General features: G+C 38.1%; 104 protein-coding genes, 1 tRNA gene and 1 pseudogene (2 of these 106 running past the window's edge). 74 read left to right on the top strand and 32 right to left on the bottom strand.

Annotated elements, in window-relative coordinates:
• From QGM71_RS09670 to QGM71_RS09655, 4 genes are all read right to left on the bottom strand, one after another.
• On the bottom strand, positions 1 to 142 hold the 5' end (the start) of the coding sequence (locus QGM71_RS09670; protein WP_327607335.1) for a thioredoxin domain-containing protein. The gene continues 209 nt to the left of window position 1, outside the view; only the first 142 of its 351 coding nucleotides appear in the window; it begins with the start codon at positions 140 to 142; its stop codon lies off the left edge, out of view.
• Between the two features lie 284 nt (positions 143 to 426).
• Positions 427 to 2,748: a bifunctional glutamate--cysteine ligase GshA/glutathione synthetase GshB gene (gene gshAB, locus QGM71_RS09665; RefSeq protein WP_327607334.1), complete on the bottom strand. Its 2,322-nt coding sequence runs from the start codon at positions 2,746 to 2,748 to the stop codon at positions 427 to 429.
• Between the two features lie 154 nt (positions 2,749 to 2,902).
• On the bottom strand, positions 2,903 to 3,736 hold the full coding sequence (fghA, locus tag QGM71_RS09660) for an S-formylglutathione hydrolase (RefSeq protein ID WP_327607333.1): 834 nt from the start codon (positions 3,734 to 3,736) through the stop codon (positions 2,903 to 2,905).
• Positions 3,737 to 3,740: 4 nt separating this feature from the next.
• Positions 3,741 to 4,856 (bottom strand): S-(hydroxymethyl)glutathione dehydrogenase/class III alcohol dehydrogenase, encoded by a 1,116-nt coding sequence (locus QGM71_RS09655; protein WP_327607332.1) that lies wholly within the window; start codon positions 4,854 to 4,856, stop codon positions 3,741 to 3,743.
• Positions 4,857 to 4,976: 120 nt separating this feature from the next.
• Here QGM71_RS09655 and QGM71_RS09650 point away from each other — a divergent pair, with 120 nt between their 5' ends.
• Both QGM71_RS09650 and QGM71_RS09645 read left to right on the top strand, forming a co-directional pair.
• Positions 4,977 to 5,339 (top strand): winged helix-turn-helix transcriptional regulator, encoded by a 363-nt coding sequence (locus tag QGM71_RS09650; protein WP_327607331.1) that lies wholly within the window; start codon positions 4,977 to 4,979, stop codon positions 5,337 to 5,339.
• 128 nt (positions 5,340 to 5,467) lie between these two features.
• Positions 5,468 to 6,158 (top strand): annotated as a pseudogene (locus QGM71_RS09645) (Tn3 family transposase); the annotation flags it as partial.
• Positions 6,159 to 6,411: 253 nt separating this feature from the next.
• Here QGM71_RS09645 and QGM71_RS09640 read toward each other — a convergent pair.
• Positions 6,412 to 6,936, bottom strand: coding sequence for a DNA topology modulation protein (locus QGM71_RS09640; RefSeq protein ID WP_327607330.1), 525 nt, complete (start codon positions 6,934 to 6,936; stop codon positions 6,412 to 6,414).
• Between the two features lie 775 nt (positions 6,937 to 7,711).
• Positions 7,712 to 8,581: a D-amino-acid transaminase gene (gene dat, locus QGM71_RS09635; RefSeq protein ID WP_327607329.1), complete on the bottom strand. Its 870-nt coding sequence runs from the start codon at positions 8,579 to 8,581 to the stop codon at positions 7,712 to 7,714.
• Positions 8,582 to 8,803: 222 nt separating this feature from the next.
• On the opposite strand from dat, the gene QGM71_RS09630 reads away from it, so the two are divergent.
• The 11 genes from QGM71_RS09630 (at position 8,804) to QGM71_RS09580 (ending at position 22,319) form a co-directional block, all read left to right on the top strand.
• Positions 8,804 to 8,877 (top strand) — tRNA-Gly (locus tag QGM71_RS09630).
• A 147-nt stretch (positions 8,878 to 9,024) separates the two neighbouring features.
• Positions 9,025 to 10,725, top strand: coding sequence for an ABC-ATPase domain-containing protein (locus QGM71_RS09625; protein WP_327607328.1), 1,701 nt, complete (start codon positions 9,025 to 9,027; stop codon positions 10,723 to 10,725).
• 19 nt (positions 10,726 to 10,744) lie between these two features.
• Positions 10,745 to 11,890 (top strand): tRNA epoxyqueuosine(34) reductase QueG, encoded by a 1,146-nt coding sequence (gene queG / locus QGM71_RS09620; protein ID WP_327607327.1) that lies wholly within the window; start codon positions 10,745 to 10,747, stop codon positions 11,888 to 11,890.
• A gap of 25 nt (positions 11,891 to 11,915) precedes the next feature.
• Positions 11,916 to 12,431, top strand: coding sequence for a methylated-DNA--[protein]-cysteine S-methyltransferase (locus QGM71_RS09615; protein WP_327607326.1), 516 nt, complete (start codon positions 11,916 to 11,918; stop codon positions 12,429 to 12,431).
• Between the two features lie 70 nt (positions 12,432 to 12,501).
• The gene (locus QGM71_RS09610; RefSeq protein WP_327607325.1) at positions 12,502 to 12,795 is read left to right on the top strand and encodes a DUF5316 domain-containing protein; all 294 of its coding nucleotides are present in this window, start codon (positions 12,502 to 12,504) and stop codon (positions 12,793 to 12,795) included.
• A gap of 49 nt (positions 12,796 to 12,844) precedes the next feature.
• A complete protein-coding gene (locus tag QGM71_RS09605) occupies positions 12,845 to 13,696 on the top strand; it encodes an amidase domain-containing protein (RefSeq protein WP_327607324.1) in 852 nt (283 codons plus the stop codon).
• Between the two features lie 47 nt (positions 13,697 to 13,743).
• Complete coding sequence (gene trmL / locus QGM71_RS09600) at positions 13,744 to 14,217, top strand: tRNA (uridine(34)/cytosine(34)/5-carboxymethylaminomethyluridine(34)-2'-O)-methyltransferase TrmL (protein WP_327607323.1); 474 nt, start codon at positions 13,744 to 13,746, stop codon at positions 14,215 to 14,217.
• Between the two features lie 460 nt (positions 14,218 to 14,677).
• On the top strand, positions 14,678 to 17,545 hold the full coding sequence (locus QGM71_RS09595) for a 2-oxoglutarate dehydrogenase E1 component (protein WP_327607322.1): 2,868 nt from the start codon (positions 14,678 to 14,680) through the stop codon (positions 17,543 to 17,545).
• Positions 17,532 to 18,794 (top strand): 2-oxoglutarate dehydrogenase complex dihydrolipoyllysine-residue succinyltransferase, encoded by a 1,263-nt coding sequence (gene odhB / locus QGM71_RS09590; RefSeq protein WP_327607321.1) that lies wholly within the window; start codon positions 17,532 to 17,534, stop codon positions 18,792 to 18,794. The genes QGM71_RS09595 and odhB overlap by 14 nt, the downstream gene beginning before the upstream one ends.
• An 836-nt stretch (positions 18,795 to 19,630) precedes the next feature.
• Positions 19,631 to 20,923: an NCS2 family permease gene (locus tag QGM71_RS09585; RefSeq protein WP_327607320.1), complete on the top strand. Its 1,293-nt coding sequence runs from the start codon at positions 19,631 to 19,633 to the stop codon at positions 20,921 to 20,923.
• A 211-nt stretch (positions 20,924 to 21,134) separates the two neighbouring features.
• The gene (locus QGM71_RS09580) at positions 21,135 to 22,319 is read left to right on the top strand and encodes a NupC/NupG family nucleoside CNT transporter (RefSeq protein ID WP_327607319.1); all 1,185 of its coding nucleotides are present in this window, start codon (positions 21,135 to 21,137) and stop codon (positions 22,317 to 22,319) included.
• 89 nt (positions 22,320 to 22,408) lie between these two features.
• Here the strand turns inward: QGM71_RS09580 and QGM71_RS09575 are convergent, their stop codons facing one another.
• Complete coding sequence (locus QGM71_RS09575; RefSeq protein WP_327607318.1) at positions 22,409 to 23,779, bottom strand: MATE family efflux transporter; 1,371 nt, start codon at positions 23,777 to 23,779, stop codon at positions 22,409 to 22,411.
• Positions 23,780 to 23,895: 116 nt separating this feature from the next.
• Between QGM71_RS09575 and QGM71_RS09570 the strand changes: the two genes are divergently transcribed.
• The 4 genes from QGM71_RS09570 to QGM71_RS09555 all read left to right on the top strand — a co-directional run bounded on the left by QGM71_RS09570 (position 23,896) and on the right by QGM71_RS09555 (position 28,987).
• Positions 23,896 to 24,966, top strand: a complete 1,071-nt coding sequence (locus QGM71_RS09570) for an undecaprenyldiphospho-muramoylpentapeptide beta-N-acetylglucosaminyltransferase (RefSeq protein WP_327607317.1) — start codon at positions 23,896 to 23,898, stop codon at positions 24,964 to 24,966.
• Positions 24,967 to 25,827: 861 nt separating this feature from the next.
• Complete coding sequence (locus QGM71_RS09565) at positions 25,828 to 26,823, top strand: ABC transporter substrate-binding protein (RefSeq protein WP_327607316.1); 996 nt, start codon at positions 25,828 to 25,830, stop codon at positions 26,821 to 26,823.
• 98 nt (positions 26,824 to 26,921) lie between these two features.
• The gene (locus QGM71_RS09560) at positions 26,922 to 27,779 is read left to right on the top strand and encodes an ABC transporter permease (RefSeq protein WP_327607315.1); all 858 of its coding nucleotides are present in this window, start codon (positions 26,922 to 26,924) and stop codon (positions 27,777 to 27,779) included.
• Entirely contained in the window at positions 27,779 to 28,987 is a 1,209-nt protein-coding gene (locus QGM71_RS09555) for a quaternary amine ABC transporter ATP-binding protein (protein WP_327607314.1), read from the top strand. The genes QGM71_RS09560 and QGM71_RS09555 overlap by 1 nt, the downstream gene beginning before the upstream one ends.
• A 46-nt stretch (positions 28,988 to 29,033) precedes the next feature.
• On the opposite strand, the gene QGM71_RS09550 is transcribed toward QGM71_RS09555, so the two are convergent.
• From QGM71_RS09550 to QGM71_RS09535, 4 genes are all read right to left on the bottom strand, one after another.
• Entirely contained in the window at positions 29,034 to 30,179 is a 1,146-nt protein-coding gene (locus QGM71_RS09550; RefSeq protein WP_327607313.1) for a Ger(x)C family spore germination protein, read from the bottom strand.
• Complete coding sequence (locus QGM71_RS09545) at positions 30,169 to 31,290, bottom strand: GerAB/ArcD/ProY family transporter (protein WP_327607312.1); 1,122 nt, start codon at positions 31,288 to 31,290, stop codon at positions 30,169 to 30,171. Before QGM71_RS09545 ends, QGM71_RS09550 begins: the two co-directional genes overlap by 11 nt.
• Before the next feature lie 13 nt (positions 31,291 to 31,303).
• Positions 31,304 to 32,809 carry a spore germination protein gene (locus QGM71_RS09540; RefSeq protein WP_327607311.1) on the bottom strand — a complete coding sequence of 502 codons (1,506 nt, stop codon included), beginning with the start codon at positions 32,807 to 32,809 and terminating at the stop codon, positions 31,304 to 31,306.
• A 112-nt stretch (positions 32,810 to 32,921) separates the two neighbouring features.
• Complete coding sequence (locus tag QGM71_RS09535) at positions 32,922 to 33,461, bottom strand: beta-class carbonic anhydrase (RefSeq protein ID WP_327607406.1); 540 nt, start codon at positions 33,459 to 33,461, stop codon at positions 32,922 to 32,924.
• 983 nt (positions 33,462 to 34,444) lie between these two features.
• On the opposite strand from QGM71_RS09535, the gene QGM71_RS09530 reads away from it, so the two are divergent.
• The 10 genes from QGM71_RS09530 to QGM71_RS09485 all read left to right on the top strand — a co-directional run bounded on the left by QGM71_RS09530 (position 34,445) and on the right by QGM71_RS09485 (position 47,185).
• Positions 34,445 to 34,969 (top strand): cupredoxin domain-containing protein, encoded by a 525-nt coding sequence (locus QGM71_RS09530; RefSeq protein ID WP_327607310.1) that lies wholly within the window; start codon positions 34,445 to 34,447, stop codon positions 34,967 to 34,969.
• A gap of 18 nt (positions 34,970 to 34,987) precedes the next feature.
• Entirely contained in the window at positions 34,988 to 36,466 is a 1,479-nt protein-coding gene (locus QGM71_RS09525; RefSeq protein ID WP_327607309.1) for a cbb3-type cytochrome c oxidase subunit I, read from the top strand.
• A gap of 38 nt (positions 36,467 to 36,504) precedes the next feature.
• On the top strand, positions 36,505 to 37,065 hold the full coding sequence (locus tag QGM71_RS09520) for a hypothetical protein (RefSeq protein WP_327607308.1): 561 nt from the start codon (positions 36,505 to 36,507) through the stop codon (positions 37,063 to 37,065).
• A 977-nt stretch (positions 37,066 to 38,042) separates the two neighbouring features.
• Entirely contained in the window at positions 38,043 to 39,122 is a 1,080-nt protein-coding gene (locus QGM71_RS09515; RefSeq protein WP_327607307.1) for a multicopper oxidase domain-containing protein, read from the top strand.
• Positions 39,123 to 39,536: 414 nt separating this feature from the next.
• The gene (locus QGM71_RS09510; RefSeq protein WP_327607306.1) at positions 39,537 to 41,285 is read left to right on the top strand and encodes an ABC transporter ATP-binding protein; all 1,749 of its coding nucleotides are present in this window, start codon (positions 39,537 to 39,539) and stop codon (positions 41,283 to 41,285) included.
• Positions 41,285 to 43,318, top strand: a complete 2,034-nt coding sequence (locus QGM71_RS09505; protein WP_327607305.1) for an ABC transporter ATP-binding protein — start codon at positions 41,285 to 41,287, stop codon at positions 43,316 to 43,318. Before QGM71_RS09510 ends, QGM71_RS09505 begins: the two co-directional genes overlap by 1 nt.
• 35 nt (positions 43,319 to 43,353) lie before the next feature.
• Positions 43,354 to 44,166: a S1C family serine protease gene (locus QGM71_RS09500; protein ID WP_327607304.1), complete on the top strand. Its 813-nt coding sequence runs from the start codon at positions 43,354 to 43,356 to the stop codon at positions 44,164 to 44,166.
• Positions 44,167 to 44,255: 89 nt separating this feature from the next.
• Entirely contained in the window at positions 44,256 to 44,975 is a 720-nt protein-coding gene (locus QGM71_RS09495; protein WP_327607303.1) for a PRC-barrel domain-containing protein, read from the top strand.
• A 348-nt stretch (positions 44,976 to 45,323) separates the two neighbouring features.
• Positions 45,324 to 46,049 (top strand): RNA polymerase sigma factor SigI, encoded by a 726-nt coding sequence (sigI, locus tag QGM71_RS09490; protein ID WP_327607405.1) that lies wholly within the window; start codon positions 45,324 to 45,326, stop codon positions 46,047 to 46,049.
• Positions 46,046 to 47,185: an anti-sigma factor domain-containing protein gene (locus QGM71_RS09485; RefSeq protein ID WP_327607302.1), complete on the top strand. Its 1,140-nt coding sequence runs from the start codon at positions 46,046 to 46,048 to the stop codon at positions 47,183 to 47,185. The genes sigI and QGM71_RS09485 overlap by 4 nt, the downstream gene beginning before the upstream one ends.
• A gap of 58 nt (positions 47,186 to 47,243) precedes the next feature.
• On the opposite strand, the gene QGM71_RS09480 is transcribed toward QGM71_RS09485, so the two are convergent.
• On the bottom strand, positions 47,244 to 47,480 hold the full coding sequence (locus QGM71_RS09480; RefSeq protein WP_327607301.1) for a YhdB family protein: 237 nt from the start codon (positions 47,478 to 47,480) through the stop codon (positions 47,244 to 47,246).
• A 167-nt stretch (positions 47,481 to 47,647) separates the two neighbouring features.
• Here QGM71_RS09480 and QGM71_RS09475 point away from each other — a divergent pair, with 167 nt between their 5' ends.
• The 6 genes from QGM71_RS09475 (at position 47,648) to QGM71_RS09450 (ending at position 52,765) form a co-directional block, all read left to right on the top strand.
• Positions 47,648 to 48,325, top strand: a complete 678-nt coding sequence (locus QGM71_RS09475) for a YhcN/YlaJ family sporulation lipoprotein (protein WP_327607300.1) — start codon at positions 47,648 to 47,650, stop codon at positions 48,323 to 48,325.
• Between the two features lie 149 nt (positions 48,326 to 48,474).
• Positions 48,475 to 49,131 (top strand): class I SAM-dependent DNA methyltransferase, encoded by a 657-nt coding sequence (locus tag QGM71_RS09470; RefSeq protein ID WP_327607299.1) that lies wholly within the window; start codon positions 48,475 to 48,477, stop codon positions 49,129 to 49,131.
• Positions 49,132 to 49,156: 25 nt separating this feature from the next.
• Positions 49,157 to 49,618: an S-ribosylhomocysteine lyase gene (locus QGM71_RS09465; RefSeq protein WP_327607298.1), complete on the top strand. Its 462-nt coding sequence runs from the start codon at positions 49,157 to 49,159 to the stop codon at positions 49,616 to 49,618.
• Positions 49,619 to 50,365: 747 nt separating this feature from the next.
• Complete coding sequence (locus tag QGM71_RS09460; protein WP_327607297.1) at positions 50,366 to 51,736, top strand: dipeptidase; 1,371 nt, start codon at positions 50,366 to 50,368, stop codon at positions 51,734 to 51,736.
• 64 nt (positions 51,737 to 51,800) lie between these two features.
• Positions 51,801 to 52,559, top strand: coding sequence for a (S)-benzoin forming benzil reductase (locus QGM71_RS09455; protein WP_327607296.1), 759 nt, complete (start codon positions 51,801 to 51,803; stop codon positions 52,557 to 52,559).
• A gap of 89 nt (positions 52,560 to 52,648) precedes the next feature.
• On the top strand, positions 52,649 to 52,765 hold the full coding sequence (locus QGM71_RS09450) for a YjcZ family sporulation protein (RefSeq protein WP_327607295.1): 117 nt from the start codon (positions 52,649 to 52,651) through the stop codon (positions 52,763 to 52,765).
• Between the two features lie 493 nt (positions 52,766 to 53,258).
• On the opposite strand, the gene QGM71_RS09445 is transcribed toward QGM71_RS09450, so the two are convergent.
• Together QGM71_RS09445 and QGM71_RS09440 are read right to left on the bottom strand one after the other, a co-directional pair.
• A complete protein-coding gene (locus tag QGM71_RS09445; protein ID WP_327607294.1) occupies positions 53,259 to 54,896 on the bottom strand; it encodes a putative ABC transporter permease subunit in 1,638 nt (545 codons plus the stop codon).
• The gene (locus tag QGM71_RS09440) at positions 54,889 to 55,614 is read right to left on the bottom strand and encodes an ABC transporter ATP-binding protein (protein ID WP_327607293.1); all 726 of its coding nucleotides are present in this window, start codon (positions 55,612 to 55,614) and stop codon (positions 54,889 to 54,891) included. Before QGM71_RS09440 ends, QGM71_RS09445 begins: the two co-directional genes overlap by 8 nt.
• Before the next feature lie 138 nt (positions 55,615 to 55,752).
• Here QGM71_RS09440 and map point away from each other — a divergent pair, with 138 nt between their 5' ends.
• Positions 55,753 to 56,508, top strand: a complete 756-nt coding sequence (gene map, locus QGM71_RS09435; protein WP_327607292.1) for a type I methionyl aminopeptidase — start codon at positions 55,753 to 55,755, stop codon at positions 56,506 to 56,508.
• A 27-nt stretch (positions 56,509 to 56,535) separates the two neighbouring features.
• Positions 56,536 to 57,300 (top strand): cobalamin-binding protein, encoded by a 765-nt coding sequence (locus QGM71_RS09430; protein ID WP_327607291.1) that lies wholly within the window; start codon positions 56,536 to 56,538, stop codon positions 57,298 to 57,300.
• A gap of 103 nt (positions 57,301 to 57,403) precedes the next feature.
• Here QGM71_RS09430 and nhaC read toward each other — a convergent pair whose 3' ends face one another.
• A complete protein-coding gene (gene nhaC / locus QGM71_RS09425) occupies positions 57,404 to 58,768 on the bottom strand; it encodes a Na+/H+ antiporter NhaC (protein WP_327607290.1) in 1,365 nt (454 codons plus the stop codon).
• Positions 58,769 to 59,267: 499 nt separating this feature from the next.
• Between nhaC and QGM71_RS09420 the strand changes: the two genes are divergently transcribed.
• Genes QGM71_RS09420 through QGM71_RS09410 form a run of 3 tightly spaced genes read left to right on the top strand, consistent with a single transcriptional unit; the run spans position 59,268 to position 60,869 of the window.
• The gene (locus tag QGM71_RS09420; RefSeq protein WP_327607289.1) at positions 59,268 to 59,999 is read left to right on the top strand and encodes an AzlC family ABC transporter permease; all 732 of its coding nucleotides are present in this window, start codon (positions 59,268 to 59,270) and stop codon (positions 59,997 to 59,999) included.
• On the top strand, positions 59,996 to 60,289 hold the full coding sequence (locus tag QGM71_RS09415) for an AzlD domain-containing protein (RefSeq protein ID WP_327607288.1): 294 nt from the start codon (positions 59,996 to 59,998) through the stop codon (positions 60,287 to 60,289). Before QGM71_RS09420 ends, QGM71_RS09415 begins: the two co-directional genes overlap by 4 nt.
• Before the next feature lie 37 nt (positions 60,290 to 60,326).
• On the top strand, positions 60,327 to 60,869 hold the full coding sequence (locus QGM71_RS09410; protein WP_327607287.1) for a GNAT family N-acetyltransferase: 543 nt from the start codon (positions 60,327 to 60,329) through the stop codon (positions 60,867 to 60,869).
• A 25-nt stretch (positions 60,870 to 60,894) separates the two neighbouring features.
• Here the strand turns inward: QGM71_RS09410 and QGM71_RS09405 are convergent, their stop codons facing one another.
• Complete coding sequence (locus tag QGM71_RS09405; RefSeq protein ID WP_327607286.1) at positions 60,895 to 61,767, bottom strand: cation diffusion facilitator family transporter; 873 nt, start codon at positions 61,765 to 61,767, stop codon at positions 60,895 to 60,897.
• Positions 61,768 to 62,044: 277 nt separating this feature from the next.
• Between QGM71_RS09405 and QGM71_RS09400 the strand changes: the two genes are divergently transcribed.
• Both QGM71_RS09400 and QGM71_RS09395 read left to right on the top strand, forming a co-directional pair.
• Entirely contained in the window at positions 62,045 to 62,278 is a 234-nt protein-coding gene (locus QGM71_RS09400; RefSeq protein WP_327607285.1) for an IDEAL domain-containing protein, read from the top strand.
• A 106-nt stretch (positions 62,279 to 62,384) separates the two neighbouring features.
• Positions 62,385 to 63,854, top strand: coding sequence for a methyl-accepting chemotaxis protein (locus QGM71_RS09395; RefSeq protein ID WP_327607284.1), 1,470 nt, complete (start codon positions 62,385 to 62,387; stop codon positions 63,852 to 63,854).
• A 532-nt stretch (positions 63,855 to 64,386) separates the two neighbouring features.
• On the opposite strand, the gene QGM71_RS09390 is transcribed toward QGM71_RS09395, so the two are convergent.
• A complete protein-coding gene (locus QGM71_RS09390; protein ID WP_327607283.1) occupies positions 64,387 to 65,301 on the bottom strand; it encodes a zinc dependent phospholipase C family protein in 915 nt (304 codons plus the stop codon).
• Positions 65,302 to 65,623: 322 nt separating this feature from the next.
• Between QGM71_RS09390 and fumC the strand changes: the two genes are divergently transcribed.
• Both fumC and QGM71_RS09380 read left to right on the top strand, forming a co-directional pair.
• The gene (gene fumC, locus QGM71_RS09385; protein ID WP_327607282.1) at positions 65,624 to 67,009 is read left to right on the top strand and encodes a class II fumarate hydratase; all 1,386 of its coding nucleotides are present in this window, start codon (positions 65,624 to 65,626) and stop codon (positions 67,007 to 67,009) included.
• 164 nt (positions 67,010 to 67,173) lie between these two features.
• On the top strand, positions 67,174 to 67,371 hold the full coding sequence (locus QGM71_RS09380) for an alpha/beta-type small acid-soluble spore protein (protein ID WP_327607281.1): 198 nt from the start codon (positions 67,174 to 67,176) through the stop codon (positions 67,369 to 67,371).
• 137 nt (positions 67,372 to 67,508) lie between these two features.
• Here QGM71_RS09380 and QGM71_RS09375 read toward each other — a convergent pair whose 3' ends face one another.
• Together QGM71_RS09375 and QGM71_RS09370 are read right to left on the bottom strand one after the other, a co-directional pair.
• The gene (locus QGM71_RS09375) at positions 67,509 to 68,612 is read right to left on the bottom strand and encodes an ABC transporter ATP-binding protein (RefSeq protein WP_327607280.1); all 1,104 of its coding nucleotides are present in this window, start codon (positions 68,610 to 68,612) and stop codon (positions 67,509 to 67,511) included.
• A 91-nt stretch (positions 68,613 to 68,703) separates the two neighbouring features.
• Positions 68,704 to 69,603, bottom strand: coding sequence for a PucR family transcriptional regulator (locus QGM71_RS09370; RefSeq protein WP_327607279.1), 900 nt, complete (start codon positions 69,601 to 69,603; stop codon positions 68,704 to 68,706).
• A gap of 170 nt (positions 69,604 to 69,773) precedes the next feature.
• Between QGM71_RS09370 and QGM71_RS09365 the strand changes: the two genes are divergently transcribed.
• Together QGM71_RS09365 and QGM71_RS09360 are read left to right on the top strand one after the other, a co-directional pair.
• Positions 69,774 to 70,133, top strand: coding sequence for a YlbF family regulator (locus QGM71_RS09365; RefSeq protein ID WP_327607278.1), 360 nt, complete (start codon positions 69,774 to 69,776; stop codon positions 70,131 to 70,133).
• Positions 70,134 to 70,263: 130 nt separating this feature from the next.
• Entirely contained in the window at positions 70,264 to 71,034 is a 771-nt protein-coding gene (locus QGM71_RS09360; RefSeq protein WP_327607277.1) for an enoyl-CoA hydratase, read from the top strand.
• Positions 71,035 to 71,082: 48 nt separating this feature from the next.
• Here the strand turns inward: QGM71_RS09360 and QGM71_RS09355 are convergent, their stop codons facing one another.
• A complete protein-coding gene (locus QGM71_RS09355) occupies positions 71,083 to 71,268 on the bottom strand; it encodes a YhzD family protein (RefSeq protein WP_327607276.1) in 186 nt (61 codons plus the stop codon).
• A gap of 190 nt (positions 71,269 to 71,458) precedes the next feature.
• On the opposite strand from QGM71_RS09355, the gene QGM71_RS09350 reads away from it, so the two are divergent.
• From QGM71_RS09350 to QGM71_RS09320, 7 genes are all read left to right on the top strand, one after another.
• On the top strand, positions 71,459 to 72,358 hold the full coding sequence (locus tag QGM71_RS09350) for an ABC transporter ATP-binding protein (RefSeq protein WP_327607275.1): 900 nt from the start codon (positions 71,459 to 71,461) through the stop codon (positions 72,356 to 72,358).
• Positions 72,351 to 73,601, top strand: a complete 1,251-nt coding sequence (locus QGM71_RS09345; RefSeq protein ID WP_327607274.1) for an ABC transporter permease — start codon at positions 72,351 to 72,353, stop codon at positions 73,599 to 73,601. The genes QGM71_RS09350 and QGM71_RS09345 overlap by 8 nt, the downstream gene beginning before the upstream one ends.
• Before the next feature lie 117 nt (positions 73,602 to 73,718).
• Positions 73,719 to 74,936, top strand: coding sequence for a metallophosphoesterase family protein (locus tag QGM71_RS09340; RefSeq protein ID WP_327607273.1), 1,218 nt, complete (start codon positions 73,719 to 73,721; stop codon positions 74,934 to 74,936).
• Between the two features lie 10 nt (positions 74,937 to 74,946).
• Positions 74,947 to 77,895 carry an ATP-binding protein gene (locus tag QGM71_RS09335; protein ID WP_327607272.1) on the top strand — a complete coding sequence of 983 codons (2,949 nt, stop codon included), beginning with the start codon at positions 74,947 to 74,949 and terminating at the stop codon, positions 77,893 to 77,895.
• A 73-nt stretch (positions 77,896 to 77,968) separates the two neighbouring features.
• The gene (locus QGM71_RS09330; RefSeq protein WP_327607271.1) at positions 77,969 to 78,514 is read left to right on the top strand and encodes a GbsR/MarR family transcriptional regulator; all 546 of its coding nucleotides are present in this window, start codon (positions 77,969 to 77,971) and stop codon (positions 78,512 to 78,514) included.
• Positions 78,515 to 78,598: 84 nt separating this feature from the next.
• Positions 78,599 to 79,546 (top strand): 3'-5' exoribonuclease YhaM, encoded by a 948-nt coding sequence (gene yhaM / locus QGM71_RS09325; protein WP_327607270.1) that lies wholly within the window; start codon positions 78,599 to 78,601, stop codon positions 79,544 to 79,546.
• A gap of 69 nt (positions 79,547 to 79,615) precedes the next feature.
• On the top strand, positions 79,616 to 79,813 hold the full coding sequence (locus QGM71_RS09320) for a sporulation YhaL family protein (protein ID WP_327607269.1): 198 nt from the start codon (positions 79,616 to 79,618) through the stop codon (positions 79,811 to 79,813).
• A gap of 103 nt (positions 79,814 to 79,916) precedes the next feature.
• Here the strand turns inward: QGM71_RS09320 and QGM71_RS09315 are convergent, their stop codons facing one another.
• Together QGM71_RS09315 and QGM71_RS09310 are read right to left on the bottom strand one after the other, a co-directional pair.
• Entirely contained in the window at positions 79,917 to 80,792 is an 876-nt protein-coding gene (locus QGM71_RS09315; RefSeq protein ID WP_327607268.1) for a peptidylprolyl isomerase, read from the bottom strand.
• Positions 80,793 to 81,361: 569 nt separating this feature from the next.
• Entirely contained in the window at positions 81,362 to 81,907 is a 546-nt protein-coding gene (locus tag QGM71_RS09310) for a DUF3267 domain-containing protein (RefSeq protein ID WP_327607267.1), read from the bottom strand.
• A 157-nt stretch (positions 81,908 to 82,064) separates the two neighbouring features.
• On the opposite strand from QGM71_RS09310, the gene QGM71_RS09305 reads away from it, so the two are divergent.
• Entirely contained in the window at positions 82,065 to 82,415 is a 351-nt protein-coding gene (locus QGM71_RS09305) for a DUF1878 family protein (protein ID WP_327607266.1), read from the top strand.
• Positions 82,416 to 82,595: 180 nt separating this feature from the next.
• On the opposite strand, the gene QGM71_RS09300 is transcribed toward QGM71_RS09305, so the two are convergent.
• Positions 82,596 to 83,081: a GbsR/MarR family transcriptional regulator gene (locus tag QGM71_RS09300; protein ID WP_327607265.1), complete on the bottom strand. Its 486-nt coding sequence runs from the start codon at positions 83,079 to 83,081 to the stop codon at positions 82,596 to 82,598.
• A gap of 370 nt (positions 83,082 to 83,451) precedes the next feature.
• Here QGM71_RS09300 and QGM71_RS09295 point away from each other — a divergent pair, with 370 nt between their 5' ends.
• The 3 genes from QGM71_RS09295 (at position 83,452) to QGM71_RS09285 (ending at position 86,482) form a co-directional block, all read left to right on the top strand.
• On the top strand, positions 83,452 to 84,648 hold the full coding sequence (locus QGM71_RS09295) for a quaternary amine ABC transporter ATP-binding protein (RefSeq protein WP_327607264.1): 1,197 nt from the start codon (positions 83,452 to 83,454) through the stop codon (positions 84,646 to 84,648).
• The gene (locus QGM71_RS09290) at positions 84,641 to 85,498 is read left to right on the top strand and encodes an ABC transporter permease (protein ID WP_327607263.1); all 858 of its coding nucleotides are present in this window, start codon (positions 84,641 to 84,643) and stop codon (positions 85,496 to 85,498) included. The genes QGM71_RS09295 and QGM71_RS09290 overlap by 8 nt, the downstream gene beginning before the upstream one ends.
• A 72-nt stretch (positions 85,499 to 85,570) precedes the next feature.
• The gene (locus QGM71_RS09285) at positions 85,571 to 86,482 is read left to right on the top strand and encodes a glycine betaine ABC transporter substrate-binding protein (protein ID WP_327607262.1); all 912 of its coding nucleotides are present in this window, start codon (positions 85,571 to 85,573) and stop codon (positions 86,480 to 86,482) included.
• A gap of 299 nt (positions 86,483 to 86,781) precedes the next feature.
• Here QGM71_RS09285 and QGM71_RS09280 read toward each other — a convergent pair whose 3' ends face one another.
• From QGM71_RS09280 to QGM71_RS09270, 3 genes are all read right to left on the bottom strand, one after another.
• On the bottom strand, positions 86,782 to 87,141 hold the full coding sequence (locus QGM71_RS09280) for a YtxH domain-containing protein (protein WP_327607261.1): 360 nt from the start codon (positions 87,139 to 87,141) through the stop codon (positions 86,782 to 86,784).
• Between the two features lie 176 nt (positions 87,142 to 87,317).
• On the bottom strand, positions 87,318 to 87,839 hold the full coding sequence (locus QGM71_RS09275; protein WP_327607260.1) for a tryptophan transporter: 522 nt from the start codon (positions 87,837 to 87,839) through the stop codon (positions 87,318 to 87,320).
• Between the two features lie 168 nt (positions 87,840 to 88,007).
• On the bottom strand, positions 88,008 to 88,439 hold the full coding sequence (locus QGM71_RS09270; RefSeq protein ID WP_327607259.1) for an HIT family protein: 432 nt from the start codon (positions 88,437 to 88,439) through the stop codon (positions 88,008 to 88,010).
• A gap of 1,226 nt (positions 88,440 to 89,665) precedes the next feature.
• Between QGM71_RS09270 and QGM71_RS09265 the strand changes: the two genes are divergently transcribed.
• Positions 89,666 to 90,412 (top strand): ABC transporter ATP-binding protein, encoded by a 747-nt coding sequence (locus QGM71_RS09265; RefSeq protein ID WP_327607258.1) that lies wholly within the window; start codon positions 89,666 to 89,668, stop codon positions 90,410 to 90,412.
• Positions 90,405 to 91,616, top strand: coding sequence for an ABC transporter permease (locus QGM71_RS09260; protein ID WP_327607257.1), 1,212 nt, complete (start codon positions 90,405 to 90,407; stop codon positions 91,614 to 91,616). Before QGM71_RS09265 ends, QGM71_RS09260 begins: the two co-directional genes overlap by 8 nt.
• 59 nt (positions 91,617 to 91,675) lie before the next feature.
• Here QGM71_RS09260 and QGM71_RS09255 read toward each other — a convergent pair whose 3' ends face one another.
• Together QGM71_RS09255 and QGM71_RS09250 are read right to left on the bottom strand one after the other, a co-directional pair.
• Positions 91,676 to 92,842: a M20 metallopeptidase family protein gene (locus tag QGM71_RS09255; protein ID WP_327607256.1), complete on the bottom strand. Its 1,167-nt coding sequence runs from the start codon at positions 92,840 to 92,842 to the stop codon at positions 91,676 to 91,678.
• 101 nt (positions 92,843 to 92,943) lie between these two features.
• Positions 92,944 to 93,378, bottom strand: a complete 435-nt coding sequence (locus QGM71_RS09250; RefSeq protein WP_327607255.1) for a ferritin-like domain-containing protein — start codon at positions 93,376 to 93,378, stop codon at positions 92,944 to 92,946.
• 104 nt (positions 93,379 to 93,482) lie between these two features.
• Between QGM71_RS09250 and QGM71_RS09245 the strand changes: the two genes are divergently transcribed.
• From QGM71_RS09245 to QGM71_RS09220, 6 genes are all read left to right on the top strand, one after another.
• Positions 93,483 to 94,127, top strand: coding sequence for a phosphatase PAP2 family protein (locus tag QGM71_RS09245; protein WP_327607254.1), 645 nt, complete (start codon positions 93,483 to 93,485; stop codon positions 94,125 to 94,127).
• Positions 94,128 to 94,465: 338 nt separating this feature from the next.
• Positions 94,466 to 95,227 carry a cell wall-active antibiotics response protein LiaF gene (gene liaF / locus QGM71_RS09240; RefSeq protein ID WP_327607253.1) on the top strand — a complete coding sequence of 254 codons (762 nt, stop codon included), beginning with the start codon at positions 94,466 to 94,468 and terminating at the stop codon, positions 95,225 to 95,227.
• Between the two features lie 14 nt (positions 95,228 to 95,241).
• Positions 95,242 to 96,279: a sensor histidine kinase gene (locus tag QGM71_RS09235; protein ID WP_327607252.1), complete on the top strand. Its 1,038-nt coding sequence runs from the start codon at positions 95,242 to 95,244 to the stop codon at positions 96,277 to 96,279.
• A 20-nt stretch (positions 96,280 to 96,299) separates the two neighbouring features.
• Positions 96,300 to 96,929 (top strand): response regulator transcription factor, encoded by a 630-nt coding sequence (locus tag QGM71_RS09230; RefSeq protein ID WP_327607251.1) that lies wholly within the window; start codon positions 96,300 to 96,302, stop codon positions 96,927 to 96,929.
• 118 nt (positions 96,930 to 97,047) lie between these two features.
• Positions 97,048 to 97,485, top strand: a complete 438-nt coding sequence (locus QGM71_RS09225; RefSeq protein WP_327607250.1) for a disulfide oxidoreductase — start codon at positions 97,048 to 97,050, stop codon at positions 97,483 to 97,485.
• Positions 97,482 to 97,958 (top strand): thioredoxin family protein, encoded by a 477-nt coding sequence (locus tag QGM71_RS09220; RefSeq protein WP_327607249.1) that lies wholly within the window; start codon positions 97,482 to 97,484, stop codon positions 97,956 to 97,958. The genes QGM71_RS09225 and QGM71_RS09220 overlap by 4 nt, the downstream gene beginning before the upstream one ends.
• 136 nt (positions 97,959 to 98,094) lie before the next feature.
• Here QGM71_RS09220 and QGM71_RS09215 read toward each other — a convergent pair whose 3' ends face one another.
• Positions 98,095 to 98,592, bottom strand: a complete 498-nt coding sequence (locus tag QGM71_RS09215; protein WP_327607248.1) for an antibiotic biosynthesis monooxygenase family protein — start codon at positions 98,590 to 98,592, stop codon at positions 98,095 to 98,097.
• A 173-nt stretch (positions 98,593 to 98,765) separates the two neighbouring features.
• On the opposite strand from QGM71_RS09215, the gene QGM71_RS09210 reads away from it, so the two are divergent.
• The 4 genes from QGM71_RS09210 to hemY all read left to right on the top strand — a co-directional run bounded on the left by QGM71_RS09210 (position 98,766) and on the right by hemY (position 104,457).
• Positions 98,766 to 100,934 (top strand): transglycosylase domain-containing protein, encoded by a 2,169-nt coding sequence (locus QGM71_RS09210; protein WP_327607247.1) that lies wholly within the window; start codon positions 98,766 to 98,768, stop codon positions 100,932 to 100,934.
• 113 nt (positions 100,935 to 101,047) lie between these two features.
• A complete protein-coding gene (gene hemE / locus QGM71_RS09205) occupies positions 101,048 to 102,082 on the top strand; it encodes a uroporphyrinogen decarboxylase (protein ID WP_327607246.1) in 1,035 nt (344 codons plus the stop codon).
• A 39-nt stretch (positions 102,083 to 102,121) separates the two neighbouring features.
• Positions 102,122 to 103,057 (top strand): ferrochelatase, encoded by a 936-nt coding sequence (gene hemH, locus QGM71_RS09200; protein WP_327607245.1) that lies wholly within the window; start codon positions 102,122 to 102,124, stop codon positions 103,055 to 103,057.
• A complete protein-coding gene (gene hemY / locus QGM71_RS09195; RefSeq protein ID WP_407703009.1) occupies positions 103,057 to 104,457 on the top strand; it encodes a protoporphyrinogen oxidase in 1,401 nt (466 codons plus the stop codon). The genes hemH and hemY overlap by 1 nt, the downstream gene beginning before the upstream one ends.
• 364 nt (positions 104,458 to 104,821) lie before the next feature.
• Here the strand turns inward: hemY and pepF are convergent, their stop codons facing one another.
• Both pepF and yhfH read right to left on the bottom strand, forming a co-directional pair.
• A complete protein-coding gene (gene pepF, locus QGM71_RS09190; RefSeq protein ID WP_327607244.1) occupies positions 104,822 to 106,642 on the bottom strand; it encodes an oligoendopeptidase F in 1,821 nt (606 codons plus the stop codon).
• Between the two features lie 266 nt (positions 106,643 to 106,908).
• The gene (gene yhfH, locus QGM71_RS09185) at positions 106,909 to 107,037 is read right to left on the bottom strand and encodes a protein YhfH (protein WP_327607243.1); all 129 of its coding nucleotides are present in this window, start codon (positions 107,035 to 107,037) and stop codon (positions 106,909 to 106,911) included.
• A 100-nt stretch (positions 107,038 to 107,137) separates the two neighbouring features.
• On the opposite strand from yhfH, the gene QGM71_RS09180 reads away from it, so the two are divergent.
• From QGM71_RS09180 to QGM71_RS09165, 4 genes are all read left to right on the top strand, one after another.
• Positions 107,138 to 107,869 (top strand): MBL fold metallo-hydrolase, encoded by a 732-nt coding sequence (locus QGM71_RS09180; RefSeq protein WP_327607242.1) that lies wholly within the window; start codon positions 107,138 to 107,140, stop codon positions 107,867 to 107,869.
• A gap of 73 nt (positions 107,870 to 107,942) precedes the next feature.
• Positions 107,943 to 108,938 carry a lipoate--protein ligase gene (locus QGM71_RS09175; RefSeq protein ID WP_327607241.1) on the top strand — a complete coding sequence of 332 codons (996 nt, stop codon included), beginning with the start codon at positions 107,943 to 107,945 and terminating at the stop codon, positions 108,936 to 108,938.
• A gap of 674 nt (positions 108,939 to 109,612) precedes the next feature.
• Entirely contained in the window at positions 109,613 to 109,756 is a 144-nt protein-coding gene (locus tag QGM71_RS09170) for a hypothetical protein (RefSeq protein ID WP_327607240.1), read from the top strand.
• 118 nt (positions 109,757 to 109,874) lie between these two features.
• On the top strand, positions 109,875 to 110,399 hold the full coding sequence (locus QGM71_RS09165) for a competence protein ComK (protein WP_327607239.1): 525 nt from the start codon (positions 109,875 to 109,877) through the stop codon (positions 110,397 to 110,399).
• On the opposite strand, the gene QGM71_RS09160 is transcribed toward QGM71_RS09165, so the two are convergent.
• The gene (locus QGM71_RS09160) at positions 110,344 to 110,736 is read right to left on the bottom strand and encodes a hypothetical protein (RefSeq protein ID WP_327607238.1); all 393 of its coding nucleotides are present in this window, start codon (positions 110,734 to 110,736) and stop codon (positions 110,344 to 110,346) included. The two genes, QGM71_RS09165 and QGM71_RS09160, sit on opposite strands and share 56 nt — an antisense overlap.
• Positions 110,737 to 110,961: 225 nt before the next feature.
• Here QGM71_RS09160 and QGM71_RS09155 point away from each other — a divergent pair, with 225 nt between their 5' ends.
• From QGM71_RS09155 to addB, 3 genes are all read left to right on the top strand, one after another.
• Positions 110,962 to 111,618 carry a TVP38/TMEM64 family protein gene (locus tag QGM71_RS09155; RefSeq protein ID WP_327607237.1) on the top strand — a complete coding sequence of 219 codons (657 nt, stop codon included), beginning with the start codon at positions 110,962 to 110,964 and terminating at the stop codon, positions 111,616 to 111,618.
• Positions 111,619 to 111,675: 57 nt separating this feature from the next.
• Positions 111,676 to 112,227 (top strand): signal peptidase I, encoded by a 552-nt coding sequence (lepB, locus tag QGM71_RS09150; protein WP_327607236.1) that lies wholly within the window; start codon positions 111,676 to 111,678, stop codon positions 112,225 to 112,227.
• Between the two features lie 275 nt (positions 112,228 to 112,502).
• Positions 112,503 to 115,343, top strand: partial view of a helicase-exonuclease AddAB subunit AddB gene (addB, locus tag QGM71_RS09145; RefSeq protein WP_327607235.1) — the 5' portion only. 666 nt of this gene lie beyond the right edge of the window; the window shows 2,841 of its 3,507 coding nt (coding positions 1–2,841); it begins with the start codon at positions 112,503 to 112,505; its stop codon lies off the right edge, out of view.

Genomic DNA, 115,343 nt, shown 5'->3' with positions numbered 1-115,343 from the left:
TTTTAATGAATTTTTGACAATAAGGACATACAGCTTTGCCAATATAGATAACGGCTTCGCCTTTCCCTTTTACCAATTTCTGTGCTTTTGCGGAATCAATTTTATCAAAACTAGCTACATTTTCTTCATAGGTAGCAATCATCGCTCAATCTCCTTTCTCTAATGTCATTATTATACAACAATGTGTAAATACTCAAATAATTTATGCTTACATGTTTGAGTGTCGAACCTTATCAAAAATTGATGTAAAACACAAAAATTAATTTCAATTAAGATAATAAGAGACTGAAAGGTAAAAATATAAATTCTTTCTAAAAGAATCGCTATGTGGAGTAATATACATTTAAACAATTTTATTTTAACCCCGTCCTTACTCAGAACGGGGTTATGCATATTTGATATTTGAACATTAAAATAACTTTATTGTCACTCAACAGCGTAACATTGTAAATCCGTATTTTTATAGTGGTACCCATAATTTGACTGACTTTGCAATAGTTCAGGGAATAAATAATGTATGATATGCATAGTTAAACGTCGAGACTCTCCTTTATACGGATAGATATGCATATACATGGATGGATTAAAGTTGGCTTCAATAATTCCGTAGGTATTTTTATTAGCAGCAGGAACTTCTGTATTTTCAATAATCAAATCAATACCACAAATTTTAGCTCCAAGTTCAGATACCGCATCCACTGCTATTTTTTTATAATCATCAGGAATTTGATCTGTCACATCAATCGAGTCCCCACCTGTACTAATATTAGAGTTTTCACGCAAATAGACGATTTCATCATTTTTTGGAATCGAATCCATTCGATATCCTTGACCTTTAAGCATAAGGTTCTCCAATTCACCTAATTGTATACTTTCTAAAGGTGTCCTATGGTCTCTTCCTCTTAACGGGTCGCGATTCTTTTGCATGACTAACTCTTCGATTGTATGTTTACCATCACCTTTAATATTGGCAGGAACTCGTGATAAAACAGCACACACTTTATCATTTAACACAAAAAATCTATATTCTGTTCCATTAAGAAACTCTTCGACTAATATAGAAGAATCTTCTTTAAAAGCGAGTGTGATTGCTTTTAGATAATCTTCGTAATTTGCCCCTTCTTTAAAAATTGATATTCCCAATCCGTAGTTAGTTGTTTTCGGCTTCACAACAAAAGGTTTGGAAGAAAACAAATCGTAAGAACGTAAAGCATAATCTATGTCATTATATTCTTCACCATTCGGCACTCGGAATCCGTGTTGATGAAGAATCTTCTTTGTTACTGTTTTATTTTCCATAATTAAAGTAGATACATAGCTATCTTTACTTGTCATATTCCCGTTTTTCACAAATTCAACATGATCTTTTAATTGAAGCTTCAAAAACTGATCTTGCCGATCCAAGATTTCTACCTGTATACCTTGCTGAATAGCATCAAACATTAAATTTTGAGTGGACAATTCCATGTCAGTAAAACCTGTTAATTGATATGGTTTATCCCATGACTTTTCATAATTTTCTTTAGCAATACTCGTAGCCACTTGACCTTGACTATCCTTTTCACTATCTTTATAAAGTCTTCCAGCTAAAGTCTTACTTGGGTCCATTAACATTTGCCTTAGGTTAATAAATAATGTATCTGAAACAGTCAAATCTAAGAATTCTGCTAAATGTTCCATCTCATCAATAATGTTTTTAGCATCTCCTTCAAATTGTGTATGTTCTAATGGATGTTCAAGCGCCACTAAATCATTGTAAAAGTTACCGGCTTTTACCCACTCGTCTCTATGATTACCTTCATCTTTCCAAAGTAAATAAATTAAAAAAAGATGTAGAAATTCTGCTTGTTCATAGCTAATTCCATTCTTTTCAAAAGGATTAATATCTATATTTCTTAATTCAATGTATCTAACACCGTGGCATTTTAAATCAGAAACATGTTGCCCACCTCTTAAACGGACAGCTGAATAAAATTCTTTTTCTTCTACTAGGAGTCCTCTTTTAACCATCAAAGAGATATCTGATACATATTTTTCTAGACTACTATGTAAAACTTGAACATCACTGTGATTGGTATAACCATATTTACTGTTTCTAATACTTCTTACCGGTTCATTCAAAGAATCTTCTTCGAAAAAGTTCTTTTCACTACTAGGAGAAGCGCCATATAAATAAGTTATTAACCATTGATAGTGTAAATAATTTCTTGTGGTTTTAAGATAAATCTCGGTTTTAAATTGTTGATAATCTTTTATCTCCGATTGTAAGTTAAATAACGCTTGAATTAACTCGTCTCCGAATTCAAAGTTGAAATGAATACCACTTATCATTTGTTTACGACGGCCATAAGAATTGGATAACGATTGACGATATTGAACATTTTCGGGATTGTTCAGTTTTGCAATAACAATATCTTCTTCTTTTTCTGGTAACTCAGGCGGCATGCTTAAAGGCCAAAGCATTTCATTATCACCCATAGAACGATAAGCAACATCATGGATAGCTGCTAAGTAATTAAACAGTTCATCTAGCGTCTCAGTAACAGGTGTGATTAATTCCATCTGTGTTTCGGAAAAGTCACGCTTGATAAAGGGGTGTTCATCTCGTGTAGAAATAGATTTAGGATGATCTGTTTTAGTTAATTTTCCTGATAAGTCAACTCGTTGACCTTCTTTTTCAATCCCATAACGGGCTTTTAATAAGTATGGTTTAACACGGTCATTCTCTAACATTTTTTTAATATCCATATTAACGATACCTCCTAATTCACTTACTTTTTTAAATTATTACTTGTTTTTCAAATCGTAAACTGTAAAATATGACGAAATACAGTAATGGAAAATCCCCACATTTAGTTGAATGGGGATATTTTTTATTCCATATTTTATTTTAAAAAGGGAATTAGCTTAAGTGCTTCATATGAAAAGCGAAATGATCATCTAGGAAAGTAGCAATAAAGAAATAGCTATGATCATAACCTTCGATTTTCTTGTAATTTACTTCTTGGTTACTTTCTCGGGCATTTTCTAAGAAAGTGGTTTCTACCAATTGTTCTGGATAAAACGTATCTGCAGTTCCTTGTGAAATGAGAATGGGTGGCATGCCAGTTTCTTTGATGAGTTCTGAAGCATCCCATTCTTTCCAAGCTGTTTTATCTTCACCTAAATAAGAGGAGAATGCTTTTATTCCCCATGGAACTTGACTAGGACTTAAAATAGGAGAAAAAGCAGAAATCGCTTTGAATCTCGAAGCATTTTTCATCCCAATTACGAAAGCACCATGGCCTCCCATTGAGTGGCCCATTATACTTTCTTTTCCTGAAAAGTTAGGAACTAAAGTGGACGCAATACCTGATAATTCATCTGTAATATACGTATACATTTTATAATTCTTTGCCCATGGATCTTGTGTAGCATTTAAATAAAAACCTGCACCTTGTCCAAGGTCCCAAGCTTCATCATTAGCAACATTTTCTCCACGTGGTGAAGTGTCTGGAATAATGACAGCTACTTGATATTTTTCAGCTAATCTTTGAAAGCCACTTTTTTGGCTAAAATTATCATCTGTACAAGTTAAACCGGATAGCCACCAAATTAGAGGGATTTTTTTCCTTTCTTTATTTGATGGTAAGTAGATACTAAATGTCATATCACATTGTAAGACTTCTGAATAATGACGGTACTTATATTGTTCTCCATCGAAAATACAGTGTTGTTCAATTAGTTTAAGACTCATTATTTCACTCTCCATATGTTAATATTGTGCGAATTGACTCGCCTTTACTAAGTAAATTAAATGCCTCATTGATATCTTTAGAGTCTAATTGATGTGTAATAAACGAATCTAAGTCGATTTTACCATTCATAAAGTCTTCAACCATTCCTGGTAGTTCGGTTCTTCCTTTAACTCCACCAAAGGCTGATCCTTTCCATACTCGACCCGTAACTAATTGGAATGGGCGAGTCTGAATCTCTTTCCCTCCAGCTGCTACACCGATAATAATGCTTTCTCCCCAACCTTTATGACAAGATTCAAGAGCAGACCTCATTACTTCTACATTCCCAATACACTCGAAGCTATAATCTACTCCTCCATCCGTCATTTCAACTATGACTTCTTGGATTGGTTTATCAAATTTAGAGGGATTAATAAAATCAGTCGCACCCATTTTTTTTGCTAATTCAAACTTATCTTCATTTAAGTCTACGACAATAATTCGACTTGCTTTTGCTTGAACCAATCCTTGAACAACAGCTAAACCAATAGCTCCTAAACCAAATACGGCTGCCACAGCTCCTGCTTCAACTTTTGCTGTGTTATGTACAGCGCCAATACCTGTGGTAACACCGCATCCAAATAGACAAACTTTATCAAGAGGTACGTCTTGCTCAACTTTTACTAATGAGATTTCAGAAACCACTGTGTATTCGCTAAATGTACTTGTTCCCATGTAATGGTGAATGGGCTCTCCGTTATAAGAGAAACGAGTCGTTCCGTCAGGCATTAAACCTTTACCTTGAGTTTCTCGTATGGCGCTACATAAGTTTGTCTTACCAGAAAGGCAGAATTTACATTCTCCACACTCAGGTGTGTATAGTGGTATAACATGGTCTCCTGGTTTTACTGAAGTAACTCCATCACCCACAGATATAACAACACCCCCACCTTCGTGACCTAGTACGGCTGGAAATACGCCTTCTGGGTCATCACCTGATAATGTGTAAGCATCTGTATGACAGACTGAAGTGTACAACATCTTTACTAATACCTCTTTTGCTTTTGGTTCTTCTACATCGATTTCTACAATTGAAAGTGGTTCTCCTGGTTTAAATGCAACAGCTGCTCTACTCTTCATATGAATTCCTTCTTTCTTTTTATATTCTTTTCAATGATCATGATTACATATTGTTAAGATTCATACAATACTGACATATTTGTCACTATATGGTATGATTAACATAAGGAGTGAAAATATATGACAATTCATTATAAAGAAAAAACTTTTTTCACTGGAAAAGACTTGGCATTATCAGTTATAGGCGGACGCTGGAAAATAGCGATTATATGGTGTTTACTTCAGCAGTCTCCATTAAGGTTAAGCGAAATACAAAGGAAACTCCCCGAAGTTAATCAACGCATGTTGATTAGGCAATTAAGGGAATTGGAAGAGGATAAAATAATTACTAGATCTGTATACCCTGTTGTACCTCCTAAAGTTGAGTATCAACTAAGCGAAATTGGTCTTCTCCTAGAACCTGTTGTAACGTCCATCTGTGATTGGGGAGATAATTTCGCAGAATTTTTGGAAGAAGATGCTGATAAAATAGCAGTTAACTAACAAACTGCACAAACAGTTCTGAAAATGAAATCCATGAAATGCTGGTACGAAGGCGTTTCGTGGATTTTTGAATGTTCCAAACTGATCATTTTGTGTGAATATACAGGTAGTTATCAAATTTTTAGTGTAAGTTAAGTTTGTCATCGTACTGGGGAGACGGGACAACTTCTTCTTCAGATGGTATGCGTGTTCAAGTAGTAGTTTCATCCTTGCACGCTGAAGCAAACCCACATTATGGTATGGTGAAAGGTGCAACCATTTATCACTTTGTCAGTGACCAATTTATACGGATCAAGTATGGGTTGACCAATTTGTTAGGATATCGCTTTGCTCCAAGACTACGAGACCTTGCGGATTCTAAACTTATCATTTGAAAGGCCAGACAACATCGAGAAATGGGGAAGTTGCTGCGTGGAAGGGAGAAGGGAAGTATGGATAAAATCTTGTTTATCTTAGAATATATTTTTAGCGAAACATTACGTCGGGCGAATCCAACGTGGATTAAATAAGGTTGAAGCAAAGAAAGCCTTTGAACGAGCTATTTCCTTTGGGAAACATGGGGAACTTAGAGGAAGAGCATTACAAGATCAATTAACAACGTGCCAGCGCATTAAACCTCATTATTAATGCTATTAGTATTTGGAATACCCTGTATTTAACATTAGCAATTGAACATTTGAAAAAACAGGAAAATATAAAGTGGAATTACTTCCTCATATATCTCCTTTGGGATGGGAACACATTAACTTATTAGGTGAATATTCATTTAAACCTGAGATTCCAAACTCTATCAATTCCCTGCGCCCACTTAGAATATAAAAAAAACCTTGATTTTTCTTCTTAGCGTAGAAAAACCAAGGTTTTACCTCCCAGAAAATATCTTACGTATAATATCCGCGTTTTATCGGTAGGACCTCTGTAGATACATATGCGCTTTCATCCAGAGTTAATTGTGGATCACTATATACTTCTATTCTAGTGAGATCTTCTGCTTTTACCGCACGCTTTGTCTTGCTTATTTACATTTACTTCTATGGTATATGGAGTTTTTTAAAAAATTTCGGATTATGAATCAACTTAGTTGCTGAACTTTTTCTTCTAATTGATTCAAAAAAAGATTCAATTTTTTTCGACTTTTAAAAATGTGGATTGTTGTATCATCGAGGTTGGAGAGTCTGTCATAAATGGCAGGAACTTTCGTTTTGTTGAATTGCCTGACCCAGTTGATAAATTCCCAGTCAAGCTTTTCCGGGCATCCTTCACCCATATCTGGTCTTGTTTGATTACGGTATTGTATCCGTCGTTTCGTAATTCCGTAGAGGCAATATATGGTAGGATAGTGTAGAAATAATACTGTATCTGCTTGCTGTAAACGTATGTCCATTGTTCCGCCATAGTTCCCATCGATGATCCAAGCGTCATGTTGGAGGATTTTTTCTGTTTCTTCGATAAGTTCTGCGCGGCTTATTGCCTTCCAACCAGGTTTCCAGTGGATAGCATCCAAGTGATAAACCGGAATATCGAGAATGGAGCCCAGTCTTTGTGCAAGGGTAGACTTCCCAGCACCTCCACTTCCAATAATAGCAATTTTTTTCATAAAAGAACCTCCTCGTATATAGTAAAACCATAAGAAAAACATTATAACATAATATTCAGATACTATACTGAATTTATTGTATTGTATTAGGGATATGGAGGGTGAATAAAGACATTTAGTTGCCTGTTCTTCCTTTAGTCACAGCAAAAGTTATAGAAAAAAAGAAGCATAAAATTTTGGGAGAAGTAAACATTACAAGGCTGTTTGTTTTTGACACAAATCTATAAAAGACGAAGTAACTCAGGAATAGACCGTTAGCTACCGCACGGAAAATACACTTCGCTTTCACCGCTCCGGGTACAAGTGCAACATCTACTCAGACTCACTTCATTTGCTTTGCAGTGTTTTCTTTGCCGCTGGGCTCGCGCTGAGCCTCCTCGCAAAGAGCGCTGCGGGGTCTCACCGTCTTCGCTGTTCCCGCAGGAGTCTACGTGTTTTTCCTCCGCTGATGTGACGTCCAATAATGGAGCGATAGTAATCACTTTATTGATCAAGACACAAATTTTCACTATTATGGCAGTTGATTGAAGCGGAGGACCGTTGACTCCTGCGGGAATAGCACGTGTCTGAAGACCCCGCAGAGTGGGTTTCTCGAGGAGGCTGAAGCCGTGCCCGCGGAAAGCAACAGTCCACAGCGGAAAGCAACTGAGCGGTTACGTTGTCTTTTATATCAACTGTAAGAATCAACAGCAACAAAACTTGCTACAAGAACTTAAATAAAAAAGTCGGCCACTTTTCAATACAGCCGACTTTTTATTCTCTCAAAACTAGGTTCCTATTTGGTGAGAATTTTATTATAATTTTTTATATCTTTCTCATATGTTTCCTGCAACAGTCTCGTGATTTTACCCGGTTTCCCATCACCTATCTGGATATTATCAACCTTGATTATTGGCATAATCTCTGAGGTGCTGCTGGATAAAAATAGTTCATCGGCCATCGAGATGTCTTCTACAAAGAATCCTTCTTCGATAAAGGGAAGGTTTAAGTCATGGGAAAATTTCTCCACACGCATTCGAACACAGCCGTGCAGGATATTGTTGGTAGCAGGATGCGTATAAATTTTACCTTCCCGTACCATATATACATTTGAAGAACTGCATTCTGTGACAAGCCCATCCTTATGCAAGATTGCCTCGTAACAGCCGTTTTCTTTTGCTTCCTGTTTTGCCAGAACATTTGGTAAAAGGTTTAAACTCTTAATATAGCAATTTTCCCAGCGGATATCGCGTTGTGTTATCGTTCCTACACCGTTCTCCAGATTTACCAGATTACGAGGTAAGTCCTGAACATATGCATATATGTTTGCAGGTACGTCGATTGGAAAAACATGATCACGGGGTGCTGACCCACGGGATATTTGTAAATAAACCTTACCATCGGTTTCCATGTTGTTTCTTTCTAGTAATTCCAGTAATAAATTTTTCATCTCTCCTTTAGTTAATGAAAGATTAATTTTTATTGCTTCTGTAGAGCGGAATAAGCGGTCTACGTGTTCATCGAGTAAATAATATGTTCCATTATAAATTCGAATAACCTCATAAACCCCGTCTCCAAACTGCAAGGCCCGCTCTTCATAGGGGTATTTCAAGTCATCTTGATGAGTGAATTTTGTTTGTGTCATAATGATTGGATAAACTGTCAATCTATCTCGCCTCCCTAAACTTAAGCCTATTCTATAACTTCTTTAACATATTGTAAACAACCTAAGACGACTAACAAATTTGAAATTTTGTCGACAAAACCAGATTTTCCTGTTGATTTTTCTAACGTCACTTGTTATACTTAGTCTTGCATTTAAAAAACGGTACCGATGAACGATCCTTCTACCGATTATCTGCGAGTTGCCTTAAGTTACCTATCAAATGCGGGTGTAGTTTAGTGGTAAAACCTCAGCCTTCCAAGCTGATGATGAGGGTTCGATTCCCTTCACCCGCTCCATACATATGTCATAACGCAGTGTTTCGTAATATTTGCTTACGAAGCATTGCGTTTTTATTTCCCCAAATGAATTATCTACCCACTTTACTTGAACTTCATGATTCCTACATAGTATTCTTAAACAAACTTTATATGTGAGGGATTTTCATGAAAAAGCTGATACAACAATTAAAACAATTGGATAATAAAGGATATAAATCATATAAAAGTGTGCAAGGTCACTACGATTATGATGATTTTGGGTTATATATAGATTACGTACAGGGGGACCCGTTTGCCACGCCGTCAAAAATACGAGTAGTCATTCCACAACGCAGCCGACCGATAAATAGAGCCTGGATTGAAACATTCTCGCGAAAAATTGCTGTAGAGGATGCGTTAGCCCGAACAGTAGGGGGGGCTGTAGCCAGTCAGCAATTTTCAATAAAAGGATCTGGTAAAAGTGGCATGATTTATTTTGATAAACCTGGACAGGAAATGCTGGAACGAAGTGCTGTTCAAGTTAGTCCTTCTTTCATAACGGTATGTTTGTCAGTCGGACTGCCAGCTAATGGGCGCCGGATTAATGGAGGAGAAGCTGAAAAATTATTTGCTCAGGTTATTCCAACTATTATTAAGAAGTCTATTTTTACCATTAAGGATGAAGAAATAGTTAAAGCGACTGAACTGGCGGATCAGCAAGAAACCATTCGTGAGCAGATGCGTAAGCATAACTGGATTTCTTTTATAGCAAATGGATCACTTTTGCCGAGGGAAAGTGGTGTCAGCAACCTGCCAATGCAACGAGCGGTTCCTTTCCAAAGTCCCAAGGAGAACCAAGTGGAAATTACCATACCACATCAATCAGAGCCCATTAAGGGAATGGCAATTAAAAAGGGCATTACGCTGATTGTTGGTGGTGGTTATCATGGGAAAAGCACGGTGCTTCAAGCAATTGAACGTGGTGTGTATTCTCATATAAAAGGGGATGGCCGGGAATTTGTTTTAACAGATTTGGATGCTGTTAAAATTAGAGCGGAAGACGGTAGGAAAATTACAGGTGTTAACATTGCACCATTTATTAATAACCTGCCACATGAGCAGGATACAAGCTTTTTTACAACGGAAAATGCAAGTGGAAGTACGTCTCAGGCTGCCAATGTAATGGAAGCTCTGGAAATTGGTGCTAAGACAATGCTGATTGATGAAGATACGAGTGCAACCAACTTTATGATTCGGGATCACCGGATGCAGCAGCTTGTTAAAAAAAGTAAGGAGCCAATCACGCCATTTATTGATAAAATAAAGCAAATGCGTGATCAGCTGGATGTTTCGACAATACTTGTTATGGGGGGATCGGGTGATTACTTTGCAGTAGCTGATACAGTGATCATGCTGGAAGCATACACGCCCCATAATGTAACAGAGCAAGCGGCTGAAATAATGGAGAGGTATCCATTAGAGCGGGATGCATCAACAGATGGACCATTTGGTGACATAACGTCCCGCTACTTTCAACAGCATGGCCTGCAAACATCAAAAGGAAACCGTTCCAAAACACAAGCAAAGGGCTTATTTAAGATTATTATGGGAAAAACAGATATTACCTTTGAAGATACAGAGCAACTAGTTGATCCATCTCAAACGCGAATGATTGCTGAGATAATTCAGTATTTAGATCGCACGAAAGGAATGGATGGTAAATCATTGTATGAACTGCTTGATGGTATCGATCAGCAAATGGATAGTAAGGGTCTTGCATCATTTACTATTTTTAAAGATCAGCATCCTGGTGACTTAGCACGTCCCCGCAGGTATGAAATTGCTGCGGTGTTAAACCGGATGCGCACGGCAAAGGTAAAAAAGTAATAGAAAGGAGGGTGGGCCAATGAATACTGACCAACTAAAACAGGAGATTATCGCATACAGCAAGGAGATTGGTATTGATAAAATTGGCTTCGCCTCTGCTGATGTATTCGGTGAGTTGAAAGAACGCCTTAAACGTCAACAGGATTTAAGCTATCAATCAGGGTTTGAAAAAGGCTCGATAGAGGAACGGACCGAGCCGGAAAGGTTGCTGCCAGAAGCGCAGTCTATTCTTTCAATTGCAATTGCCTATCCATCCAAAATGAAGGATGCCCCGAAAGGCACGAAAGAAGAGCGCCGTGGGATTTTTGCGCGAGCTTCATGGGGGTTAGACTATCATGTAGTCTTACGTGACCGACTGGAGAAACTCGCAGCCTTTATTAAAGAAAAAGTACCTGAAGTACAAAACAAACTCATGGTGGACACAGGCGAACTTTCTGACCGTGCAGTGGCTGAGCGGGCTGGAATAGGATTCAGTGGAAAGAACACGTCAATTATTACCCCGGAATTTGGTTCTTATGTTTATCTGGGTGAGTTGATCACAAATATACCTTTCGTTCCGGATGAGCCTGTTAATGATAGCTGCGGGGAATGCGCAAAATGTATAGATGCATGCCCAACAGGAGCCATTGTTCAAGGTGGACAATTGAATGCCCAGCGCTGCATCGCATTCTTAACGCAAACAAAAGATTTCTTACCAGATGAGTTTCGAACTAAAATTGGGAATCGGGTATATGGTTGTGATACATGTCAGGTCGTCTGTCCCAAAAATAAGCAGGTCGATTTCCACATTCATCCTGAGTTTGAACCAGACAATGAAGTTGCCAAACCTAAGCTGAAGCCAATGCTGCGAATTTCCAATCGGGAGTTCAAAGAAACATATGGCCATACGTCTGGTTCTTGGCGAGGGAAGAAACCACTCCAACGCAATGCGCTGATTGCCCTTGGCCATTTCAAGGACAAGACAGCAGTTGAAGAAATGATTGCAGTTATGAACAATGATCCACGCCCGGTAATTCGTGGAACAGCTGCATGGGCACTCGGTAAAGTTGGAACGGAAGAAGCATATAAAGCTATTGAAACAGCGATGATAAAAGAACAGGATGATCAGGTGATTTTTGAGATGCAAAAGGGTATGAATTTCAAGGAAGAGCTTACTGCAAAATAGTTGATCACGAAAAGAGGAATTGATTATGGATAAAGTAAAGCTTTATTATGATGAAATGGAATCCCCGGTCGGCCCGCTATTAATCGTCAGCAATGGTGAGAAGGTAGTTCGGATAGAATTTGGAACGCTAACAGATTTAAATAAGAAAATAGAGAAGTGGGCACATCGCTACTTTGAAAATCCAATTTTTGTCCATCAAGCTGATCAGGTACAACAGGCCAAAGAGGAGCTCCATGATTACTTTCATGCAAAGCGTAGACATTTTACGATTGATTTTGAGTTTTACGGGACAGATTTTCAAAAAAATGTCTGGCAAGCTTTGTGGAATACAATTGCATATGGGGAAACGAAAACATATAAGGACATTGCTGAAGCAGTAGGGAATCCGAAATCTGTCCGCGCAGTTGGTGGTGCGGTTAATAAAAACCCTTTTTCCATTGTTGTTCCCTGTCATCGTGTCATTGGTTCAAACGGGAAAATGGTCGGTTATAACGGTGGATTGGATAAAAAGGAATACTTGCTTGCCCATGAGGCCAATTAAGTGAAACGAAAATAGGTGGTACTTCGTATAGAGAACTAACAGAAACAACTCTAATGCGAAGGAGCAAGTCATGAAGAAAACTTTTCTAATCGCTTTTATAGTTTCACTGGTTCTTTTCTTATTGGGAATAGTGACAGGTAACATAGAGTTTTATGGGTCTATCACCCTTGGAATAGGAGTTGTTTTCCTCTTAATAGGTGCTCTTTTCAGCGGTGCTTTTATCTCAGGGGAACAGCTAAGGGCAAATTATCATACAGAAACAAAAGAGGACCGCAGCAGAAAGAATAAAACGATGTCAATCTCAATTATAATAGCCCTTCCGCACTTGGTTGCTGGTGGATTGCTTTTCACTTATTTTAATTAGACTTTTGACAGGCTTCTCCTCCATATACTTTCATTGGAGGGGATTTTTTATGGAAAAATTAAAGGATATTTGGTTGGAATTTTATCAGTCGGAACGTGAAACTGCTGACTGGTGGGAGAGGAAAAAGGTATTATGTGAAGAACGGGATGCAAAAATAGTGAGAATTAAAGGAGACGGGCATATATTTCAAAAAATTAGGTTTGCCAATGATGTGTCGTACCGATATTTACTTCATGTCTCATTTTTTATAAAACAAATGGATCGTTTTTATATAGAAGAAGATGTTACTCCGTATACATTTCGTCTAGTAGATGGTGAAATTAGAGATCATAAGCGATTAGTTGCTAAATCCGAAAGCAGTAACAACCAGTCTCTTGTCATGGATGAACTGCAAAGTGATAGTGTTGCGAATGATCGATTTACGTATAATCGGCATGACGCAGTTCAATACGCAGAGCGGTGGTGGAACAGCTATAATCCTGCATACAGAAAATTCGATGTGGATTGTACGAATTATGTTTCCCAGTGCTTACATGCGGGGGGAGCACCTATGCGTGGCGCTCCCGTTAGAGAGAAGGGCTGGTGGTATCAGGGAGATAATTGGAGTTTCAGCTGGGCGGTTGCTCACTCATTAAGGTGGTATTTAAGTGGATCAACACAAGGTCTGAAAGGAAAAGAGGTAGAAAGTGCCTCCGAATTAATACCAGGGGATGTTATCTGTTATGATTTCCAGGGAGACGGTAGATGGGATCATAATACCATCGTAGTAACAAAAGATGAACTAGGAATGCCATTGGTGAACGCACATACAGATAACAGCAGAAATCGCTATTGGTCCTATGAAGATTCAACTGCTTATACAACGGATATAAAGTATAAGTTCTTCAGAATAGGTGAGTAGTAGTGGTATAATAAGAAGGTTATTTAGTATAGTAAGGAGAATGAAAAGTGAGTTTACACGTTGTATTATTTCAACCAGAGATACCAGCAAATACAGGGAATATAGCTAGAACATGCCTGGCAACAGGTGCAACCCTTCATTTAATTCACCCGTTGGGGTTTTCTACAGATGATAAAATGCTTCGCCGGGCAGGTTTGGATTACTGGAAAAATGTAGATGTACGTGAGTATAATTCCATAAAAGATTTATATACTGCTTATTCGGAAGGTAATTTTTATTATATAGAGAACTTTGGTACAAAGCATTATACAGATTACGACTTCAGTAATATAAAAGAAGATTTGTTTTTTGTTTTTGGTAGGGAAACAGATGGCATTCCACCAGATCTGCTCTTAGGAAAAGAGGATAAGTGTCTTCGAATTCATATGAATGGTAAGGTCCGTTCTTTGAACCTGTCAAACACAGCGGCGATCATTGTATACGAAGCATTAAGGCAGCAGGGATTCCCAAATCTTATTTAGATTCACAACAAAGCCGTCATGTAACTGTAGGTTACTTGACGGCTTTGTATTTTACTGATTTCTTTTTGGAATCCCTGGTTTTGCTTCATATCCTGATGTGAAGCAAGAAGTTAGAAAGACAATAATTACACCTATTAGTAATGCTAAATTCATAGTCATACGTACATCCTCCTTTTGTATCTATGTAAAAAGAGTACATTTTATATTATGTCCCTATTATACCTAATAATGTTCTTATTGTGAACCATAGACATTATATTTAGCAAAAAATTCACAAAGGGTTTATTAACTTAATCATTAGAAAATTTGATATATAATAAACCTTGACATATATCATTGTTTCAGTCTCCAAAATAGGGTATATTAGTTGATGAAGTCATTCGTCAGTTCTATAATAAAGAGTGAGTGTAAAAGACCGTTGCATAACGGATAAAGTTAACTTCTAATGGGGGTATAAAACGTGGCACAGAATGAAGAATCTAATCAAGGATTCTGGGCAGAATTTCATGGTCCAAATATGGGGTATGTGGAAGAGCAATACGATTTATACAAAGAGGATCCAGAAGCGGTAGATCCATCTATAAAGGAAATGTTCGATCAGCAAGGAGCCCCTGATTGGTTGTCCCAAACAGACAAGACATTTCAGTCGACACCTCAAAATACTTCAATAAATGATGTGAAAAAGCTTACCTCGGCAATGAAACTTGTGGAGGCTATTCGTCGTTTTGGGCATTTGGAGGCAGATATCTATCCAGTTGGACTGGAAAAAGAACGTAAATCAGAATTAGTTGATCCGCAAGCATATGGTTTAACTGAGGAAGATTTAAAGAATATGCCAGCATCCTGGTTGTGGGAGAACTCACCAGGCAATGTTGAAAATGGTTTAGATGTAATTAAAGAATTGAAAAAGTATTATTCAGGCACAATTACATTTGAATATGATCATGTCAACAACGATGACGAGCGAAAATGGTTGTTGGATTTAATTGAAGCTGGAGAAGCCCGATTAGATTTATCGGATGAAGAGAAACAGCAGTTGTTAGAGCGACTTGCGCATGTTGAAGGTTTCGAGGGGTTCCTGCAAAAAACATTTGTTGGACAAAAGAGATTTTCAATTGAAGGCTTAGAAGCAATGGTACCAATGCTGGATCAAATTGTAAAATACGCAACAACTGACAAAATTAATAATATTATGATGGGTATGGCTCACCGTGGCCGTTTATCGGTGTTGGCACATGTCCTGGGAAAACCATACGATAAAATCTTTTCTGAATTCCATCACTCCCCTGATAAGGAATTAATTCCTTCCGAAGGGTCTATGGGCATAAACTATGGTTGGACAGGTGATGTGAAATATCACTTTGGAGCAACGAAGGAAGTTAAAGAAGGTGACGAAACGACAACACGTATTAGGTTGGCGCATAACCCGTCACATCTGGAATTTGTGAATCCTGTCGTTGAAGGGTTTGCTCGTGCAGCACAGGACGAACGTTCTGAACGTGGATACCCGAAACAAGATATGAACAAAGCTATTCCTGTCTTGATTCATGGAGATGCAGCTTTCATCGGTGAAGGAGTAGTAGCGGAAACATTAAACCTAGGTAATTTACCAGGCTTTAATACAGGTGGTACACTTCATATTATTGCAAATAACCTGGTGGGTTATACAACGAATCAGGAAGATGGACGTTCAACACGTTATGCAAGTGATTTGGCAAAAGGGTTTGAAATTCCAATTATTCATGTAAATGCCGATGATCCAATTGCATGTGTTTCTGCAATTAAAATTGCTTACGAATACCGTCAAAAGTTCCATAAAGACTTTCTTATTGATCTAGTAGGTTATCGCCGTTATGGACACAATGAGATGGATGAGCCTCGATCAACACAGCCAAGGCTCTATAAAGATATTGATCAACATCCATCAGCTGCAAATGTTTTTGCTAAAGTGCTGGAAGAAAAAGGTGTTCTGAATGCTGATGGGTTTAAGAAAGTAACAGATAAAGTGGAGCGTCACTTACGCGATATTTATGATAGTATGAAAGAAAATGAAACAGGTAAAAAACAGCCTAAAAATATGCCAGAAGCATTAACAAATGGGCTTAATCAATTTGAGACGGCTGTTGAACTGGATGCATTAAAGGCACTAAACCAAGGTTTACTAAAGCGCCCTGATGGATTTAATGGCTACAAAAAATTAGAAAAAATCCTTAAGCGCCGTGAAAAAGTTCTGGAAGAAGGCAACAAAGCAGATTGGGGCGCTGGTGAAGCTTTAGCATATGCCTCTATTTTGCGGGACGGAATTCCAATTCGTTTAACTGGTCAGGATACTGAAAGAGGTACATTCGCTCACCGTCACATTGTTCTGTATGACACAGAAACGAGTGAGAAATACAGCCCAATGCACGGATTAGATGAAGCAAAGGCTTCGTTTGATGTGCGAAACAGTCCGTTGTCTGAAACAGGTGTGCTTGGATTTGAATATGGGTATAGCGTTCAATCCCCAAATACATTGGTGATATGGGAAGCACAATTTGGTGATTTTGCCAATGCTGCTCAAGTAATATTTGACCAGTTTATCTCTGCAGCTCGTGCGAAATGGGGCGAAAAGTCTAATATGGTAATGCTGTTACCACATGGTTATGAAGGTCAGGGACCAGAGCACTCAAGTGCACGTCTGGAGCGGTTCTTGCAAATGGCTGCAGAAAATAATTGGATTGTTGCTTATCCAACATCGTCTGCACAATTCTTCCATTTGATTCGTAGGCAGGCTGCAATGCGTGGTCGGGAAGAGGCTAGACCATTAATACTAATGACACCTAAAAGTAGTTTGATTCGTAACCAGCGTATAGCTTCATCTGCTGAAGAATTTACAGAGGGGAAATTTCAGTCACTACGCGAACAACCCAACCTGAAAGTTAGTAAGAAAAAGGCAAAACGCTTACTAATCGGCAGTGGTAAGGTTATGGTGGATATAGAAGAAGCAATTGAAAACTCGGAGGAATCATTTGATTGGTTACGTGTATTACGCCTTGAGCAGATTTATCCTTTCCCTAAAAAGGAACTTGCAAAAGAACTTAAAGCACTGCCGAACCTCGAAGAAATAGTATGGGTGCAAGAAGAGCCGATGAATATGGGCAGTTGGGATTTTGTAGATGATTATCTAAGAGATCTCTTACAAGAAGGTCAGCAGTTGCGTTATATTGGAAGGCCAAAACGGTCTGCACCAGCTGTGGGTGTACCAAATGTCCATAAGACAGAACAAAACCAGATTGTACAAAAAGCAATAAACCCGGAAATAGGAGGAGATTCCAGTGAACGAAATTAAAATACCAGAACTTGCCGAATCTATTACAGAAGGAACTATTGCCGAATGGTTAGTAAAAAAAGGCGATAAAATAGAAAAAGGTGATCCAGTAGTAGAATTGGAAACTGATAAAGTAAATGTTGAAGTTAACGCTGAGATTTCTGGTGTAATAACAGAAATTGTACGGGAAGAGGGCGACGACGTTGAAGTTGGTGATGTCATCGCAAAAATTAATGAAAATGGGGAAGCTGGTGGAACTTCTTCTGAGGAGGAAGAAGCTACTAAAGAAGAACCAAAAGAAAAGAAAGCTGAAGCTGCAGAAAAAGTTGAATCTCCTGAAAAAGAAGAAGTGAAAAGTGATAATAAAAGTGATGTTATTGCATCACCTGCAGCAAGAAAGCGTGCTCGCGAGTTAAATATTGACTTAAGCTCTATTCGTACACAGGATCCTTTAGGCAGAGTCCGTCCGGAAGATGTAGATGCAGCGGCAAAAGGAGCTAATGAAAAGAAAGAATCCAAGCCTGCTAAAAAAGAAGAAGCGAAGAAATCCGAGAAAAAAGAATTTGATAAGCCGGTTGAACGTGTGAAGATGTCCCGTCGTCGTCAAACAATTGCTAAGCGTCTAGTTGAAGTCCAACAGGAAGCAGCAATGTTAACCACTTTTAACGAAGTAGACATGACATCAGTTATGAATCTTCGTAAAGAACGTAAAGATAAATTCGTAGATAAGCATGGTGTTAAACTTGGGTTTATGTCATTCTTTACAAAAGCAGTAGTAGGAGCTTTAAAAGAATTCCCATTGTTGAATGCAGAAATTCAAGGCAACGAACTTGTGCTAAAGAAATTCTATGACATTGGTATAGCAGTATCTACTGAAGAAGGATTAGTAGTGCCAGTTGTCCGTGATGCAGACCGCTTGGACTTTGCAGGGGTTGAACGTGAAATTGGCAATCTAGGTAATAAAGCAAAAAACAAAGAGCTGCAAATGAACGATCTGCAAGGTGGTACATTTACGATAACAAATGGTGGTACATTTGGATCTATGCTTTCTACACCAATTCTAAACGCACCACAGGTTGGAATTCTTGGAATGCATAACATTCAAAAACGTGCCATGGTAATGCCGGATGACACAATTGAAGTCCGTCCGATGATGTACCTTGCACTTTCTTATGACCATCGTATTGTAGATGGTAAAGAAGCAGTACAATTCCTGGTACGTATTAAGCAGTTGCTTGAAGACCCATATGATTTATTATTAGAAGGATAAGTTTAAAATAGATAGACCTCGCTTTGAAGAAATTCGAAGCGGGGTCCTTTTTTTGACTAAATGAGATAGCTGGCCTCCTCTGCTCGATTGATAGGATTGCGAAGTCTTTTGTCCGATACTAAGACTTTTAGGCTCGCTTCTATCCTAAGTTTTGTTACTTTTACGGTCACAGTTGATAAAAAAAGACGTCGTAACTGTTATGTTGATTTCCACTCCGGGTACAAGTGCAACATCTGCTCAGCTTCATTTCATTCGCTTTGCAGTGTTTTCTTTGCCGCGGCACGGCTTCAGCCTCGGGCTAACAGGATGTTAGCCTTCCATCCCCACAAATCACCGCTGCGGTCGTGCTGTTCTGAGCAGGAGTCGACTGTCCTCCGTTCCAACCAACAATCATAAATAGCGAGTATTTATTCACTATAGCAATAGATAATGTTATAACAAAGCACAACACCAGCGCAGGAAATACACGGAGACTCCAGCAGGCATGAAAACCGTCAATCTGGTCTGAAAGTAATTCAACCGTTTTGGCATGACCGCTGCCCCTGCCTTCATTCAGCGATTGCTTCACTTTTTCCAGCGGTCGGCTTGCATAATCCCGCGTTCAGACCAATTAATTCAGCGCTTTTTCAGCGTAATCCCGCGTTCAGCCCGTTTCATTCAGCGATCAACCCTTTAGGCGTGTATTTTCGGTGGGGCGAGTAATCGCAGGTACAGGCTCAATCTATTAGAGTACAGCTAATTTTTATATGCAAATTTCTGTTTTATATTGCAAAAGCATCAAAAAACGAATAATATTAGAAATGTTGATTAAATCATACGGAAAGAATGGTGTTTTAATGGATAACTTCTTTAAGTTAAAGCAAAATAATACAACTATCCGAACCGAGTTAATAGCGGGCATGACTACTTTTCTTACAATGGTCTATATTGTTGTCGTTAACCCGGCTATATTATCCGCTGCAGGTGTACCTTTTGAGCAAGTATTTATGGCGACAGTTATTGCTGCAGTAGTGGGCACACTGTATATGGGGATTTTTGCAAATTACCCTATTGCAATAGCTCCGGGAATGGGGCTGAATGCATACTTTGCTAGTGTAGTGGCAACACAGGGCCTGTCTTATCAAGTAGTTTTTGGTGCCGTATTTTTAGCAGGTATTCTATTTATTCTACTAAGCCTTACTAAGTTAAGAGAAACATTAATCGGTGCAATTCCGCCATCCTTAAAATTTGGAATTACATCTGGCATAGGTCTATTTATAGCATTTATTGGTCTTAAGATGTCAGGTATCGTAGTTTCCAATGAAGCAAATCTAGTTGGATTTGGCGATCTTCACCAACCGATGACGCTCTTGGCATTGGCAGGATTATTTATCACGCTGATATTATTTGTCAGGAGAATTAAGGGAGCGCTATTTCTGGGGATGATAGCTACTGGATTAATTGCCTTTTTTACTGGTCAGTTAGAGTTTACACAGGCTCCATTATCTATGCCACCAATGCCTGTTTTTTTTGATATGGATATTGCTGGAGTTTTTACAAATGGGCTTTATACCGTAGTCTTTGCCTTTTTATTAGTTACAATATTTGATACAACAGGCACAATGATCGGAGTGGCAGAACAGGCAGGATTTATGAAAAATGGTAACCTGCCTCGTGCAAAGTCAGCTTTGTTAGCTGATGCAACTGCAACAACTGTTGGGTCCATGTTTGGAACCAGCCCCTCAACAGCATACATTGAATCGACATCAGGGGTTGCTGCAGGTGGGAGAACAGGATTAACGTCTATTGTTGTAGCGGTCCTTTTTGCTTTATCTATTTTCTTCACTCCAATTATCGGTGCTATTGCAAATTTACCCGCGATCACAGCACCAATATTAATCATTGTTGGGTGCTTTATGATGGAAGGTCTAGCCCGCATTGACTGGAAAACATTTGATGAGGCATTTCCAGCATTTGCAATTATTCTAACCATGCCGTTAACATCCAGTATTGCTACAGGAATATCCATCGGATTTATTACCTATCCTTTACTGAAGTTTGTTAGTGGAAAAGGTAGGGAAGTACATTGGATACTCTATATGTTTGGTGTTATCTTCTTATTGCAGATGATTTTCTTTCCAGCACACTAAATAATAACTTATGAACCTCAGTGGATAATTACTGAGGTTTTTTTGTACGAAAAAATACAATGTTAAAAGAATTGATATTAGGGAACAAATAAGGTAGGAATTAAAAATATACAGAAAAGACAATCACTTGCATGACGTCTGACGACTTGGTACACTATCCTTTGCAACAAACAATATGAAAACAGTTACAAAATATAGGGAGGCTACATCCGTGGATATTCTTCTAGGTGTTTTAGCAATTGTTGTCGTCCTCGGACTAGCATTTTTGATGTCTAATGATAAAAGGAATATTAATTATAAAGGCATTGGAATTATGTTGGTTTTGCAAGTATTGACAACTTGGTTTATGTTCACCACACAAATTGGCCAAGCAATTATAAATGGAATTGCGGCTGGTTTTAATAAATTAATTGAATTTGGATTGGAGGGTATAAATTTTGTCTTAGGTGGGGTGGAGGTTGGAGAAGGTGGCGTATTCTTCTTTGATGTACTACTACTTATTATATTTTTCGCTACCATCCTTTCCGTTCTTACGTACCTGAAAATACTTCCTTCGATTATTAAATACATTGGTACAGCTATTTCAAAAGTTACCGGGTTACCAAAAGTGGAATCATTTAATGCAGTTAACAGTATATTTTTCGGTCAGTCTGAAGCGCTAATTGCAATTCGATCGCAGTTTCATCATTTAGATAAAAACCGGTTGTATATTGTAAGTGCTTCAGCAATGGGCTCGGTATCTGCCTCAATTGTAGGAGCCTACTTGCAAATGCTGCCACCACAGTATGTACTAGTAGCATTGCCACTGAATATGTTCAGTGCTCTAATGATTGCATCTGTTATTGCGCCAGTTAGAGTACCTAAAGAAGATCATGTTGATGTAAAAAATGTTACGAATGACAGAAGTATATTTGAAGCAATGGGTAATGGTGCACTTGAGGGTGGTAAGATTGCATTAATTGTTGCTGCTATGCTGATTGCGTTCATTGCATCATTGGAATTGGTTAATTGGCTTATTCAATTAGCGTTTGCCGGCGTTACATTACAGCAGATTTTAGGGTATGCGCTTGCGCCGATTGGAGTACTAATGGGTATATCCCCGAGTGAAGTAATTCAGGCAGGATCCGTAATGGGTACGAAAATTGTTACGAACGAATTTGTGGCTATGCTTCAATTCCAAACCATGCTGAATGACATGTCTGTTAAAACAGTGGGTATCGTATCCGTATTCTTAACAAGCTTTGCAAACTTCTCTTCCATTGGTATCATTGCAGGTACTGTAAAAGGAATTGACAGTGAAAAAGCAGTTAGTGTATCCGGATTTGGTATGAAATTACTAGTCGGAGCAACATTAGCATCGATTCTATCTGCTACAGTTGTAGGTCTATTCTTATAACCGGTAAAGAAGCCGTCCTTTAGAGTGGCTTCTTTCATATTCTCAAAAAAAAATTTAACTTTTATGACAGCTTGACGCTCTGGGCTGGTCTATGCTTTTGGACAATCCTTCCCCTCAAGTGCATACTTCTTTTGGATATACAGTAGACGCCACAGTAATGCAATTGCGCCGAAGCTTAAGCCTATAATGATACCGACCCAATAACCAAAGGGTTCGAGTGCTGTGTAATTTGCTAATATCCACCCGACAGGCAATCCGATGATCCAATAGGAAATAAACGCTATGAGGAAAGTCATATTAACGTCTTTATATCCACGGAGTGCCCCTTGAATCGGTGCTCCAAATGCGTCAGCCAGCTGGAAAAATATTGCGTAATAGATAAACTGCTTGGTCAATTCAATAACCTGTGGGTTAGCACTGTATAAGGAAGCAACCAAGTCATTGGATACATACAGTACAACGCCAGCGAAAACTGCTATGAATATACCACTGCTGATTCCAATATAACCATAGGTGCGTGCATCAGCGAAGCGTTTTCCCCCGAGTTCAAAGCCAATAGCAATAGTTAAGGCCATTCCAACGCTTAGTGGAATCATATATAATAATGATGCGAAATTTATTGCAGCCTGGTGTGCGGCAATGGTATATGTGCTATATACACTCATTAGTAATGTTACCGCAGAAAATATGCTTGTTTCAAAAAACATAGCAGCACCAATCGGTACACCAATTTTTAACTGCTCCATCCATGTCTTCACTGATGGTCTTACCCAATTGGAAAAAATGCGAAACGTACGGAATGGGCGCACTTTGTAAACGATCCCTAGTGCTATGAAACAAACTAACCAATACGTAATGGCTGTTGCTATACCAGATCCAATCCCGCCATATGCTGGAACGCCAAACTTACCAAAGATAAAGATATAGTTAAACAGAATATTTAATGGTAATGATATTAAAATAATAATCATAGAAATCCGTGTCTGGCCAAGAGCATCAATAAAACAACGTAATGTGTTAAAAATAAACAATGGAATTATTCCGGTGCTTAAGGCTATAAGGTAATATTTGGCCGTATGGCGAACTTGAGCCTCCAAGTCCATTGTATTCAAAATAGGATTAATTAAAAATGCGCCAGCGATAAATACTACCATTGCCAATGCAGCTGACAAATAGATTCCTTGTTGAACTTTATTGGATACTTCATGGTTCTCTTTTGCTCCTGTTAAGTGGGCAATAATAGGAGTAATTGCTAATAAAATTCCATTTACACCCGTAAATATTGGAACCCAAAGGCTGGAGCCAATTGCTACACCTGCTAAATCCTGAGCACCTGCTCGACCGGACATAATGGTGTCAAATATATTCATTAGATACATGCTGACCTGGGTAATTAGAATTGGGATTAATATATAACTGAATAACTTTAATTTTTCTTTTAAAGTTGCTGTTTGATACATAATACGCTTCCTTTTTCTGTAGTTTTCTAATAGGATAGAGAAAGGTTCTCAAAAGCTAAAAATAAAAGCAATTATATCGTTTTACTTCGAATTACGAAAGAAAGGGAGTACATTATATGAAAGATAAACGAATACTCTTTACCGGAGGAGGAACTGCCGGACATGTCATAGTAAATCTTGCGTTGATTCCATACTATCAGCGCGAAGGTTGGGAAATTGATTATATAGGGTCTAAAGATGGCATTGAAAAAAAACTCATCGGGCAATTAGAGGGAGTAACATACCATCCAGTTTCAACCGGTAAATTACGCCGGTATCTATCCAAAGAAAATTTGAAGGATCCGTTTAAAGTTCTAAAGGGTACCTTCCAGGCATATCGCATTATAGGTAAACGTAAGCCTGGCGTTGTATTTTCTAAGGGTGGATTTGTATCCGTTCCTGTTGTGCTGGCTGCCAAAATGCGCCGAGTTCCTGCAGTTATTCATGAATCTGATTATACGCCAGGACTTGCGAATAAGATAGCTATTCCTTTTACAAAAAAGGTGTTGGCAACATTTCCTGAAACAATGAACTTTCTTCCGGAAAAAAAAGCTGAATATGTTGGGGCTGTAATTAGAGATGAACTGTTTATGGGCAGTAAGGAAAAAGGTTTGTCTTATGCCGGCCTCACAAATGAAAAGCCGGTTCTACTTATTATGGGTGGAAGTGGTGGCTCTGAAAAGATTAATCGTACTGTTAGAAACAGTTTATCCAAGTTATTGAATAACTTCCAGATTATTCATATATGTGGTCATGATAAAGTTGATTACTCTATTAATGAAAAGGGTTATAAGCAATTTGAATATGTTAATGAAGAGTTAAAAGATATCTTTGCTGCAACTGATTATGTATTATCCCGTGCTGGTTCCAATGCAATATTTGAATTTTTGGCATTGCGAATTCCAATGCTGCTCATCCCCTTATCTAAAGAGGCGAGCAGAGGCGATCAAATAATAAATGCCAAATCCTTTGCTGAAAAAAGGTATGCACGGGTCATGGAGGAAGAAATTTTAACAGAAGATAAGTTAGTGGAAGAGTTAACTCAATTACAGGATTTTGCGCCATTGATGATAGAAACAATGAAAGAATACAAAAGTGAAAAAGCACGTGATCGTGTCGTAGAAATTATTAATGAAGTTCAAAAATAAGATAAACAAAGAACTCCCCTTAGCTAGTATATTACCAGCAGGGGGAGTTTTTTGATTGGCTGTTTTCTTAAAGATTGGGACTGTACCTGTACCTGTACCTGCGATTACTCGGTACAAAAGCATAGAAGTATTTCAGTGAGGCATTTTGCGATTACTCGGTACAAAAGCATAGAAGTATTTCAGTGAGGCATTTGCGTTACTCGCCCCACCGAAAACAAATGTTGTTTTTGACATGAAATATATAAAGTACGACGTGACTGCATTGTTGATTTCCGCTCCGGTCAGTCGCTTTCACCACTCCGGGTACAAGTGCAACATCTGCTCAGCTTCATTTCATTCGCTTTGCAGTGTTTTCTTTGCCGCAGCACGGCTTCAGCCTCGAGCTAACAGGATGTTAGCCTTCCATCCCCACAAACCACCGCTGCGGGGTCTTCAAACACGTGCTATTCCCGCAGGAGTCGACTGCCCGCAGCGAAGATCAACAGTTGCGAAAAAGAGTTATTGCGAGTATTCATGATGATAAAGCTGAAATGTGTTGGAAAATAGAGTTATTATAACATATTCATGAATTATCCTGGATTACAGCTCCTTGGTATGGTTGTATAAGTTCGGATGATTCTATAGTATTAATATTGTTATAGATAAAAAAAACATAATGAATTTCATTTTCATAATCCTCCGTAAATGAAATTCTATTCCTCATTTACAGATTTTATGAGCTTGCTTTCCTGCTTACTTACCGTATTTTACTAAAAAGGTATACTGTAAAAAAACAGCTAATTGTTTTCCATGTTTTGATTTTAATCTATTAAAAAATCCATTTTTTTGGATTAAATATATAGAAAAAGAGGGTAAAAAATTATGAAGAAATTATTATTTTTATTTTCCGCTGCTATTTTAGTAGTTCTTTCGGCCTGCGGTGATTCGGGTGCTGAAAAAGAAATTGATACAATTGTTCTGGCCGACGCTGGATGGGATAGTATCCGAGTACATAACAGTATTGCACAGAAAATTATTGAAGAAGGATATGGGTATGACACAGATGTAATAGCTGGTTCTACTGCCGCTACATTCCAAGGGTTTATTGATGGTGATATTAATGTGTATATGGAAGTTTGGACTGATAATATAAAAGAAGTTTATGAAGAAGCGATTGAAGCTGGGGACGTTGAAAGAGTCGCTACTAACTTTGATGATAATATTCAAGGTTTATATGTTCCTACATACGTGATTGAGGGCGATGAAGAACGTGGAATTGAGCCTATGGCACCAGAATTGAGAACAGTAGAAGATTTAAAGAAATATCCGGAGATTTTTGAAGATCCGGAAGATCCAGGCAGAGGCCGAGTAATAAATGCACCTAGCGGCTGGGCTGTTGCTGATGCAATTAATGATAAATTCGATGCTTATGGATTAGAAGAAACGATGAATAACTTCATGCCAGGTTCGGATTCAGCAATCGTGGCAGACTTAACAAGTGCATATAATTCTGGGGACGCTTGGGTTGGCTATTATTGGTCACCTACTGCAGTAACCGCGCAATATGATCTGACATTATTGGAAGAGCCTGCTTTTGACGAGGAAATATGGAAAGATACAAAAGCTACAGAGTTCCCGCCTAATGATGTAGTTGTTGCTGTTCATAAAGACTTACCAGAACAAGCACCAGAGCTCGTTGAATTCTTACGTAATTATGAAACAAGCAGTGCACTGACAGAAGAAGCATTGAGTTACATGGATGATAATGATGCATCTGCGGAAGAAGCAGCAGTCTGGTGGATGAACGAACATGAAGATATCTGGACTGGCTGGGTATCTGATGAAGTGGCTGAAAAAATAAAAGGTACTTTGCAATAACATAGAAGAAGCAGCCGGCCGCATGGCTGGCTGTTTTTCTCTAAACTATAATTCATGAAAAAGAGAGGTGAGAGGACTGCATCAAATGCAGTCTGCCTATGGGGGATTTTCCGGATATACGCACACAAATAGGTGATTATGTAGATTTGTTTGTTAGCTTTTTAGATTCATCACTGGAAGGATTTTTTGATTTAATTTTCTTTGTAGCATCAAGAACTATTAATGGTATAGATGATTTTTTAATGTTTATGCCTTGGTGGTTATTTATTTTAATAATAGTATTATTAGGCTGGTATTTCAGATCTGTATTTTCAGGGATTCTATATGGATTTTTTATTTTCTTAATTGGCACTTTCGGTTTATGGGAAGATATGATGACAACTATTGCTATCATAGTAACAGCTGTACTTATATGTTTAATAATTGGTATTCCGGTAGGAGTCTGGATGGCATTTAGTAAAGGTTCTTCAACGATCCTGCGACCATTGCTTGATGCAATGCAGACAATGCCGAGTTTTGTTTACTTGATACCTGCGATCTTCTTCTTTGGATTAGGTAATGTATCAGCTATATTTGCAACGTTGATCTATGCTCTACCACCGGTTATCCGTTTGACTGAACTTGCTATACGCGGGGTAGACAAAGAAGTAATAGAATCAGCGCAATCATTCGGTTCTTCTAAATGGCAAATGCTTAGAAAGGTTCAACTGCCCCAAGCGTTACCAACCATTATGGCAGGTGTCAATCAGACAACGATGATGGCATTGGCGATGGTCGTTATCGCATCGATGGTAGGTGCTTCCGGTTTAGGTGAGCAAGTATTAATTTCAATTAACCGTATCGACATTGCGTTAGGCTTTGAGGCTGGGATCAGCATTGTATTCTTAGCTATTATTATTGATCGGATCACAAACGGTGTAGCAGATAAACTTCAGAGACACAGGGGGACAAACTAATGACAACAAAGATTAAATTGGTAAATGTCTCAAAGATTTTTGGACCAAAACCGAAGTCTGTTATACCTATGATTAAGGAAGGTATGGCAAAAGATGAGATATTGGCGAAAACCAATCATACGGTTGGTGTCTATGATGCCTCGATGGATATAAAGAAAGGCGAAGTATTTGTCATTATGGGCCTCTCAGGCAGTGGAAAGTCTACACTCATTCGTTGTTTTAATTTATTAAATAAACCTACAACCGGGTCCATTTATATAGATGATGAAGATATCGTTGCCTATTCGGGTTCACAGCTTAAAAAAGTGAGACAGGAAAAGATTGCAATGGTATTCCAGCATTTCGGTTTATTTAGTCATAGAACGATTATGGCTAACGTAGAATATGGCTTGGAAATTCGTAATGTAACAAAAGAGGAACGTCGCAAGATTGCACAAAAAAATATCGAGATTGTTGGTTTAAAGGGCTATGAAGATAAATACCCTGATGAGCTGTCAGGTGGAATGCAACAACGTGTAGGGTTAGCGCGTGCATTGGCTAATGACCCTGATATCTTACTGATGGATGAGCCGTTCAGTGCACTGGATCCACTTATTCGCCGTGAGATGCAATTAGAACTTTTGGACATTCAGGAGCGGCTGCAAAAAACAATTATATTTATTACACATGATGTGAATGAAGCCTTTAAGATTGGTGATCGTGTAGCAGTAATGAAGGACGGCCGAGTGGTTCAAATTGGCACACCTGAAGAAATCATTGAAGCACCAGAAAATGACTATATATCTGATTTCATAAAGGATATTGACCGGTCTAAAGTATTTCAGGCAGAACATGTTATGATTAAGCCAAATGCTTTAGTATCCATGAAAGATGGGCTGAATGTAGCTGTCAAGGAAATGAAGGAAAACGGTATATCCAGTGTGTTTGTTGTTGATAGGGCACGCCATATAAAAGGGATAGTTACAATTGATGACGCCATAAAAGGGATTAAAGAGAAGCAGACGTTGGAAGATGTACTGCGAAGTGATATTACCATCGTAAAACAGGATGAATATGTTAATGATTTGATCCCGAAAGCATTGGAATCTATGTTCCCATTGGCAGTGGTCAATAAGGATGGTAAGCTTATTGGATTTATCCTGCGTGTCCATGTACTAGCTGGTTTAGTATCCGATGATGTTACGGAAAGTGAAGAATATCACGGTTAACCTAATTGGGAAAGCAGCTGAGCCAAAGACTTACAGCTGCTTTCTTTTATTTTACTGTTCCATAATTTTTTAATTTTACATTTACATTAAATTCTACAGATATATCAGGAAATTTCTCACGCCATTTATCTTGCGTTAATGGACTATTTCTATTTTTAGCTCTATAAATCTGACCAAAACCGAATGGGTCTGAATTTATTTCCTGCAGCTTTTCCAACAGTGTTTCGTAATTAGCTTTAATTGCTCTTTCTACTTCTTTTTCCAATACGTCTGCAACTTGCTCATCCTCTATCATTAATTCTTCAGAGAACTCCCTCAAATCAATTTCTAAGTTTATATCTGTTTTATAACGCAGCTCATCTGTATGTGTTATTTTCGTATGGCTGCTTCCACTAATATCTATTACTATATGAATGTCTTCTTTATCCGATTGGGGCCCATTTTGAGATTGAATGTATTCCTTAAATGGCTCTCTAGTAAGTCTGAGCTCAAGAGGTGCTGACTGAACTCTTTTGTGAAACAGATTGAGCCATAAAGCATCCGGTATAGAAATTTCTTCTACATACTTATCATCCTTAAAAATCCCAATCGATGTTAATTGTGGTATATCTTCTACTAAATTAATTACAGGTAAGATTGGATCTTCGCCAACGGCGGCCAGTTTATGGGTAAAGTCATGTAGTGTAACTCTTGGTATAAGGTCTTCACTGTACTCTTGTTCAATTAAATCATGCAGGTATTGCCCTACGTTAATCGATGTATTCTCCTGTCCTAATGTTAGAACCTCTTTAGCAGTAGTGTTAGTGACGGCCAATAGCATGGTGGCGGGAACGCGGGCATCTCGTACCAGTGGGGAAACATAATTAAATATACCCTCCTCTGCTGCTTCTTTTCCGTATAACATCAGACGAACTTGCCCTGGACTTAATATATAGCTGGATTTTGTGTTCGCATTTTCACGGGCTCCTTTGACAGTATACCCTAATCCTGAAAGTGTTTTGGTAACATTTTCTGCCTGGGCATCAAATTGAAAAACAATGAGTGTAGACTCAATTTGGCCATCCTGAGAATTCGAAATATCTATCCCATATGTATTTATAATTCCCAATCTTTCCAATTCTCTTGTTGGTACACATGCTGTCAGTAGTACTAACAAGATAATTAAAATATAAATAAACCTGCTATTTAGCATGAATTCCTTCTCCTTTCTTTTTTCGCCTTTTATTTTTAATTAATACGAGTGGCAAAAGTAAGAATGGATACACATAGACAAGCCATAATCCAAATTGATCTACTGCATTAATTACGCGTTGTATTTGAAAGTGCTGATCAATGAAAGTACAACCAATTAAAAGCATTAATGCAACCAAATATAAGGAAGTCTTTTGAGGGACCTTATATAGCCGTTTCATCCCGTAGGTCACGCCCCACATTAACAGAACCATATTTGGTAATATTATCATCATCCATTCGGCTACAACGACATAATCAAGACGTTCAATAAAAGAGAAGGTCTGAATTTTAAATAAGGTTAATACTGGCCATTCTCTTCGTTCCAGCTGTTCAGGGGCAAAAAATCCCATTGAAATAACTGTAGTGAGAGTAACAATTAACATTGTCCAAAAGGCTGCCAATAAAACAGGAATTTTTACTTTTTCTTTATTTTGTATGAAGGGATAAACGAGAAAAAGTATTTCTATTCCTGTAAAAGTATAGGACGTAGATTTAGCGCCCTCCATTAATTCGGTAAATGAAGCTTGAAATAAGGGCTGAAAGTGAGTTAGTTCCATCTTGAGTGCTGGTTCAATTAATAAGAATAATATCCAATGGGTCAGCATGAAAAAAATGAAACAAATACCGACAATCACACGAAATCCACCTAAAACAGTGTATACAACTAAACTCAGTAATAGCAAACCCATTATAAAATTATTTAATTCCGGGAAAATAAAAACTTTAATGACTTCTATATAGGTTATAAGGATGGACAGTAAGGCAATTGCAAAGTAGATAATATAAACGGTTCCTAGCATTTTCCCCAGCCAATTACCAAAAATATCAACCTGGATTCCGAATATATCTGCATTTTCATATTGATTAAGAATTAGAAACATAACCAATAAGACCACAACGATATAAATGAAGGCGATAATAATCGATATCCATGCATCTTGCCTTGCATTCATAAAAAGAATACTAGGAACCCCTATTACCCCTACGCCCAGTTGGATAGAGGATATAATGAAAAACAAATAAAATGCTCGAACATGCATAATCGACTTCATTTTAACGTTAATTTCCATCTGGGCACCTCACCTACTCATCAATATCGTTTTTTTCTTTAGCAGTCTTATTATTAAAACGCATCAAATCTTTTGGGCGATAAGAGACAAAGCGCTTTCCCTGAAATGTACTAGGAAATCGGAAAAATGTTTTATTAAAATCTTCCGATTGGAATGGATAGACGGGTGAAAGATATGGACGTCCCAAGGAAGTTAATTTCAGTAAATGAATGAATAAAAAACAAATCCCAAACATAATTCCAATGATCCCCAGGGTACCTGCTAATATAATCATGGGAAAACGCAGGACGCGTATCGTTGTTCCCATCAAATAGCTGGGTACAGTAAACGATGCTAATGCACTTATCGTAACAAAGATAATTAGAATATCGCTTGTAATCCCAGCCTGTACAGCTGCTGTTCCAACAACTACTCCTCCAACAATACCGATTGTTTGCCCTACCTTAGTCGGTAATCGCGCCCCAGCTTCTCGTAAAAGCTCAATCAGTAATTCGAGAAGTAACGCTTCAAATATCGGAGGAAAAGGTACCTTCGCTCTGGATTCACCGATGGATGTAAGTAACTCTAATGGGATGATCTCATAATGAAAAGTAACGGCTGCAACGTACATAGGTGTTAACAGCACAGAGATAAAAATGGAAAAAAACCGTAATATCCTTAAAAAGGAACCTGCATTCCAGCGCATATATAAGTCCTCAGTAGATTCAAAGAAACTAATAAAAGTAGTTGGGGCTATAATTGCAGTGGGACTGTTTTCTACCAATACACTAAGCCGTCCCTTCGTTATTGCGTATGAGGCACGGTCAGGAAGCTCTGTTGCATAATATTGCGGAAAAATAGTAGAAGAAGAGTCCTCGATGTATTGCATAAGTACATTGCCATCTTCTATTTCATCAACTACTAAATCCTGTAAACGCTGCCGCATCGTACTAACGTCTGTTTCATTTGCTAGAGACTTTAAGTAAAGCAGCCGTACCTCCCGAGGTGTTCTTTCACCAATTAAGAACTTTTCCAGGACTAAATCGGTTGAACGGATACGCCAGCGTATTATATTTAGGTTAGTTTCTAATGATTCGGTGAAAGCTACTTGAGGTCCGATAACTACAGATTCGGTTTCTGCCTTCTCTAATCCGCGCTTTTCTACATTTAGCATGACGTAGGATACAGCTGCATTTTCATTCTCTACGTAGACGATGACACTTCCGTTTATAAGATTCTTAAGTATATTTTCTTTCTTATCTACAGTTTCACCAGCGCTTAAAGGTATTTCGTTTAAAATAGAAGAAGTATCCCACTCCTTTTTACTTTCCAACAAAGGTTTTAATAATACGTTTTCCACTTTTTCCTTTGCAACTTGATAGGATATATAAAATACGATTAAATTTTTGTTTTGATGCTCGTAAATGGTTATGTTTAGGTCGGTGTTGTTTTCGAATTTTTCCTCGATTTGTTTCTTTAGTTCTTCAACTTTTAATGGAAAGAGGCTAGTAGTAGATTGTTTTTTTCTGCTTTTTCTCATAAGTACCCCCAACTAAACTATCGCTAGTAAGTTAGTATGTGAAAATAAGCAGGAAATATGTCTAAAACAAAAAAACTACCACATGTACGCATGTAGTAGTTCTCTGTTATTCTTAGTTATCCTTTGTTACCACATCGACTTTACCAGTACCAGGATCAATAACTAAACCATGTACTTTAACTTCAGGGGGGAGAAGGGGGTGATTGCGGATAATAGCAACACTTTGCTCTACAGATTCTTCTACGGTATCGAAACCGTGAAATTCATCCTGAAAATCAATACCTGCATGGGTAAGTGCATGTAATGTTTCTTGTGATATTCCCCGATTTGCCATCTTCTCAACTAATGCACTTGGGTCAACATGAGACATGCCACAGTCATGGTGCCCGATAACTGTAACTTCTTTGGCTTCCAGCTCGTATACAGCTACGAGGATACTTTTCATTATACTATCGAAAGGTTTGCGAATGATCGCCCCAGCATTTTTAACCATCTTAACATCCCCATTTTGGATATTTAAAGACTTGGGAAGTAACTCTACTAAGCGTGATTCCATACAAGTAAAAATAACCATTCGTTTGTTTGGTATACTTCCGGTTTTATATGTTTCGTACGCTTTACCTTCAACAAATTGTTTGTTATAATTCAGCATTTCATCTATATACACATCTTTCAACTCCTCTAATTCTAAATAAAATTCTTTATCTAAAAATATAACGTTTTTGGACCTTAATGTACATTATTATCTAAAAAAAGTTGAGTAATTGGATTCACTACGGTAGCATACTTCGCTTTCCGTGGGGTACGGCTTCAGCCTCTCCAGCAGCAAAGAATGTTTCTTTCGGGGGCTTCGGACATGTGCAGTTTCGTCAAACACGACGTTTTGGTTCAGCGAAAATTCCTCACACAACTAAAACAGTTCATATTTTCTAAGAGTATCATTTATTTTCACTTTCGAAAGGCCTTCATCTCCCTCTTAATAAAAAATTTACTTAAAATAATAAATTACAATTGTAATTGAACCCCCAAAAAACAGGCTGCGTGACTATCGACTCATTTTTCAAAAAATCAGAAAATTAGATTGTCTGGTCATGTGGAATGGTGTATTATGAAGGAAATAACATTATAAAGGGTGAGATTAATGGGAGAATTTGTTCGAAATTGTCGACTGTGTAAAGAGCCGATGGAAACAAGTCCATTTATGATGTGCTCAACGTGTCTTGTGGAAAGTGACAGAGTTAGAAGTCTTATTAGAAAAAATCCGCATGTATCTGTTGAAGAAATTTCCCTCTCTACCAATGTTTCTTGTGAAAAAGTTGAAAACATGGTTAATCTAGGTCTCAGCCTTAAGAATAATGCAGGTGTTTAACTAAAAGAGAAACTCTGAATGTAAATGAGTTTTTCTCTTTTTTTTGTATTAATAATTATAAATTGATAATAGGGCACACAATGACTTGGAGGCAGAGTTATACGTGCCCTGTTAACTTTCCCTTATATTAATAGTAATAACTATGATAAATAAAATAACTTATATATGGCTTATTTGTGACTTTGGTCACTGGCTGCACTCATGATTTTACGTATGCTTTCTTTAACTAATACCGTACTGGATATTAGAATAAAGGGGGTATTTTTATGGTTCAAACAGCAGCGTGGGTTACAAGTTTGTTCTTTATGTTAATTGTGACTGCTGTATTTGCATTTGTCGCAATGAATTCAACAGAGAAAAAAGATTATGAGCCGATTAAGAAGAAATGGTACAAGGCCCGTACATTTTATGGATCTGCACTTATCATTTTCTTTTTAATAATTACCATTTACACACTTAGAGACCTGCCATATAATCAACCAGCATATGGGGAGGGCCGTGAACCGGAGATTGTTGATGTAGAGGCATTGCAGTTTGGCTGGAATATAAGTGAAACTCAATTTAAAACAGGGGAGCCAATTGAGTTCCATGTAACGAGTGCTGATGTTACTCATGGATTTGGAATTTATGATAAGAATTTAAATTTAATAGCACAAACACAGGCTATGCCTGAGTATACGAATAAAGTATATATAACATTTGAACAGCCTGGGACATATAAAATTCTATGTATGGAGTATTGTGGGTTAGCACATCATTTAATGGTTATGGAAATAGAGGTAACGGATTAACTTAGGGGGGGGAACTATATGGATACCATGAAACAAAAGATTTCAAGATCAAGTAATAATCTCATCGTTACATATTTATCTTTTGGAGGAATTGTAATTTTAGTAATGATGATTTTTGGGATATTAATGCTGTTGGCCCAAGGGGGCGTTTTGAATTTACCGCCTGCATCTTTCTATCAATTTTTGACGATTCATGGCACAGGAATGATTGGAGCTTCAGCATTAGCAGCGTCTTCTGTAATGTGGTATTTCTTACGGAAATATGTAGAGTTATCAACGAAAGTTTTCTTATGGAATTTAGTTTTATTTACGATTGGAGTTCTTATGGTAATCATTGGCGTTTTCTCTTTTGAATATGCTAGTGCCTGGACCTTCCTTTATCCCTTGCCGGCACTTTCAGGTAATGCCTGGGGTACAACGGGAGCATTGTTATATTTATTCGGAATGTTAATCCTTGGTATTGGTTTTCTACTTTTATTTTTAGATACGGGTAGAGCAATTATTAGAAAGTATGGAAGCCTTTCTAAAGGATTGGGATGGGATGTAATTTCTGGGAAAAAAGCAGAGAAGGATTCCCCACCGAGTACTGTTGTCGCAAGTACAATGGTTACGATTGTAAACGTAAGCGCTTTAACTGCAGGAGCTATAGTATTGATTATGAATGTTATCAATGTAATAAATCCGGCATTTACTTTTGACCCACTTTTAGCAAAAAATCTGACCTTTGCATTTGGGCATATTTTTGCTAATTCTATAATTTATATGGGTGTAATAGCTGTTTATGAAATATTGTCAAAGTATACAAATCGTCCATGGAAGGTAAATAAGCCATTTTTAATTGCCTGGACAATGTCAACAGTATTTACACTTGTTATATATACGCATCATATGTTAATGGATACTGCTATGCCGAAATGGATGCTAATTATGGGTCAGGTTCTCTCCTATGCAAACGGTCTGCCTGTACTCGTAATTACAGCCTATGGGGCATTGATGATTGTTTATAAATCAGGAATCAAATGGGATATGGGTTCAGGGTTAATTTTTCTGTCGATGTTCGGTTGGGTAGTTGGAGTTGTGCCGGCAATAGTTGATGCGACTATTGTCGTAAATCATGTGATGCACAATACAAAGTGGGTACCAGGGCATTTCCATATGTATATGGGCCTTGGAGCTTGTGCAATGATATTCGGCTTTATGTATTACATCGCAAAGGAGGATAGTAATATAACAACAACACTTATTGATAAACTAGCATTCATCGGTTATACAGCAGCTATTATTGGTGTTAGTGGGTCCTTCCTTGTTTCAGGCGCGCTGAGCACACCAAGAAGATGGGCAACTCATTTTCCAGAGTGGATGGCACCTGCAAATTTTGGTGCTGCAGCAGGGGCACTGGCTGTATTTTCGTTAGCTGTTTTTATTCTTCATTTCATTCGCTATATTGGAAAGAGGAATAAAACTGATAATGTATATAAAGGTAAGAAGCTTGCCTAGATAAAACAGATATTTAATAGAAAAATGGGGGGAGCAATTTGAAGCAGACGTCGATTGGTATATTCTTGTATATTATATTACTTATCCCCTCTGTATCGGTTTATATGGAATCAATTATGGTACTGCATATGCTAGTTCAATTACCAATGTTAATACTGGTTGGATGGTTGATTGGAAAGAAAGTAATCATAAAGTATAAAGGTTTTTTTGATAAATGGAATGCTAACGGCATTCCAGGCATTGTACTTGTTGTTTTTATATCAATGTACTGGATGCTTCCACGTGCACTGGATGAGTCACTTACTGTATTGTATATTCAGTTATTTAAATTTGCCGGTCTACCTCTGCTAGTAGGTATCCCACTACGTGATAGCTGGCATAAACTCCATTCATTAGCTAAAAGTTTCGTTTATTTGAACTACTTACCTATGTTCGGATTAATGGCATGGTTGTATATCGATACCCCAATCCAGATTTGTAATAATTATCTGTTAGTGCAGCAGCGGGCGCTGGGATGGGCCCTGCTAATACTGACAGCCGCAATGATCATCTATTTGGTGCAGGTAGTGTTTACCGATCAATCAGAGGTGAAATCATAGATTTATTCTTTTAAATACAGGCTGTATTTATAAGATCTTGCACTGTACCTGTACCTGAGAAAACTCGGTACTAATATCAGTGATGCACTTTGAAGTTACTCGCCCCACCGAAAAGAAATGTTGTTTTTGACACAAGCTCTATATAAGACGAAGTAACTGCAATGTTGATTTCCGCTCCGGGCAGTCGCTTTCACCACTCCGGGTACAAGTGCAACATCTGCTCAGCTTCATTTCATTCGCTTTGCAGTGTTTTCTTTGCCGCAGGGCACGGCTTCAGCCTCGGGCTAACAGGATGTTAGTCATGAAGGCGTTGCGACAGGACGTCGCGTTTTTAGCCTTCCATCCCCACAAACCACCGCTGTGGGGTCTTCAGACACGTGCTGTTCCTGCAGGAGTCGACTGCCCTCCGCTCCAGTCAACAATCACAAAAAGCGAAAATTTATGAATTTAAGTTAGAGATAAATATATAACAGAGCACAACACTAGCGAAGTGTATTTCCGCAGTGAAATGAGAAAGCCACACTCAATAACAGCAGAATTTAAACTTTCATTACTTCGCCTTTTATATCAAGTATGAGAATTAAAAAAATAATACGTATGAAAAGAGCCTAAATACGAGAGAGGTATTACTAATTTCTCTTGTAACTAACTATAAACCTTTAGTTTCATTAAATAACATAATATGGATATTTAACATGTGAAAAAATCACATACATTTTTATAATTAATACTCTGTATTAACACTGTTGCAATAGTTTTTACTATATTTACATCAGACAAATATTGTTCACAAATGAGCATGTTAGATGTGATTTATATCACGTGTAGGCTAGTGCTTACAGACTATACTTAAGTCAAGAGATAAGATAACCATTCAGTCAAGCAGATGACAAAGACTTAACCGCAGACCAGTTCACTGATTGGGTGGAGGACTTTTGAACTTATCTACTATTAAATAATAATAAGAGGTGAGCAGAATGTTTAAAAAGTTAAGTTATGGTCTAGTTGTAGGTATGAGTATAAGTGTTCTATTGTTATCTGCATGCGGAGATGTTACAAAGGACGCTCAATCTGAGGAATCTCTTGATATGGAAAACACGGTTGAAACAGTAAATGCAGAGAAGAAAGAGTCTGAAGTGATTGCACCACATAAAGATTTGAATCAAGAGCCTGTACCAGTAGAAATGGAACGTGACGGCACAGATGTCTATGTTAAAATGACATCTCAAATTACAGATATTGAAATCGAAGAAGGATATGTGTATAAAGCATGGACGTTTAATGGAGAAGCTCCTGGTCCACTAGTTGTAGTAAATGAAGGGGACACCATACATTTCACAATGGATAATATGGATCCTGCAATTCCACACAGTATGGACTTTCACGCAGTACACACTGCTCCGGATAAAGGCTTTGCTGACGTAGGACCGAACGAAGAAGGAACGTTTTCTTATCAAGCTACAAAACCAGGTGTATTCATGTACCACTGTGGAACTGATCCTATATTATCTCACATTGCTAACGGTATGCACGGGGTAATTATTGTTCAGCCAGATGAAGGTTACCCAACGGATAATGAAGTGGATAAAGAATATGTTGTTATTCAAAATGAATGGTACAGATACAATGATTTAGACGATATGACCAACAATGTACCTTCACAAGTAGTGTTCTCAACAAAGGCATTACATGAAGGTCAGCCGAACACAAATGGTACTGTAACTGCTGTTAAGGATGAACCTTTACTTGCTAAGGTGGGCGATAAAGTTCGTATCTATATAAACAATGTAGGACCAAATGAAGTAAGCAGCTTCCACGTTGTTGGAACCATCTTTGATGATGTATATATCGATGGAAACCCTGCTAATCATTTTGAAGGAATGCAAACAGTGATGCTGCCAGCTAGTGGCGGAGCAGTAGTAGAGTTTACAGTTAAAGAAGAAGGGCTTTACCCATTTGTAACACATCAATTCAACCATGCAACAAAAGGAGCAGTAGGTTTTATTAAAGTAACTGCTGATGGGTTGGATGATGGTTCAGAAGTTAGTGGTCACTAAAAAGTAAGATCGAGCCTGACAGCTATTAAAACTGTCAGGCTTTTACTTTAAAAGAAGTGAGCGAAGGAAAAAAATTAAATAGTTAAAAAATGGTTGACTTATAATTATCTAAACACTATAATAATTGAGAATCTAAATCGAGAGGAGGTCACTACTATGCAAATCATTAATTGTGTGCGAAATAATAATTTAATAGTTACTGTGGCCTTTACCGTAAATAGCAGGATTATATTCATGTAACATTTATAATCACTCGTTTTATACATTTCAAGGCCACATCTGTCTGTGGCCTTTTTGTTATTTACAGGGCAGGTTTATGTGTAAAATGAAACCTGTTATTTAAATGCATGCGTCGGCGTAGACGTATGCATTTTTTTGTGTTTAGAGAAATTTACAGAGAAAAAAGGTGATTAAATGTTTGAGGTGTTCAAGAAATTAAATTGGTTTTTCAAACATTACTGGAAAAGGTATTTATTCGCTATTATTGCGTTGATTATAGCAAGTGCGATCGGCTTGGTCCCACCAAAGCTAATTGGGTACTCTATTGACCACATCCAATTTGAAACGTTTACGATGCAACTGTTAGTATCCCTGATTTTAGGTTATCTCGTATTACTGGTTGTACACTATGCAATTTCATTTTTATGGGATTATACACTTTTCGGAGGAGCAGTACTGCTGGAGAAATGGATTCGAAGCCGTTTGATGGATCATTTCCTTAAAATGACACCAATGTTTTTTGGAAAATATCGTACTGGTGACCTGATGGCGAGAGCTACTAATGACCTGAAAGCGATTAGTCTTACCGCTGGCTTTGGCGTTTTGACCCTGGTTGACTCCAGTATCTTCATGCTTATGATAGTAGCAGTTATGGGATTTACCATCAGCTGGCAATTAACACTTGCTGCGTTAATACCATTACCAGTCATGGCAGTGGTAATGAATAAATATGGTGCTGCTATTCATGCCCGTTTTACGAAGGCACAAGCAGCTTTTGGAGAAATGAATAACGAGGTTCTGGAATCCATTCGGGGTGTAAGAGTAATTCGTGCGTTTGTTCAGGAGAAACAGGATGCAATCCGATTCGAAAAAATGACCGATGATGTTTATCAAAAGAATATCGAGGTTGCCAAAATTGATGCGTTGTTTGAACCAACCATGAAAATTCTTGTCGGTCTTTCTTACACGATAGGACTGGGGTATGGAGCTTTACTCGTATTCGAAAATAAATTGACCCTTGGAGATTTGGTTACATTTAATGTCTATCTGGGTATGTTAATCTGGCCAATGTTTGCTGTTGGAGAGCTGATCAACATTCTGCAGCGGGGTAATGCCTCTTTAGACAGAGTGAATCAGACTCTGGATTATGAGGCTGATGTTAAAAATGCAGAAAAGATAATAGAAGTACAACATGTGGATTCGCTCCAACTTGAAAATGTCTCTTTTACATATCCTTCAACGAAAAACAATCAATTGGAGAATATTTATTTAAATGTAAAACGCGGGCAGACAATTGGAGTTGTCGGTAAAACAGGAGCGGGTAAAACGACTTTATTTAAACTGATGCTCAGACAATACGCAGGAATGAAGGGTAAGTTTAAAATATCCGGGGTAAATTTAGAAGAAATTAGATTAGAACAAATAAGGTCCTGGATTGGTTATGTACCACAAGATCAAATGATGTTTTCCAAATCAATACGTGAGAATATCCAATTTGGAAAATCGGATGCAACAGATAAGGAAATCTTCCGTGTAATGGAGTTGGCACATTTCTTAGATGACATGAAGCAGTTGCCAAACGGACTGGATACAGAAGTAGGTGAAAGTGGTGTTACGTTATCCGGCGGACAAAAGCAGCGAGTAGCATTGGCCAGAGCGTTTATTAAGGATCCGGAAATTCTTATATTAGATGATTCTATGTCAGCTGTTGACGGAAAGACGGAAGCAAGAATTATTGAACATTTAAGAAAGGAACGTAAAAATAAAACGACGTTTATTGCCGCACATCGTCTTTCAGCAGTTACCCATGCGGATCACATTATCGTATTAGAAGATGGAAGGATTTTAGAAGAGGGTACACATGAAGGACTGATTAAGCTGAATGGTTGGTACAGCGAACAATATAGTCAGCAACAGCTCGAAGAAGGGGAGGTGACCAACTAATGAAACTATCTACAGAAAAAAGACTTTTCCACTATGCCCTACATTTTAAAAAAGGGATTCTTATAGGGCTTGCATGCTTAGTTATTGCTGTGACTCTGGAACTGGCTGGGCCGTTAATTGCAAAGACAGTTATTGATGAGCATATTCTAGGTATTGAAGGTAATTGGCAGGAAGTTATGGATGAACAGGATAAATATACAGTACCCTACCAGGAAGCGTTTTATAAAAGATCTGATCGGATAACTGGAGAAGATGAGATAATGGGTGACGAGGTTACTATTTTTCAAATAGGTACAGCTTATTATTTTATTAATGAAAATGTTCCCTTACAAGGTAAACGGAGTGTGGAAAATGGCATTATTACAATACAAACTGCCGATAAAACTGTAACAGTTGAAGGTGAACAACTTGTCCTGAATGAAGTTTACCCATTTTTCAAACCAGAACAGAGGCCTATTTTAATGCTATTAAGTTTATACATGATTTTGCTGATTATTGCTGGCTTTTTTCAATTTTATCAAACATTTTTATTACAGAAATCATCCAATCAAATTGTTAAGAAAATGCGGAACGATTTATTTGCCCATACACAGCGGATCCCTATAAACTACTATGTTGATCAGCCGGCTGGGAAAATCGTAGCCCGCATTACCAATGATACAGAAGCGATTCGCGACCTGTATGAAAGAGTGCTTTCCATCGTATTCACTAGCATTATCTATATGGGTGGAATATTTATTGCGCTTTTTATACTGGACGCTAAGCTTGGGCTGATGTGTTTGTTAATCATTCCATTAATTATTGGTTGGATGAAGGCATATAAGTACTTTGGAACAAAATATAATACAGTCATTCGTTCTACTATTAGTGAAATTAATGGAAATATTAATGAAGCGGTACAGGGTATGCCAATAATTCAGGCATTCCATAGAGAAAAGAAAACCAAAGAAGAATTCGAACTGTTAAATGAGCGCCATTTCACATATCAGCGCAAGCTGGTAAAGCTAAGTGCATTAACCTTGTATAACTTGGTTACTGTATTCCGGAATTTAGCGTTTGTAGGATTTATCTGGTACTTTGGCTCCTTCTCATTGGAGCCGGGCAGTATTATTTCCATTGGGATGCTTTATGCTATTGTTGATTATCTTACACGACTGTTCGAACCTGTAACGGACATTGTTAATCAACTGCCATTAATTGAGCAGGCCAGAGTTGCGGGAAACCGTGTATTTGAATTAATGGATCACGATGGCGAAGATGTGGTCAATGACAAAGTGAGTAAGTACCGGGGAAATATTGTATTTGACCATGTTACATTTGCCTACAATGATAAGGACATTGTATTAAATGATATGTCGTTTACTGTTGGGGCTGGTCAGACAGCTGCCTTCGTAGGTCATACCGGATCAGGAAAAAGCTCGATCATGAATCTTTTATTCCGTTTTTACGATCCGCAGAAAGGAGAAATTACGATTGATGGGTATCATACAAAGGAATGGTCAAGGCAACAAGTAAGAAGTCATATGGGGATTGTTTTACAGGATCCATTCCTCTTTTCAGGGACTATTATTTCAAATGTTACTATGAATGATCCTACTATTAGCCGTGAACATGCAATCCACGCATTAAAAGCGGTAGGCGCTGATCGTTTTATTGAAAAACTTCCAAATAAATATGATGAAAAGGTGACAGAAGGTGGAAGTACATTCTCATTAGGCGAAAGACAATTATTATCCTTTGCACGCGCCCTTGCCTTTGATCCGGCAATTCTTATACTGGATGAAGCAACAGCAAATATTGATACAGAGACAGAAAGTATTATTCAGAGGGCATTGGAAGTATTGAAGGAAGGGAGAACAACCCTGGTAATCGCTCATCGATTATCAACGATTCAGCAAGCTGATATTATTTTCGTACTTGATCATGGTACTATAAAAGAACAGGGTAATCATACTGAACTAATTGATGAGAAAGGTTTGTATTACCAGATGTATCAAATGCAGCAGGGTAAATTAAAAAGTAAAGCTGTTTAAAAGCGGACCATGATTTTAGTGCGGGGTGGTGACTTATGGACAATAAGGAACGAAACGGACATGATATAATAGACGAAGATTTATATGAAGAATTTGATGATGAAGAGCTGTATGAGCTTGTTGAAGAGGAACGAAAGAAAGCGTTAGCCAGAGCTCGGCTTGAGGAGAATCCCAAACCAAAGCGCCCATTCCCTAAATGGGCTTTCTGGCTCATCGCCTTTGCTATGTTTTTTAATGTTTTTGCATTAATTCCCCAAACATTTTCTATTCCTGCCATTGATTTTTTAATAACATCAGCAAAGCTATCAACACAGGATGACATAAAGGAATTCAAAAAAGCAGTGGTTGTCGTTGAGACAGAAGATGGAAGAGGAACTGGGTTTGCTATTAATGAAAACGGAACTATTCTAACGAATCATCATGTCATAGAAGGTGAAGAAACAGTTACAGTAGCATTCCCTGATCATGGATTATTTTCTGCAGATGTAGTTGAAGTATATCCTTCGATCGATTTAGCTGTACTAAAGTCAGATGCTGAAGACTTGCCGTATTTACCGTTAGCGGAAGAAACAACTTTTGAGCCGAATGAAGCCATTAATTTTATTGGTAATCCTTTGCAGTTTAGCGGCATAGCTAATGAAGGGTCTATTATTGGTTATACCGGACTTTCCAGCTGGGAAGAGGAAGTATTAATGATAAAAGCACCTGTTTATCGTGGCAACAGTGGCAGCCCGATTATAAATAATAATGGCGAAGTAATAGGTGTTATATTTGCAACATTAAATCATAATGAATATGGAAAAGTAGGGTTATTTGTACCAATTGATTATTATTATAAGTACCAATAAACACCTGTGTTTAATTAGAACCTCCTATTGTTTCAGAAAGCGGCGAATGGGGTATTTATAGAGTAAAACGTCATGAGGAGGCGAGTTACTTGTTATACCTTACATCTAAATTAAAAACGTACAATATCAATGCAATTGACGGTGAAATGGGAAAGATAAAAGATTTATACTTTGATGATAAAAAATGGGCTATACGCTATGCGATAGTTGATACAAGAAAGTGGCTGCCAGGCAGACGAGTATTACTGTCCCCCACCTCATTCGTCACTCTGAATGAAAATGATGAAAACCTGGAAGTGAAATTTACCAAAGAAGCGATACGTAATAGTCCTTCCATACCGGAAGAGAAAGCTATCTCAAAAGATATTGAAAATTCGCTGGTAGGCTATTACGGCTGGAGCAGATATTGGATGGGTAATATGCTCTGGGGACCAGAAGATCGCCCCTTAACCCATTTTGGAAGTGATACGGGAGGGGAAGATCCGCTCCTGTACGATCAGCAATTGGAAACACAGCAAGAATATGACTTGCGAAGTGAAGAAGAAACAATTGACTTCAAAGTACATGCTGATGACGGGAAAATCGGCAAAGTAGCTGATATGATTTATGATTCAGAATACTGGAAGATACGCTATATAATTGTGCAATATAGTGAAAGTATAGTTGAAGAAGAATATATTATATACACCCCAGATGATATTGAATCAGTTGATTGGTATGAAAAAGATATTTATGTGACTGACTTAATGGAAGCAGTTAAGCACAGGAAATTATACAAAACAAAAGAAGAAGTTATTGCTAGTCTATGACGGGTTTCGGGCTAAATGCAGGGACCTCTAGTATCTTTATGCTAGAGGACTTTCGTGTTAGTAAAAAGTGTAAACCTGGTAATATTACACAATGGAGAAAGGGAGTAACTATTACTTAAACAAATTGTAACTGATTTGAGATAGAAACGATTACCGCGGTGCGTTAAGATTAAGCAGACTAAGAAAATAAATGATTTATAATATAACTTATAAAGATGGTGAATGCATCGTGATATATATAAAAAATCTTAAATGTGATAATAAAGAAACTAAATACTTACTAACTACACCCAAAAATGATAAAAATAAATCGTATTCTATAATGGCTGGGGGTGCTTCAGGTTGCTGATGATTAAGCCGTTAAAAGACACCCCTCTTGAAGAGATGGTAACCGCGGCGCAGCAGGGTGACCATCATACTCAAAATTATCTACTAAAAACATATCAGCCCTTTATTGCAAAGTGTGTTTCTGAGGTATGCAAACGCTATATTGATCCTAAAAGGGACGATGAATTCAGTATTGGCTTATTTGCATTTAATGAAGCAATTCTTGCTTATTCTGCCGAAAGAGGAAGCTCTTTCTTATCGTTCGCTAAACTTGTCATAAAAAGAAAAGTAATCGATTATATCCGTTATACCCAAAAAAGGCCCACGCCTGTATCCCTGGATGAAAGTTATAATGCAGAACAAATGGAGAATCCGCTGGAAATTGCTGCTGTAAAGGAAAAGTACCAGCAGGAACAGGACGCCTGGAATCGTAAAGAAGAAATTATGGATTTCAAAGAGAAACTTAAAGAATATAAGTTGACCTTAGTAGAGCTGACTGAAGCCTCACCAAAACACAAGGATGCCCGTGATTCTGCTGTACGTACTGCAAGGATCTTGTTTGAGGATCCGAAATTAAAGGAATTTGTTCAACAAAAGAAAAAACTTCCAATTCGTGATTTATTGAAGCTTGTGGATGTCAGCAAGAAAACGCTGGAACGCAATCGAAAGTTTATTTTAGCACTATTTATCGTATTCAGTGAGGAATATATTTACCTTAACGATTACCTTAAGGAGGTGGGTCAGTGAAAAAAGGAATAATCATGGAGCAGGGTCGTCAATATAGTATTATTCTGACGCCAGACGGTGCGTTTAAAAAAGTCAAACCTATCAGGAACGCTTCCGTGGGTGCAGAGGTCTCTTATGTACCACTAGAAACAAATAAAGGCGCATTATTTTATTATCCCTGGAAGAAGATGAATGTACCTGTTCGAGTGATCTCTATGGCATGTATTTTGTTCATCCTATTTCTACCTTTTTATTTAACATGGGGGAACAGTAGCACATATGCCTATGTGAATATTGATATTAACCCGAGTGTTGAACTGGAAATTGATGATAAATTAATCGTCCAGTCTATTCGTTCATTAAATGAGGATGCGACCCTCATCATCAGTCAATTAAAAAATATAAAACAAGAAAAACTAGAAGTGGTTATTGAAATGATTATGAATAAAAGCGAAGAAACTGGGTTAATAAATTATGATAAAAATATGTTGATTGGAGTCAGCTATGTTACAGATAAAAGAGAAAAAGACTCTATAATTGAAAACCTCGAGGATTATTTTCTCATGAAAGAATCGGATTGGGGAATTGCAACATTTACTGTGCCACTAAACGTTAGAAAGACAGCAGAAGAAAGTAATAAATCAATGAATGAAGTTATGGCCGAGGCAATTAACGGGAACAACAACTCTGTGCATGAAGTTGAGGAAAACAATTCAGTGAATGATGATGAGAAAGCAATTATTAATTCTTTTTATAATACTGAAAATAAAAATCATCCTGAAAATGAATTGCAACTGGAAGAAAAGCCACAGAATGAGGTTAATTATGACACAGAAACTGCTCCGGTTAAAAATAAGGGTTCTTTGCCAAAAAGTGATAAAAAAAATAGTGAGATACAAGATGATTATAAGAAACATCCGAGCGAATTGAAGGGTGAAAATGGAAAAGTAAACTCCAATCCCAAAAGTACCCAGAAATCCAACAACAATAAACATAATCAAAAAAAAACCCCCACCGACAGTAAAGTGGATCAGAAATCAAAAGGTAATTACAAAGGAAAAGACGTTAAAAATAATAAAGATAATAAGAACAACAAGAATAATGGAAAAGGAAAAGATTCCCGAAACAATAATAATGGAAACAAAGGCCAAAACTAAAACTGCAGTAATATACAAGAGGCTGTCCCGACCGTAAAGGTTTAGGGACAGCCTCTTTTTATATTTCCATTGCAAGTGATGGTTGGTATTTCATTGCGTGATCCAAATAGTAAAGAAGGTTGTCGTGGGAAGTCATTATTTTTGTTTGATCTAATGAATAGTTGTAAGCGTGTAAAAAAAGCTGGATTTTTTTTGATAACATATCATCGTTTGTTCTTACCATTAAAACGAGCAAATCATCCCATTGTCCCCAAAGTGTAAAATACAATGCTTTATCATAATCCGGAATATCCATGTCTCCCCTCCTTAGATGTAAAGGGTTGTTTATAGCATTCCCGTTATTTATATATATTGTCTGAGACAAAAATGGTGCAATTACCATAAAAAGGTTTAACTTACTAAAGCATAATAAAATTAATCTGATACATACTAAAATCAAAATAATAAAGGAGGAATCACTCAATGAAAATAATGAAATTAAAATTAATAAGTGTACTATTGTTACTGGTTACAGCGCTGGGAGCATGTGCAAATGTAGATGACAATAACCAAGAAGGAGCAACTGGCAGGAACAATGTTGAACCGACACGGTTTAATAATACTGGAGAAGGTATGAATAATAATCGGGATTACAACATGAGAAGAACTTCAGAAAGAGAGCAAGAGCGTGGTCAGAACATGAATCAGAGAAATGATCAGTATCATGTTGCAGAAGAGGCTGCAGACAGAATTACGGATGAAGTAGATGAAGTTGAACGTGCATATGTACTTACAACAAATAATAATGCTTATGTTGCCGCTGGATTAGACATTGACCGTAATGCTCGAAACGACCGTAGCGATACTGACAACAATGCAGGCAGAAATACTCAGAATAACACTGGAAACATGGGCAATATTAACAACCAGAATAATAATGAAAGATTTGACGATGAGCTTAGTGATGAAGTAAAGGACGAGATAGCAGATATCGTAAAATCTGTCGATGAAGATATTGATAATGTATTTGTATCAACAAACCCGGATTTTTTCGATTTAACAAATAACTATGCAGATGATGTAAACAGAGGACAACCAGTGGAAGGCTTCTTTGATCAAATCGGTAATATGATCGAACGTATTTTTCCTCAAAACAGATAATATAAATATATGATGTAACGCCGAGTGACTCAGTTAGCCTGAGCACTCTTTTTTTGTAAAAAATAAGTAACAAATAAGTTCTACTTACATATAATTCACATTAAACATAGTGTTATACTATGAATAAATCAAATAAATGGAGTGATCATATGGGACGAGAATTTATTGATATATTTGAAGACTGGGCAAAAACCTATGATGAGAGCGTGGGAGGTAATAACCTAGAATATCGAGAGGTTTTTGAAAATTATGAGAGTATATTAAATGCTGTTGCAGAAAATTCCAATGGTGTCGTACTGGAGTTTGGAGTAGGAACTGGTAATTTGTCAACGAAACTGCTACAAGCTGGTCATCAAGTGGTCGGCATCGAACCATCTAAATCCATGCGGGATGTTGCTTCAAAAAAACTTCCAAATTTAAAGTTACTGGAAGGTGATTTTCTTTCTTTTCCTGAATTGCCACACCAAGTCGATACCATAACAAGTACCTATGCTTTTCATCATTTAACTGATGTTGAAAAAGAAACCGCTATCCAGCGTTATTTTGATATACTTCCAATAGGTGGGAAAATTGTCTTTGGTGATACCATGTTTAAGTCGGAGGAGGTAAAGGAAGCATTTATTCAGAATGCTAAAGATAAGGGGTATAATAATTTAGCTGAAGACTTGGCAAGAGAATATTATCCAACGATTGAATTTTTGCGAAATATTTTCATAAAATTCAATTTTGATGTAAGATTTAAACAAATGAATGATTTTGTTTGGCTTGTTACAGCAATCAAAAGTGTAAGTGCCAAAACTAACTAATAGTATAAAAAGGGAGTGGTCAGTAATGACAAAAAAAATGAACGTTGAAAGTTTTAATCTGGATCATACGAAGGTAAAAGCTCCATATGTTCGCTTGGTTGGGGTAACTGAAGGCATAAATGGAGATAAAGTTTATAAGTATGATGTAAGATTTAAACAACCAAACAAAGAGCATATGGAAATGGCAGGACTTCATTCTATAGAACATTTAATGGCTGAGAATATACGTAATCATATGGATAACGTACTGGATATTGGACCAATGGGCTGCCAGACCGGTTTTTACTTGGCAATCTTAAATAATGATAATTTTGAAGAGATTCTGGATACTTTGGAAAAAACATTGCATGACGTTCTAAAGGCTGAGGAGGTTCCGGCATGCAATGAAGTCCAATGTGGCTGGGCAGCAAACCATAGCCTAGAGGGTGCCAAAGTTATCGCCCGTGACATGCTAGACAAAAAAGATGGCTGGCGTGAAGTTTTTTAAAAACAGTATTCGAAAATGTATTCATCATAGAATACAGATGACTTTAGTGAATTTTTCATCAGCAGTATAATATATGGGGATATGCTACATAGGCTGTCCCTTTTTCATGTTCTAAGAAACTATAAATTTTTTGCCTGTGGATAGCAAACTAAGCTATCTAGCCAAGTCCAGCTACAACGGACAAATGTTTTCGGTAGGACGAGCAGTGGCAGTCCCAGGACGACCTAGTGCCGATGAAGCCACAGGACAACGAAAGCATCTGTGAGATACATCTTACCATTCAAAGTGCTTTTCTTTTTCAAGGACTTGGGCGTTTTCATCGGCCAGTTCCCATCACATAGTGCCCATTTCGGCCTCTTCTTAATCTAACTTAACATAAACCAATTCGAAATGGCGAAAGTCTAAGTGAATCTTATACTCTGGAGTGAATCTCCAGTGGGCATTGGAAGATCGACTAACTACGCCGCTTCTGAGCGGCAACGTCGACCCACCCGCGATGAGCGGGCGCAGTCCGTACGTCCCTACCGGTCGCCCCACGCTTTTGTTTTTGAAATGGAATATGCTTGAACTTTTAACATCTTTGGTTTTTGATCGAATTTGACCCACCTCATATCCTGAGTGCTTTACAGCCTGTCCAAAAATGTTCTCAGTACTGCTGGAGGGTGACTGCACAGATCCCCATACTGTCCCATCTCAATTGGAGTATGCTAAAATAAATAGTAAATCAAACTATTGGAGGAATTGGCCATGAGTGAAAAAGCCTTAGCTTACTTAAAAGAAAATCGTGAAGCTTTACTGAAAAGATTAAACAGCTTCTTGTCTATTCCAAGTGTAAGTACAGACAGTGCACACAAAAATGATGTGCAGGAGGCTGCTGATTTTATAGTTACATATTTAAATGATATTGGGTTCGAGAAAGTAGAGAAACAAGAAACGGGTGGCCATCCACTTGTATATGCAGAATATAATGGGGCAGGATCAGAGGCGCAAACAGTACTATTATATGGTCATTATGATGTGCAGCCTGTGGACCCTATTGAATTATGGGATAGTAACCCATTTGAACCGGAATTAAGAGACGGACGCATTTACGCCCGTGGCTCCAGTGATGATAAAGGGCAGGTGTTCATGCATCTGGCTGTATTTGAAGCATATATGAAGACGGAAGGTAAACTTCCCCTAAATGTAAAGATATGTATTGAAGGAGAAGAGGAAATTGGCAGTGAAAATCTTTATACTATCCTTCGTGATAAAAAGGAATTATTTGCTGCTGATTTTGCTGTGATTTCTGATTCAGGAATGGTTGCTAAAAATCAACCGACTATTCTTTATGGTTTAAAAGGGTTTACGGGTATAGAAATCACGGTTCAGGGCCCGGATCATGATTTGCATTCTGGTATGTATGGAGGTGCAATTAGAAACCCTATCATGGCTTTAAACCATATATTGTCGTCCATGAAAAACGAAGAGGAAGTCATTACTGTCGACGGCTTCTATGATGATGTAGAACCCTTAACAGACGGAGAGAGAAAGTTAATTGCGGAAGTTCAAGGAGAAGATTATTCGCAAGCAACCGGCGTAACAGATACGGCCTCTGAAAAAGGATATACACCAAAAGAGCATACGATGGCTCGTCCTACATTTGAAATTAATGGGATATATGGTGGCTATCAAGGGGAAGGAACGAAGACGATTATTCCATCTTCTGCTACCGCTAAGATTACATGCAGATTGGTTCCGGGGCAGGATCCTGATCAGATCCAGCAATTATTGAAGCAGCATGTAATAAAAGCAGCTCCATCTGGTGTGACGGTCGAAGTAAAGAAAGAAAAACTATCAGCTAAAGCTTATAAAGTAGAGCCAAATCATCCGTTAATACAAAAAGCAGCAAGCAGCTATACAAAGGCATTTGGTAAGGAAACGGTTTATGTAAGAATGGGTGGTTCTATTCCAGTTGTTGAATGGATTGAAGCTATTTATAACATGCCAATTGTGCTCCTTGGCTTCGGTACACCAGATGACCGCTTACATTCTCCTAATGAGAGCTTTCCATTAGATAGCTTTGATAAGGGGATGGAAACATTGGTTTATTATTGGAATAAAGTGAACGAGAGATAAATACCATTATGAATTAGCAGGAGTAAGGATTAGTAAATGTACATTCATTTAAGGGAGGGTTACTATGAAATATGCAGTTGTAACGGGTGTTTCACGAGGATTGGGAGAATCGGTCGCTAAAATACTACTGGATCAGGGTACACATGTCATTGGTGTTTCGAGAAGTAGTTCTGAAACACTAATTAAGTCTGCCGAGAAAAATAATGTTACGTTTCAGCAGTACAGTTGCGATTTAGGTGACCTAAAGGCAATCGAGGATACATTCACTAACATAATTAATGACTTATCTTCTCAAGATCTTTCTACCTTGTTTTTAGTGAATAACGCCGCGGTAATAGATCCAGTTGACCAGGCAATGAATATTAAGAGTGAAGATTTAGCCTATCATATACAAGTAAATACAATTGCTCCGATCGTCTTAATGAATATGTTCTTAAAGAAATCAACGGAAAAGCAAGTTCCGTTTATTGGTGTAACCATTACTTCAGGTGCCGCCGAGAGACCTGTGTACGGTTGGAGTGCATATTGTAGTTCAAAAGCCAGTATTAACATGTACACGAAAACGGTTGCGCTGGAACAGGCAGAATTAAACACAGGAAATAAAGTGATTGCTTTTAGCCCAGGTATTATGGATACGGATATGCAGAACAAAATTCGATCCAGCTCACCAAAAGAGTTTGCAGATGTAGATACATTTAGAAAATATAAGAAAAACAACTTGTTAAAAGGTACGGATGACGTGGGTGGAATTCTTGTAGACATTCTAACTGATGAGACAAGTCTTGAAAGCGGAAAAATTTATAACGTAAAAGATTATTATTAATTTGTACACAGAGAGAATTTTAAAACGCCCTTCCCGATTAAAGTTATCTGCATAAAGTATAGTATTCTGCTTGATGGGGAGGGAATTTGATGAGTAAAGGTGCGGTGGCAGGAGTTGGACACGGTTCCGGGTTTGCGCTCCTGGTCGTGTTATTTATTTTGCTAATCATTATCGGTACTGCATATACAGGTGCTGGATATTATTAAAATAAGCATGGAAAATGCAGAGGGTTTATCCTCTGCATTTTACTATTTTAAGAAATGAAAGTATAAAATTTTGGCAGCAATTAATTCTTACACTTAAACAGCCACGTCCGGCTTCGACGGACAAGACGTCCTAGTGCCGATGAAGCCACAGGACGTGGCGTTTTTATCGGCCAGCGCCCAGGGACTAGCGAGACTTCCGTTACCTCCGTAATCTAACTCAACATCGATTCGCTACGGATAAGGAAGGCCGACTAAAAGCGGGCTTTGCCCCAACGTCGGCATACCCCTATGAAGGGGCATGTTTCCTTTTAGATGAACTCGACTTATCGCCAGGAATGGCGAAAGTCTAAGTGAATCTTATACTTTGGAGTGAATCTCCTGCGGCAATGGAAGATCGACTAACTACGCCGCTTTGCGCGGCAACGTCGACCCACCCGCGATGCGCGGACGCAGTCCGTACGTCCCTACGGACGCTTGCGCCTTTGTTCAATAGCTATATACGCTGATGATCATTTTTATTAATTTTATTTTTCAAAAGCTTGTTCAAGATGAGAATGAAAATTATAAGACAAACAAGAAGCAGGCTGGAACTGCTGTATAAACCTTCAATAAAATAAGCTTGCCATAGAAATAATACAATAACGCCAAAGATCCCAACCTGTACTAAAAAGCCGATCAAACTAATCATTCTGGCTTTAAAAACTTCTTGTTCATCCGTCCAATTTAATTTAGGGTTTAAGAAATCCAAGTAAGTTCCCAGACTACTTGTAAACCAGCTTGCTATCAGGACAAGTACAAGCCATATCAGTATCGTACTAAATGAAATCTTCAACAGAAAACCAAAAATAGCAATAAACAGTACAATTGTGAATAAATTGATTGTCCATGCAGCAGCAATTTTACTGAAAAAGACTTGCTTTGGATCTAAAGGGAGAAATAAATTAGTATGCCAGCTTTTACCTTCACGGGAAATGGAAGTAATGGCAGTTGCATTTGATCCTAAAATAATAATTGCTGCCAAAAAAAGAATAAGAAAACTTTCTTTCTCAGAAAACATATCCATCAATCCTGTTAGAGAATTTGAATCCATCATAAGGATAATTAAAATAAAAACTGGTCCAAATAAACTCTGAATGACGCACTGCATTAAAAAGGTTGGTGTACGAAAAATGAATCGTAACTCTTTTAACATGTAAGAGAACCAGACAGGACGGTTGGTAATGTGTTTATTTACTTTTTTTCCAGTAACCTTTCTCTTACTGCCAGCGTTTATACCCAATACACCTTTCAAATAAACCAATTGTCCTAACCAGATAAATAGGAAAAATACTCCTGCGCTGATACCAATGAGAGCAAGGAAGAAAAGGAAGCCTCCAATTCCAGCTGTCTCAGTTAGCGCTTTTGTGCTGAAATATGCTGGCGGATATATAGATGTAGCCATCTGGAGCAAACCATCTTTTTCCTGTATCAGTCTTGCAATATTGCTCATTATGGCGTCTGAGTCCATGTTCATGCGAACAAAAACATTTATCAGGATAATAAACACCAATGTAGATATTCCTGCGATAACTTTAGAACGTTCCTTGTTTTTAGCGATGTTTACAAACCGCATTCCAAACATCAACAAGATTGCAGCAAGACTGAAAGGTATGATTGGCAGTAAGATGAACACAATTAATCCGAAAAGGTAATATAGCAGAGAAGCTTCACTTACACTTCCGTAATAATAAAAGATTGGCAGAAAAATGGCGCTGGTCATAAGATATAAGTATAAAAAAGGACTAGCGGATTTACCTAGTAAAACCTGATATGGCTGAAAAGGGAATGGAATAAATGATTCAATATCCTCTGCAAAATAAAATGCGCTTAGTACAGTAAAGAAACTGATAAAAAATAAGAATACATGAATACACAAAAACAATAAGCCTAATATTAACGACTCCTGTCCCATAGGTTGAAGTGCATCGTAAAGAGTTCCAATAACATTCTTTATAAAGCCGATGTATAAAGCAAGGATAGGTATTAAAAATAGGAAAAGAATGACAAACAACCACAGCTGAGAACTGGTCTTACCTGCTTTTGAATACTGCATTTTCAACATTGTTTTAATGAGGGTAAGTGTTTTATTCATCGTTCGTCAACTCCAGGAATACTTGCTCCAATGATTTATCAGAATGGTAGTACTCCCGCATTTCCTGCAATGTTCCATAAAAGAGAAGTTTTCCTTTATTAATGATAGCCACTTCGTCACATAATTGTTCCACTACTTCCAGGCCATGACTGGAGAAAAATACAGTATTGCCTTTATTTGCGTGTTCCCGCATCATTTCCTTCAACATATATGCTGATTTGGGATCAAGTCCTGTTAATGGTTCATCCAGTATCCATATATCCGGATCATGAATCAAGACACCAGTAACAATAACTTTTTGACGCATACCATGAGAGTAGGTCTGAATATAATCTTCCAATGCATTATAAATATCAAATTGTTTGGTTAAAATCTCAATTCTTTCTTGCCGAACTTCTTTCGAAACATCGAATATATCGGCTATAAAGTTTAAATATTCGATTCCTTTTAAACGCAGAAACATGTCAGGCTGGTCAGGTACATATCCAAAGATCTTTTTAGCTTTGAGTGGATTCTTTTCTATATCAAATCCATTAAGTACAATGCTTCCACCATCAAGGGGTAAGATACCTGTCATCATTTTGATAGTGGTGGATTTACCTGCACCGTTCGGTCCGAGAAATCCAACTATTTTTCCATCCGGAATTGTCAGGTTTAGTGCGTCAATTGCTTTGTTATTTCCTGGAAAGTTTTTACTGACATTATTAATTTCAATCATGAATTTCCCTCATCTCTATTTGCTTTTATGAATATTATAGTTTGTGGTACACTTTATATTGGGATTTATTTATGTTTTTTTATTACTGTAAGTTTAACATACAAGAAATGTACTGAATGGAAGAAAGGAAGAAAATAGATGATTACCAGAAAAAGTAAGCGTGAAGTAGAACAAATGCAAGCAGCTGGAGATTTGCTGGTCAAATGTCATAAAGAGATAGCTAAGATGATTAAACCAGGTATTACGACAATGGAAATCGATACATTTGTTGAAGCGTTTTTAGAAAAGCATGGTGCAACTCCAGAACAAAAGGGATACAGTGGTTATCCTTACGCTATCTGTGCATCAATAAATGATGAAATCTGTCACGGTTTTCCACGAGAAGAAAAATTGAAAGATGGAGATATGGTAACCATTGATATGGTCGTTAATTTAAATGGTGGTCTGGCTGATTCAGCATGGACGTATGCCGTAGGAACGATGGATGAAAAAGGAAAACGTCTCATGGAAGTAACGAAATCTTCTCTTTATAAAGGGATTGAGCAAGCGCAGGTTGGAAACCGAATCGGTGATATTGGTCATGCGATTCAACAGTACGCAGAAGGAGAAGGTTTCTCTGTCGTACGTGATTTTACTGGCCATGGCATCGGACCGACTATTCATGAAGAACCACATATTCCGCATTTCGGCTTGCCTAATAAGGGGCTGCGCTTAAAAGAGGGTATGGTTGTTACCATTGAACCTATGATTAATGAAGGCAGCTGGAAAAGCAAGATGGACGATAATAATTGGACAGCGCGAACGATTGATAAAGGTCGCTCTGCCCAATATGAACATACGATTGTTATTACTAGAGATGGCCCGTTACTGATTACCGATCAGGATAGAGATTAAAATCCTTAGCGAAGAGGAGTTGCTGTAATGCGTGTCGTATCGATTTGTCCCAGTAATACGGAAGTCATGGAATATTTAGGAAAGATCGATCTGCTAGTTGGCATTGATGATTTCTCTGACTGGCCTGAGTCTGTATTGCAATTACCTAAGATGGGGCCAGATCTATCTATTGATATGGAAAAAGTTGCGGCATTACAACCGGATCTTGTGCTTGCTTCATTAAGTGTTCCAGGAATGGAAAAGAATATAGACGCTTTGGATGAGAAGAAGCTCCCATACATCATACTAGACCCGAATTCACTAGAAGAGATTGCCGGGGATATAAAAAAGGTAGCAGTTGCTTTAGGAGATGAAGCTCTAGGAGAGAAGAGAGCTAATGATTTTTTAACCGAAGTTGAAAGCTATCGTAAAAAGGCTTCTAATCTGCAAGATAAACCTACATTGTACTGGGAATGGTGGCCAAAACCTGTTTTTACTCCTGGTTCCGTTAATTGGTTGACGGAAATTAGCACACTTGCAGGTGCAGAGAATATCTTCGCAACAGAAGAAACAGCAAGTGTACAAACAGACTGGGAAGATGTTAAACAACGCGATCCAGATCATATATGTATGGTATGGGTTGGTATAAAAGAAGAGAAAATGAATCCGAAACTAGTAATAAAAAGGCCTGGCTGGGATCAGATGAAGGCCATTCAAAGTGGAAACATACATGTGTTAGAAGAATCCCTCTTTTGCAGACCATCACCAAGGTTGCTAGAGGGTTTGCGTAAATTGGTTGAGACGATTCGGTGACACCTTGTTTATCGGCTGCTTAACGAACAATATCGAGCTATTCTGCATGCAAAAGGGGCTGTCCACAAATCTTTTTCAAGACTTATGGGACAGCCTCTTCATCTTATCTCCTTAATGATCTTCCACCAAATACCATTGTTATCATGGGGCTTAATAAACAGAAGAAGGCGAATGGTAAATAGGTGAGTACTGGAACACCTAGTACGTCAGCGATAAACACACCACACACACCCCAAGGGACAAGTGGATTGATCACAGTACCTGCGTCCTCTAATGTCCGGGAAAGCGCTTTGTTTGATAATCCAGCTTTCTTGTAAACTCCTTTGAATGTTTCCCCAGTCAGCATGATCGAGAGATACTGCTCCCCGATTAACACGTTAACTCCAATAGCCGTAGCAGCAGTTGAAATAATAATGGAGCGTATTCTTTTGAGTTTTTCCTGGAAAGCGAGCAATATACTTGGGATAATACCAGTCACAAACAACAGACCGCCAAATCCTAATGCCAGAATAACAAGGGAGACGGTGAATAACATACTATTGATGCCCCCTTTAGTAAGCAATTCATTTACTGGCTGGAAGTCTGTTGTAGCTGTGTATCCATTAAACCAGATAGACCATATCTCAGACCAGGCAATACCACTCGTAAAGCTAGCTAGCACGGTGGCAGCCAAACTGCTTATTCCGAGTGCAATAAAAGCTGGTATTTTAAATATTGTACAAATAATTAACAAGATCAAGGGCAGCCAGGAGGTCCAATGAATTAAATTAGTAGCATCGAGAGCTGCCTGATACTCATTTCCACTCTGAAGTGAAACAGATTGATCCGGGGATAAAACAGCAAATAAAATAAAAGAAATAATGAACGCTGGAATCGTCGTCAGACTAATATGTTTAATATGTTCAAATAAATCAACCCCAACAATTGTTGATGCGAGGTTTGTGGTGTCCGACAGGGGGGACATCTTATCCCCGAAGAACGCTCCTGATACGATAGCACCAGCAGCTATCGCCATGGAAGCATCCATTGCACTGGCCATTCCGATAAACGCTACACCAATCGTTGCTGTAGTGGTTAGTGAGCTCCCAAGAGACACTCCAATAATGGCAGTGATTGCGAAAACAACTGCATAGAACCACGTACCACCAATCGTTGAGAAGCCTGTATTAATTAATGCTGGAATTGTACCACTTATCATCCAGCTACTTAGTAAAATACCAATCAGGAAAAAAAGAAACACAGCACCCATTCCTGTTCGGGCACCTTCAATCATGCCATTCTGTAAATTTGCGAAGGTTATTTTTTTAGATAATCCAAACGCAAGCAAAAGAAATATCCCAAGCAGGATAGGAATATGGGGCACAGTTTCTAATTCAATAATAAAATAGCTGACCATGCCTACTATGATCATAAATAAAATAATGGATTCTATTAGTGATGGTTTATGCTTCGGACTAATTGGAAACATGTGTATCCTCCTTTGTTGTAAGTATTGTAACATCGCCCAATGCCAGTGAACTGTATTTTTCGTAGCGGTATGTTGTATCAGTAATGAACTATGTCGCAGTTTATATCAACTATGACAATTAAAAGTACCAACCATTACGAAAAGAAAGTAAAAAAAGCCTCATCCCTGTATAGGGACGAAGCTTGCTCCGCGTTACCACCCTGATTGTTGAACTCAAATAAAGTACAACCTCTCTAAGTAAAACCCTCTCAAATGAAATGTGTAATTCAACTATCTCCTGCCAGAACTCTCACCTGCCGTTCCGTCTCTTCAAACTGCTCAGAAATAATCTATTCTCATTTCCAGATTCAATAGTGTTCAATTGTAAAATAGTACTTTCGAATATACACTGATGAGAATACAACTGTCAACATTAAGCTAACATTCGATTTAAAATTTTTGTTAATGAAGAGAAATCGGGTATAATAGTCTGAATTATTACTTGGGGAGGAGACATAAGATGGTTACAAAGGCAGCAGAAGATCGTAATACATCACAATCTATCTATATGATTCGAAGAGGTATTGCTGCTGGGTTTCCTATCATGCTTGGCTACTTACCAGTTGCAATTACCTATGGGGTTTTAGCAAAGCAATCTGGCATGACGTTAACAGAATTAACGTTGATGAGTGTACTGGTTTTTGCGGGAGCCAGCCAATTTATGGGAGCTAATATGATAGCAGTAGGTGCCGGTGCATTAGAAATCATAATTGCTACATTTGTACTTAATTTTCGCCATTTTGTCATGAGTTTGTCGTTTATGAATCGTTTACGTAGTATTGGATTAAAGTGGAAAGCTCCATTATCATTAGGCTTAACTGATGAGACATTTGCAGTATCTTCCTTACATACGAAAGAAGCTGAAATGGGAAAAGGTGCGCTTTTTTATCTGGCATTGTTTTTAACGGCTTATTTTTCGTGGATATTCGGTTCATTTCTCGGTGGTGTGCTAGGGGAAGTAATCCCGGAGAAATTAAGTCAGAGCATGGGGATAGCGTTATATGCTATGTTTATCGGACTATTGGTTCCTTCTGTGAAAAAAGAAATGAAGGTAGGCTTAATAGCTGTTGCAGCTATGCTTATAAATGCATTATGTATTCAGCTTGGCATGAGCACCGGATGGGCAATTGTACTTGGAACTATCTTAGGTGGTTTAAGTGGAATTTATTTGTTTAAGGAGGGTCAGTCATGATTTTACTTATTATTATTGGCATGTCATTGGCAACGATGATCCCGAGAATAATTCCTGCATTTATTGTAGACAAATTGCAATTTCGGGATTGGGTAAATCGCTGGTTGAATGCGGTTCCTTTTGCAGCACTGGGTGCCTTAATTTTTCCGGGTATCATGGCTGTCAAGCCCGATGAGCCGCACATTGGCTTGCTGGGTGGAATTGTTGCTGTCGGGTTAGCGTATTTGGGATTAAATATTATCTTAGTAGTAATTGGTGCCATCGCTACCGTCTTTTTATTATCCACTTAGTTTAAAAAGAAATAAGAAAATTAAAGGGGGGAGCTTCATGTATACAATTCGCAGGGCTGTGTTTGCTGATGCCGAAGCTATTGCTACGGTCCATGTAAGCAGCTGGAAAAGTACGTATAAAGAGTTGCTGAATGAAAAAGATATTTCCAACATTACATATGAAAATCGTAAAACGTTATGGGAAGCAGTGTTACGTATGCAAACGAAAGAAACCTGTGCATTTGTTATTCTGGCTGACGAGAAAATCATTGGCTTTGTTTCTGGTGGTCCAGAGAGAACAAAACGTTTCGATTATGATAGTGAGATATATACAATATATCTTCTTGATGAATATCAGAAAAAAGGGTTAGGTGCAAAGCTTCTGAAAGTGTTTGCTGAGGAGGTGAAAGCTTTAGGAAAGACATCTATTTTAGTTTGGGTGTTAAAACAGAACCCTTCCAGCCGATTTTATGAAAGATACGATGCAAGGCCTGTCGGGGAAGAAATAATTACAATAGGTGAAGGCAGTTATCAAGAGACTGCATACGGATGGAGAAATTTAGCTGAACTTGTGGAAATGTTAAATCAGGTGAAGTTATAAAGGCTGTCCGGTTGCTGACAGCCTTCTAACCCTTAGGATATGGCTCAATATGAATATGTGCATATGTAATATTGTGTCTATAAGCCAGGTGTTTTTCAATTCGTACGGTTATATCATGACTATCTTTTACGTTTAACGTCGGATCTACAAGAATCGTTATATCAATAAACGCCTGATTTCCATGAACTCGACCTTTGACATCATACACTTCTTTCACGTCAGGATCCTTTTCTATACTTGTTCTTATTTTCTTGATCTGTTTTTCATCAAATCCATCAGTCAGCATATGGGTGGAGTCTTTAAAGATATCCCAGGCAGTTTTACAGATGATAATACCAACAATCAACCCCGCCACAGGATCCAGCCAGAATAAACCTAATTGCGCCCCAATAATTCCAATGAACGCCCCAATACTAACCAAAGCATCAGAACGATTGTCCTGGGCAGCGGCATATAACGCACCGCTCTGTATTTTTCTTGCAAGTTTCACATTATACAGATATACCAAAAACATTATGAGTGCTGCACCCAATGCAGTCCAGGCAGTTATCATGTCAGGTTGGGAAGCTTGCTGTGCAATTACTTTACGTAATGTGTCAAAGATAACTTGGATTCCAATAAACATCATAATAAAAGCTGCGAACAGGGATGCAATCGTCTCCGCCCGATAATGGCCATAATGATGATCCTCATCGGGAGGCTTCCTTGATATTTTTAATCCGACTAATAGAGCGACAGCAGCGATTACATCAGTAGCATTATTCAATCCATCTGCACGTAAGGCATCAGAATTACCCTGATGTGCTACAATCAGCTTTGTAACAGCTAAAATGATATAGGCAATAATGCTGAGCCATGCACCTTTTTCACCTTTTTTAATGTTATCCGAGTGATTCATTTAAACTGCCTCCGTTATCCTAACTCTAAGTTCTTAAGTAGTCTACCAAAGTTTTGTATGGTGGGTCTAGAGAAACAATAAAGCGTAAGGTTATATGTATTGGAAAAAGCAAAGTAAGTTTAGTATGGTAAAAAAGCAGACATGCATTCATCCTATCCCCATATAGTTAACAATTTAAAGGTAAATGGGAAATGAATTTTTATAAATTAATCATAAACTGTTGCAATTATTCCAAAGATTTAGGATAATATAAAAAAGGAACAAGGGGGCGTGTTCCATGAAAAAGGAAAAATCAGTTTATCGATATTGCCGTTTTAACGGTAGTGTATTACATGCAAAACGAGAAATACCATATGAAATAAAATTATATTCAAAATTAGTGCTGGATGAGTTATGTTTTAATTGGAATAAAGAGAAGTTAGAAGTTGCAATTAATTCCGCCATAGATAGTGGTAACAGAGAAGCCTTTTATGAATTGAGTAAAGTATACAGTCACTTTATTTGGGAATAAGAACAAGTTTTACTTCAATAGCCTTGCCTCTGTCAGGTGAGGCTATTTTAATTCATTGCTTCTAGGACTAATTTCTTACTTATTATTTTTTTTGGGGGAGTAGTAGTTGGAAAACAATCAATCGGTTATCCATAGACAGAATCGAATAATATTTTATATTCTGCTGTTTTCGTTATTTTTAGGTCTGGGAACACAAATAACTCTAGGGGCGCCAAAGGAAAACCTGATGGCACTTGGTATAGGCGGTGCTCTGTGTGTAAGTTTAATCGGTATCTTTCACTATAAACAACTATATGCAAAAGTAATTCCGTACATTGCAATTATCTCCTTATCCAGCATTGCGTTTTTAATTATCCTAAGCTCAGACTACGTAACCAGTATGCTTTTTGCGTTTTATGTGTTAGCTGTAGCTGCTATATCATTGTCTCTGGCAGTACTAATTACAGGCGGTGTTTTGGGTCTGTCATTGTTAACCTTCTTTGTTATTGCAAAAGGAGAAATCATTGGATTTGATCTCAGAGCAACTGGTATTACCATTGTATTCTTTATCTTAATTTTTGCAGTCCTAGTCATACAAGTCAGGGTGGCGCGTATGCTGCTGACAAACGCCCACAGTGCATTGGTTGAAAGTAAAACATATTCTTTAGAACTAAAGGAACATAGTGAAATAGTCAGGCACAGTGCCCGGAATGTTCGTTCACAAATGACTATTATCGAAAAGGATAGTAATTTGAACTCACAATCGATGGAGGAAATGAGACAAGCATATCATGATATTGCCAAAGCCAGTCAGTCGCAGGCGGAAACAGCTTCCACCATATCTGCCAGTACGGAGAGCACAAATCTGCTGTTGGAAAAGATGATTACTTCATTCACACAAAGTACCGCTGATGGAGAGGATCTAAAAACATTATCTATTGAAGGCCAACAATCTATTGAAGGTTTAGCAGGAACAATGGATGAATTCCAGGATTCATTCGAGCACTTGATTGTTAATATGAAAAACCTGGTACATAAAATGCATGAAAATAATAATTTTACAACTAAAATACAGGATATTGCCGAACAGACAAACTTATTGGCTTTAAATGCGAGTATTGAGGCCGCAAGAGCTGGAGATTCTGGAAAGGGCTTTGCCGTGGTTGCCGGCGAAGTAAGAAAGTTAGCAGAAGTATCTCAAAATACAGCACAGGAAATCAGAAACAACCTGGAAGCTATTGAGTTGGATGCACTGGAAGCACAAAAGGAAGTAAATGAAAATAAAATCCGACTTCAGCAAAGTGCTGCTAGTGCACAAGAAGCAAAAACAAGCTTTGGAAAAATTACAGATCAATTGGCAAGCTTTATTACATACCTGAGATACTTATCAAAGCAGGCGAATGAGATTCAGAATTCATCTGCGACGATTGATCAATCTGTGGATCATCTAGCCTCCATTATTGAAGAAACGACCGCCACCATAGAGGAGTTGGAAGCAATGGTTGATGAACAGGTTAATCGGATGTCCAATTTAGTAACAGCAATCGAAGAAACAAATCAGACTGCCGCAGCACTAGAGCAGTCAAAAGTAGTCTGAAAAACAGCAAGGAAGCATGATGCTTTCTTGCTGTTTTTAAAAAGAAATATTTATCTAAGACATTGATTAAATTAGTATATTGTGTCTAATTCACTGAACTCAATTCCGCTATTTAAGAATATCAAAGAAGACAAAATAGCAGTTTCTAAACGGGATAATACGTAGGTGGCTAGTGCCTTTTCCACAGTTTAACAAAACGTTTGTTATTTCGCTGATTATATTCTTCAATGGCGGGATTATTCTACTCAAATTTGTTAATATAGACAGTGGGATTGAGGAAGCTAAAAACAAACAACAGCAATAAATGAAAGTTATACCTAAATAATAAATGGAGGAATGATAAAAAGTGAATAACTTCAGAAGATCATTATATAAGCTTGCTCGAATATTAGGAGATGTTAATGCAGTAAAGAAGGGTAAAGTTGGTAAACGGGTGGGAAGGAGAATAGCTGGCAGAAGCACTGGAAAGATGCTGAGGAAGCTTTTCAAATAACAGAGGTCAGATACACATGCGTATATCTGACCTTCTAGGTTAAATAATGGAATCACTGTATTTGTTATTTAAATTTAAGCTCAAGGGTTTTCCAGTATCATAGGAAATATTACCGACAAGCTTACTGATTCTTTGTTCAGCATCTTGATTTCCATCCTGCCAGTAGCGTTGAACTTCACTCAGGATTTCTATTCCTTCAGCCCTGCCCTTTTTATAAAGGTCTACAAAGCTTTCGTTTCTCGGCTCATTTGTAGCCGGGTGGTGCCAGGTCGTTTGCTTTAAATTCAGATAATCTGTCTCATCCTTAACTGGCTGATGTGAGTAAGAAGAGATAAGAGACTTAAGCAATACATTTTTCCAGCCATATGGGTCTGCCAGTATTCTTAAAGCCAGCTTCATGTCCCGGTAAGCTTTTTGAATATATTCAGGTGTTTTCCTGTTTAATTCCGGGTAATGCTTCTGAATCTTTTCGTGTAAGAGCAGGTTAATTTCGTTGTTTAATGACATACCTACATCAATCTCTTTATAAACGGGTGCTTTCCATGTTTTAAGGTTATGGTATTTTTCCATCATAAGCGTATCAATTACTACTTCAAGCTTCTGATGATTACTTCCTTCATATCCTGCACGGTAATGGATGTAAGGGTGTGTATTCCGATCCAAGACATGATGTGTGATAAAGCCAAAGACGTATGCTTGCACTTGGCCACTCATCCCCCTGGCAGATAGGATAAGATCCATCAGGAAGTCACCACAATGCTTTGTGTGCAATGCAGCACCGACATCATTTACAGGTTCTTTCTTTATCCATGGCCAAAAGTTATAATAGAAAAAGGGATCTGGCCCCTGAGCTCCTAATTTCATAAATGTTTCATATTGTGAAAAGGGATATGGCTTTTTTACAGCGTCCACGACATCCTCACAAAAAAGTATATGTGTCCAAATATTCGGCAAAACGAAACCCTCCTTGGTTTGCTTTATAGTTATTTCAGAAGACTTCCGTTTGACAAGTGTGTTTTTTGTATTTATGATTCTGTCTTCCCAAGTAAACTGATTTAATTGGATAACCTATTTGTATTATATAAGAAAAAGAAATTTAAATGGTGATATAAAGAGGTACAATTTTGTGTCATTAAATTATTTGACTATTCTTAACTGAAAATAAATTAAAATTTTCGCTTTTGTTCCAAGGTTTGTTTATATATTAAATTCCGCTAAATTTGTTACAATAGAGAAAGATATACAATAAGTACATAATTATAGGGAGGAACTACAGATGGATTATCGCGTAGAAAGAGACACTATAGGGGAAATTAATGTACCAGCTGCTAAATATTGGGGAGCACAGACACAAAGGAGTAAACAGAACTTCCCAATAGGGGACGAAAAAATGCCTAACGAAATTATTAAAGCTTTTGCAATTTTAAAAAAGAGTGCAGCTAAAGCAAACAGTGAATTAGGTTTACTGGATAGTAAAAAAGCCGAAGCTATTGAATTTGCAGCAGATCAAGTGCTGGAAGATAAACTCAATGAGCATTTTCCGTTAGTAGTCTGGCAAACAGGCAGTGGTACACAATCAAATATGAATGTAAATGAAGTATTGGCTTATGTTGGTAACATGTGGCTTCAAGAAGAGGGAAGTGAAGTGAAGCTTCATCCAAATGATGATGTTAATAAATCACAAAGCTCTAATGACACATACCCAACTGCTATGCATATTGCATCTGTTTTAAAAATGGAGGATGTTGTGCTTCCAGCAGTACGCGCATTAAAAGAAACGCTGAATGAAAAAATGAATGCATTTAAAGATATTGTTAAAATCGGCCGCACACACTTACAAGATGCGACACCACTAACTCTTGGGCAAGAAATTAGTGGGTGGCACCGCATGTTGGAGAAGTCAGAAATGATGATAGGTGAAAGCTTAAATTACTTAAAAGAACTGGCTATTGGCGGCACGGCTGTTGGGACTGGGTTAAATGCACATCCTGAGTTTTCCGAGCGCGTTTGCAATGCAGTAAATGAGTTTACCGGGAAGGAATTTATTTCTGCTCCTAATAAATTCCATGCTTTAACAAGTCATGATGAAACCGTTTATGCTCACGGCGCTCTGAAAGCCCTGGCAGCCGATATGATGAAAATAGCGAATGATGTTCGCTGGTTAGCAAGTGGGCCACGTTGTGGAATAGGTGAAATCACTATTCCGGCAAATGAGCCAGGAAGCTCTATTATGCCTGGTAAAGTTAATCCGACACAAAGTGAAGCAGTTACTATGGTAGTAGCACAAGTGATGGGAAATGATGCAACAATTGGTTTTGCAGCTAGTCAGGGGAACTTTGAATTAAATGTATTCAAGCCTGTTATTGCGTACAACTTCCTGCAATCCTGTCAGATACTTTCAGATAGTATTCTTTCTTTTGATGAACGTTGTGCTAAAGGTATGGAACCAAATCTCGAACAAATCGAAAAATATTTAAATGATTCCTTAATGCTAGTAACGGCATTAAACCCGCATATTGGGTATGAAAATGCTGCTAAAATAGCGAAAAAAGCTTTTAATGATAACGCGACATTAAAAGAAACAGCAGTAGATTTGGGGTTACTAAGTGAGGAAGATTTCGATAAATATGTCAACCCGAAAGAAATGACATATCCAAAATAAAAAATTAGTAAAATACATTTAAGAGGTCATTACTAACGTAGTGGCCTTTTTTGTCGTATTTTTATTTATCCAGACTTTTTGGAAGTGCATCAACAATTTACCAATGTTTATTTGTTATAAGTTTTTAGGTAATGCGGACAATAGGTATAGAGGAGGTGATAAACATGGCTAATAACAATAACTCAAACCAATTGGTTGTACCAGGAGTACAACAAGCTCTTGACCAAATGAAATATGAAATCGCTCAAGAATTTGGAGTTAACCTAGGTGCTGATACTACCTCACGTTCTAATGGATCTGTTGGTGGAGAGATCACTAAAAGACTAGTTCAAACTGCACAACAACAAATGAGTGGACAATAATTTTAATAAAGCTGGCTTATAGGGATGATACCCTATCCAATGAAAGGGGAGGTCTATCTGGACTTCCCCTTTATCTGCAAGAATAGATAAAAGAGAAAGACACACCAAAACGTGTCTTTCTCTTCTTGTTTCTTTCTCTAACTGCGTATGCGCAGTTCGGAATCTTTATCAAAGAAATGGGAATTATTCATATCAAAAGCTAAAACAATCTTGTCTCCCCCGACTATATCAGAACGGGAATCTACGCGTGCAACAAAATCTTGATCATTAACTTTAGAATAAAGGAATGACTCTGCTCCCATTAACTCCGCCACCTCAATCAAAGCAGTGATTTTCGTCTCCGGAGTTGAATCAATAAACACTGGCTCATCATGAATATCTTCAGGGCGGATACCTAATATAATATCTTTGCCGATATAATCTTGTTCACGGAGCATTTTCATTTTTCCTTCTGGAACCTTAACTTTGATATCATTATCCATTTCAAAATAACTTTCCGTTAATTTACCAGAAAAGAAGTTCATGGAAGGTGAACCAATAAATCCACCGACGAACACATTTTCAGGGTTGTCATATACGTCTTTTGGAGCACCGACCTGCTGGATAATACCATCTTTCATAACAACAAGGCGGGTTGCCATTGTCATTGCCTCTGTTTGGTCGTGTGTTACATAGATGGTAGTTGTCTGCAGCCGTCTGTGAAGCTTTTGTATTTCTGCACGCATTTGTACACGTAATTTAGCATCAAGGTTGGATAATGGTTCATCCATTAAAAAAACCTTAGCGTCACGGACAATTGCACGGCCCAATGCTACCCGCTGGCGTTGACCACCAGAAAGTGCTTTTGGCTTACGGTCGAGGTACGCTTCAAGTCCCAATATTTTAGCAGCGTTATTAACGCGTTTTTCAATTTCATCTTTTTTAAATTTACGAAGCTTTAAACCGAATGCCATATTATCGTACACGTTCATATGTGGGTAAAGCGCATAATTTTGGAAGACCATTGCAATATCACGATCTTTAGGAGCAACATCATTCATTTTCTTATCATTAATATATAATTCGCCGTCTGAAATTTCTTCCAGTCCGGCAATCATTCTCAGCGTAGTAGATTTACCACAGCCTGAAGGGCCAACAAAAACAATAAACTCTTTGTCCTCTATGTTTAAATTAAAGTCATCCACTGCAATTACTTTCTTATCATAAGTCTTCTGAATATGTTCCAACCGTAGTTCAGCCATTTAATTCCCTCCATGTATGTAAGTGCTTTCTTATCTCTAGTATATGAAATGTTCGTCCAAATCGTAATGGGAATGATGCACAAAGAACGCTTCAATCTTTGTGCATGTTTGCCAAGAGAGCTAAATAGACAGTTAATGCTTGGTGAAATTGCCGAATATCTATGTTTGTTCTTTCATTGAATTTATCCAACCGGTACTGCAGGCTATTCCGATGCATATATAATTCTTTTGCAGTAACGGAAACATTTAAATTACATTGGAGAAACGTTTTAATGGTATGAAGCATGTCTTCATCTGAAGCGAATTCTTTTAAGGCGATGGAGGTAATTTCATTTTTGAATTCGTTATCTGCTTGTTCTACCAACTTAAATGGGATGGTATCAATGTATGTGACAACAGCTTTGTCAGAATAAGTAAATGCTAGTTCAGCGCTTCTCGCTAAAGATAAGTAATGCTTCTTTATGTTATTCAGATTTTCAAAGTAAGGCCCTACTAAGAAGTTTATTTTTACATATAAGTCACTCATCAGTACATCAATAATTTGTTCATACGATAAGTCTTCCCCAGCATGAGCGTTCTTTTCCTCAATGATCATTCCTTCGTGTTCATTTTCCCATATAATCGGAACTGCTTTTGTGAAAAACGCATAAATAGCTTCCTTAAACAGCTTCGGTTCGATTTGATTTTTCTGTATAGAGAAATAAACAAATCGATACACTGTAGTACCCAGTTCATGATGAGATATTGTTTTAGTCGACTCTATACGTTTTCTCCACAGCTGCTCCTCTGCAGTCGGTAGTGGTATGTTGATGTTATATGGCGAGAGGAAGGTGGTGAGTATTGATGTATCTTTCTGCGTTAATTCGCTATTATCAATGCCAATTATCTGATTATCTGCTGTAATAAACCATTGATATTCTGTAGCTGTAACCTGCTTATAATCCTGGAAAAAAATAAAAGATGGAAATATTTTTTTGAGTTGTTTCACCATTGTTAAAACCTCATTTCTGTGCGGTCTTATTTTAATTATAGCAATGATTCACATATAGAAAAACCTTTTTCAGGGTTTAAAGCCGTACCCCGAATTGGTATACATGAACCTTTACGTTTGTTATAGTAACAGAGAACTTACTTAGTAAGAAAAATAAAGGAGGATATATCATGCCTAATATTTATGACAGTGCGTATGATTTAGAAAAAGCAATCCGCGAGAGTGAGGAATTTAATAATTTAAAAGTAGCTTACGAAGCAGTTATGAATGATGCTTCTGCTAAACAAATGTTTGAAAACTTCCGCGACACTCAAATGGCATTACAGGAAAAACAAATGCAAGGACAAGAAATTACGGAAGAAGAAGTTGAAAAGGCTCGTCAGGTGGTAGAACTTGTTCAACAACATCAAGATATATCTAAATTGATGGAAGAAGAACAACGCCTAAACCAAGTAATCAATGATGTTAGTCGAATTATTACAAAACCATTGGAAGAACTGTACGGTGGTCAAGAAGAAGTAGCTGAATAACAAAATATTGAAATTATTAAACTCGCAGGATTAAAGTCTGTGGGTTTTTTGTTTTCTTGCAGGATTTTAAATACGTACAGCGAATTTAACTAAGAATAGTACATATTATTTTTAAAGGAGACTAGCTTGTATGGCAACTGTGTTACATGAGAGTAAGGATCAGATTTCTTATATTTATTTAAATCGTCCAGACCGTTATAATGCGTTAAACAAAGAAATGCTAGAAGAACTGCTGAAAGTAATTGAACAAGTTGAGAAAAACACGGATGAACTTGTTATCCTGGCAGGCAAAGGAAAAGCTTTCTGTGCTGGTGGAGACATGCAGATGTTAAAAGATTTTGCAGACAGAGAGATCTATGATGAAGTAATGCAGACGATTGGAAAGATTGTAATGAAATTGTATACTATGCCGAAAATCATTATTTCAGCTATTCATGGATCAGCGGCAGGTCTGGGGCTAAGCTTGGCCTTGACAGCAGATTACGTAGTTGCCCAAAATGATTCCAAGTTGGGAATGTTATTTATAGGTGTAGGGCTGGCACCAGATGGTGGCGGACATTTCTGGCTGGAGCAGCGGTTGGGTGCTCAGAAAGCAAAACAGTTCACATGGGGTCTGGAGCAGGTAAAAGGACCAAAAGCTGAAGCGATGGGGTTAGTAGATATCACAACAGATGATCCAGTACTAGAACATGCTAGTCAGCTGGCAGGCAGACTTTTAACGTCCCCGATGGTTGCTATGCTTAAAACAAAAATGATTTACCATTCAAAACAAAAAGCGGAACTACAGTATTATTTAAACGAAGAGCAAAAGGCGCAATGGGAACTGAGAAACACGGAAGACCACAAGGAAGGTGTACAAGCCTTTCTGGATAAAAGAAAACCACTATTTAAGGGGAAGTAGACTATATAATTTACAAGACGACCTCAGAAATATGAAGTCGTCTTTTGTTTATCGGTGAAATAGTATTAATTTTGCTTCGGGTGTAACACACCGGTGTGTATGGTCACCGTACCCTTCATCCGTTAATCGCTTCTGGCCGATCTCTTTTGCTTCATCATCACTTGCAGCAGTAAATGTCTCGTCAAGTAGTTTTTCGCCGGTTTGTTCAAATACTGTTAATACATAAGATCGCATGCTTTTTCCTCCCTGATTTCAATAGGTGTATATACTACATATTCTTGGTCATTCAATAGTTTCCTGCTTTTATTATACAGGAATTTTTATCCTGTAGGTATCTTCAGTAAACACAAAATTTTAACGAGGGGGATATAAATGAAACGGTTTTGGATTTCGTACGTACTACAACTTGGAAAGGGGAATAAAAATGACATTAGTACTGAAAAATGTAACAAAGCGTTTTGGTAGGGATATAGCTGTGGACAGGCTATCACTAGAAATTCCAGAGAATGAAATGTTTGGGTTTCTAGGTGGAAATGGAGCTGGAAAAACTACTACATTCCGTATGATTCTTGGATTACTAGATAGTTCAGAAGGAGAAATTTCCTGGAATGGCGAGTCTATAGGCTATGATAAAAGTCATTTAATTGGTTATCTTCCAGAAGAAAGGGGATTATATCCTAAGTTGACCGTTAAAGATCAGTTAATCTATTTGGGGAAATTAAGGGGAATGAATAAAGGTACTATCCTGTCAGAGACAGAGAAATGGCTGGCACGATTTAAGGTACCTGAATATATGAACAAAAAAGTAGAGGAACTATCAAAAGGGAACCAGCAAAAAATTCAATTTATCTCTGCAATTATACACAAACCTGAATTATTAATTTTGGATGAACCGTTTTCCGGGCTGGACCCAATAAATGTGGAAATGCTCAAAGAAGCAGTTTTGGACTTGAAGGAGCAAGGTACTTCCATCGTATTTTCATCCCACCAAATGGATCATGTGGAAGAACTGTGTAAGCATTTGTGTATACTCCATAAAGGGAAGCCGGTTGTACAGGGAACGCTGCGGGATATTAAACGTTCCTATGGCAAGAAAAATTTAGTGATTCATTCAGAAACACCCCTGGATTTCCTGAAAGAATACCCGGGTGTCGTTCATTATAAACAGATTACAGAGGGCTGTGAGCTGCAGATCAAAAATGAAGCTGTTTCACAGACTATATTTTCTGCACTGCAAGGAAAAGGATTTATCCGTAAATTTGATCTGGAAGAGCCATCACTGAATGATATTTTTATCGAGAAAGTAGGTGCTTCCTATGAATAAGTTTTGGATTATTATGTCTCATACTTATATGACACGTGTAAAAGCGAAAACCTTCCTTATTAGTACCCTGATCACATTATTATTTATTTTTGGGATAGCAAATTTCCAAACGATAATGGAAACACTTTCTGGTGACGCGGAGGAGAGAATTGCTGTGCTCGATGAATCTAATACACTTTTTGAGCCATTGAAACAGAATGTAGAAGGTACTAATGATGAAATGGAATTAGTTGCATTTGAAGGTTCGGAGGAAGAAGCGAAAGCGGCTGTTAAAGAGGGTGAATTCAAAGCATTTATGATATTATCACTGAATGGTAATCAATTACCAGAGGCCAAATACTTTGTTAATAGTATATCTGACATTGGTAATCAACTGTTTTTGGAACAGCATCTGCAGCAAGTGAAAATAACAATTGCGACGGAGCAGTCTGGAATTGATGAAGCAGCGCTGGCTGAAATTAACGCACCTGTAATGTTTCAGACGATTGCGTTGGATGAAGAAGCTAAGACACAAGAAGAGCTTAATCAGGCAAGAGGTGTTGTCTATGTTATGTTATTTTTGTTATATATGGCTGTCATGCTATACGGACAAATGATTGCAACCGATGTAGCTACTGAAAAATCTTCGCGCGTGATGGAGATTCTAGTATCCAGTGCCTCACCAGTTACCCATATGTTTGCAAAAATAATCGGCATTGCATTACTTGGTCTAACACAAGTAGTCCTTTTTGTTGCAGCAGGGTACTTTTTAATTACTTCTAAGCAGGATGAACTTTCAGGTGGCTTCTTTGAGGAATTCGGTATTCAGGACACTTCACCCACTATTTATGTCTATGCTATTGTATTCTTCCTGTTAGGCTATTTACTCTATGCTACACTAGCAGCGATGCTCGGATCATTGGTAAGCAGAGTGGAAGATGTTCAACAGTTACTATTACCGATGATATTCTTAATTATTATTGCCTTCTTTATTGCCATGTTCGGGATTGGGATGCCGGAATCAACGTTTGTAACAATTAGTTCCTTCATTCCCTTTTTTACACCTATGGTTATGTTCCTGCGTATTGGAATGCTGGATATACCATTGTGGGAAGTTGCGTTAGCAATGAGTATTTTAATTGGAACTATTGTACTTCTCGGGTTAATTGGAGCCAGAGTATACAGAGGCGGCGTATTGATGTATGGTCGCTCCAGTTCATTAAAGGACTTCAAAAAGGCGATAGCTTTATCGAAAAAAGAGTAGAAGTGTTAAAAAAGAGGTCACAGTTTGTGGCCTTTTTCTTTCAAACGAATAGAACGTGCATTCTATCAGTGTATTTGCTAAACTAGGGATGAGAGTGGCTGAATGGAGGTAAGGCAAATGTCAGAACAAATATCCTTTATACATGCAGCAGATCTGCATTTGGACAGTCCGTTCAAAGGATTGGCTGATGTCCCAGACGTAATTTTACAGGAAATACGTGAAAGTACGTTTGTTGCGCTTGATCGGTTGGTAAATACAGCAATAGAGAAAAAAGTTGACTTTATTCTTCTCGTTGGGGATTTATTTGACAATGAAAAGCAGAGTTTAAAGGCTCAGGTGCGGTTAAAAAGAGCATTTGAAGAATTAAAGCGCAATCATATATCGGTTTATCTGTCCTATGGCAACCATGATTACATACAGGGAAATAGTTATCCTGTTACTTACCCTGATAATGTATTTATTTTCCCGAAAGAAAAGGTAGGTCAGTTTACATATAAGAAAAACGAAAAAGCAACAGCGACTATTTATGGGTTTAGTTATGAAAACCGGTCGGTAACTGAAAAGAAGATAATGGAATATGTGATTACAGATGATACTGTTCCTTTTCATATTGGAATGCTCCACGGCAGTGTTCACACGAATACAGAGCATGATGTTTATGCGCCATTTCAGCTTAGTGATTTTATGGAGCAGGATTTTAACTACTGGGCGTTAGGACATATTCATCAGCGGGAGGTATTAAAAGACAATCCATTGGTTGTCTATCCTGGGAATACGCAGGGAAGGCATCGCAAGGAAACAGGTGAAAAAGGATGCTATCATGTTGTCCTGACCGAAGGTAGATCAGAACTAGACTTTATTCCCTTACAGGCAGTGCAATTCCAGCGAGTAGAATTGGACATTTCGGAATGCCAAGAAATTCATCAGGTGGAAACAAAAATACAAGCTGCCTTACAGACAAGTGTAAACAAGCTGTACGACTTGATATTAGTTAGTACTAATACAAGATTAAAAAAGTGGAAAAGTGAGAAGCTTTTTGAGGACATTATTGACTTGGTTAACGAAACGATAGTTTATCAGCAAGCCTGGGGCTATGTATTCCGTTATTCCTTCCAGTACCCCTGCAGCAGTCCCAACAGAAATTTATATGGAGAGGAACACTTTATTGGAGAGCTGTCCCGTCACATTAAAGAGGACTCGATACAGCCGCTTCTAAAAGAGCTGTATCAGCAAAGGCAAGCAAGAAAATATATTACCAGATTATCTGAAGAAGAGGAACAGTCCATTAAGGCTGAGGCAGAAGAACTGTTACTTCATGAACTTTTAAAGGAATAAGGTGAATGGAATGAAGATACAAAAGGCTACTATATTTGGTTTTGGCAAATGGGTGGATTTCACCATAGATTTTACAAGTGACTCAGTTAATGTGATCTATGGTGAAAACGAATCCGGGAAATCAACATTACAGAAATTCATTCTCTTTATGCTGTTTGGTTTACCACCGAAGCAACGCGCATTCTATCGGCCGAAAACAAGTGGGAAAATGGGAGGAAGGATTACTATTTATGATCCGGCTTTCGGAAACTTTACGGTAGAACGGATTGATGAGGTCAAAAATGGGTCAGCAGTCTGTTACACAGACAGTGGGCAGGAATATGACGACGAGTGGTTGCGAGAACGTTTAAAGGGGATGACCTATCAGACCTATCAGTCCATTTTTTCTTTTTCAGCACTGGATTTAACTGGTTTGAAAGATATGAAAGAGGAGGATTTGGGTGAAGTCCTCCTTGGCATAGGCCTAACAGGTTCAACGACAATCTACTCTGTTGAAAAGCGATTGGATAACAGGATTGGGGAACTGTTTAAGCCTTTTGGAAAAAAACCAGCGATTAATCAGCAACTGGATTCATTGGATGAGCTGTTTCATATGGTAAACAGCTATAAGTCTGCTGAGGCATCTTACCGCGAAAAAAGCGCCCAAAAAGCTAGTTTGTCAGAGGATATCGACCAATTACAGATTAAATTAAAAGACGGTAACAAAAATCTGCTTCTGATAGAAAAAAAGCAACATGCGTTACCAATTTTACAGGATTACTTAAACCTGTCACAGAAATTATCAAGTTATCCTGCCGAGATTCCTTTCCCCGAAGATGGTATAGATCGTCTTGAAAGAGTAAAAGAAAATCTTCTGCCTTTAAAAAGCGAGCATGCAGTTTTACAGCATAATAAACAGAAATACAAAGAAAAGATGGCTGAATTACAAGCGGGTTTTGAAAAGGAAACAAGCTATGAAGAAGCTGAGAAATTAATTGAATACAAACCAGTTTATAATGCAGCTTTGTCAGAACTGGATAGAAATACCGCTAGCATAAATAAATTGACTATCCAGCTAAAAAACGAAATAAGTGATTTGAATATTGGAATTAGAGAAGAAGATTTAACTGAATTATCCTTCCCTTTTTACTTGGAAAATACATGGAAACAAATAAAAGATAGCTCCGATAAGTTAGCTTTTGAAAAAGAACAGCTAAAAAAGGAGCATAATGAACTGAAAAATGAACGGAATTATTTAATAAACCAACTACAAGGAATAGAAGATGTCCTTTTAACAGATAAACAGGTAGCGGACCTTAATCAAAAAATCAATATATATAAAGAAACAAGCTTATTGCAAAGGCTACAGCGGGAGTCTGTAGAACGATCTGGAAACTGGGCGAAAAACAAAGCCGGAAAAATTAAAAACAGCAGGACAATCGTGACAGGATTCATCGTCGCCAGTCTTTTACTCGGTATAGTAGGATTTATTACAGATTTGGCCTTTTTGTTTGGATTAATGGGATTTATGTTAGTAGTCGGTCTTGGGCAATGGGTATGGACTAAAAAGTCGATATCCGAGATGGAAAAAATAATGTATCAGGAAGACCTCCATTTACCATCTGTTCAGCTGACGAAGGAAGAAATAGACGAGGCTGAATATTTACTGTCGGTCCATCACAAACATGAAGCAGAAATAGCAACTGTAGAAGAACAGATTAAAAATACAGATATTAAACTTATAAAATGGAATGAAAAAAGAAAATTAGTTGAAGGTAAAGAAGCCAGTATGCAGCTACAAATAGAAGAACAATTAGAGATATACCCATTTTTACTGAATATAGAAGTAGTATACTGGCCGGACTTTTTCCACAGTTTGAAGAATCTCCTGCGGTTAACCCATGAGCGGGAGGAACTTCGTCAGAGTGTGGAAGTACTCGAAGCACAAACTGGCAACTTTGCTTGTAAACTAACTATGTTTCTTCAAGCATATCAGGGGGAATTGAAAGATAGCCCAGTTAACAGACAGCTTGAATATCTGGAAGAAATCATGCAAAGAAAAAAGAGTATACAAAAACAGCTGGAACAATACGAAAACTTAATAGAAGATAATAGAGGTTCACAGGATGAAGTGATACAAAAACTCGAAACATATGAAAAAGAGGTTAATGTACTTTATCGGAGTGCACTAGTAGAAACAGAAGACGAATTCTACCAAAAAGGGAACCAATTATCTGAAAGAACTGCTATAAAAAAAGCAATGGAAAGAAGCATTGAACAACTCACTGCTGCTCTTCCTGAGGATACCTGGAAGCAATTAGCAAAAGAGAGGCCGGATGAGGGTACACTTCTAGTTAACTACCAGCAAACCCAGACCTTAATCAGTAATTTGGAAGAAACCCTGGACACAAAACGTCAGCAACTGGCAGATATAAAAGCAGACCTTGCCTATATGGAGTCTTCGGAATCCTATTCTAAGACACTTCACCAATATGAGTTGGAAAAGGAACAATTGACGAAGCTTGCAAAGGAATGGGCAGTTTTGAAAACAGCCAAAGAAATGCTTTTGGAAACGAAGCGAACTTATCGTGAAAAGTATTTAATGAAGGTGATCAGCCGTACTTCTCATTACTTTACTATACTTACCGGAAATGCTTATCAAGCCGTTTATGCACCTTCCACTACTAAACTTTTTCAAGTGGCAGCAGCTGATGGGATGCGGTATACAGTTACGGAGCTTTCCCAGGGAACGCTGGATCAGCTGTATATTTCGCTGCGTTTAGCAATTAGTGAGATAATGACCGAGAAGAACCGTATGCCTTTCATCATTGATGATGCATTTGTACATTTTGATACAGTTCGAACGAGCAGAATAATGGATATTGTACATGAGGTAGCCAAAAAGCAGCAGGTGATCCTTTTTACATGTAAAAAGGAAGTGGTAGAATCATCTAAAGATTCGGAAATCATGCATCTGTAAGATTCTGTTCGCATTAAATGACAAATAGTGATAAACTATTTTCAGATTATATATGCAGATGGAGGGACATCCATTGCCAGAGAAAAATGAACTAGACTGGGAAAAGTATGATGAAACAATTGAGAAGTTCATACAAGTGATTGCAAAGAATATGAATCTTTACGGTCTTACATCATCTGTGGGACGTTTGTATGGTGTTCTGTATTTTGCAGATAAACCGATGACACTGGACGATATGCGTGATGCACTGGAGATGAGTAAAACAAGTATGTCGACAGGAGTCCGCACATTGTCTGATATGCGAATGGTAGAATCGACGTTCAAGAAGGGTATACGTAAGGATCTGTACCAGTCCGAAGAAGATTGGTATAAATCGTTTACTTCGTTGTTTGGGAACAGGTGGAGACAGCATACAGAGACAAATATTGAAGAAGCAGATGAGACGATTGCTGAACTGGAGGATATCCTGCGGGACACGATGGATGAGTCTTTAAAGCGGAAAATTGAAAACGATATAGAGAGACTCAGTTACGCCCGAAATTACTATGAATGGCTAATGAAGTTTATCCATGTAATTGAATCAGGCAAGATATTTGATTACATTCCAAAAAATAAATAACAACAGAGATTGACATTAAAATATGGCTAGTTGTACTTGCCTGTTTTTTAGGTCAATCTCTTTATCGTTAAGGGGGAGAAAGGTATGAAAAATGGGATAGGATTTGCCGGTGTGGGAGATGCAATTGATGACTTTATGCTGATTAAAGAGGCGACTAAGGGAGTTGCGAGTAATGGAAAGCCATTTCTTACATTGATTCTGCGGGATGCAACTGGAGAAATTGAAGCAAAGCTGTGGGATGCTAAAAAGGAAGACGAAGCTCTATTTGTACCAGAGCAAATAGTAAAAATATCAGGTGAAGTTAACCAGTTTCGTGGAAGATCCCAGCTTAAGATAATGGCCGTCCGTCCTGCTCAGCCCACTGATGACGTTTATATATCTGATTTCGTTGAAAAGGCCCCAGTTGAAAAATCTGTTTTGGCAGACAAGCTTACAGAAGCAATTTTTGAAATGAAAAATCCTGCCTTACAGCGGATGGTAAGGGCATTTATAAAAAAATACCAGGAAGACCTATTAACTTATCCTGCAGCAACGAAAAATCATCATGAATATGTTTCCGGGCTGGCACATCACATTGTCAGTATGCTTGCTATAGCGAAGGAACTGCATATACTTTACCCGGAGCTTAATAAGGATCTGTTGTATTCTGGTATTATTTTACATGACCTGGGCAAACTCAAAGAGTTGTCAGGGGTAGTAACTACAACTTATACCACAGAAGGAAAGCTGTTAGGTCATATTCCGATGATGGTCGAAGAAATTGGGTTGATGGCGAAAGAACTCCAAATTGAAGGTGAAGAGGTAGTAATATTACAGCATCTCGTATTAAGCCATCATGGCAAGGCAGAGTGGGGCAGTCCAAAGCCACCAATGGTGAGGGAAGCGGAAATCTTACACTTAATTGATTTAATGGACGCCAAGATGAATATGTTAAATCGTGCCTTGGATAAAGTGAAGCCTGGTGAATTTACAGAGCGAATGTTTGCAATGGATAACCGGGCATTTTATAAGCCGTTATTTGAAGAAAATTAAGCAGGGGTTATTTTTCTGAAACGTTGCTCATATATATGTGGTAGAGATATGGACAAGGGAGGCTGAAACATGATAGTTGGGGTACCTTGGTGGGTTTTGATGATGATTATTTTTATTTTCTTAAGTGGATATATGGCATTACGAGCAATGCGGGCTGAGAGACTGCTGGAACAACAGTTTATTGAACGTGAGGGAAGAGTATACATGGACAGACTTGAAGCCGAGAGAGAGCTTAAGCAAGGCAGAAAACAACAGATATCAGAATGATCGACCGCACACCAAAGGAAGGGAATCCTTATTTAGGGTTTATTGAGATGAGAAAAGGCTAATACATAGTTGATGTATTAGCCTTCGTAATAGAGTGACCTTATTAACCCTGTGCTTCTTCCTGTTCAAAAATATTTTCGAATTCATCTATTTTTACATTGATATCAGCATCCTGCATCAAGTTGTTAATCTTTTCCTGAGCTGCAGTTACGTCCAGCTTTTGATTTAAAAGTTCACGACGGATATCTTCTTTTACATCCTCAAATTCGCCTATACTTTCTTCTCTTTCACGTTTATCATTTACTTTAATGATATGGAAGCCATATTGTGAAGCAACTGGTTCGCTGATATCGCCTTCATCCATACCGAATGCAACTTCTTCGAATTCAGGTACCATTTGGCCTATAGAGAAGTAACCAAGGTTGCCACCATCTTCTGCTGAGCCATCTGTAGAATACTCACCTGCCAGCTCTGCAAAATCTTCGCCCTTATCAAGCTTTTCCTTTACTTCATTCGCAGTTTCTTCATCTTCTACCAATATATGCTGTGCATCAATTTCTGTATTTTGTCTTTGATATTCCTCTTGCATTTCTTCTTCTGTAATTTCAACATCTTCCGAAATGGCCGCCTCTTGTAATAGACTAATACGTATTATTTTACGAAATTCTTCTTCAGAACCAATTCCTTGTTGTTGGAGTGCCATCTCAAATTGTTCGCCTAATTGATCCTTCATCTTCTCAACTTCACTTTCTACTTCTTCATCACTAACGTCATAGTTATTTTCCAGAACTTGTAAAGTTACTAACTCCTGAAGTACTGCTTCTCCGTGTCGCGCTTTAAGTTCCTCATAAAAATCTTCTTTTGTTATATTACCTGCATTGGTCTCAACAACTACTTCCTGATCATCTTCATTCGCATTACACGCTGCTAATGTCAGAACGCCTGCTGTTAATGCTACAGCGATCGTCAATTTCTTCATCTATGAACACTCCTAATCTTAATGTGCTTTTTCACTACTGATAAATATACCATATTTTAATATAGAAAAAATAGTCCTTTGTAAAAAAACCAATCAGCAGCACAGTATATGAAACTAAACCATCACATTTAGTATTTTTACATAAGCATTTATAAGTAATATTACAATCATAATATTAGTCACTCGAAAAATTTTATTCTGCTTAGCTAAATCCATTTCTGTCTTCGTGCAGAATTTATGTGTCAGAGAGTTAAAAATAAATAATACTAAAAAAGCATACAACACAAACATAATACTCAAGGGGAAACCTCCTTACTAAGGATCATACAGTCGAATTAAACATCATATTTATAACTCTACCAAAAGATTCAGCATATGAACAGTAAAGTTTATGATTAATTTTTATCAAAAATTAGAGATTTCGGCTTTATATTTACATATTTTCCGAACGAGAAAGGAATTATAGGTTGTAGCACCCTTTCAGGTACAGGTGAGAAAGAGGTTTAAAACGAGGAATCCCCACCCGTGTCACCGTAAGGCGCAGGGGTGGGATTCTCAAAAATAACACATTATGAATGGGATTTTATAAGAATATCAAATCCATCATTACCATTTTCAATAAATGCCTTTTTAGGTGCTTTTACAATATAAAGAACATATAAAAAGTCAATAAAGGTTATACCAATATGAACACAAGTAAATAAGAGTATATATACGGAATAATCAATGAACAAGTAACTTGCTGCGATGCCTGGAATTGTAATTAACAAAGTCGGAGCAAGGGCTACAATTAAAGATGCTTTTTTTGTTAAGTGAAATTTCGTATAATAATTTAAAATGGGAAGTATTTTGTTTTTTCCTTTATATATTATTTTAAGACGTTTTTTCATTAAGATTAGTGGTAAAATATGCATAAGTGAATGCAATGTAGGCAACAGGATTAAAGATATTATGAATGGCAGGAACCCTGCTTCATTTGTGTGATTCGTACCCTGTGCTATAGAAATTGGGACATAAAGAAAAATAAAGGATAGTAAACCGATCAAAAATGATACAATGTACAACCTGCTATGCCCAAATTCTTTTGTCAGATTTATTGATTTCCAGCAGTTCATTTTTGATCCCTCCAATACATACTGTAATTCTTATGAACGCTTTATGAATCATAGTATGTTTAGAGGGAAAAAGCAAGACTTTTTCAGCCATTCTTTTTATAAATTTTTAAATAGAATTTTTACTGTATTTTCATTGTATATAAGGGGGGTTTTTGGGTTGAAAGGAATAACTGATCATGCAACGTCATTTCACTTGAAATTACTTTCCGGAATTATGGATATGAACGAGTATCCAGTTATAAAATTAATGATAGAAAAAAATATTACAAACGAAGAATATGATGAACTATTTAATATGCTCCATGTGTTAAATTCGGACTATGAAGAACAAAAAGAAGAGGGCTTTCTTGATTTCACTTCCTTGCTCCTTCACTTTGCGGGAATGCTCAATGAGAGGTTAGAGCCGAATGAAACAATTTATGCATTGAAAAAGGAAGGGTATTTCCCAGCCATGTTAACGGAATTTATTCATATAATTGATACCGGAATACATGAACATAAAAGGTAATCTGTTGTGGAGATAGCTATTGACCCGCATTTTAAAATTTTTACTGATTTAGTTAAATAAATTAGATGGCCAAGCTGTTTATACTATATAAACAGCTGTTATAATGTTTAAAAACATCGTAACTATACGATGCAGTGAACTGGATTAAAAGTATTTCTGTCAGCCCGACCCACAGCTCACCTAGTCTTGTTTCATTTCCCTAAATAATGCTTCTACTTGTGTATGGAAGTCTATAATATCATTCAATCGATTATCTACAGATGCAAGGTCGTCGGTAAAGTCACTTCTCTTTTGTTCGACAAGGAGCTTATTAATCTCTACGAGAGAGTGATTTTGATGTTTTGTGGCATCTATCCATTTATTAATATACGTATTCATAAAGGTTTTAAACAGCTGTGTATTAGCCTGGAATAAATCTTTTCTTTCTCCTTTCTTCCACACTCGCGTGACAAGGTTTAACTCCAAGAGACTTCTTACACCAGTACTCATTGATGTTTTACTCTTTCCCATTGCATCACTCATATCATCTAAAGTCAAAGGTTTCTCTGACAAATATAAAAAAGCAAATAAACGTGCTTCTAAAGGTGTCAAATCGAACATTTCAATTGTTTTTGAGAATTCAACCATTATTTTATTTGTTACTTCTTCTTTTTTATTAACCTGCATAAAATCCTCCTAAACACTGATACATAAAGGTTACACTAAAATGATTTTTAATGAAAACAGGTGATTGGACAGTAATTGAGAGTAATTGCGAGGTATTCAAAGTAATCCCAATGTATTTTTCGTACAGTATAAACTGTACGAAAAATATAAACAAAATAAGCCAGATTTAAAGTTTGTATTGTATAGTTATTAGGTTTATAGTATTAAAGTAGCTCAATACGGATCGGATCCAATGAAATCTTAACGGGATTAACAAACTAACTTTGGATTTCATTCTTTTGCATGTATGTTATCTAATCTGAAAGTTGCGGGTCTATTATCATGGTTCGCAGATAATACGAAGCTAGAAATAAAAAAAGAGGTGAAAGATATGCCGGTAATTGAGGCTAAAAATTTATCAAAGATATTTGGTAAAAATCCGAAACAGGCTTTAAAGCTTCTGGATAAGGGATCTAGTAAAGAAACTATACTTAGTGAAACAGGGCATACAGTTGGGGTTAATAGAACTTCATTCTCTGTAGAAGCTGGGGAAATATTTGTAATTATGGGATTGTCTGGTAGTGGTAAATCAACGCTGGTACGATTGGTCAATCGTTTAATTGAACCTTCGGAAGGAAGTATCTTCGTTGATGGAGAAGATCTGGCAACGATGGATAAAAAATCATTACGAAGGGTTCGCAGAGAAAAAATGAGTATGGTGTTTCAGAAGTTTGCACTTTTCCCGCATCGTACTATTTTAGAAAATGCTGAATTTGGCTTGGAAATTCAAGACATGCCGAAAGAAGAGCGAAAGAAGAAAGCACTCGAAGCATTGGAGTTAGTTGGTCTAACAGACTATGCTTATCAAAAACCAAATCAACTATCAGGTGGTATGCAACAGAGGGTTGGTTTAGCCCGCGCTCTGGCTAATGATCCAGAAGTGCTGTTAATGGATGAGGCATTCTCTGCGTTAGATCCATTAATCCGCAAAGAAATGCAAGACGAACTAATTGATTTGCAGTCAACAATGAAGAAAACAATTTTATTTATTACACATGATTTGGATGAGGCCTTACGTATAGGTGATCGAATCGCTCTAATGAAGGATGGGTCAATTGTACAAATTGGCACACCAGAGGAAATTTTAGTAAACCCTGCGAATGACTATGTCGAGAAATTCGTAGAAGATGTAGATCGGTCTAAGGTTTTAACAGCTCAACATATCATGAAGCGCCCAGAAACAGTTAATGTAGATAAACATGGACCGCGTGTAGCATTAGAGCGAATGCGTGAAGAAGGACTGTCAAGTATTTATGTAGTTGACAGCAAACGGAATCTAAAAGGTTATATAACAGCAGATGATGCTTTGGAAGCACGTAAGAATGAGATCAGCAACCTTGAAGATATTTTAAAGAACGATATACCAAAAGTAGATAAAGAAACTTCCATGAATGAAATATTTAATATTATTCATGATTCACCAATTCCGGTTGCCGTTATAGAAGATGGCAAACTGATAGGTATTATTGTGCGGGGAGCAGTTATTGCTGCACTTGCCGGAGATGGCGAGGTGAACTTAGATGTTTGATGCAATAATGGATTTTATTCCGAGAATACCAATTGCAGAAGGAACGAAACGTGGTACAGATTGGGTAACTGAAAAGTTTTCATTCTTGTTTAATCCAATTAAAGAACATTTTGGAAATTTCATGGACATTACATCTGATGCTTTATCGGCAATCCCTCCGGTTATCATAATCATTTTAGCTGCATTGTTTACCTTTTTTATCACTGGAAAGAAATTTGGATTAGCAGCATTTTCTATTGTTGGATTATGGTTGATTTATAACCAGGGTCTCTGGGAACATCTAATGAGTACATTTACTCTCGTATTAATAGCAAGTGTACTATCCATAATGATAGGAGTTCCTGTTGGTATACTAATGTCTAAGAGTAAAACAGCTGAAACAATTATTACTCCGGTATTAGACTTCATGCAGACAATGCCTGCATTTGTATACTTAATCCCAGCTGTTGCCTTTTTCGGCATAGGAATGGTACCTGGTGTGTTTGCATCGTTAATCTTTGCTACACCACCAACCGTGCGTTTTACGAATCTGGGTATCCGTCAAGTATCCAGAGAGCTGGTAGAAGCATCTGAAGCATTTGGCAGTACGGGATCACAGAAATTATTTAAAGTTGAGCTCCCGATGGCCAAGGCTACCATAATGGCTGGGATCAACCAAACAGTTATGCTGGCATTATCTATGGTTGTAATTGCATCCATGATTGGTGCGCCGGGGCTTGGAAGAGAAGTTCTCTCTGCACTGCAGCGTGCCCAGGTAGGAACAGGTTTTGTTGCAGGTCTGGGAATAGTTATTTTAGCGATTATTATTGATCGCGTTACGCAAAATTTAAACCGTAAGAAAGACGCTTAATTAATTGTTGGTACCTTTTCTATAGGAAAAGTTTCCATAGATATAAAATTGTAAAAGGGGAGATTTATAGTTATGTTCAAACTTAACTGGAAACGTCTTGGTATTGCTACCGGACTTTCATTAACATTATTCGCAGCAGGTTGTGGATCAGATGACGACGCAACTGATAACGGCACAGATGGAGCATCAGACGGTGCAGCAACAGAAGAAGGTCAGGAAATTGAATTAGCTTACGTAGAATGGGATTCTGAAATTGCATCAACAAATGTAATTGGTAAAGTATTGGAAGACCAGGGCTATGATGTTAAATTAACACCTCTTGATAATGCTGTTATGTGGGAAGCAGTTGCTAATGGTGAAGCAGACGGCATGGTCGCTGCATGGTTACCGGCAACACATGGTACACAGTTTGAAGCATACGGAGATCAGGTTGTAGATCTGGGTGCTAACTTAGAAGGTGCTAAAATTGGTTTAGTTGTACCTGAATACATGGAAGCTAATTCAATTGCAGATTTAACAGATGAAGATGACAGCAGGATTACTGGTATAGAGCCGGGAGCTGGTGTCGTAGGGGCTGCTGAGCAAGCTCTTGAAGATTATGCCAATTTGGATGGCTGGGAAGTTCAGACATCATCCAGTGGTGCAATGGCAACAGAATTAGGCAGTGCTATTAATAGTGAGCAACCCATTATTGTTACTGGTTGGACGCCACACTGGAAATTTGCTGAATACGATCTTAAGTACTTGGAAGATCCAGAAGGCACATTTGGTGATGAAGAAATTATTGCAACAATGGTTCGTGAGGGCTTAGAAGAAGATCTGCCAAACGCAACTAAAATTCTCGATCAGTTCAACTGGACAACTGAAGACATGGAGTCTGTAATGCTTGAAATTTACAATGGTGCTTCTCCAGAAGATGCAGCAGCAACTTGGGTTGAAGACAACCAGGATAAAGTAGACGAATGGCTTGAAGGCATTGAGTAAATAGTAAAGATATAATATTTTAGATAGAAGGTAGAAGTGATCCATTAGAGTAATTGCTCTGCATGAATCTGCAATAATTTCTGACTGAGCGTTGAATACAACTATCATAGCCAAATTCTAAAAGAATGTGACTGTAGCTGTTTATGAAAAGTATTGCAGCATCAAAGTGAGGGAGTTTTGCGATTACACGACTAAGTAGTTTTTGGTACAAAACATACCAACTGCTCAATTAATAGGAACAAAGATTAACAACAAGAGCCAAAAAGAAAAGAGCTTTCTCAGTGGAGAAAGCTCTATACTTATTGTTTCTTTACTTTTTCTTCGAGGTCTTTCAGGCTGGATTCAATTTGCTCTAGGTATTGATGTATATTTTCCTGATGGGGTTCTACTGTTTGTTTCCATTCCTGTACAGACTTTTTCATTTCTTGAGTCAGTTCTTTAATCAGTGCAGCACCTTCCTTCGATGTCTCTGTAATTTGGTTTTTAAGGCGCATTCCATCCTCTTTCAAATTAGCTAACATATCCTTCCATTCTAATCCTTGATTTTTCACACGACCGCGCAAGTCTTTACCGGAAGAAGGGGTGCTTAATAATGTAGCGGCAGCACTTACTGCACCCCCAACCATAAGTCCTAGTAGTAATGATTTTCCTTTTGACATATTTATACGCTCCTTTCTGTCTCTTATTATATCTTTTCCTCTTTTTGCTGTCCTATCAAACCTATTTCGTAACGTAAGGATAATTAATTTAAGCAGACACTAAATTTCTAGGGATATGTATTTTTAAAAAAATCCTCTGACATACTGCGTGCCAGAGGATTTTACGATCCATTTCATTAGGTAACAGTAATTGGTTGCGACCTCTTCATGATCCCTTGAACTACAGGATAGACTACAATCATGATTAGTGTGTTGACAGCCGCTGCAGGTAAGACTACTGCCAGGAATAGAGCAATAAATCCACCTTCCATCATCCCTAGAATGAATAACGCTACGCTCAAGAATATCGCGCCACTGACCATCGTACCGATAGCAGTCAGAACAGGTGCACTAATAGTAGTGCTGACTCTTTTTCTTACTAACAGAAATAATGTTAGAAACACCAGTGCTGTAATTGGTTTATCGATGAGGTTAGCTATTTGGCCACCAGGTGCAGCTGTTGTTAACGCAGATATAACTCCAGTAACAATAGCTAATAGAGCGACGTATTTTGCCTTGGGGAATAAAAGAATCCCTAAAAACATCATCGATAACAGCATATCAGGTTTCACCCCGAATAAAATAGGCGGAACTACAGCATGCAATACGGCACCAATCCCTACTAACAGTGACAATATGACCAAAATTCTTGTATTCATTTATAACTCTCCTCTTCTCAGCTTCACTCAGCTCAATTTTTAGATTATTTCTCAACTGTACACTCATTGTCAGTTGCAGAAACGTATAGTTATTATACCAAATAAATCAATAAATAAAAAGTACTAATTTTCTGATACCTGCAAATCTCTCAATTATTCATTTCTGCACTACACAACTATTTTTTCATTGATGTCTTTGGCGATTTGCTGTAAATCTTCTGCTGTGTAATCATCTGCATGAACAGACCAATTAGATGAGTATCCATCTCCCTCACCATAGCGTGGAATAAGATGGATATGTAAATGAAAAACAGACTGATCTGCAGGCTTTTCATTATTGTTTAACAAGTTCATACCGATAGGCTTATATACTTCTTTGATAGCGTTTGCTATTATGGGTACTCGGCCAAACAGTTCACTGGCAATTTCCGGTGAGGTTTCATAAATATTCTTCGTATGTGTTTTTGGAATTACAAGTGTATGCCCCTTCGTTACCTGACTTATGTCCAGGAAAGCATAGACATGTTCGTCTTCGTATACTTTAGCCGAAGGTATTTCCCCATCAATAATCTTACAAAAGATACAATCTTCATGACTCATTGAAATCACCACTCCTTAGCTTTTTATAGTAATCTAATTGTATATAGAAACAGGTGGTAAAGTAAAGCAAAGGACATTTAAAACAAGGCGCTTTTCGTAATGATTGTAGCTTTTCATTGTCATAGTTGATATAAAAGACGATGTAACTGCTATGTTGATTTCCACTCCGCACAGTCGCTTTCCGCGGGCACGGCTTCAGCCTCCTCGCGGAAAATCACCGCTGCGGGGTCTTCAGACACGTGCTGTTCCCGCAGGAGTCGACTGTCCTACGCTCCAATCAACTGCCATAATAGTGGGAATTCATGTTTCATGTTTTGACCAATAAAGTGATCACTATCGTTCCATTATTGGACATCACATCAGCGGCGGAAATACACGGAGACTCCTCGAAAATATAAAACGCATTTTCTTCGTGCGATGTATCGCTACGCAGCTTTCCTTGTCCTGCGGGAGGAAAGGCATAGGTGAGACCGCGAAGTGCTTGAGCACAAGTTGGCTCACCAGCCCCCAGCGGCAAAGAAAACACTGCAAAGTAAACGAAGTGAAGCTGAGCAGATGTTGCACTTGTACCCGGAGTGGTGAAAGCGACTGTCCGGAGTGGAAATCAACATAGCACTTACATCGTCTTTTATAGATTTTGTGTCAAAAACAACATTACTTTTCGGTGGGGCGAACCAAAGGTGCAGTCCCAACTATTGTGGTGGGAGAGTAATCGCAAAACACCTCACTGAAATACTGCTATGCTTTTGTACCGAGTAATCGCAGGTACAGGTAGTCCCAATCTTTTAGAAAACGGCTTAAAACAAAGAAACAGGCATAGCCCATATTTCTATGGACCAGCCTGCTTTAAGAAGAAGGAGGATGTTAGTAACATCTAAAGTTTGGGGACAGTAAACAAATTTGTTTTTCTTCTAAGTCATACTGCACTTATTACTCAACATATTTAGTTTACAAAAACGTTTTTGCCAGCATCTCATTTCGCTTGAGATGTATACCGGCAAAAGAGTTCTATATCATTAGAGTGTCGATCACTAACACCTCATTTACGCTTTTTACACGAAATTTCTTGTAGTGACTTTTACATCCTCGCTTCTTCAGTTATTATTTTGAACCTATTTGTTTCTTTTATACATACAAAAAAATATTGTCGAAAATAAACGTACAGTTTACTTTGGATTTCACTCCTAATAATGATAAAATTAATAGGAGAAAGAGGAGGTACCATTGTGGAATCATTATTACATATTGAAAACCTCTACGGAGGGTATACACATAAGAACATCTTACACGGGATATCCTTTGATGTTTATCCGAAAGAAATTGTTGGATTGATTGGATTAAATGGTGCTGGAAAAAGTACTACAATAAAACACGTAATTGGATTGATGCATGCAAAGAAAGGATCTGTTTCTGTAAGTGGCAGGACTTTTCAGGAGGATCCTACAAACTATCGAAGTCAGATGGCTTACATACCTGAGATGCCAATTTTATATGATGAATTAACACTTTATGAGCATCTTCGATTAACAGCAATGGCTTATGACATCCCAGAAGCTGCTTTTGAAAAACGGCTCCAGCCACTATTAAAAGAATTTCGTATGGAGAAGAAGTTAAATTGGTTTCCCGTACATTTTTCTAAAGGGATGCGCCAAAAAGTAATGATCATGTGTGCTTTTTTGATTGAGCCTCCATTGTATATTGTCGATGAGCCATTTGTAGGTCTAGATCCATTGGGGATTCAGTCTTACTTGGAACTGATGGAGCAAATGAAAGTGAAGGGTTCGGGTGTTTTGATGTCTACACATATTTTGGCGACTGCAGAACGCTATTGTGATCGATTTATCATTTTACATGATGGGGCTATTCGTGCAATGGGTACATTGGAAGAATTGCGTGAGAGCTTTAATATGCCTGGGGCTGCTCTCGATGATTTATATGTAGCACTTACGAAGGAAGAAGATAACCATGTTTAACTCGCATGAGTTTTTTAAAAAGCGGTTTTCTGCACATTTAAAAGAGACAAGCCGTTACATGCGATACATTTTTAATGGCCATATTATGGTAGCTTTGCTTTTCTTCATTTCCGCATTAGCTTATTACTATCAGCAATGGTTAGAGCAGCTTCCACCTGATTTTCCTACATCACTTATTTTGGGAGTGATACTTGGTCTGCTGGTCAGCTATAGTCCAGTCAGAACGCTATTGAAGGAACCGGACTTAGTCTTTTTAATTGCTGCTGAAAATAAAATGTATGCTTATTTTCGTGATGCGCTTCTATATAGTTTTGTTATTCAGCTGTATATCATCCTGCTTGTAGCAGCTGCGTTTGGACCTTTATATTTTGCATCATTTCCTGATCGTGCTGGTAATATTTATTTGTTAACTATTGCCGTTGTGCTTATTTTAAAAGTAGGAAATTTAGTTGCCAATTGGTGGATGCTGAAGGTAAGAGAACCTGGGATAAGACGGATTGACCTTTTGGTCCGTACACTGCTAAACATGGCAATTTTTTATTTTATTGTAAATGGTGACATGCTTTTGGCAGGAGTTACCACCACTTTGTTTACACTTATTTTTTTGTATGATTTGTATGTTTCCCGAAAACAGCCAGGGATTGTATGGGATCTGTTAGTTGAGAAGGATCAAGTCAGAATGCAATCTTTTTATCGTATTGCGAATATGTTTGCAGATGTTCCTCATTTGAAAAACCGTATTAAAAAACGTCAGTGGCTTGTTTCGATTGTGAGCAGGGTTCCTTTTACAAATGATATGACATTCGATTATTTATATCGTATTACCTTTGTTCGCAGCGGGGATTATCTGGGCATGTATTTCCGGTTAATTCTGATAGGAGGAATAGCCGTCTATTATATTCCAAATATATGGATGAAGGTAATCTTTTCCCTATTGTTTTTATACCTCAGCTGTTTCCAAATGATGACATTGTACCATCATCACCGAACGATAATGTGGATGGATCTTTATCCAGTTGATCTGAATTTACGCAAGAAAGCGTTAGTCAAATTATTGTATCAATTAACAGCTATACAAGCGGTGTTGTTTTCGTTATTATTCGTGGGTATGCAGGAATATGGTGGTTCAGTTATCGTTTTGGGTGGCGGAATTGCGTTTAGCTTCTTATTTATTAACGGTTATGTAAAGCGGAAATTAGAATAGAAAAAGGTGTTCCAATTGGAACACCTTTTCTTCTTTTCATGAGGCTACGCAGGTTGTTTCTAGCTTTGATATGCAAAATAAGCCTGGATCAGTGTTTTGGCAGCAATAGGCAGCGCACGCTCGTCAATATCAAACTTGGGATGGTGGTGTGGATAAGGATTACCTTCCTTATGGGCACCTGTAAAGAAGTACGCCCCTGGCTTTTTCATCGTATAGTAGGCAAAATCTTCACCACCCATAACAGGTATAACCTCTTCTGCTGTGTGAATTTCTTCAATTTCTTTACTTGCTTCTAGAACCAATGCTGCTTCCCGTTCATGGTTTATTAACGGTGGATATCCTTTTAAATAATTGAATGTGTATGACGCATCGTTGGAAACACATGTCCCTTTAATGATTTTTTCCATTTCGTTAATTACAAGTTCTTGTATGTCTGCATTGAGGTAACGAACTGTGCCGACCAGTGTTGCTTTGTCAGCTATAATATTAAATGAATTACCTGCATGGAAAGTACCTACCGTTACAACAGCTGTTTCTAAAGGGTCCAGCCGTCTGCTTACAATTTGCTGAAGCTGGGAAATTACTTCAGAAGCAATTACGATGGCATCCTTTGTTTCATGTGGATATGCACCATGCCCGCCTTGACCCTGTATCGTTATTTCAAATCTGTCAGCACCAGCCATGAAGACATTTTTGGATGTTTGTAACACCCCTAATGGAAGGGTTGCCCATAGGTGGGTTCCAAACACGGCATCGACGTGATCAATAGCTCCTGAATCTACTATTGGCTTCGCGCCACCTGGGGCGTATTCTTCAGCATGCTGGTGCAAAAATACGATAGTCCCTGGCAACTCCTCTTGATAGCTCTTCATTACCTTGGCAAGGATAAGCAAAGTAGCTGTATGGCCATCGTGACCACAGGCATGCATAACACCATCTACCTTTGATTTATAGGGAACATCCTTTTCATCCTGGATGGGCAATCCATCAAAATCAGCTCGTAAAGCAACAGTTTTTCCGGGTTTACCACCTTTTAAAGTTGCGATTACCCCATTACCGCCAACCTTAGTCTCATATGGAAGACCAAGTTCTTCATAAAAGTCAGCAATATACTTCGCTGTTTTGGTTTCATGGAAAGAAAGCTCAGGGTACTGATGTAAATACCTGCGTATATTGACCATTTCAGGATATAACGTATCAATTGATGTATGTATTTTTTTAAGCAAAGAAAAGACCTCCTCATTTTTTAACTATTACAATAGTATACCAGTTTAATCAACAAAATTAAAAGGATGGCCAAGCGGCCATCCTCGTCGTTTTATATTACTTAAGAAAAACGTGGGTCTTCGAGTAATCGTTCAATTTCTTCTTTGTGGTGGGTTTCATCGGAAATCAGGTCTTCCAGCTTTACCACCAGTTCGGTATAACCTAAATTCTCTGCTTGTTCTTTACGTTTTTCATAACGCTCAATGGTATCCGATTCCGATTTCAAGGTTGCTTCCAGCAGGTCTTTTACATCAGTGGGCTGTGGTATATCAGCTGATTTTGTAGTAGGAGTTCCACCAAGTGATTTAATTTTTTCCGACAAATACAATGCGTGTCCCAGTTCGTCTGTGATTTCTGCTTCAAAAAAAGGTTTTAGTGCAGAACGATATAGACCAGAGACGACCGATGCACTGTAAGTATACTGAATTGCAGCCCCATACTCATGTGCTAAATCTTCATTTAACCCATTAATTAATTCTTGTAAGTCTTTATTCATATTATCCCCTACCTTTATATAATTTAATTCTATATAACTGTTTCCCGTATGCAGTTTTTTAAAACCTGTAACTAGGGTATTATGAAACAAAGGGGGGTGTGAGCGTGGTTACTAAACGAACCGGTAGTATTATTTTCTTATTGGCTCTTTTAACAGCTGTTATAATCGGCATATGGATCGTTAAAATTATTACAGGGAATGTTCCATATGTCGATCAATGGACCCGAGACCTTGTTGATACATTGGGTGTATCTACTATATATGCCCCCTTTCGCTGGATAACTAATTTAGGCTCTGAGCCGTTTTTATTGCCATTTACAATTATCGTTGCTGTCATTTTATGGGGGCTATTTAGGGACTGGCTTCCAGCCTTGTTTTTTGCTGGTGGAACATTGGCTGCACATATGCTGAATATGTTATTAAAACATCTAGTAAACCGAGATAGACCCAGTATTTTGATTGCAGCGAATGCTGAAGGGCACAGCTTTCCATCAGGACATGCAATGATACCAATGGTTTGTTATGGATTGCTGGCTTATTTCGTTTCAAAAAAGATTCATTCGAATAAAGTAAAGTTTGGTTTTCAATTTTTCTTCGCACTTTTGGTATTTCTAATTGGTATTAGTCGATTTGTTATAAATGTTCATTATTTAACTGATGTGGCAGCAGGTTTCTTTATCGGATTTATCTGTTTATTCGGGTTGATTTACCTTTATGAATGGATACAAAAACGTCGGTCTCCGTCTTGAGGCTGAGATAAAAGCATTCTGAAGATGGTTTCTCCTGAGACTAAAAATAAGTAAGATAGAAATAAGAAAAGTTGAGGAGGAGCTATCATGGACATAGCTGCTAATGATCAACAAACACAGGTACGTTTCCTGTCTTTAAAAATCATAATTTTCTATTTTAAATTATGAATGTCTCTACAGGGTTGGTGCCTGCGTCCTTTATAATGATCTCAATCCTGATAACAGCTGGTGTAGACATGTAATTAATTAGTATCGTTAGTGGTATGATTATTAAGCTTATCGCGATTTATAATTTAAAAAATAAAAAAATACTTACTTTTAAGTAGAGGTGAAAATAGATGAGAAGTTTTGTGCGTTATTTTTTGGCGATACTCCTAATTGCATTAGGAGTCATGTTAGTTTTAACAAACTTAGGGTTATCTGATTATAATTTTAATACATTCTGGCATTATATTTATCCATTGTTTTTCGTTGTAATTGGAGTGAAATGGTTCGTTGATTACTTGCGAAAAAAAGGGGGGAGTTGGGTATTTGGATCTTTTTTTCTACTATTCGGCGCACTGCTTTTGCTCGACCGTTTTGACATGATAATTTTTGCTTTTAGAGATATCTTTAAATTATGGCCTTTATTAATTGTTTATATCGGATTTATGTTAATTGGATTTTCAAAAGGTAACGTTATTTATGTTGGTGGAAAAGGCAAAGGTAAGGGCAAAGGAAAAGCGTATTACAATAATAAATCTTCGTTTTCGATTGGAACTCATGAATACAGTGAACCCAATTGGAAAGTCCAACCAATGAATGTAAGTAATCTGGCAGGAGATTTTTATTTTGATTTTACAAAAGCATTTATACCGGAAAAAGAAATCCCGGTCAGGATTAGTTCGCTTGCAGGTGATGTGAATATCGTAATGCCTGAAAATGTCGATTTCAGAGTTGAGGCGTCTATTAAGGCAGGGGAAATCGATGTGGTTGGACAAAAGGTTGATGGCATAAACCGCACGCTTACTTATGAGTCACTAAATTATGATAAAGCTGTAAGGAAAATTGATTTTACTATTAAATTAAAAGCCGGATCGATACGGATCGATCAAGTGTAGAGGGGGGATTTGATATGAAGAGAAGATTTTCAAGCATACGCTACCTTTTCATCCGCTCTCACATATCAGGCTTGTTTATTACGACAGTTACAATTCTATCGATATTATTATCCATTTATGTATTATTCAGTCCAGAATGGCTGTCTCCGGCAGGCATTTTCCTATTCATAGCTTTATATGCAGTATTAGGTCTGGTCATTTCTATATACACCGGATTTACATCTAGTGGCAATATGAAATCAAGGCTGGATTCCATTTCAGTTTTAATAACCCAGTTTGCAAATGGTAATTATAGTTCCAGTGTTCGTTTTGAAGAGGATGACGAGATTACTAGAATCGGTAAAGAACTAAATGAGTTGGGGAAAAAGCTGCTGGATCAAGTAAAGTCCCTGCAGCGAATGGCAGATGAGAAATCAGAGTTTGCAAGAACAGCACATAAATCTGCGGTTATTGAAGAAAGGCAGCGGTTAGCAAGGGACTTGCATGATGCGGTAAGTCAGCAGCTGTTTGCCTTAACGATGATGTCCGAAGCAGCCGTAAAACAATTGGAAAAGAATCCGGATATTGCTAAATCGCAAATGCAGGAAGTGGCAGCTGCTGCACTGCAGTCACAAACTGAAATGCGAGCCCTTTTACTGCATTTAAGACCAGTTCATTTATCAGGTGAATCATTGCCGAAGGGGGTTAAACAGCTGATTTCTGAGCTAAAGCAAAAGAGTCAGATTGATTTCAAGGTTTCTATATCAGATGATTTGATACTTTCAGAAACCATCGAAGAGCATGTATTTCGGATTATTCAGGAGTCCTTATCAAATATACTGCGACATGCGCAAGCAACCGAGGTAAAGATAGATTTATCCATTCGTTCCAAAGAGTTATTTATACATATTCGCGATGATGGAAAAGGTTTTGATGTAACGAATGATACGGAACGAAAAACATCTTATGGGTTGAAGACGATGCGGGAACGCAGTGAAGAACTGGGCGGAACCTTCACACTTCGTTCTAATATTGATGAAGGTACCTATATCGATATACGAATTCCATGTTAGTTCATAAGGGGGAGAATTGTATGGTAAGGGTAGTTGTAGTGGATGATCATGAGATTGTTCGAAAAGGAATTATAGCCTATTTACAAACGGACGAATCAATTGATGTCGTAGGAGAAGCCTCCAGTGGGAATGAAGGGGCAGCCATCATTATTAAAGAAAAACCAGATGTTGTACTGATGGATTTAATCATGGAGAATGGGACAGGGATTGATGCTACAAAAAAAGTAATGGAACAATTCCCAGCATGCAGAATTATTATTCTTACGAGCTACTATGATGATGAACAAATTTTTCCTGCGATTGAAGCAGGGGCATTTAGCTATATTCTAAAAACATCTTCGGCCACGGATATTGCTAATGCAATAAAAAAAGCGGCCATCGGGGAAAATGTCATTGAACCAAAAGTGGCTGGTAAAATGATGTCAAATTTCCGTAAAGAACAAAGAAAGTTACATGACGAGCTTACAGAACGTGAATTGGAAGTACTCTTATGTATAGGTAATGGGATGACAAATCAGGAGATTAGTGAAAAACTATATATCGGTATTAAAACAGTTAAAACGCATGTCAGCAACATACTGTCTAAACTGGATGTTAATGACCGTACGCAAGCGGCTGTTTATGTCCACAAAAACCATATGATGAAATAATAGGATGACAGCATGGTTGGCAGACGGTTTTCGTCTGCCCTTTTTTAAGCAATTCCTTTGTTTTTTTAATCAGTTATTTGTATAATACAAAAGTAATCGAAGAGGGGAATGTGTATATATGGCACAATTGACTAAAAAAGCAGAGAACCTGTTAATGTTGCTTTGGGCTCAGGCTTTTGTTGCTTTATCAGGCAGCTTGTTTTATTCAGAGATAATGGGCTATATACCATGTGAACTCTGCTGGATACAGCGTGTGTTAATGTACCCACTTGTGGTAATATATGGACTGGCTGCTATTAAAAAAGAAATATCGATTGCCTTACCAGGACTAGTGCTAAGTGGAATTGGTATACTTGTATCTACTTATCACTACTTGGTACAGAAATTGCCGGCGTTACAAGAAGCAGGCGGCGCATGTGGATTAGTTCCTTGTAACGTAACTTACGTCAATTACTTTGGATTTATTACCATTCCGTTTTTAGCCGGAACAGCTTTTATTATAATTTTTGTGCTGCATCTTATCTTACTGAAACAGCAAAGGGGGACGAAACAGTGAAAAAGAAGATGATAATCTTTACTAGTGTCATCGTTCTATTGTTTGTAGCGTTATATTTTATTATTGACTACAAAAATAATCAGGCTTTAGAGAATAACGATAACCCATACGGTACAACCAATTTGGATCAGGCGACAATTGATCAGTTGGACAATCCATTGTATAGTAATCAAATTTTACCTGAAGATCTTACTAGCAAAATAGAAAGTGGAGAAGAGGCAACGGTTTACTTCTATAGTCCTACATGTATTTACTGTCAACAGACCACACCGTATCTTGTGCCTTTAGCGGAAGAAAATGATATCGATATGAAGAAATTCAATCTATTGGAGTTCGGTAATGAAGGAAGCAGATATGTGATCGAATCTACTCCAACTCTTGTGCACTATGAAAATGGCGAGGAAGTTTCCCGTATAGTAGGTCAACGGTCAGAAGAAGAATTTCAGGCGTTCTTTGATCAATACGTAAATTAAGAACGACATGCCACACATATGAAGCTGCAACTCGCTCATATGCTTGATAGTGAGATTCACCCTCCCTGCCTGCAGCAGGGCGGGAGGCAGGATAGTACAAATGGACGCTACTTGGCTTGGAACCAGGTAGCGTTCTTCATTCTTCCCGGTTCAGCATATGATAGGTTGTAATAAAAGGTCTGTCGGCGAAGTATGCCGGTGGCTTTGTACCTTGACCTTGATGTGATTTCTTAAATTCCTCTGAATTTTTCCAGTTCTCAAAGTCCTGAGCAGATGCCCATTGTGTAACGACAACATAGGTGTTCCCTTTATCGGGCTTTAAAAAACGAACCGCCTGGAATCCCGGCATCATGTCCACATCATTTTGTCTTTGTTTGAAACGATCTTCAAAAGCAGCTCTTCCATCATCTGTAACAGGGATATTATTCATAACAACATAACCTTCTGTTTGAATTGCCCCCTTTTGAATGAGTACCTCGTAGGCTCTGCCAGAAGAGAAGATATTCTTTTTATGATCCTCATAATAGGCCAATCCTCCGGCATTACTGCTCATCAAATGAAAATTAACTGCCGGGTGTTGATCATCCAGCTTCTTTAAAAAATCCACTGTTCCGTTTGTCATATATGCTTTCATTATATTCGCCCCTCTCTTCTACATTATATGATTATAGTACCCAATGAGTAAATGGAATAAGCATAAGCCGTTAGAAAGTAATTGAAATAATTCTTAAATAAGATGAAGTACTATCCTTTTAGATTGTCGAAAATTATCGTATAATACAAGGGTAGATGTGTAGAGGTGAACAAATGGGCAATTTACATAAAAAGAAAAGAAAATGGTTTTCAGGTAAAGTAAAATGGACTGTATATTTGTTCATTTTCAGTATAATACTGGGCCTGATTGGCTATGCGGCAATCCTGTACGGTGGACGATTAGTAGTAGACGAGCAGGATCTTATACTGGATGCAACGACTATTGTTGAAACGAGAGATGGGGAAGTAATCGGCAAGCTTTACAATGAAAATCGATCACTTGTTGGAATTGAAGAGGTTCCTGAACATGTTATAAATGCATTTCTAGCTATTGAAGACAGACGATTTTATGAACATGCAGGAATTGACTTCAGATCTGTGGCACGTGCCGTATATCGTGATATTATTGCGATGAGTAAAGTAGAGGGCGCTAGCACGATTACACAACAACTTTCAAAGAATTTATTTTTACACAATGATAAAACATGGATGCGCAAAACGAAAGAAGCGATGGCATCAGTATACTTAGAAAGAAAGCTTTCAAAAGATAATATATTGGAGCTGTATGTAAATCAAATTTACTATGGACATGGTATTTACGGAGTGGAAACTGCTTCCCAACATTTTTTTTCAAAACCAGTGAGTGATCTTACAGTAGCAGAAGGTGCACTATTAGCGGGACTTGCTAAAGCACCTAATGGCTATTCACCAGTCAATCAACCAGAGAAAGCATTAACCAGAAGAAATGTAGTACTTAGATCTATGGAGAATGCAGGAATGATTACTGCTGAGAAAAGGCTTCAGGAAGAAGGAAAAACATTAGGCTTGAGTATTACCGAGAGGGAAGCCAGGCCCTGGATGGATAGTTATATTGATCTAGTTATGAAGGAAGCGGCTGAGAAACACCAGTTATCCATCAACGAGTTGAAACGTGGGGGCTATCGGATTGTTGTAAATATAGATAAGGATGTCCAGCAAATTGCCTACGAGCAATTTGAGAATGGAGACTATTTCCCAGGAAATACAGATGGCGTTGAAGGTGCCTTCGTTATGATGGAACAAGAAACAGGAAGGATAGTCTCGGCGATTGGGGGCAGAGATTATCAACTAGGTGATTTGAATCGTGTCACAGTTACCAGACAACCGGGGTCAACAATCAAGCCTATCGCAGTATATGGGCCGGCAATGATGCTGCAAGATGGGAAGTACCATCCCTATTCTATCATTCCGGATCAACAAAAAGATTTTGATGGCTATACGGTGGCAAATGCGGATAATCAGTATGAAGGTGCGGTATCCATCTATGATGCCTTAATCTATTCTAAAAATGCCCCAACTGTCTGGCTGCTTGATCAAATTGGCGTAAAGTATGCAAAGGATTATCTTAGTGAGCTTACTATTTCTATAGAAGACAATGGTTTAGCCATTGCATTGGGCGGGTTAACAGAAGGGATTACTCCTGTGGACATGATGGAAAGCTATGGCGCTTTTTCAAGAGATGGAGAGGTTGTGGAATCCTCTACAATTGACCGGTTATATAACCGGGATAAGGAAATGATTTTCCAAGGGAACCCAAGTACGAACGAAGTGTTCAGTCCACAAGTTGCCTGGAATATGACTGAAATTTTACTGGAAACGGTAAGGCATGGCACAGCAACAGCTGGCGACTATTCGAAAGCACTTGCTGGTAAGACGGGATCAACCCAGCATCCGATTATAGAAGGCCAAACTAAGGATGCATGGTTTGTAGGCTACACACCAGAGTATGTGTCAGCACTTTGGATGGGCTACGATAAAACGGATAAGGACCATTTTTTGACCGGGGGAAGTGAATTTCCGACAAGACTTACAAAGGCCATCCTAACAGAAATGGATAAGAAAACACCACTGGCAGAACACTTCAGCAAACCTGCTAATGTAACAGCATTACCTAAGCCAATAAGATTACCACAGATTACTAATTTGGAAGCTGATTTTTCGCTTGGAGGTTTTTCGATAGTACGAGGTAAGTTAACATGGGAAGGGTCAGAGGATGAGCGTATTATATATCGTATCTACCAGGATAAGGAAGGAATTGATGAGCGAGTTGGTGAAGTAGAAGGAACAAACGAATTCTTCATCACAGCTAATTTTTTCCGGGCGACTTCGTATTATGTTGTGCCATATGACCCGTTAACAAAAATGGAAGGTAAAAGATCGGAATCAGTCGAGTTGTCATGGTAATTTAGACAAATCTATGACAATCATCCGGCTTTACTATACAGTTGTGATATAAATAGATATAGTTATTAGTAGAGTGTTTTTGTACGTAGAAGATAGTGTAAAGGATGGATTATATGTCGAAGAAAATTAACGATACAATTATTAGAGCTTATAATGGGGAAAAAACAGATTATACACCAGCATGGTTTATGCGCCAGGCTGGAAGATCGCAACCGGAATACCTTGAAATTAAGGAGAAATATTCATTATTTGAAATTACCCATCAGCCTGAGCTTAGTGCTTATGTTACTCGGTTACCGGTTGAACAGTATGGGGTTGACGCAGCAATTCTTTATAAAGATATTATGTCACCATTACCCGCAATAGGTGTAGATGTCGAAATAAAATCCGGTATTGGTCCGGTTATCCATAATCCAATTACTAATTTTCAGGATATTGAAAAGTTAGGAACGATTAATCCAAAGGCTGACATCCCTTATGTACTGGATACCATTCGTCTTTTAACAGAGGAACAGCTTGAAGTTCCGTTAATCGGGTTTAGTGGAGCTCCCTTCACATTGGCTAGTTATATGATTGAAGGCGGTCCATCCAAAAATTACAGCAAAACAAAAGCATTTATGTACCGGGACTCTGCAGCATGGTTTGCCTTAATGGATAAATTAGCTGATATGACAATTACGTATGTAGAAGCACAAATTGAAGCAGGAGCCAAAGCAATACAAATATTCGATTCATGGGTTGGCGCGCTTAATGCTGCGGATTACCGTTTCTTTATTAAGCCTGTAATGACCAGAATCTTTACCGAATTAAGGAAGCAGGGCGTCCCATTAATTATCTTTGGAATAGGCGCACGTCACCTGTTGCTGGAATGGGATGACTTACCTGTTGATGTTATTGGACTGGATTGGCGCACATCCATTACAGAGGCTCGTGAAATGGGCATAACAAAGGTAGTGCAAGGTAACTTGGATCCAACCATTTTATTAACAGAATGGGAAACGATTGAAAAAAGAACACAAGGTATTTTGGATGAAGGTATGGAACAGGGCAAACACGTTTTCAACTTGGGCCATGGTGTAACTCCTGATATTAAGCCAGCTACTTTAAAGAAGTTGACTGAATTTATTCATACGTATTCAAAACGCTAAGCTGACTCAGAAGTGAATTTTCAAAAAGAGGTGCTGAAAATGGGAAAACAAAAGATGGGTTTACTTGTAATGGCATATGGAACACCATACAAGGAAGAAGATATTGAACGTTACTATACACATATTCGTCATGGAAGAAAGCCGGCAGAGGACGCCCTGCAGGATTTAAAAGACCGTTATAAAGCCATTGGTGGCATCTCCCCGCTGGCAAGAATAACAGAACTGCAAACAAAAGCGATAGAGGCAAACTTGAATGCTGCGCAGGATGAATATGAATTTAAAGCGTATATTGGTTTAAAACATATTGAACCATTCATTGAGGATGCAGTTGAGGAGATGGCTAAAGACGGAATAAAGCAGGCAGTCTCTCTCGTACTCGCTCCACATTATTCAACCTTTAGTGTGCAGTCATACAATCAACGTGCGAATGATGAAACAGCTAAATATGATATCCAAATTGGTTCTGTTGAAAGCTGGTATGACGAGCCCGGGTTTATTAAATACTGGTCAGACCAGATCACTGGTGTATATGGTCAAATGACAGAAGAAGAGAAGCAAAAGGCAGTTCTTATTGTTTCTGCGCATAGTCTGCCGGAGAAAATTCTGCAAAATGGCGACCCATATCCTGAACAGCTTGAAGAAACAGCAAGGCTGATTTCTGAGCAAACAGGAATTAGAAACTATGAAATCGGCTGGCAAAGTGAAGGTAATACACCTGATCCGTGGCTGGGTCCGGATGTACAGGATTTAACACGGGACCTGTTTGAGCAAAAAGGATACCGTTCCTTTGTATACGCACCAGTTGGTTTTATCTCTGATCACTTAGAAGTTCTGTTTGATAATGATTATGAATGTAAAGTTGTATGTGATGAGATAGGCGCAAACTATTACCGTCCAGAAATGCCTAACGTAAATCCCTTGTTTATTGATACTCTAGCGCAAGTTGTGTTAAAAAAGGTAAAGCGTGAATCGTAATGGAAACTAAAACTATCGTAATTGTAGGTGGCGGAATAACAGGCTTATCTGCCGCCTATTATTTACAAAAAGAGATTAAAAGACATAACCTTCCCCATAAGGTTAAGCTAGTTGAGGCAAGTGATCATTTAGGTGGAAAAATTAAGACGGTAAAGCGCGATGGTTTTACAATTGAGCGGGGCCCCGATTCATTTCTTGCAAGAAAGAAGCCAGCTGTAAAGCTTGCTGAAGAACTAGGTATGACAGATCAACTGGTTCGCAATGGCACAGGTCAATCGTATATTTTAGTTCGAAACAAGCTGCATAAAATGCCCAGTGGAGCTTTCATGGGCATCCCGACACAAGTGCGGCCATTTTTATTTTCAGGAATTTTTTCACCGGTTGGAAAACTGCGAGCCGGCTTTGATTTTATTTTACCAAGAAGCAAAGAGGTAAGTGATCAGTCCCTTGGTCAATTCTTTCGCCACCGTTTTGGTGATGAATTGGTAGAAAATCTGATAGAACCATTATTATCGGGAATTTATGCGGGTGATATTGACGAGATGAGCTTAATGGCTACATTCCCTAACTTTTATCAACTGGAGCGGGAGCACCGCAGTCTGATTAAAGGGCTACAGAAAACAATTCCGAAAGCTAAGAAGTCCACTGGGAAAAAGCCAGGCATGTTTTATTCATTTAAAAATGGGCTGGAGTCATTAGTAGAGAGTTTAGAGCAAACGATAGAAGATGGCACCATTTCCATCAATGCTGCAGTTGATCATGTGGAGAAGAAGAAGCATGGCTATCACTTGTTATTGAGTAATGGAGAAGTGTATAAGGCTGACGCTGTTATTATGGCGACACCTCATTACACCTTGCCAAAAATGTTCAGTCAGTATGAATTCTTTAAGGTATTTAAGGAAGTACCTGCAACATCTGTAGCAAATGTTGCCCTAGCATTTGATAAATCAGCAATCAAGAAGGCCATTGACGGCACAGGGTTTGTTGTTTCACGTAATAGTGATCATCGTATAACAGCTTGTACATGGACACACAAAAAGTGGCCAGCAACTACTCCGGAAGGCAAAGTGCTGTTACGATGCTATGTAGGAAGGCCTGATGACCAGGAAGTTGTTAATTTATCCGATGATGAAATTGTTGAAATAGTATTAAAAGATCTCAATAAAACCATGAACATAACTGTTGAACCAGAATTCAGTGTAATTACAAGATGGAAAAATGCAATGCCACAGTATACGGTGGGACATAAAGAGCGTATTGCAAAGGTGAGAGACAAAGCGAGTGAGCATTTGCCTGGTGTATTCTTAACAGGAAGCTCATTTGAAGGTATTGGCCTGCCTGATTGTATAGACCAAGGTGAAAAAGCAGTTGCCGAAGTATTGGATTTTTTAAAAGGATAATTGTGACTAATGTGCTGGCTTCCGAGTGAATATTAATTCACTTGGAGCCGGTTTTCTTTTATTTTGATTCCAAATAAGCATGCAAAATGCACGTTATACATAAGAACTTAAAACGAGGGACAAAAGAGGAATTATTCAGGAAAATCCGAACATTAACGCCTGAGCAAATGTACCGCTTCTGCAAAATACTTCGCTTTCCGTGGGCACGGCTTCAGCTAACTGTGTGAAGAAGAGCACTTCACACAGTGGATCTTCAGCTCGTGCTGTTCCCACAGGAGTCTGCGTATTTTGCCTACGCTAAGTTCCGATTGTTCGGATTCTCATTCTTCCCATTTAGTTATGTCCCAGCCTCGTTAGTTAATTTTTATTTGTAGCTTTTTTCCAATTCGTCTACAAGTGTTCCGACAAACGCTACTGCTTCTTTTATAGCATCGGTTTTTGACATATCAACACCGGCTTTTTTAATTAATTCAAGTGGTTTTAGCGTGCCACCAGATCGCAAAACATCCAACCAGCGTTCAACTGCTGGTTTTCCTTCTTTTTGAATCTTTGCGGCCATAGCAGTGGATACCGTTAAGCCGGCAGAATAGGTGTATGGATATAATCCCATATAATAATGGGGCTGGCGCATCCATGTTAGTCCTGCCCCCTCATCAAATGCTACTGAATCACCCCAGAAGTTCTCCAGAGCATTTCTTTTTTGCTCTGATAATACGTTTGCTGTTAAAGGTGTACCTTCCTCAGCGAGGGTATAAACACGGCGTTGGAACTCACCTTCTAATAAGTGAGTAACAAAATTATGGTAGTAGGTTCCCAATAATTGTGTGATTACCCACCGTTTCATTCGCTTATCATCCGTTTTTTCCATTAAATGATTAGCTAATAGCAACTCATTTAAAGTGGATGGTGCTTCTACAAAGTAGGTGGAAGGACGTGTATTTACCAAGGATTGGTTTTTACCTGCAAGATAGAAATGTCCCGCATGACCTAATTCATGTGCCAGTACAAAAGCTCCGCGCATGGTATCTGTCCATGTGATTAGAATATATGGATGCACGCCATATGGACTTGCACAAAAAGCACCAGTGGATTTCCCAACATTATCAGCATGATCCACCCAGCGATCATTAATACCTTTTTCCATTATTTCACTGTATTCAGGCCCCATAACTTCCAATGCTTCAAGAATAGTGGACGTAGCTTCCTCGTACGTTGTTTCTGGATTAAATTCTGGATCTAATGGTGCTTTTAAATCAGAATAACGCAGCTCGGAAAGACCGAGCTTTTCTTTTAACAAGTTAGCGTAGCGGCGCATATGTGGTGCTAATTCATCTTGAATTACGTCCAATTGATTGTTGTACATTTCCTTCGTCACCTGTTGGGATTGCAATAGCATATCCGTAACTGATTCATAGGAACGTAATTTAGCTGTTGTTACTTGCTTAGTGATCTCTGTTGCATAGGTTGCTGCATACGTATTTTTATATTGATTTAATGTTTTAATAAAAGAATCATATGCATCGCGGCGTGTCTTTGGATTTGGAGAAAGCTCGTAACGGTCTTCATATAAAGCGAATGACATAGGCAGCTCGGATCCGTCCTCACCTTCAATAGAATCGAATACCATGTCTGATGATTTGCTCCGCTGATAAATCATATATGGAGCACTATGTACTTCACTCAGTGCGGCTAGAGTTTCTTCAATTTCAGGTAACAACGTGTGCGGTTTCTTTTCTAATATATCCAGAAGCATTTTCTGATAGGTCTTTAACTCAGAATTCTCCTCTAGATATTGATCTATCTTCTCATTAGAAAGAGTTAGCAGTTCAGATTGAACAAAGGAAAGCTTTGTACCAATTCCAGCTAATGCGGAGGATACTTTTGCTGAATCGCGTTGATTATTTGGATCAGTACCATCAGCGTTAGAGCGTAAGCTGGCATAGGTAGCTACCCGAATAACTCGTTTTTCAAAGTTTTCCATTGTGGAAAGACAGTTTACTAATGTGGAAGCATCGTTACCCAATTTTCCTTTATATTGTATTACATCGCCGACATCTTGCTGAATTGCCTTTAACTCTTCCAGCCAAGTCTCTTCAGATGTAAATAAATCTTTTAAATCCCAAGTCTGATCCACAGGTACTTCAGAACGGTTCCATCTTTTGGTTGGTGCTGATTTTACACTCATTTTTAAATCCCCTTTCGGCTAATTACTTCGGTACTCTAAGTAATTATAATATAAAAACTAGTGGAATGATATGATTTTTCAGAAATCAGCTGCAATATTGGGGTTGGAATTTATATTCACTGGAGAGCTATGTATAGAAGGCAAAAAACTAACAGCTATACTAATAGCTGTTAGTAGAAAGAAAGTATAGTGTTGTAGTACAGTTACTCTATATAATACTGGATAATTAACTGTAGGAACAATCTGTTTTTAATTGTATTAGTAGCTTATCTCGCTGGATGATCACATTCGTCACATAAGTTACCGTAGCAATCAGCTTTTTCATGCATGTCGTGCCCACACTGCCTACATTTTTTCTTAGGTAAATTTTTAAAGAACTCAACGACGTTTATCATGTGTATCCTCCTCGTTAATGAATTAATTACATTGTATTATAACAGTATTCATTTTGTCAATGGTGTGTTACAACAAATTTTAAAAAAAGGAGTGTTTTTAATGAAATTAACGGTAATTGGGTGTTGGGGAGGCTATCCTGCACCAAACGGCGCAACATCGGCCTATTTAGTTGAAAAGGATAATTATTCTCTTTTAATTGATGCAGGGAGCGGAGCGTTATCGAAATTACAAAATTATAAGCAGGTAACGGAATTGGATGCGGTCATCATTTCGCATTATCACCATGATCATGTAGCGGATATAGGTGTATTACAATATGCAAGGCTTGTTCAATACTATCTGACAGGTCATCATACAATTTTACCTATATACGGTCACAGTGAAGATAAGAAGGGATTTGAATCATTAACGCATGAGTATACGAGAGGGATAGCTTATGATCCTGCAGATACATTAAAGGTGGGTCCCTTCTCGATTACTTTTCTGAAAACGAATCACCCTGTGCCGTGCTATGGTATGAGAATATATGATGGGCAAAGTGTAATTGTTTATACAGCCGATACTACCTATAAAGAGGAATGGATTGATTTTGCATCAAATGCTGATCTGTTGATAACCGATTGTAATTTTTATGCAGCACAGGATGGATCTAAAGCTGGCCACATGACAAGTAAGGAAGGAGCAACCATTGCATCCAGAGCAAATGTAAAAGATTTAGTTTTAAGTCACTTGCCGCAATACGGTGATCCATTTCAATTAGTTGAAGAGGCGAAGCACTGTTTTGGAGGGGGCATCCAACTAGCTGAAGAAGGATTGGTTTGGTCCACTTAGGAGTCTATCTTTTGATTCCCCCATTTAGTTGCATTAAACTAGTAGTGGAATGAAAACTAGGAGGTACTGTCAGATGAAATTTATAGATAACAAAGGAATTACAGATCCTTATATTAATTTGGCATTAGAGGAATATGTACTGCAGAACTTTGGAGAGGAGGATACATATCTATTATTCTACATTAATGAACCTTCGATCATAGTTGGCCGAAATCAGAATACAATTGAAGAAATTAATACAGAGTATGTGGATGAAAATGGAATAAAAGTAGTACGCCGCTTATCAGGTGGAGGAGCGGTGTACCATGATGAAGGGAATCTGAATTTCAGTTTTATTACAAAGGATGACGGAAACAGCTTTCAAAATTTTGCTAAGTTCACACAACCAATGGTGGAAGCCTTAAATAAGTTAGGGGTTCCAGCAGAACTGCAGGGAAGAAATGACCTGGCAGCCAATGGCCGCAAGATTTCCGGTAATGCCATGTTTTCAACGAAAGGCCGGATGTTCAGTCATGGAACATTAATGCTGGATTCAGAAATTGAACATGTTGTTTCTGCATTAAAAGTTAATAAAGAGAAGATTAAGTCGAAGGGTATCAAATCCATTCGCAGCCGTGTCGCTAATATCTCGGAGTTTCTTAACAAAGAAATTACAATGGATGAATTCAAGGAAATTATATTACGTCATGTTTTTGAAGTTGAAGATCTGAAGGATGTTCCACGTTATGAATTATCGGACGAAGACTGGGAAAACATACAGAGAATCTCTCAAGAACGCTACCAGAATTGGGATTGGAATTATGGGAAATCCCCATCGTTTAATATTCAAGAGTCCCATAAATTTGATGCAGGGCTGGTAGATGTTCGCCTGGACGTGAAAAAAGGAATGATCGAAAACTGTAAAATTTATGGTGACTTCTTTGGTGTTGGTGATGTACAGGTTATTGAAGATAAACTATCTGGCATACGTCACGAGCGCAAGGCTATTGAAGAAGCTCTGACTGATGTAGATGTACCACATTATCTGGGGAAAATTTCAAAAGAAGACTTTATAAACTTACTGTATTAATAATATGTCACGGACAGCTCACTTAGTGAAGCTGTCTTTTTAAAAGGTAAGAAAGCATAAAATTTTTGGCTGCAATTAATTCTTACACTTAAACAGCCACGTCCAGCTTCGACGGACAAATGTTTTCGGTGGGACGAGCAGTGCGCAGTCCCAGGACGTCCTAGTGCCGATGAAGCCACAGGATAAGGAAGACATCTGTGAGATACATCGCACGCAGGAAAAGTGCTTTTCTTTTTCAAGGACGTGGCGTTTTCATCGGCCAGCGCCCAGGTACTAGCGAGACTTCCTTCACCTCCGTAATCTAAGTCAACATCGGCTTCCTCCAGATAAGGAAGGCCGACTAAAACCGGGCTTGTGCTCAGGCGCCGGCATACCCAAAGAAGTGAGCTTGTTTCCTTTTGGTCATTCATGTAGCGCAAAAACCAGCGCTATGAACTTGACTTATCGCCAGGAATGGCGAAAGTCTAAGTGAATCTTATACTTTGGAGTGAATCTCCTGCGGCAGGGGAAGATCGACTAAGTACGCCGCTCCTGAGCGGCAACGTCGACCCACCCTCGGGTGCGCGGGCGCAGTCCGTACGTCCCTAAACGGGCACCCCGCGCTTTTGTTCTTTTATAGAAGTATGAACACCACCATTTTCAGGCACACTAAATGGATAAAAGGAGCTGAATAAATGAAAGAGCAGAAGAGAGAACTTGAACTAGACACATTTACATTACTTAACCCGGATTTTCATGTTAATGAAGATTTGTTTGATGAGCATGTGATAGTAGAAAATAATGAAATAAGAATACAATTCGAGGATTTAAGCTCATAAATAATAAATGACTTTAATTATCAAAAAAAGGAGTTTTATGTATCTTTTTGACTAGTTATCTGATAAATTAGTTATTAAGCCCACTTTCTTTTCGTTTCAACACGAAAGGATGAAAATATTGATAACCGATTTATATTCCCCGTCACATGAAATCACCCCCTTGACAATGGCTATAGTAGCACAGCGTGGATTAGATGGAACGACAAGTACCTGTGTGTTAGAAGAGCAGGAAGAATATGTTATTCGCAGTTCTCCAAGCAAAATTATGGATCATGCCTGCAAGTTTTTCGGTGCAAGTCTAAAAGGCAGGCAAGAAGGAACGAGAGATATCTGTGGCATTACCCATAAAGCGCCAATCTCGGTGGATCCCTCCAGTGGCATGTATTTTTTTCCTACTTCATCTCCGAAAAACTCCAAATGCTCATGGATCGCTCATTCCCATATTGATAAAGTGAATAAGGGGGCAAATCACCGAACGGAAATAGTTTTTAAAAATGGTAAATCGATTTTAGTAGAGAGCTCTTATGGGTCTATTTTGAATCAGATTCAGCGTACTGCACAATATCGCTATCTACTTGACAATCGAATCAGATTTCTGCAGAAGCATAGTGTTGCTGAGTTGGCACCAGAGCCCTTCGCATGAGCTCTTTAATAATCACTTCGACTTTCTTTCGTATTACAGGATTAAAGTAATTTCGTTTTTCTTCCAAGCCTTGGCAAGTAAATAGAAATGTTGAGAAGGAATCATTTTTATTAAGTGTTGTAACACGTATGTTTTTCTTTTCCATCATTTTTCTAACGTATTTGCGTTCGTTTGCTGCGTCTGCGTTCATTTTCTCCAAAAGTAACATATAAGGTTCTTTAATTCTGAAAGACCCTTTTTGGATGTGAACTATATCTTGTCGAATCACGACCATTGCCATCGAAAGAAAAAGAAATCTTAAAGCTAATTCTAACTCCTCATCACGAAGGTACCGCATGCTGAAACTCCTTTCATAAATCGAACGTTTGTTCTTATTGTTCTAGTATATGATAGTTTGCAGGAAAAATACAATGAAAATTTATGGGAATGGAAAGAAAGTGGCTGAATCTCTGTTCTCACTTTGCTTATTTACTCGTTTGCATTAAAATAAAGGTAGTTAGAGTAAGAATGGAGTATTTAATTAAATAAGTTTGTATATATGAATAAGGAGATTTTAAGCTAAATGTACTTACTAAACAGCAATGCATATGATTGGAAAAACATGCTAGAAGATGATCGATTAAATGAAAATATACTGCAATTACTCAGTGATTACGAGGCACTTGGTCCGTTACCAGGAATATTATTGCCGTTTATCGAAGCCTTTCTTCCCTTTTTGCCATTAGTTGTTTTTGTTATTGCAAATGCCGCAGCCTACGGATTACTGGAAGGATTTCTATTATCATGGGCGGGTGCGAGCGTTGGTGCTATCATGGTGTTCTTAATTATCCGCAGACTTGGTGACAAACGTTTATTTGTAGTGATACGAAGAAATAAACAAGTGAAGAAGGTAACGGCATGGCTAGGGAGACATGGCTTTGGTCCACTCTTTCTTTTAATGTGTTTTCCCTTTTCACCATCTGCTGTCATTAATGTTGTTGCTGGTTTATCGAAGATTAGTACGCAGCAGTTTATCCTTGCAACGATACTGGGTAAATCTGTAATGATTTTCTCGATTGCCTATATTGGTTCCAGTATTTTTGAATTCGCAAAGAACCCCGTTAAGACAATAGTAGTTGGTGTTGGTATCATCCTCTTTTGGATAATAGGCAAGTATATTGAAAAAAGATTGCAAAAAAAAGCATTACTAAAAGATAAGTCCACCTTCGAAAAGGGTTAAAACACCGGTAAACAGGGTATCATGGTGATAGATAAAACCCCTGGAGGAAATGGTAGGATGAAAAAATTTAATTTGCGTAAACTTATCCCTGTAATTCTATTGGCGGTAGTTCTAGCAATGTTTTTCCGTTCATTTTTGTTTGCAAGTTATGTAGTAGATGGTGAGTCGATGGAACCGACATTATATGACGGAAACTTATTGATGGTAAATAAAGTTATTTATGATTTAAAAGAAGTGGATCGTTTTGACGTAATTGTATTTCATGCTAATACGGAAGATGATTATGTGAAACGGGTAATTGGCTTGCCTGGTGATCAAATCGAGTATAAAGATGATAAACTTTATGTGAATGGCGAATATGTTGAAGAAGAGTTTATCGCTTCCTTTGTACTGGCTAATGACACAGAGCCGTATACAAACAGCTTTACATTAGAGAAAATAACAGGAAAGAAAGAAGTGCCAGAAGGTAAATTATTTGTAATGGGCGATAATCGAACAGCAAGTTTGGATAGCCGTTCATTTGGTTTTATATCTGCAGATCAGCTCGTTGGGAAAGTGGGAATACAGTATTGGCCAATTTCCCAGGTGCGTTTAACTTTTAGTGACTAGCTTTAGCATAGTTTAAATGAGCTACCCCTCACTGTAATTAACAGTGGGGGTTTTGTGTTGCGTTTAGGAGTAATGTCCATTTAATGAAGTTTTGCCTTATCTTTGATAAAATAGAGCGAGATAAGCTCTGTTTTTGAATGACTACTCATACATTGCAGTTTATATAAACAACTATTAAGATTCATTTTTTGAAAAAAGTAACAAATGTTTTCGATGGGACGAGTAATTGCATGTACAGTCCCAATCTTTTTGATTAAACGAATGGAGGGTTGTCAATGGGACTCCGATTTATGCTAGGGAGAGCCGGAACAGGCAAAAGCGGCAGAACGTTAGATGAAATTAAAGAAAGATTGATACAAAATCCACAAGGTCCTCCACTATTTTATATTGTTCCAGATCAAATGACATTTCAACAAGAGTATGCCTTATTTAATGATGAAGCTGTAGAAGGTAGTATTCGTGCACAGGTTGTTAGCTTTTCCCGACTGGCATGGCGTGTCCTGCAGGAAACCGGGGGGAGTACAAGGCAATTTATCAGCTCGGTCGGAATCCAAATGATGCTACGGAAAATTATTGAGGAAAAACAAGGGGAATGGCGTGTTTTTCAAAAGGCGATGGAGAAGCAGGGATTCTTAAATCAGCTGGAAAAAATGATTACCGAATTTAAACGTTATGATATTACTCCTGAAACGCTTCATTTGCAGATGGAACAGTTAAAGAGTTATGTACACAAGGAGACTGGTGAGGAGGCGTTAGCTGATAAACTGGATGATTTAGTATATATCTTTGAAAAACTCACACTAGCTTTGCGGGATAACTACATAGATAGTGAAGATCAATTGCAGTTACTGGCGGATAAGATTGACGAAGCTGCTTTGCTTGATGATGCGGAAATTTACTTTGATGGCTTTCACAGGTTTACACCCAAAGAATTAATTGTAGTGGAAGCATTAATGAAAAAGTGCAGCCGGGTCTCGATAACATTGACATTAGATAAGCCAGACAGCGATTCGGTTTCTGAACTGGATCTATTTTACCAGACAACAGAAACCTACCATGTGCTTCAACAAATGGCACAGGAAAATCAAATTACAATAGAAGAACCAATTCGGTTTGACCTGGCTAATGGGAAATTTAAAGAGAGGCCGTATTTTGCTCATTTAGAACGTAATTTTGATGTAAGACCCGCCAAAGCGTATGAGGGGGAAGTGCCACTGCAAATTGCAGAAGCAGTTCATCCACGTGCTGAGGTAGAGGGAGCTGCCCAGGAGATAACCCGCCTCGTCCGAGAGGAGAGATACCGTTTTCGGGATATGGCTGTCTTTATCAGACAGACGGATATATATCATGATTTGATTGAGACGATCTTCAGTGATTATGGTATTCCTGTTTTTATTGATGAAAAGCGTACCATGCTTAACCACTCCTTGATTGAATTCATTCGTTCCATGTTAGATGTAGTGGAAGGAAATTGGCGATATGATGCTATTTTCCGCGTACTGAAAACCGGGTTTATTCCACCGTCTGATCAAGAATATCCGTTGACGGATGATGCTATTGATGAATTGGAAAATTACGTGCTCGAATATGGTATACGTTCCAGAGAAAGATGGAGCGGTGACAGGGAATGGGTATTTCAGCGCTTTCGCGGTTTTGACAAGGCGACCCAAACAGATTCGGAAAGAGAAACACAAACGCGAATTAACAGGTATCGAAAACAGGTAGTCACTATGCTGCAGCCTTTTGATGAGAAAATAAGAAAAGTGAAAACGGTGGAGGAACTATGTGAAGTTACCTATACATTGCTTGAAAGCATTGGTGCTCCCAGCCGTTTAGAAAAAATGAGAGAACAGTTCGATGAACATGGGGAAATTGAAAAAGGAAGAGAGCAGGAGCAGGTCTGGAATGCAGTTATTCAGCTGTTTGATGAAATTGTAGAAATGGCTGGAGAAGAGAAAATGACATTAACCACCTTCCGTTCTACCTTGGATGCTGGTTTTGAGACATTGAAATTTTCTCATGTGCCACCAAGTATTGACCATGTCATTGTTGGTACAATTGACCGCTCAAGAATAAGTGGTATAAAGAATGGATTTCTGCTGGGAGTTAGTGATGGTGTTTGGCCTATGAAGCCACCGGCGGATGGAATGATTAATGAGCGGGAAAGAGAATTGTTGGCCGGTCATGGCCTTCGGTTAGCTGAAAGCAGCAGGCGTCAACTGCTGGATGATTGGTTTTATATGTATATTGCTTTCACTGCAGCAAAAGACAGGTTATGGGTAAGCTATCCATTAAGTGATGAAGAAGGAAAAACAAAAATGCCTTCCCAACTGATAGGTCGTTTGGAAGAGCTGTTTCCAGTTTGTTGTGATCATATCTTATTACAGGATCCAGATGAATTGGTGGAAGCGGACCGATTTATAACGACACCTGTAAAGACAAGGTCAGCGTTAACTTCACAATTAGCGCGGAATAGAAAAGGCTATCCAGTTAAGCCGGTTTGGTGGCATGTCCTGAATTGGTATGTGGAACATCATCCCAAAAGCAGTACAACCTACAATGTTCTGCAAAGCTTATATTATCAGAATAAGCCGATTGATCTATCAACAGAAACAGTAAAAGAGTTGTATCCAAAACAAGTAAAAGCCAGTGTGTCCAGATTAGAGACGTATTACCGCTGCTCCTACCAGCACTTTGCTAAGTACAGCTTGGGACTGGATGAGCGTAAAACGTATAAATTGGATGCACCTGATATCGGCAATCTTTTTCATGAGGCGTTAAAGACCATCACGGAATGGATTCAGCTGGACGGGAGGGATTTCTCCCAATTAAACAAAGCTGAGACAGATGCGTATGCAGAAAAGGCTGTTACAAGCTTAGCACCAATATTGCAGCATCAAATTTTGCATAGCTCAAACAGGTATAAGTACATTCAGCAAAAGCTTCAAGAGGTTATCGCTCGCGCCGCCTATGTATTGAGTGAGCAAGCAAGGCAAAGTAATTTTTCTACGATTGGTTTAGAGCTGGGTTTCGGTACGGATCAAACGCTTCCCCCATTAACGATGTCCTTGCCTAACGGATACGAATTAATGTTACGCGGCCGGATCGACCGAGTG

Source organism: Virgibacillus tibetensis (assembly GCF_036026595.1).
Lineage (GTDB): Bacteria > Bacillota > Bacilli > Bacillales > Amphibacillaceae > Virgibacillus_P > Virgibacillus_P tibetensis.
Note: the sequence above shows the minus strand (reverse complement) of the source record. Positions and strands in the feature narration are given on the sequence as shown.

Coding starts and splice junctions, on each gene's coding strand:
- QGM71_RS09545 (WP_327607312.1), bottom strand. CDS start 31,290: ATGGAAATTAACGTTAAAATGAAGTCGATTATGCATGTTCGAGCATTT.
- QGM71_RS09640 (WP_327607330.1), bottom strand. CDS start 6,936: ATGAAAAAAATTGCTATTATTGGAAGTGGAGGTGCTGGGAAGTCTACC.
- QGM71_RS09295 (WP_327607264.1), top strand. CDS start 83,452: ATGCCGGTAATTGAGGCTAAAAATTTATCAAAGATATTTGGTAAAAAT.
- hemY (WP_407703009.1), top strand. CDS start 103,057: ATGGAAACTAAAACTATCGTAATTGTAGGTGGCGGAATAACAGGCTTA.
- QGM71_RS09420 (WP_327607289.1), top strand. CDS start 59,268: ATGGTTACAAAGGCAGCAGAAGATCGTAATACATCACAATCTATCTAT.
- queG (WP_327607327.1), top strand. CDS start 10,745: ATGAATACTGACCAACTAAAACAGGAGATTATCGCATACAGCAAGGAG.
- QGM71_RS09320 (WP_327607269.1), top strand. CDS start 79,616: ATGATAGTTGGGGTACCTTGGTGGGTTTTGATGATGATTATTTTTATT.
- QGM71_RS09465 (WP_327607298.1), top strand. CDS start 49,157: ATGACAAAAAAAATGAACGTTGAAAGTTTTAATCTGGATCATACGAAG.
- QGM71_RS09480 (WP_327607301.1), bottom strand. CDS start 47,480: ATGGATATTCCGGATTATGATAAAGCATTGTATTTTACACTTTGGGGA.
- nhaC (WP_327607290.1), bottom strand. CDS start 58,768: ATGTTTCCAATTAGTCCGAAGCATAAACCATCACTAATAGAATCCATT.
- QGM71_RS09555 (WP_327607314.1), top strand. CDS start 27,779: ATGACAACAAAGATTAAATTGGTAAATGTCTCAAAGATTTTTGGACCA.
- QGM71_RS09215 (WP_327607248.1), bottom strand. CDS start 98,592: ATGAAAGCATATATGACAAACGGAACAGTGGATTTTTTAAAGAAGCTG.
- QGM71_RS09500 (WP_327607304.1), top strand. CDS start 43,354: ATGGACAATAAGGAACGAAACGGACATGATATAATAGACGAAGATTTA.
- QGM71_RS09605 (WP_327607324.1), top strand. CDS start 12,845: ATGGAAAAATTAAAGGATATTTGGTTGGAATTTTATCAGTCGGAACGT.
- QGM71_RS09260 (WP_327607257.1), top strand. CDS start 90,405: ATGTTTAACTCGCATGAGTTTTTTAAAAAGCGGTTTTCTGCACATTTA.
- QGM71_RS09505 (WP_327607305.1), top strand. CDS start 41,285: ATGAAACTATCTACAGAAAAAAGACTTTTCCACTATGCCCTACATTTT.
- QGM71_RS09345 (WP_327607274.1), top strand. CDS start 72,351: ATGAATAAGTTTTGGATTATTATGTCTCATACTTATATGACACGTGTA.
- QGM71_RS09445 (WP_327607294.1), bottom strand. CDS start 54,896: ATGAATAAAACACTTACCCTCATTAAAACAATGTTGAAAATGCAGTAT.
- QGM71_RS09225 (WP_327607250.1), top strand. CDS start 97,048: ATGGCACAATTGACTAAAAAAGCAGAGAACCTGTTAATGTTGCTTTGG.
- QGM71_RS09655 (WP_327607332.1), bottom strand. CDS start 4,856: ATGAAGAGTAGAGCAGCTGTTGCATTTAAACCAGGAGAACCACTTTCA.
- gshAB (WP_327607334.1), bottom strand. CDS start 2,748: ATGGATATTAAAAAAATGTTAGAGAATGACCGTGTTAAACCATACTTA.
- QGM71_RS09170 (WP_327607240.1), top strand. CDS start 109,613: ATGAAAGAGCAGAAGAGAGAACTTGAACTAGACACATTTACATTACTT.
- QGM71_RS09275 (WP_327607260.1), bottom strand. CDS start 87,839: ATGAATACAAGAATTTTGGTCATATTGTCACTGTTAGTAGGGATTGGT.
- QGM71_RS09565 (WP_327607316.1), top strand. CDS start 25,828: ATGAAGAAATTATTATTTTTATTTTCCGCTGCTATTTTAGTAGTTCTT.
- QGM71_RS09360 (WP_327607277.1), top strand. CDS start 70,264: ATGGCAACTGTGTTACATGAGAGTAAGGATCAGATTTCTTATATTTAT.
- map (WP_327607292.1), top strand. CDS start 55,753: ATGATTACCAGAAAAAGTAAGCGTGAAGTAGAACAAATGCAAGCAGCT.
- QGM71_RS09160 (WP_327607238.1), bottom strand. CDS start 110,736: ATGCGGTACCTTCGTGATGAGGAGTTAGAATTAGCTTTAAGATTTCTT.
- QGM71_RS09175 (WP_327607241.1), top strand. CDS start 107,943: ATGAAATTTATAGATAACAAAGGAATTACAGATCCTTATATTAATTTG.
- QGM71_RS09530 (WP_327607310.1), top strand. CDS start 34,445: ATGGTTCAAACAGCAGCGTGGGTTACAAGTTTGTTCTTTATGTTAATT.
- QGM71_RS09415 (WP_327607288.1), top strand. CDS start 59,996: ATGATTTTACTTATTATTATTGGCATGTCATTGGCAACGATGATCCCG.
- QGM71_RS09380 (WP_327607281.1), top strand. CDS start 67,174: ATGGCTAATAACAATAACTCAAACCAATTGGTTGTACCAGGAGTACAA.
- QGM71_RS09280 (WP_327607261.1), bottom strand. CDS start 87,141: ATGTCAAAAGGAAAATCATTACTACTAGGACTTATGGTTGGGGGTGCA.
- QGM71_RS09515 (WP_327607307.1), top strand. CDS start 38,043: ATGTTTAAAAAGTTAAGTTATGGTCTAGTTGTAGGTATGAGTATAAGT.
- hemE (WP_327607246.1), top strand. CDS start 101,048: ATGTCGAAGAAAATTAACGATACAATTATTAGAGCTTATAATGGGGAA.
- fumC (WP_327607282.1), top strand. CDS start 65,624: ATGGATTATCGCGTAGAAAGAGACACTATAGGGGAAATTAATGTACCA.
- QGM71_RS09625 (WP_327607328.1), top strand. CDS start 9,025: ATGAAAAAGCTGATACAACAATTAAAACAATTGGATAATAAAGGATAT.
- QGM71_RS09335 (WP_327607272.1), top strand. CDS start 74,947: ATGAAGATACAAAAGGCTACTATATTTGGTTTTGGCAAATGGGTGGAT.
- QGM71_RS09370 (WP_327607279.1), bottom strand. CDS start 69,603: ATGGTGAAACAACTCAAAAAAATATTTCCATCTTTTATTTTTTTCCAG.
- QGM71_RS09210 (WP_327607247.1), top strand. CDS start 98,766: ATGGGCAATTTACATAAAAAGAAAAGAAAATGGTTTTCAGGTAAAGTA.
- QGM71_RS09400 (WP_327607285.1), top strand. CDS start 62,045: ATGAAAAAGGAAAAATCAGTTTATCGATATTGCCGTTTTAACGGTAGT.
- QGM71_RS09440 (WP_327607293.1), bottom strand. CDS start 55,614: ATGATTGAAATTAATAATGTCAGTAAAAACTTTCCAGGAAATAACAAA.
- QGM71_RS09535 (WP_327607406.1), bottom strand. CDS start 33,461: ATGCTGAATTATAACAAACAATTTGTTGAAGGTAAAGCGTACGAAACA.
- QGM71_RS09615 (WP_327607326.1), top strand. CDS start 11,916: ATGGATAAAGTAAAGCTTTATTATGATGAAATGGAATCCCCGGTCGGC.
- fghA (WP_327607333.1), bottom strand. CDS start 3,736: ATGAGTCTTAAACTAATTGAACAACACTGTATTTTCGATGGAGAACAA.
- QGM71_RS09540 (WP_327607311.1), bottom strand. CDS start 32,809: ATGAGAAAAAGCAGAAAAAAACAATCTACTACTAGCCTCTTTCCATTA.
- QGM71_RS09570 (WP_327607317.1), top strand. CDS start 23,896: ATGAAAGATAAACGAATACTCTTTACCGGAGGAGGAACTGCCGGACAT.
- QGM71_RS09310 (WP_327607267.1), bottom strand. CDS start 81,907: ATGAACTGCTGGAAATCAATAAATCTGACAAAAGAATTTGGGCATAGC.
- QGM71_RS09270 (WP_327607259.1), bottom strand. CDS start 88,439: ATGAGTCATGAAGATTGTATCTTTTGTAAGATTATTGATGGGGAAATA.
- QGM71_RS09460 (WP_327607297.1), top strand. CDS start 50,366: ATGAGTGAAAAAGCCTTAGCTTACTTAAAAGAAAATCGTGAAGCTTTA.
- QGM71_RS09410 (WP_327607287.1), top strand. CDS start 60,327: ATGTATACAATTCGCAGGGCTGTGTTTGCTGATGCCGAAGCTATTGCT.
- QGM71_RS09650 (WP_327607331.1), top strand. CDS start 4,977: ATGACAATTCATTATAAAGAAAAAACTTTTTTCACTGGAAAAGACTTG.
- QGM71_RS09155 (WP_327607237.1), top strand. CDS start 110,962: ATGTACTTACTAAACAGCAATGCATATGATTGGAAAAACATGCTAGAA.
- QGM71_RS09450 (WP_327607295.1), top strand. CDS start 52,649: ATGAGTAAAGGTGCGGTGGCAGGAGTTGGACACGGTTCCGGGTTTGCG.
- QGM71_RS09365 (WP_327607278.1), top strand. CDS start 69,774: ATGCCTAATATTTATGACAGTGCGTATGATTTAGAAAAAGCAATCCGC.
- QGM71_RS09475 (WP_327607300.1), top strand. CDS start 47,648: ATGAAAATAATGAAATTAAAATTAATAAGTGTACTATTGTTACTGGTT.
- QGM71_RS09585 (WP_327607320.1), top strand. CDS start 19,631: ATGGATAACTTCTTTAAGTTAAAGCAAAATAATACAACTATCCGAACC.
- QGM71_RS09470 (WP_327607299.1), top strand. CDS start 48,475: ATGGGACGAGAATTTATTGATATATTTGAAGACTGGGCAAAAACCTAT.
- QGM71_RS09235 (WP_327607252.1), top strand. CDS start 95,242: ATGAAGAGAAGATTTTCAAGCATACGCTACCTTTTCATCCGCTCTCAC.
- QGM71_RS09455 (WP_327607296.1), top strand. CDS start 51,801: ATGAAATATGCAGTTGTAACGGGTGTTTCACGAGGATTGGGAGAATCG.
- QGM71_RS09560 (WP_327607315.1), top strand. CDS start 26,922: ATGGGGGATTTTCCGGATATACGCACACAAATAGGTGATTATGTAGAT.
- QGM71_RS09610 (WP_327607325.1), top strand. CDS start 12,502: ATGAAGAAAACTTTTCTAATCGCTTTTATAGTTTCACTGGTTCTTTTC.
- QGM71_RS09430 (WP_327607291.1), top strand. CDS start 56,536: ATGCGTGTCGTATCGATTTGTCCCAGTAATACGGAAGTCATGGAATAT.
- QGM71_RS09300 (WP_327607265.1), bottom strand. CDS start 83,081: ATGCAGGTTAATAAAAAAGAAGAAGTAACAAATAAAATAATGGTTGAA.
- pepF (WP_327607244.1), bottom strand. CDS start 106,642: ATGAGTGTAAAATCAGCACCAACCAAAAGATGGAACCGTTCTGAAGTA.
- QGM71_RS09230 (WP_327607251.1), top strand. CDS start 96,300: ATGGTAAGGGTAGTTGTAGTGGATGATCATGAGATTGTTCGAAAAGGA.
- QGM71_RS09290 (WP_327607263.1), top strand. CDS start 84,641: ATGTTTGATGCAATAATGGATTTTATTCCGAGAATACCAATTGCAGAA.
- yhaM (WP_327607270.1), top strand. CDS start 78,599: ATGAAAAATGGGATAGGATTTGCCGGTGTGGGAGATGCAATTGATGAC.
- QGM71_RS09355 (WP_327607276.1), bottom strand. CDS start 71,268: ATGCGATCTTATGTATTAACAGTATTTGAACAAACCGGCGAAAAACTA.
- QGM71_RS09575 (WP_327607318.1), bottom strand. CDS start 23,779: ATGTATCAAACAGCAACTTTAAAAGAAAAATTAAAGTTATTCAGTTAT.
- QGM71_RS09180 (WP_327607242.1), top strand. CDS start 107,138: ATGAAATTAACGGTAATTGGGTGTTGGGGAGGCTATCCTGCACCAAAC.
- QGM71_RS09350 (WP_327607275.1), top strand. CDS start 71,459: ATGACATTAGTACTGAAAAATGTAACAAAGCGTTTTGGTAGGGATATA.
- QGM71_RS09250 (WP_327607255.1), bottom strand. CDS start 93,378: ATGAATAAAGACTTACAAGAATTAATTAATGGGTTAAATGAAGATTTA.
- lepB (WP_327607236.1), top strand. CDS start 111,676: ATGAAAAAATTTAATTTGCGTAAACTTATCCCTGTAATTCTATTGGCG.
- liaF (WP_327607253.1), top strand. CDS start 94,466: ATGAGAAGTTTTGTGCGTTATTTTTTGGCGATACTCCTAATTGCATTA.
- QGM71_RS09285 (WP_327607262.1), top strand. CDS start 85,571: ATGTTCAAACTTAACTGGAAACGTCTTGGTATTGCTACCGGACTTTCA.
- QGM71_RS09550 (WP_327607313.1), bottom strand. CDS start 30,179: ATGCTAAATAGCAGGTTTATTTATATTTTAATTATCTTGTTAGTACTA.
- QGM71_RS09375 (WP_327607280.1), bottom strand. CDS start 68,612: ATGGCTGAACTACGGTTGGAACATATTCAGAAGACTTATGATAAGAAA.
- hemH (WP_327607245.1), top strand. CDS start 102,122: ATGGGAAAACAAAAGATGGGTTTACTTGTAATGGCATATGGAACACCA.
- QGM71_RS09525 (WP_327607309.1), top strand. CDS start 34,988: ATGGATACCATGAAACAAAAGATTTCAAGATCAAGTAATAATCTCATC.
- QGM71_RS09315 (WP_327607268.1), bottom strand. CDS start 80,792: ATGAAGAAATTGACGATCGCTGTAGCATTAACAGCAGGCGTTCTGACA.
- QGM71_RS09510 (WP_327607306.1), top strand. CDS start 39,537: ATGTTTGAGGTGTTCAAGAAATTAAATTGGTTTTTCAAACATTACTGG.
- sigI (WP_327607405.1), top strand. CDS start 45,324: ATGATTAAGCCGTTAAAAGACACCCCTCTTGAAGAGATGGTAACCGCG.
- QGM71_RS09340 (WP_327607273.1), top strand. CDS start 73,719: ATGTCAGAACAAATATCCTTTATACATGCAGCAGATCTGCATTTGGAC.
- yhfH (WP_327607243.1), bottom strand. CDS start 107,037: ATGATAAACGTCGTTGAGTTCTTTAAAAATTTACCTAAGAAAAAATGT.
- QGM71_RS09405 (WP_327607286.1), bottom strand. CDS start 61,767: ATGAATCACTCGGATAACATTAAAAAAGGTGAAAAAGGTGCATGGCTC.